We start from the raw sequence: 115,343 nt of genomic DNA on the forward strand, positions 1-115,343 counted from the left end.
TTAACGGCTGGCGGGGTTTTTTTTTTTTTTTATAAAAAAATCTTCTTCCCCCCAACAACCTTTGGGGTGGGGGGGGTACCCCGGTGGGTTCCCCCCCCCCCAACACTCATATTATGATCATGCTTTGCTAGTTGTATGTTCTCAATAATTTCCCGTCCAAACAACCTTTTTGAACGCCATCAATGCGAAGTTTTATCGAATGAAGGCTGCCTTACTCAGCTGGCAAATATTGGCTGGGTAGCATGTGATCAGATATCCACAGTTGCACAACGTATCGGTATACTTCACGCGATTTACGGACCCGATATTATCGTTTCACATGTGGGAGCTTATTGGGTTCACACTGGTAAAACAACTACTGAGCTATCGCGTTCGCTTCACGTTTACCGCACCGGTAAGCAACGTCGCGGGAAACTACCAAAAAAGCGATTTCCTGAGCAAGACCTCGTCACAATCAAATCAGTCATGGTCACCTCGTTAGAGCGAACTGCAGTCGATCTTCTCCAACATGATCTAGCCACTGGCATAGAAGCACTACTAAATCTTCTCCGACAAGGCGCATCCTACGAAACGATAGTTTGCCGTGCCCATCATTTACAAAGAGTTCCGGGAATGAAACGTGTACGAGAGTTGCTCTGTCAACTTCCGCCAGACATCATCAACCGGGCTAGTTCGCATTCCGTCGCGGAATCGGCGTCTGCGCAGCACGCTGAAGACGAGCTTCATCCTTCTTGTTTCCAGTAATACGATAGGCATCATAGACGCCCTCGATTTTCCGTAGCTCACGCAAAACTCGTTCGAGGTGGTGTGGATCAGCCATTTCAAATGTAAAACTAGATTTTGCGACACGATCGGACGAGGTGTTTATTGTTCCAGCTATCATATTGACGTCATGTTCAGCTAAAGCACGCGATATATCAGCGAGCAAACCACGCCGATCTAACGCCTCAATTTGTACCTGGACAAGATACACTGCATCAGCTTCGCTATCCCAAGCAATGTCAATAAAACGATCCGGCTCCCGTTTAAGGGATTCGATATTAGGGCAATCAGCACGGTGAACTGAGATGCCCTTACCGCGCGTCACGAAGCCAACGATTTCATCTGGAGGTACCGGCGTACAACATTTAGCAAGCTTTACTAGAACGTCTGTATCTTCGATGGACGCGACGATAACAGCCGAAGAACTATTGCCTTCAGAGCGATGCTGAATCCGGGTAGGAGTAACCGCTTCGGCCATCGATTCTTCAGCACCGATATTGCCGCCTTGAGAAGCAATCAAGCGCCGGACAACAGATTCAGCAGACACTGCGCCCTCGCCGATCGCTGCATAGAGATCATTGACATCCGTACGATTCAGATCTTGCGCGATCGCTTTCAAAGTTTCATGGCTCATCAACCGTTGGACAGGCTCATTACGACGACGAATTGCCCGAGCAAGCTTATCTTTGCCGATATCCGAATTCTCTTCCTTGCGGGAACGCGAATACCACTGTTTGATCTTAGACCGTGCACGTGCGGTAGCAACAAACTCGCTCCAGCCTTGAGACGGCGCTGCATCTTCCGATTTCGACGTAATGATTTCGACGGTATCACCAGATTGCAGTTCGTGATCGAGGGTTACTAACCGATCATTAACTTTTGCGCCAACAGTTCGGTATCCTACTTCGGTGTGGACAGCGAAGGCAAAATCGACTGGAGTAGAGCCAGCCGGCAGCTCTTTCACCTCACCTGCGGGGGTAAATACGTAAACCTTGTTCCGCGACATTTCGTAGCGAAGCGAATCGAGGAACTCGGACGGATCAGCGGTGTCGCGCTGCCAATCCACGAGCTGGCGTAACCATTCGAGTTGGGTATCTTCCTGACTTGTTGGTTGGTCGCCAGATTTAGCATTCGGATTTTCTTTGTAACGCCAATGAGCAGCAACACCATATTCAGCTCGACGATGCATCTCATGGGTGCGGATCTGGATCTCGACAGTACGACCAGCAGGACCCATCACAGTTGTGTGAATAGATTGATAGAGGTTGAATTTAGGCGAAGCAATATAGTCTTTAATCCGGCCTTGAATAGGTGTATAGGCAGAATTAGCTACCCCTAGAGCTGTATAACAGTCCTGTACTTCATTAACGAGTACTCGCACCCCAACCAGATCATAGATATCTTCAAAATCGCGCCCGCGAAGAATCATCTTTTGATAGATGGAATAGTAATGTTTCGGGCGTCCAGTGATCGTACATTTTACATTTGCTTTAGCAAGCTCTCGCTGCAGAGTTGCTTTAACTTCTTCAATAAAGCGTTCGCGTTCTGGAGCGCGTTCGCGAACCATGCGCTCGATTTCAGAATACACAGCCGGGTACAGAATCCGGAATGACAGGTCTTCTAGCTCCCACTTAATCGAATTCATTCCGAGTCGGTGAGCCAGCGGAGCAAAAATCTCTAGTGTTTCGCGCGCTTTACGCTGTGCTGATGATTGCGACACAAACCGCCAGGTTCGGGCGTTGTGAAGACGATCGCCGAGCTTAATCAAAAGCACGCGAATATCTTTAGCCATCGCAATAATCATTTTACGCACAGTTTCCGCAGCAGCAGCTTCGCCGTAGTTGACCTTTTCGAGTTTCGTAACTCCGTCAACTAAGAGCGCTACGGTAGGACCGAACTCTGCGGAAAGTTCCTCGAGGGTGTAGGGAGTATCTTCAACGGTGTCGTGTAATAACGCAGCCACCAAAGTATCTTCATCAAGACCAAGCTCCGCAAGAATAGTAGCTACAGCAACCGGGTGCGTAATGTAGGGCTCCCCTGACTTACGGTTGACACCGCGGTGCAACTTCTCCGCGACTTCGTACGCATGAATAAGTCGATCAATATCCATTGACCTCGTAGCTTCAATGCTCATCATAGGTTCAAGAATGGTGGGAACGGTGACTTTCTTCCCAAGCCACGACAACCGAGACCGCACGCGCGGAACATGTGAATGAGATGACATCTCAGTACCTCCTGACCCTGATTATTAATCCATTTTACCGTATTTTTAAAGATATATATAAGGAGGAGAGATAGCTTCCAGCTATCTCTCCTCCTTATATATACGTATGAAGCTCAGTATTGAAGTACGGAGTCCACTTCAACGCCTTCACCCAAGTAGTTACGACCACTGAACTCAGTAAGCTCAATGAGAACGCAAAGCCCTACCGGGTTGCCACCAGCTTGCCGAATCAGATCGCATGCTGCACCTGCCGTTCCACCAGTTGCTAGAACATCATCGAGGACGAGAACTCGCTGTCCGTCTTCCACAGTAAATGGTTGAAGTTCCATTCGTGCGGAACCGTATTCGAGATCGTAGTCGATGCCAACAACAGGCCCAGGCAAACGCCCTGCCTTGCGGACAGTTAGCATGCCCACGCCCAGTGCTACCGCCAAGGGTGCAGCTAAAATAAAGCCACGTGATTCGAGTCCAGCAACAGCGTCGACTTTTCCACGGTATTTATCCGCGAGCATATCAATTAAGGCTGCAAACCCTTCCGGATCTGCGATCAGCGGTGTTACATCGCGAAATAGAACACCGCGTGCTGGGAAGTCCTGGACTTCTCGAATATGCGAACGGACGAGGTCAACGACGTCCTGCGGAAAATTATTATCGTTGCTCAACGTTTCTTCCTCTTCTTGTTGCGCTTTGGCTGTGCGCGGTGTCCTTGATGGGATCCCGCCACAGTTTCTACGGGTTCCAGCTTAGCGTGCTCACCGTCAGATTGCTCTTCTTTTTCATTAGCAGCTCGACGTCGTTCTAGCACGTCCTTGGTGTGCTCTTTGATCTTCGGGTTACGCATTGCCAAGGCTACTGCCAACGGCGCAGCAATAATCAAAGATGAAAGTGTAGATAGTAGCATACCAACGAACATGACAAGAGCAAGATCTCGCAAAGTATCCGCGCCCAAAATATAGACACCGATAAACAAGATGGCGGTTACTGGGAGTAAGCCGGTAATGGACGTATTCAGAGACCGAATAAGCGTCTGATTCATTGCTTGGTTAGCGATCTCTTCATACGTGTAGGTGCGTTGCTGAGTGACATTTTCAGTATTTTCACGAACCTTGTCAAAAACGACGACGGTATCGTAGAGCGAGTAGCCCATGATTGTTAGCAAACCAATAACTGTCGCCGGCGTGATCTCAAAGCCAGCCCACCAATACACACCCAGTGTAATGATGAAATCGTGTACCAGAGCACCATTAGCACCAACAGCAATAGTCCACGACCGGAAGTAGATGGTCAAAACTAGCGAAATCAGTACCATGAAGATAATCATTGCGCGGACTGCTTTAGCCAAGATATCAGCGCCCCAGGACGGGCCCACGAATGTTGACGTAACATCTGTTGCTTCAACTTGGTATGCAGAAGCGAGCGCATCGCGCACTGCTTGCGTTTGCTTGTCATCAAGCTTAACCGTCTGGACTCGAATTGAAGTAGAGCCTAATGTCGCAACGCGTGGCGCATCATCCTTGCCAACGGTCTTAATTACTTCGTATGCCGGACCATGAGATGTATCGCTGACATTTGACACCGTAAACTGTGAGCCGCCCCGGAACTCAATTCCAGTATTTGGCGATTTAACGATGAATCCTATGATCGAAGCCACCATTAAAATAATCGCTAAAATAAGCCACGTCTTACGCCGCCCAATAATGTCAACTGAGGATCGTCCAGTGTAGAGATCGTTTCCGACCTTATACATTGAAAACATCAGTTCTCTCCTTTCTGAGCAGCTTTACGTTCGCGACGTTCACGGGCACGACGCTGCGCGAGAGTTTCTTGTTTGTCACCGAAATGCGCGTCCGGATATTCATAATCATGTAACTGGACCTGTGCACCATCGGGGGCCGATGCAGTAGCCTTCCGGCTACGCTTGGCTGGCTTCGTAGCAATATACGACCGGCCACGATACATTGGGGTCTGTTCAAGCTTGGTCGCATCAAGACCGGAACCACGTTTTCCTTCACCGAAATAAGCAGTCTTTCCGAGGTAGTGCATAACCGGATAGGTAAACATCATAACGACAATCAAGTCGAGCACAGTGGTAACGCCAAGTGTGAATGCGAAACCACGAACTGATCCAACGGTCAGAATGAAGAGCACAGATGCAGCGACGAGGTTGACGATATCGGAAATGATAATCGTGCGACGTGCGCGGATCCAGCCGTGTTCAATACCGCTACGAATAGTGCGGCCTTCACGAATCTCGTCTCGGATACGTTCGAAGTAAACGATGAAAGAATCCGCCGTAACACCAATAGAAATGATGATACCTAAGACACCCGCCATTGACAGACGATAATCCATTGTCCATGACAAGAATGAAATCACGAAGAACGATAGACCAGTTGACACAGCGATTGATGCAATTGCTACTAGGCCTAAGGCGTGATATTGCCACAGCATGTACAGGATGATAAGTAGCGCACCGAACAAGCCAGCGATTAAACCGGATTCAAGCTGTTCGGCGCCGAGAGTCGCGGAAATTTGTTCTTCTGACTGCACTTCAAAGAAGAGCGGTAACGATCCGAAGTTCAGTTGGTTAGCTAAAGTTGCAGCTTCTTTGGCCTTGAACGACCCGGTGATCTGAGCTTGTCCACCAGTAATCGGGAAATCAGTTTTTGGTGCTGACACTGTTTGTCCATCGAGCACAATCGCAAATTGGTTCCGTGGTGGTTCAAGCTTGGAAATTCTTCCAGTTACTTCTGCGAACTTATCTGATCCTTCGGAGTTAAAGTTCATGTGTACCGCAAAACCACCGGTAGGTTGGCCCTGGTTATTAACAGCTGGTCCGGAGCTAGCGGTAGCAATTGTAGAGCCTTCTAGCTCGGCAGGACCAAGCAGATACTTAACACTACCTTCAGGTCCACAAGACACCAACGACTTAGTTGGATCATCAGAATTCGACGCAATCGCTAGATCCTTAGAGCCGCATTGCAAAATCAATGAGTTGTATACTGTCTGTTCAGTAATCCATGCAGGGTCTGAAGCATCCGCAGGGGTCGTTAACGGAGCGTCCGAAAGCTGGCCATCACCATCTTTGTCGGCAAGCTTCAACACAGCTTCCTTGTACTGCTCATCACTCATTGTCTTTGGATCTAAGCCTTCAGCTTTATCGCCTAGCTGTTTAACTAGATCTTCCTTGCTAATAGGATTTGGATCCGCATAAGCTAAAACTGGACGCATACGAAGCACGGCAGAGGTGCGAACCAAGTCAAGTGTTGCCTTATCTGGTTGCCCTGGCAGAGCAACAATAATATTTGATCCACCTTGAGCAGTAATTTCGGCTTCTGCCACTCCCGAAGCATCAACTCGTTGACGAATAATTTCAATAGCTTGCTTCACATCTTCATCTGTCACCTCCGAGCCGTCTGTTGTCGCTGGGGTGAGGATGATCTGAGTGCCGCCCTCAAGGTCTAGTGCTAGTTCTGGCAAGAAACGATTTTTAGCGCCTGTTACGGTGCCAAAAGTTAAAGCTGCAAAGAGCGCCAGAATCAACACGACCAGTGTGATCAGGCGCCCGATGGGCTTACTTTGCTTGCTCAGTTCATCACGTGAGTTTTGCACGCGTGTACTCCTTGACAATCTGTAGGCCAACGGAAACTATTTCCATGCTGAGCCTTGCTTATCACTTGGGTCAGAACTTTCTTCGTCGTTAGGAAAAATATCTCCTGTTGAAGGACTATCCAATTCTGATTCAGTGTTATGTGATTCCTCTTCGTCTTCGATGCTCAATGGGATATTCATCTGTGACATAATCGCAGAGCGCATCCACACCGTCTCATCTCCAGACGGAGATTCCAATGTAACCGCGTCCCCATCAATGTCAACGATTCTTCCAAAGAAACCAGAAGATGTGACAACGTTATTTCCTAATGAGATCGCTTCCTCACGTAGTTCTCGCTGTTTTTCCTGGCCTTTACGCGTGATCCGTGTAGAGACAAACAAGAAAATGAACATAATGAGAATGAGGATCAAAAATTCCATGAACGCTGATCGCTTTCCGTTGAAGAGACATCATACGGTAAAAGTCTACCCCCTGAATGCCCATTACCGGTGATTGCCCGACTTTTTAGTACAACACCACATTTATGAACACAGTTGTTTGTCCACAAAGCAGTGTCTTATACAAACAAAGTATTTTCAGGTGGGATAAGGCCTAGGTGCTCCCATGCAAGACGTGTTGCTATCCGGCCCCGTGGAGTCTTTGAGATAAATCCTTGTCGCATCAAATAGGGCTCTGCAACAGTTTCAATCGTCTCGGGCTCCTCACCAACGGAAACGGCAAGAGTTGTTAAGCCAACTGGGCCACCATTAAAACGGTTACACAAAGCGTCTAAAACTGCACGGTCAAGACGATCCAGCCCACACATATCGACTTCAAAAACAGCTAGGGCAGCCTGTGCTGCAACTAGATCTAGTTGGCCGGTTCCCCGCACTTGCGCCCAATCTTGAACTCTTCGCAACAACCGATTGGCGATACGAGGCGTTCCGCGTGATCGCGAAGCAATCTCCAACGCAGCATCAGAGGATAATTCCGCATCAAGTTTCAGCGCATTGCGCTCGACAATCGAAGCTAATTCATCATGCGTATAGTAATCCAAATATGCAGTAAAACCGAACCGATCGCGTAGCGGTGCAGGCAACATCCCAGCTCGCGTCGTCGCACCAACAACAGTAAACGGTGGCAGAGCTAATGGTATCGACGTAGCTCCCGGGCCTTTGCCGACCATCACGTCGACACGAAAATCTTCCATAGCAAGATAAAGCATCTCTTCAGCCGTGCGCGCTAACCGATGGATTTCATCGATGAACAAAACGTCATTTTCTTGTAACGACGACAGAAGCGCCGCCAAATCGCCCGGGTGTTGAATTGCCGGACCAGAGGTAAGCCGCAGCGCCCCGCCGACTTCCGCAGCAATGATCATTGCCAACGTGGTTTTACCAAGTCCGGGTGGCCCCGAAAGTAGAACATGATCCGGAGCTTTATCCCGAGCAATTGCCGCATCGAGGACGAGCGAAAGTTGCTCGCGAACAACATGCTGTCCAACAAACTCGCTCAAACGTTTCGGACGCAACGCCGCTTCTTGAGCTCGTTCGGTGTCACTGGCACCAGCTTCAGTTATTTCATTCCAATCCATAGCCGTTACCTCCGTGAGCCGAGAATTTGCAGAGCTCGACGTAGTAGTTGAGCAACACTTGCCTGCCCTAGATCAGCCATTGCTTCGGTGATCGCAGGTGCGGCCTCTCTCTCGTTCCAGCCAAGGTTAATAAGAGCTTCTAAAACATCCGTATCCGCTATCGCACCGGTGCTCTTCTTGAGTTCTCCAGAACGACTGCGAGCTGGTCCTAGTTTCGAACCAAGTTCAAGTATCATGCGCTGAGCACCTTTTTTGCCGATACCGGAAACACGGGTTAGCGCAGCCTCATTCTTTGTCTCCACTGCTTCGCGTAGTGCGTCAGGGGAAAATACTGCTAATACTGCTAACGCGGTACGCGGCCCAATGCCACTAATCCCGGTGAGAATATCGAACACATCTCGCTCGTCGTCGTCAACAAATCCATAAAGAGTCAATGAATCTTCGCGAACGATAAGAGATGTGATTAAAGTCGAATCGTCACCGATACGGAGCTTAGCCAAGGTGTCGGGCGTTGCTAGAACTCTCATCCCAATACCATTAATATCTAGAACAGCTGAGGAGGTATTAACAGCTGTAACCATCCCTCGTAAATGCGCTATCACTACTCCACCCTTTCGAACATCTGTTTGAATGAGAGTTTATCACGAAGGTTTGACAGCACCGTGACGACGCGACATTCGTTCCGCAGCAGCCCATGCTTTTTGAGCCGGAGTCAAATCAGCACCTTCGGCACGTGGCAACATTCCAGCTCCGCCGTGTTGCGACCGGTCAAGTTCGACGAAAGGTTCCGCTCCCCCGCGCCACGCGTGACAAATAGCAACAGCTATGGCATCAGCCGCATCTTTCGGACGCGGTAATTTTTCTAGGTTCAAAATACGCTGAACCATCATCTGAACTTGGATTTTCTGTGCCCGACCATTACCAGTAACTGCGGCTTTGACCTCAGACGGCGAGTGCATACCTACCGGCAGGCTTGCTTTAGCGGCCGCCAATAAAACAATGCCCACTACCTGAGCTGTCGACATTACCGAACGAACATTATCTTGAGCAAATACCCGTTCAATCGCGACTACATCTGGGCGATGCAGCTTAATAGCTTCTTCAACTTCATTCGAAATAAGCAATAGTCGTTGGTGTGGCGCCATCTGAGGATCAGTACGCGCCACACCAACAGAAACTAGAGAGATCCGCCGCGCCCCGGCTGCATCAAGCACGCAAATTCCGCAACGCGTAAGACCGGGATCAATCCCAAGAACTCGCAATTAGTCTTCCTCGGCTAATGCCGCTTCAACCTCATCAGAGAGATCGAGGTTGGAGTAGACATTCTGAATGTCATCAACATCGTCAAGCGCATCGATGAGTTTCATGAGTTTATTAGCAGTCTCAATATCAGTAATCGGCACCTTCATTGACGGCACAAACTGCACTTCAGCCGAGTTGTAGTCGATGCCTTCTGCCTGAAGGGCCTTACGAACTTCAACTACGTCATTAGGCTCTGAAAGTACCTCAAAGACTTCGCCTTCATTATTGACTTCCTCGGCTCCAGCTTCAAGTACTGCCATCAAGATGTCGTCTTCAGTGATGTCACCACTGTTAGGGACTTCAACAACGCCCTTGCGGGAGAACATGTACGAAACTGAACCTGGATCAGCTAATGTGCCACCATTACGAGTGAGTGCGACACGTACATCTGAGGCTGCACGGTTGCGGTTATCCGTCAAACATTCAATAAGGATGGCAACTCCATTAGCACCATAGCCCTCATACATAATGTTCTCGTAATTAACTGAATCGGCACCTTCACCAGAGCCACGCTTGACAGCTCGATCGATGTTATCAGCCGGCACAGAATTCTTCTTCGCCTTTTGGACAGCATCGTAAAGAGTTGGATTTCCAGCAGGATCTCCACCGCCAGTACGCGCAGCAACTTCAATGTTTTTGATTAGGCGTGCGAAAAGCTTCCCGCGCTTGGCATCGATCGCCGCCTTCTTGTGCTTCGTGGTGGCCCACTTAGAGTGTCCTGACACGTGTGTCTCCTTCTATTACATTGTCTACGATGTGATTCTACAACCATTAGGCCGATTGCCGAAAAGCTACGCACTATTCTTCAGTAATAGTGCGACATACACCATCCCAGCCGTCACGCCACGCGCGAACATACGCAACAAGTTTTCGCGGAAAAACTAATTGGCCTTGCTGTTGAATGCAGTCGAGGTCCTCAAGATTCCACCATCGTTGCGCATCTAATAATTCCTGTTCGAGAGGTGTCCAGTCTTTTCCGTGTCCGCGATGAATTGCTTCCGCTTCGTCGTCGTCAACCCGCAAAAGATAAAATTTCTCGTCTTGCTTCCGAATTTTAGAAATAAAATGAAAGGTTGAGAAACGCGACAAAACCGGACCTTCTAAACGATTGCGATCGACGACGAAGCCCGTTTCCTCACGTAACTCACGTACCGCAGCTGCGAGGGTACTTTCCCCCGGCTCAATACCGCCGCCCGGCGTAAACCACCACGAGTATTTCGGATCGTCAATATCGTGGCCACGTATCAAGAAAATATTTCCAGACGGGTCTAGAAGTACTACTCTAGCGGCTTGCCGGTGCGGAAACCCGTTTTCATCGAGAGGCCACTCAGTATAGCTAGTGTTTTCAGTCATTAACCCTCCGTTCTCAAGCGGTAAAGACCTGACGTATAGTCTGTGATTTTGCCAGTAGCGATGACAAATAGGCGCGGTCTTTTTCATTCACATGCTGGTTACTACGCTGTGCCCGAGTCGTCTCATGTCCAATTTGGAGCATAATCTTTTGGAATCGTCGCATTGCTTGCGCACCTGCCCCTGCCGGAGCACCAAGTTTTAACGCCCGGTTTTCTGCCCAGACAACAGCTTGTTGCCGGTATCTTATCCGGCTAATCATCACTACCTCATGACGCGCAAACCAGCCCAATCGAACATATGGCTCTAGGCCACCGAGCACCGCAATTTTTTCATAACGGCGGGCGTAAAACACCATGATGATTGCCACGACCGCCAACGGGACATTCGTGACTATTTTATATTTTTCATACGTCATCCCGTCCCAATTTAACGCGTCGTTATTAATAAAATGGAACAGACCTGACACCGCTAACGCTGGAAAGGTCCAGGCCAGTAATGCCCACCGGCGGCGCGAATACTCCGCAAACCCGATACAAAAACCGAACAGGGCCGAATACGTATCATGGCTGAGTGGACCATCAAGAAAACGCACTGTAAATACTTCTGCCAGGTAATCGAAATTACGAACAAAATACAAAATATTTTCAGTGAAACCGAATCCAGCTCCAATGAGTGCCCCGTAAACGATACCGTCAACGGGACCATTAAAATATTTCCGGAAAACTACATATATGACAAGGATGCCAAGACCCTTAACGATTTCTTCCGAGATCGGAGCAACCCAAGAAGCCGTATAGCGCGAAACGTCGTAGACAGTCGCACCATCAGCTAACAAACTCGGAATTAGTCGGGATGACGCAAAATCGTTGATAGATGCGCCAAGAATAACTGAAACACCGCTCCCCCACAAAAATGCGAAACTGTAGAGCCACAACGGTTCAGGTTCCCAGTAGTCAACTAACCACACCAAAATGAGTGTAAACATCACCGGGACTAGCGCCCAAACCGCAGCAACCACCGCGGCTGAAATACCAGCCGGTTCAGCTAAGACCGGCAAAAGCTCCAAGAGCGCAAGAATAGCAAGAATTCCTAGGCCAATAAGATGAGCATAAAAATCTAGAGAATGCTCCTTTAGCGCTGTCAGAACACGCGCACTATTCATCGTCTAGGTCCACTGTTTGCGGCCACGATGCGTAACCATGAATACGAAAAACCTGCGCCAGCGCACTACGTCGAATCCGCTGCGCACCGGCAACGTGGATATTATGGAAACGTCGTGTTAGCCGAACTGATTGACGCACCTGCTGTAAATGGCCGAGAATTTCGCTATAGCCATTCTTTTCATCTTCTTCGAGCTCATCAACGGTGTAGCGAAGAACTCGCGATAGTTCAGATTCTATTGCAAGACGATCTATATCAAGCGCCCGATAGCTTTTTGGGGAAACTTCATCGTCAGCATTACGGTTGAGTCCATCTTCAACCAAGTCATATTCAGCCGCGTCTGCGCATTCTTGAGCGGCATTAGTCAGCACGACGCTCCCAGCTAAATCCAAAACCCCCGACTGCGCGACCGTCATCGCCGCATGAGCTCGAACAATCAACGCATTGTCTAATGCAGCGCGAGATTTCAATATTTTTTTGTGGAGCGCATCCAGCCTACGAGCCTGAGATGTAATCAATACTGCGCTGACAATGACAACTGTCATAACGCAAGTGACAGCGAATATCCACCAAGGCATCATTCATCCACCTCCATGTGTGCGGTGGCAATAGCAGTCTCGTATACCGTGAGAATTTGAGACGCTACCGATCCCCAGTCATACCGCCACGCCGCTTTTGCAGCAGCTCTTGCACGCGCGAGCCGAGTTTGCGGATCGTGTATCGCTTCAGATACCACGCGCGCCAACGAATCAGCATCATTATTGGCGAAGTGTGCGCCATAGGAGCCATCATTCAGTACTGCCAGAAAAGCAGGTATGTCTGACGCAACAATACTTGCACCAGCGCTCATCGCCTCGACCAAAATAATCCCGAAAGATTCTCCGCCAGTATTTGGCGCAAGATAAATATCAGTGCTACCTAGCAGCAACGCTTTATCCACGTCAGAAATCGGTCCCAAGAATGTGACAGCCTCAGCATGCTCTCCAAAAAGTGCACGAGCCTGCTCGATGTTTCCTTTGCCAGCAACATATAAGTGGACACCTGGCACAGCCTGGCGGATCTGCGGAAAAGCACGCGCTACAACCGGCAGTCCTTTACGCGGCTCATCAAGACGTCCCAAAAAGCTCAATGTAGGCCGTTGCGGTGAACCTATAAAACGTTGATCCTTGCTCTCGGCGATCATGTTAGAAACAAACACACCGTTAGGAATGACCCATGCATCCGCACCAAGATATTGAACTGCGGTACGCCGAGCCTCCTGTGATACTGCAATCCGCGCTTGGATCTTTTCTAGCATGGGAATAAGAAATGGTGAGGCAATAGCCATCAACCGGGAACGATCCATCGCGGTATGGAATGTCGAAACTACAGGGCACGTTGCATTAATTAAGGCCAGCATTGATACGGACGGAGTAAAGGGCTCATGAACGTGTAGTACATCGAGGTTTTCGTCACGCAACCAGGAACGCACTTGTCGATTAACTTTTGGACCGAAAGATAATCGTGCCACTGATCCGTTGTATTTGATCGGTATCGCAGCGCCAACTGGTCGAACAAATTCTTCTAAGGCGTCTGCCCCTGGAGTGCGTTCCGAAGGCGCAATAACGGTTACGTCGTGACCTCGGCGGATGAGTTCCTGTGCTAGATCCCGGATATGGAATTGAACGCCGCCGGCAACGTCCCATGAATATCCGCAAGCAATACCTATTTTCACTTCTCCTCCATCGCTGATGAGGGTAGTCGCTGAGGATCGAGATCGTCGACGAACACTCGCTGTAGCATATGCCAATGGCTTAGATATCTCGGCAATAACATTGAGGCATACTGCGCCCACTGCGACATCATACGTTGTACGTCCGCAGTTCGCTTCTCCCATGAATCGCTCGGCTTAGCTTGTGGTGTTATCGCATCACCAATAATGATGCGTATTCCCCACGATGTTCCAGCCTGGGCAACTCGTTGCCGATCTCGGTTAAATCGCTCTGCTACGCAGATGACCGGAAACATCGCAGTCTCAGTCCGCTGTGCAAGGATTGCCGGACCAGGAGCTATGCGAGCTTTATGCCCGCACAGAGACACTTCTACGCCAGACGCTGATAGATCACGATCGCATAGGAGCGGTACAAAACAGTTGTTCGATGTCATATCCCGGGTAAGATTATCAACGACGTGTTCATCTTTAACAGCATAATAAATGACCATTCCCAGCGCGCGCCGCAGATCCAAGAACGTTTGGGCAACTTCTTCCGGTTTTAGCTTCTCAGCAACCGTGTGGACTGGCGCCAAGTTCTTAGTGCCCCAAGCTCCAGCCAAATCCCAATTGCCCATGTGCATCAATGCTCCGGTAGCCGAGCCTTCGTTGAGCATGTCTCGGAGTCGATCAACATTTTCTACCCGAACACGAGCTCGGATCTGATCTTCCGTGAGGTACGGGAGCCGAAAAGCTTCATAGTAGTAACGGAGATAATGACGCATTGCGGTAGCTGATCGCCGACGTTGCGCTAGCGCGGACGACGACGGCGAGACCCGCTGATAATTTCTCCGTAATTGCTTGACGCCAGTTATGGAGGACCAGCCCACTATCGAACCGATCCCGGAGAACAGTGCCCGGGCACAAGGCTCTGGCACATATTTAGCTATCAGATCAATAATTCGAAACAGCCGCTGCGGTTTCATGGATGCTTGCGCTCACGCAATTGAGATCGAACATGAAGCATACGTTGGATAACGGTTACAAATGCAAGTACTGCGAGGATCCATAGACCTATCGCCATTACCCAATGAGAAGCCCCGAATCTAACGGCAAGTGTGAGAACACCGGCAAAGACCAGTCGATCTGCTCGTTCCGCAAAGCCAACAGCGGCTGAACATCCAATACTTTCAGCCTTAGCTCGTGTATATGGAACAACGCTTCCTAGCAAGCCAGCAGCCAGCGCTCCACCCATCACCCATGGCGCTACCGGGGTAGCCGCGTGGAAGTAGCCCCATAGCCCTAACGCCGCAAAAACAGCAGCATCTGTCACTCGGTCTAGCGTCGAATCCAGGAAAGAACCCCAGGCCGAGCTCGTCTTCGTCAACCGCGCAATCTGTCCGTCAAGGTTGTCAAAAATCAACACGATCGTGGTAATGACGACGCCGGTTAACAGCATATTGTGAGGTATAAAGAACAGCGCTGATACACAGGACAGAATAGTTCCAGTCCACGTGACAATATTGGCAGAAATACCAAGCCGCACGAACAGCCGCGCAACTGGCCCGAAAACCAGTTGCGCGAGCGGCCGACCACTACGGGAAAGCATAAATCCTCTTATTGGTTCGTGTGGTTTCGAATATGATCGACGATCCTGGCAACAGCTTCATCTACTGGAACACCATTGTCTTGTGAACCGTCACGCATTCGGAACGAAACAGCGTTAGCTTCCATATCTTCGCCACCGGCAATGAGCGTGAATGGAACCTTGTCCTTTGAAGCGTTACGAATCTTCTTCGGGAAGCGATCAACGGACTTATCTACTTCAACGCGGACACCGTGGGCACGTAGCTTCTGCGCCACGTCGTCGAGATAATCATTAAATGCGTCGGCTACTGGTACACAACGTACTTGAACCGGTGCAAGCCATGCCGGGAAAGCACCCGCATAGTGTTCGGTGAGAACACCGAAGAAGCGCTCAATTGAGCCGAACAATGCACGGTGGATCATGACTGGGCGATGACGTTCGCCATCAGGTCCGGTGTACTCTAGGTCAAACCGCTCCGGCAAGTTGAAATCGAGCTGAATGGTGGACATTTGCCAGGTACGACCAAGTGCATCTTTAGCCTGAACAGAAATCTTCGGCCCATAGAAAGCCGCACCTTCTGGGTCTGGCACCAGTTCGAGACCAGATGCTTCAGCAACTTCACGTAAGGTACGTGTGGACTCTTCCCAGACGTCGTCATCGCCAACGAACTTCTTAGGATTCTTCGTCGATAACTCGAGGTAAAAATCGTCTAGTCCGTAGTCTTTCAGCAAGTCAAGAACAAATGTGAGCAACCGAGTTAACTCGTCCTTCATTTGGTCACGAGTACAGTAAATGTGCGCATCGTCTTGAGTAAAGCCTCGGGCACGGGTTAGCCCATGAACCACACCGGAAGCTTCGTTACGGTAAACGGTACCGAATTCAAACAACCGCAACGGCAATTCACGGTATGAGCGTCCCCGTGATTTGTAGATGAGGTTGTGCATCGGGCAATTCATCGGTTTGAGATAGTAATCTGCGCCTTGCTTGGTGATATTACCTTCGGCATCGCGTTCCTCATCCATGTGCATGGGTGGGTACATACCATCGGCATAAAAATCGAGATGTCCAGAAACTTCGAACAGATTGCCTTTAGTGATGTGCGGCGTATTAACGAATGAATAGTTGCCTTCAATATGCTTTTGGCGCGAATAGTTTTCCATTTCCATGCGGATAATTCCGCCCTTTGGATGGAAAACAGCAAGACCGGAACCGATCTCATCAGGGAACGAGAAGAGATCAAGTTCTGTACCAAGTTTGCGGTGATCGCGTCGCTCTGCTTCTGCGATACGTTCTTGGTAAGCGCGCAGTTCATCCTTCGATGGCCATGCAGTACCGTAGATACGTTGTAACGAATCATTCGATTGGTCACCACGCCAATAAGCAGCCGAAGAACGGGTGAGCGCAAAACCGTTTCCGATTAGTTTAGTCGTGGGCAAATGTGGTCCGCGGCACAAATCTGTCCATACGATATCGCCGTTACGACGCACGTTGTCGTACATCGTTAATTCTGCGCCACCAACTTCGATGGACGCACCATCAGCAGCTTGATCACGATCTGCATCAGAACCACCTTTAAGCGAGATGAGCTCGAGCTTGTATGGCTGGTTGGCTAATTCGTGGCGAGCGTCGTCGTCGGCAATGGGGCGGCGAACAAAGCGCTGACCTTCTTTAACTATGCGCATCATGTCTTTTTCCAGCTGCTTGAGGAGCTCTGGAGTAACAGCCTCGATATTGCCGAAATCGTAATAGAAGCCATCGGTAATAAAAGGACCAATTCCAAGATTGACATCCGGGAAACGATTCTGCACTGCTTGTGCTAGAACGTGGGTTGCCGAGTGACGTAGAATGTTGAGACCATCAGGCTCGCTAATATCCACTCCTTCGACGGTGGCACCTTCTTCTAATGTTGTCAGATCAGTATCTAGATCTTTCAACACCCCATCTACTCGAAGCGCAACGATTGTCCGTTGCTTTGCATAATATTCAATACCAGTGATTGAGGAATCAAATTCCTGTTCTTCACCGTCAATATAGAGCTTCACTTAAGCCTCCTGAATCATCCGTTCACCATACGAGGGCGCTCGGCGTTATTAAAACACTGACAGTTTACGCTACTTACGGACAAGGTTCACTGATAAACGTAGTCTCAAGAGGCATCTCACTTAACGAGCACGACGCCGGCATCTCAACTAATCTGGTGCCATGGCGTTAAGTGTATTTGACTTATTTTCTATTGGTATCGGCCCATCGTCTTCACACACCGTAGGACCAATGCGTGCTGCCGCGGAGTTTTTAGCACATTTGGGCGACGATATCTGCAAGGTTGCACGTGTGAAATGTACCCTTAACGGGTCGCTGGGCGCTACTGGGGTCGGGCATGGTACAGACCGCGCGGTCATCTTAGGCCTGTTGGGTGAACAACCGGAAACGGTTAATCCACATGCGGTAGCCCCGGCAGTCGCAGATGTACAAGTCACCGGGATAATGAAATTAGGCGGAATCCACGACATCGCTTTTTCGCCGGGACTGGATATAGTTCTTGATGGTTTAACTGAGCTACCTGGTCACCCAAACGGGATGAGATTGGAAGCTTGGGACGCTGCTGGCGAGCGTATTGCCGACCACGTCTATTATTCGGTTGGAGGCGGTTTTATCGTTTCGGGCGACGACGTCTCCCCTACTGATCCGGTTGTTTGCGAAACAACAAATGTGCCTTTCCCTTATTTGACGGCAGCTGATCTGATGACACATTGCCGACGTGAAGGGATGTCGATTGCCGAGATCGCCTATGCAAATGAACTGACGATGCATACGGCAGAAGAGATCGACAGTGAGTTGCGCAATGTCTGGGAAGTAATGCAAGAATGCGTTGAACATGGTGCTAGCTCCGAAGGTCGCCTTCCTGGTGGATTACAGGTACTACGGCGCGCACCTGCACTATATCGGAAACTCACCAGTGAATCTTCTACAGATCCATTACGCACTTTAGACTGGGTTGCTTTTTATGCGCTTGCAGTTAACGAGGAGAATGCGGCTGGTGGGCGCATTGTTACAGCTCCGACCAACGGAGCAGCCGGTATCATCCCCGCAGTTTTGCACTATTACCGAGATTTTATTGACGGCGCGAACTGGGAAGGCGTCAAAACATTCTTGCTGACCTCCGCCGCGATCGGAATGATTTTCAAAAACACAGCTTCTATTTCTGGTGCAGAAGTCGGTTGTCAAGGTGAAGTTGGTTCAGCGTGCTCGATGGCAGCAGCTGGTTGCGCAGCAATTATGGGTGGGACCCCACAACAGGTCGAGAACGCTGCCGAAATCGCTATGGAGCATAATCTCGGTTTAACCTGCGACCCCATCGGTGGACTTGTACAGGTGCCATGTATTGAACGTAACGCTATCGCAGCTGTCAAAGCAATCACGGCCGCGCGCACTGCAATGAACGGCGATGGATCGCACGTGGTGTCACTCGATGATGTCATCGTTACGATGCGCGAAACTGGTTTAGATATGCAAGCCAAATACAAAGAGACAGCGCTTGGTGGATTAGCAGTTCATGCAGGAGTTCCCGTTAACGTTGTGGAATGTTAGATGCTCTATTATCTGTGATCTAGGCATTATCCTGACTGTCTGAGTGCAGTAATGTGTAGTGTATGACCAGTTCTCGTACCCGACGGAATCTAACGCCACAACGGCTTGCAGTCGTTATCTTAATTGGGCTGATAGCCGGCTTTTTAGCGGGCTTATTCGGCGTGGGCGGCGGAATGATTATCGTTCCGTCCCTCTTGATCGTCCTAGATATGTCGCAACGCCAAGCGGCAGCTACCTCGCTATCCGCAATTATTGTCACTGCAGCTGCCGGTTCGATTACGTATGCATTCAACGGCAATCTCTCGGTTCCAGCGATGCTTTATGTATCTATAGGTGCTCTCGTCGGGGCTCAGATAGGAACCTGGTTGCTACGAATAATCCCGGAGCTCGTTCTCCCTTGGATCTTCGTGTTTTTTGTTGTTGGAATTATTATCATTCAGCAGTTTCAGATTCCCCAGCGCCAATCAGATTTAGATTTCACGCTGGCATCCGCCATCGGAATGATAACAGTCGGATTAGTTTCTGGAGTTTTTGCAGGTTTGATTGGAGTTGGCGGTGGCGGAATCATTGTTCCCGGATTAGAACTCGTAGTAGGCGCTGGAGACTTGATTGCCCGTGGCACATCGTTACTAGCGATGATTCCAACTGCGCTGTCGGGAACTTTCAGCAGTTTCCGCCATGGTCTAGTCGATCTGCCGGTAGGAATCATCATCGGCTGCGCCGCCGTTTCCTCAACGCCAGTCGGGGCTTGGGTGGCCCAATCTGTTTCTCCCCGAACAGGGAACTATCTGTTCAGCTTATTTCTTATAGCGATGGCAGTGAGCACCATCCTAAAGGCACGTGCTCGCCGGAACAAAAAGACATCAAACAACGAATAATCATTACAACAACATAGTAAAAGCCTAGGGAATACCGAAGTATTCCCTAGGCTTTCGTGGGCGATACTGGGTTCGAACCAGTGACCTCTTCCGTGTCGAGGAAGCGCGCTACCACTGCGCCAATCGCCCAGGTCAATCAAAAACGGACCCATGAACTGAGTCCGTGTTTTCGAGCGGATGACGAGACTCGAACTCGCGACCCCCACCTTGGCAAGGTGATGCTCTACCAACTGAGCTACATCCGCAGATGAAAAACCTGACGGTTTCCGTGGGCGATACTGGGTTCGAACCAGTGACCTCTTCCGTGTCGAGGAAGCGCGCTACCACTGCGCCAATCGCCCTAGTAAATCGAGGTGGGTACGGGATTCGAACCCGTGTATACGGCTTTGCAGGCCGCTGCCTCGCCTCTCGGCCAACCCACCACGTGGTAAGCAGTTTCCTGCTCGGCCATCGAGCGGATGACGAGACTCGAACTCGCGACCCTCACCTTGGCAAGGTGATGCTCTACCAACTGAGCTACATCCGCTTGGTAACCACAAACTGTCGTTTGCGGCGCTCAATAAATATAGCTACTTCCAACCCCGCTTGTCCAATCAACAGAACATGACCTGCGCCACGTACTCCACGCTGGCTTTTCAACCTAACAAGTCGTATCCTCTTTAAGTAAGTATTTTCTTACGGGCGGTTAGCTCAGTGGTAGAGCGCTTCGTTCACACCGAAGAGGTCGCTGGTTCGAACCCAGTACCGCCCACCATATGATGTTATGAAGTATCCACATTCTTTTTCTGTGGAGGTGAATATATTGAAAGCATCATTTTTGTTCATAGGTAACCGTGTTGTACGCCTACTTGCCACCTGTTTGTATGTTTTTTTGATTCCCTCTGCACCTATTATCGGAGAGCATCAATCACTCCCTATACCAACGGCAGACGCTGTATCGAGCGATAAAAATCAAGATGCCGTGAGCTATACCGATCCAACTCCGCTATACATCTCTCGTATGCCAGTTGCCTTGCAACGGGCAAACGAGATATATGGCAATACTGGCGATATTCATTCTATTTTGTCCAAGCCTTCTCCAAGTACGAGCAAGCCACTCGCTGACCAGCATGCCTTAATTCCAGCTGCATTTCTGCTCATTAGTAGTGCGTTCGGACTTTTGGCTCTTCTAACGATCGTCACTTTCGCAAAGAATTTGCGAGACCATCATCATGCAACATGCGTGGTAACCTCACCTGAAAGCTCTCTCCTGCGATAACCTAAACCCATACCTATTAGCTCTAAGGAGTCGATCTCGATATGGAATTTTGGCCCGGGCAACCCTACCCACTAGGCGCTACATACGATGGCACTGGAACGAACTTCGCACTTTTTTCGTCAGTAGCAGACTCAGTTGAGTTATGCCTGATAGATGACAACTTGCATGAAGAGCGTATTCCGTTAGAAGAGGTAGACGGATTCGTGTGGCATTGCTATATACCCGGAATACGCCCTGGCCAACGTTATGGCTACCGAGTACATGGCCCTTACGATCCGGAAAATGGTCATCGTTGTGACCCGTCGAAAATTCTGCTTGACCCTTACGCCAAGGCCATCGATGGCCAAGTAGAAAATCATCAAGCTAATTTTTCATATTCGTTTGAGGATCCCACTCGACGTCATGATGAAGACTCCCTCGGGCATACCATGCTCTCGGTGGTTATTAATCCGTTCTTTGACTGGGGACACGATCGTCCACCAAACCACGAATATCATGAATCAATTATTTACGAAGCCCACCTCAGAGGAATGACGAAAACTCATCCAGACATTCCCGAAGAGCTACGTGGCACTTACATGGGCATGGCACATCCTGCGATGGTCTCTTATTTAAAGGAATTGGGCATCACTGCTCTTGAGCTCATGCCGATCCACCAGTTTGTCAACGACACTTCCCTTATTGATAAAGGCCTATCTAACTACTGGGGATACAACACCATCGGTTTCTTTGCCCCGCAAAATACGTACGCTGCCGCGGGTACCCGTGGCGAGCAGGTAGATGAGTTTAAGTCCTTAGTGAAGGCCTATCATGAAGCTGATATCGAAATTATTTTGGATGTCGTTTACAACCACACCGCTGAGGGTAACCATATGGGTCCTACCCTGTCTTTCCGTGGCATAGATAACGCATCTTATTATCGTCTCGTACCAGACAATAAAGAATCCTATTTCGACACAACTGGTACCGGAAACTCGCTAAACATGCGCTCCCCGCATTCGCTGCAGCTCATTATGGATTCACTTCGCTACTGGATCACAGAGATGCATGTTGATGGTTTCCGGTTTGATCTTGCTTCTACATTGGCGCGCGAGCTTCACGAAGTGGATAAACTTTCTTCCTTCTTCGACATCATTCAGCAAGATCCGATTATCTCGCAGGTGAAGCTCATTGCTGAACCTTGGGATATTGGCGAAAATGGCTATAACGTTGGCGAATTTCCACCTCTGTGGACCGAGTGGAATGGCAAGTATCGTGACACCATCCGTGACTTCTGGCGTGGCGAGCCATCAACACTGTCTGAGTTTGCTTCACGCTTGTCTGGTTCTTCTGACCTCTATGAGCATTCGGGTCGCCGTCCGTTTGCTTCAATCAACTTCGTTACCGCCCACGACGGATTCACCATGCGTGATTTAGTCACGTATAACGAAAAACATAACGAAGCTAATGGGGAAAACTCCATGGATGGCGAGTCACATAACCGTTCTTGGAACAGCGGTGTTGAAGGGCCTACAGATGATCCGGAGATTCGCGAACTCCGCATTCGACAGATCAAAAATTTCTTCACCACAATGCTTGTTTCACAAGGCGTTCCTATGATCAGCCATGGAGACGAGATTGGACGCACACAAAGTGGCAACAATAATACGTATGCGCAGGATAACGACATTTCGTGGATAGACTGGGATCTTGACCGGGAAGCATTAGAGATCTTGGATTTCGCTCGTTCTATGATCCATTTCCGCAAAGAACATCCAGCATTACGTCGTCGCCGCTTCTTCCAAGGCGCGGCGACTCACGGTGGAACCTCAGAACGTGGCGATATTCTGTGGCTTCGTAACGACGGCGAACAAATGCAAGACGATGACTGGGATACCTGGTTCGCTCGCTCGGTCATGATGTGGCTCAATGGCCACGGTATCCAAGAGCCAGGGCTACGAGGAAACAAGATTATCGACGACGATATCCTCATCGCCTTCAACGCATCTGAAGAGGATCTTGACTTTACGATTCCGCAAGCCTCTATTGAACATCCGTGGCATGTTTCGCACTCTACTAATGCAGTGCCAACAGGATCGGAGGAACTCCAACCTGGTGACACGTTCACGCTGCCCAGCCGAAGTGTTCGCATCTTTGTACGTTCTCTAATCCAAGACGCAGCAACTGATGTTTCCTCTGTCGCCACCAAGATTTCGACGCTCACTCCGGATTCGCATAACGCTAACGGGCATTCGCTGATTGCGGAAAAGATTTCTGAATCTGAGGAACCGGTAGCTAACGACTAGACTGAGAGAAGCGGTATAAGGAGAATTATGTCAGTAGCTTCATTGCAACGTTCCCATTCCCACGTTCCAACAGATAGCCAGCATCAGCCCGTCACAACTTATCGGTTGCAATTGACCCCTGAGTTTGATTTTGATGCCGTATGTCAGACGGTTCCGTATTTGAAAGAATTAGGAGTTACTGACGTCTTCTTTTCACCGATCTTACAGGCTGCTCCCGGCTCGACTCACGGATACGACGTCGTCGATCATGACAAAATATCGGCAGAACTAGGCGGACTTGTTGGATTCGAACGAGCATCAGCCGCAATCCATGATGCTGGCATGCATGTAGTCGTCGATGTAGTTCCTAATCACATGGCGGTACCTACTCCGCTTTATCATAATCGTGCGATGTGGTCCGTCTTACGGGATGGTAGCGAATCTCCTTATGCGCACTGGTTCGATTTTGATGTGTCGGATGATTCAGACGGGCTCTTGCTGCCGGTGCTAGGTCAGCGCATCGGCCGGGTGCTTGCCGACGGCGAACTCACACTGGACACTATGGTGGTACCAGGTTTTGAATCAGATGGCCCGATGCCTGTTCTTCGCTATTACGATCATGTCTTCCCAGTGCGCACTGGCACAGAATCATTGCCACTCGTTGACTTGCTGGAGCGACAATTCTATCGGCTAGCTTATTGGCGAGTGGCTAACGAAGAGCTTAATTATCGCCGTTTTTTCGACGTCGATACGCTCGCTGCTATTCGGGTGGAACGGCCAGAAGTTTTCCGCGCCTCGCATGCGTTGCTGATAAATCTCATGCATCGTGGCCTGATCGATGCGTTCCGCATTGACCATCCGGATGGTCTCGCCGATCCGCGTGAGTATTTCCGTCATCTCCACGAAGCGACACAGGGAGCATGGCTGGTAGCAGAAAAAATCCTCGAAGGCGACGAACAACTACCTGATGACTGGCCATGCTCTGGTACAACGGGCTACGATGCGCTTTACCGTATCCAAGGTCTTTTCACCGAGCCAGCTGGAGTTGGGCCACTCACCCAGCTCTACAGTGAGATTTCTGGAAAGACTGACAGCGTAGCCACCACTGAGTTAGTCGCCAAACGCCAAATAGTCTCGACATCCTTGTATACCGAAATCCACCGCTTAGGCACCCTAATTGCCGATGTATGCCATTCGGATGTTCGGTTACGTGATCACACTTTCCGCAGGATTCTTGAGGTTATCAGCGAACTAGTAGTGCATATGCCCCGCTACCGTGCCTATGTCGTTCCAGGTGAACGCCCCGATCCGGATAACGAAGCAATAATTCAGCAGGCAGCCGAAGCTTCCCGAGTCAATCTTGATGAAGATTCCCAAGAAACGCTTGATATCGTCGTCGATTTGTTGTTGGGAAATGAAATTGGTTCCGCAGGGCGAACACTCGAAGATCGCCGTCGCGAAGCAATTATCCGGTTCCAGCAGGTCTGTGGTGCAGTCATGGCCAAGGGCGTTGAGGATACTACTTTTTATCGGTATACGGCACTAGTTTCGGCAAACGAAGTTGGTGGCAGCCCAAATCATATGGTCACCAGTCTCGATGAGTTCCACAACTGGCAGGGTTATATGCATCAAGCCTGGCCAGTTAGTGGTGTCGTAACGTCAACCCATGACACTAAACGTGGTGAAGATGTTCGCGCGCATATCTCTGCGCTCACCCAATTCCCAGGTGAGTGGACACAACTGGTCACGCAACTGCGCTCATCACTCATAGATAATCGGCCCGCCCAACTTGACGGTCAATTCGAAAACTTGATTTGGCAAACAATTATTGGCACCTGGAGCGCAACCGGGCCAATTTCCTGCGACCGCCTAGATGCCTATCTGTTGAAGGCTGCCCGGGAGCAAAAGCGATGGACAACATGGACCGAACAGGACTCGGACGCTGAGGAGGAGATGCTCGCCTACGCACACGCCATTATTACAGATCCTTCGTCTCGTGATGCTATCGACGATTTCTGGGAGAAACTCCAACCTGCAGTCCGAGCCAATATTCTCGGCGCACGTGCTTTGCATATGACGATGGTTGGCGTTCCCGATATTTATCAGGGTGAAGAAGTCACTCAGACGTCCTTGGTGGACCCGGACAACCGCCGCCCAATCGATTTTGCCCGGCTTTCTGCGATGTTGGCGGAACTCGATGCTAATGGGCTACCGAGTAATCCAACACTGGATGAAGAGAAATTGTGGCTGACCTCCCGACTAGCACGGTTGCGCGAAGAAAACCCGCTCCTTGCTTCGGCGTATGCCGGATACCAGGCTCTTCCGGTATCTACGGGGCACGCGATTGCTTTTGCGAGAACTAACCATGACGATCCATTCCTCATAACCGTGGCAACTCGATCGGTTGGATTACTCCAAAATTCAGCACACACTATCGTCATTCCGGATGGGAAGTGGATAGATATTCTCACTGGCACGACGATTACCGGTGGTACGCAACCATTGTCAGGCGTTACTGATCGTTTTCCAGTGGCCATATTAGTAAAGAAGGACTGATGGATATTTCGGTGTGGGCACCACATGCCAGCAGAGTCAGAGCTATCGTGGACGACGTCGAACACGACCTTACTGCCGGTCAAAACGGATTATGGACCATTGATTTAGCCCCAGAAACACGATATTTTCTACGGCTGGACGACAGCGATCTACGGTTGCCGGATCCACGCTCAATGTGTCAACCAGATGGCGCTCACGGGTCAAGCTGTGTCATCGACCCGAATAAGTTCCATTTTGCGGCTACAAACTGGGAGTGTCCCAACTTGGCCGGTAAGGTGTTTTACGAATTACATATCGGTACCTTCACGTCCGAAGGTACATTTCGTAGCGCAATTGGAAAGCTCGATTACCTTGTTGATCTTGGTATTGACGCAATCGAGCTTATGCCTATTAATCCGATCCCTGGAACTCGTGGTTGGGGTTACGATTCGGTCTCTATCTTTGCACTGAACCCGAATTATGGTACGCCTGACGATCTTGTGACTTTCATAGATGCTGCTCATTCACGCGGGATCGCAGTATGTCTTGACGTGGTTTATAACCATTTTGGTCCCGACGGAAATTATCTCAGTCAGTTCGGACCGTACTTTACTGATCGGCATCATACTCCGTGGGGCGATGCGGTTAATTTTGATGCTGACCAAGGTGCGTTCGTGCGTCAGTATTTTATCGATAATGCCCTCATGTGGATCCGTGACTATCGTTTCGATGCGTTGCGGCTCGATGCAACTGATTTCCTTATTGATGATTCTCCAACGCATATTGTTGCTGAGATAGCTCAGGCAGTTCATTCCTACGCATCTTCTCATGGGCGTCAAGTTAGTTTAATTGCCGAAAATAATTCCAATTCACCGACGACAACCGCTCCCGTAGCAGAAAATGGCTGGGGAATGGACATGCAGTGGGTAGACGATGTGCATCATGCACTCCATGTGTGGCTTACTGGTGAAACTAACGCGTTCTATATTGACCATAAGAAGCCAGATACACTGCCTAGGGCATTGACTTCCGGAATGACTCGTACCGGTGAGTTTTCTCAGTTTGAAGGGAAGCCGTGGGGGCATCCGGTACCCGAGCACGTCAGTGGACATGCGTTTATTGTGTTTGATGAAAATCATGATCAGGTAGGTAACCGTCTCATCGGTGATCGTCCTTCTCATTCTTTAGCACTTTCTGATGTTGCTATATCTCGTGCTCTTATTCTGATGTCACCGTTTACTCCGATGCTTTTTATGGGAGAAGAATGGGCAGCTTCTACGCCGTTTATGTTCTTTACCGACCATGGTCCGGATATTGGGCCATATATTAAGGCTGGGCGAGAGAAAGAATTCGAATCGTGGGATCTAGCTTCCGTCTATCCGGAAGGCGCAACCATGACCGATCCACAGGATAAGGCGGCCTTCACACAATCAATATTGCGCTGGGAAGAAGTGAACCACGGCGATCATCAACGTATATATAACTTTGTACGCGAACTAATTCAGCTTCGCAGCTCGCTTCCGGATATTGCGTCTGGAGATAGATCTGCAACTCATTGTGAGTTATCTGCAAACAGACGATCTGGTTGGCTACAACGCGGGACGACATATATTGTGTTCTCGCGAGATGGCACTACACAGGTACCTGTGCCCCATGCTTTGCAAGAAGTATTGCTTTCATGGTCTGATTCGGAAATTAACGAAGACGGCATCTACTTTGAGTCGCCAGGCGTAATTGTGGCGAACGCAAAGCAATAATATCGGCGTGCCCTGAGAATCGTCACACTTTAGCCGACTAAAGTCTGCTGTGTGGAACATGAACAGCCAACACCCGAGTTTCTTACTGCCCTTGAGTCTCTTAAAGGGCAGACTTTTCGTGCTGGCTTCCATATTGTGCAAATTCCGCCACCTACTCGGATCGCGCCATGGGCGGTTGCGTTACAGGCTGAAATCAATGAATCTCCGGTGAAAGATCCGGAATTATATCGCGGGAATGCAAAGTTTGTTGTTCTACATGATCCGGCTGGGCAGCCAGCGTGGAACGGCACTTTTCGAATTGTTATGCATGCACAGGCGCCTGTCGAATCGGACTTAGGAGATGATCCTCTGCTTGGCGAAGTAGCGTGGTCGTGGTTACCCGAAGCTCTCGAATCGGCGAATGCCGGCTACCATTCACTCAATGGGACCGTTACCCGTGTTTTTAACGAAACATTCGGTGGACTGTACATTGACTCTTCGCGAATCGACTTGGAAGTACGCGCATCGTGGACGCCTACCACCGAATATCTGACTGAGCACCTCCATGCCTGGGCACGATTCTGTACTACTATGGCTGGTTTACCGCCAGAACAATCCGTGGCGAGCCTGCCGCGGCGAATTGAAAGAGTTTAATGATCCTCGACAATCCTGATCTTCGCCCTCTCAACGAACCACGGGCAGGTTTACCCGATATTACACATGATGATATTGCTGATGCGGTGATCGCACTCAAAAAGGGACATGGACCATTTGCCGTCGACACAGAACGAGCAATGGGACTACGATATTCCAATCGGGCTTATCTGGTTCAGATTAAACGCGCAGGTGCTGGAATCTTTCTCATCGATCCGGTAGGTATTGAAGACCAATTAAGTGAACTAGCCACCATTATGGAAGACGAATGGATTTTGCATGCTGCCGATCAAGATCTTCCATGCCTGCGAGAATTAGGTCTCGAGCCAACTCACGTATTCGATACTGAATTGGCTGGTCTTATCCTCGGATATGATCATGTTTCGCTACAGAGTATGGTTGCTGAAGAATTCGGAATTGCTCTGGACAAGGAGTATTCCAATGCTGATTGGTCACAGCGTCCTCTAGGGCCGGAACTACGAGCTTATGCAGCTTTAGACGTTGAATTACTCATTGAGCTCAGAGAATCACTCACTGGGAAATTGCACGATGCTGGACGCTTCGAATGGTTCGTCCAAGAGTGCGAGGAAGTCCGTTACCGTCCTCTTCCCCAGCCGCATCCGCAACCATGGCGAAAAGCTGTCAAATATGCCAAGTTCCCAGATCAGCGTTCGCTAGCGATGCTCCGTGAGCTGTGGCAGGTACGCGACAATGTAGCACGTGAACGCGACCTCGCACCAGGAAAGGTATTACCGAACAAGATTCTTGCTGCCCTCGCAGCTCGCAAGCCACGATCGCGTGCGGATATTCAAAACTCGTCATTATTCCGCTCCCGCGGACGCAAACGTGACGCTGCTGTGTGGTGGAGCGCCATCCATGCTGCCTGGGATCTTCCGCAAAACGAGCTCCCAGCACGAAAATTCACGTATTCTAAAGACCCGTTCCCACCAACTCAACGATGGGAAAAACTACGTCCCGAAGCAGCTGAACGCTGGGCGACTATTCGTTCTGCGGTTTTGGATCATGCTGATAAGCTCGGCATTCGCCAAGAGGTCCTGTTAAAGCCTCGTATTCAAAAGCAACTTGCATGGGACGGCTGGACAGCGCCACAACAGATTCCAAATTTACTGGAGTCTTATGGCGCGCGCCCATGGCAGATTGAACAGGTTTGTCTAGCTCTAGCGTAGTGTCAATTAATCACGTGAGCCGCGGAGAAGTTTAGCAACAGCTACGACCACATCTTCTGCTTGCATATGTTGGTGAGTGAGAACCGACTGACGCGAAGCGTGAGCTAAGAACTGTTTGCTGATACCCAACGAAGCTAGTGGCTGTCTGACGTTAGCTTCATTCAAAGACTTCTGGATACACGCACCGGCTCCGCCATCGACCAGACCGTCTTCAAGCGTCACAATACAGCGTGCCCGGCTACAGACCTGCACCAGATCAGTATTAGCTGGTATCGCCCATCGTGGGTCAATAACAATAACCGGCTCTTCAAGCTGCTGGGCTGCCTCGACCATTGTGTGCACCAACGGCCCATATCCAATCAAAACAATCGGGTCTTCGTCACCCACTTTTTCATAAACAACGTCAAGCGTGCCAATACGCCGGAGGGTAGCCAGATCCGATGGCACAGCACCTTTTGGATAGCGCACAATCGTTGGGGAAGGTTTCGCAATAGCCTCATGCAGAAGCTCACGCATACGTGTCTCGTCACGCGGGACTGCCACTTCCATTCCCGGAACCATATTCGCGATCGCCATATCCCACATGCCATTGTGCGAGGCACCATCGTCACCAGTGACACCGGAACGATCCAAACAAATTGTTACCGGCGCACCATGGAGCGCAACGTCCATCAGTAACTGATCATATGCCCGATTCATGAACGTTGCATATAAGGCAACCACCGGATGGAATCCCTGATGGGCTAGGCCAGCAGCCATCGTCATGGCATGTTGTTCTGCTATCCCCACATCTATAACACGCTCTGGAAGCTGCTTCTTCAGCGGTCCTAGACCAACTGGAAGCATCATCGCGGCGGTAATTCCAACCACCCTAGGATTTTCTTTAGCGATTTTAACGATTTCTTGTGCGAACACTGATGTCCATCCGAATCGCGACGGTTCGACTGGAAGCCCGGTTTCTGGGTGAATAACTCCCACTGCATGGAACCGATCCGCTTCGTGTTCTTCCGCAGGCTTGTAGCCACGACCTTTTTCGGTGATGCAATGGACGACGACGGGACCGCCATACTTACGTGCCATTGTGAAAGCTTCTTCAAGTTCGGCCATATCGTGACCGTCGACTGGGCCGAGATACTTTAAGCTCAGAGAATCAAAAATACCGGCATCGACAAACACATCTTTCATTCCGCGTTTCAGGCCGTGCAAGGCATCATAGGTTAGTTGTCCAGCCAATCCTGAGTTTTGCAAGGTCCGTTTACCCCAGTCAAGTGCCCGTTCGTAGGAGCGGTTAACGCGCATCGCATCCATTCTACGCACAGCATCGATTCGGCGGACAATACCACCGACAGTTGGCGCATAGGAGCGGCCGTTATCATTGATAACAATAACGAGGGGACGATCTGGGTCTTCAGCTATGTTATTAAGAGCCTCCCACGCCATGCCACCAGTCATCGCACCGTCACCGATGATTGCTACTGCTCGTTGGTCTTTACCGGAAAGCTGCATACCCCGCGCGATTCCGTCTGCCCACGAAAGTGCGGTAGAAGCGTGTGAGTTTTCGACGACGTCGTGTGGTGATTCAGTGCGAGATGGATATCCAGAGAGGCCATTTTCCTGACGCAAATTATGGAAGTCATGCCGACCGGTCAGCAATTTATGAACGTAGGACTGATGCCCGGTATCAAAGACAAGAACGTCATTCGGTGAATCGAAAACACGGTGTAGCGCGATTGTTAGCTCTACTACTCCAAGATTAGGACCGAGATGACCACCAGTACGAGCGACATTTGTGACCAAGAATGAACGAATCTCAGCGGCCAATACAGGTAATTGATCAGGTGTTAATGCCTTCACATCTTGTGGACCATTAATGGAACTTAGCATACCCATTCGCTGATAGCCTCCTTAGCTCATACCTATCTAGGTTACCAGCGTTATTGGTCTTCTCCCTACTTATTCCCGCTTTCATCTGTTCGCTGGACAAGGGAACGTAATACATACTGCAGTATTCCACCGTGGCAGTAGTAGTCAGCTTCACCAGGCGTGTCTATTCGTACGTCTGCTTCAAACTCAGTGACACCGCGACTCTGGTGGACAGCTCTAACAGATACCCGGCACGGTATATTTCCGCTGTTTAAAGCTTCTATACCAGAAATGCTCACCGTTTCCGTTCCATCTAGCCCCAAGGTCTGCGCATTCGTTCCGGTAACAAATTGCAGTGGTAGCACACCCATTCCGATCAGATTAGAGCGGTGGATGCGTTCGAACGATTCCGCAAGAACTGCTTTGACGCCTAGAAGCGCAGTCCCCTTTGCAGCCCAGTCCCGTGACGAACCTGATCCGTATTCTTTTCCTCCCAGTACAATCAATGGGATATTGGCCTTCTGGTACGCCATTGCTGCGTTATAGATGGTGTCTTGCCTATCTGCAAGGAAATTGTATGTATAACCACCTTCTACCCCGTCAAGTAATTGGTTGCGTAGCCGGATATTGGCGAATGTTCCACGAATCATTACTTCGTGGTTGCCACGCCGAGATCCATAAGAATTAAAATCCCGTCGTTCAATACCATGCTGAGCCAGGTACTGGCCAGCAGGTGAGTCCGGCTTGATAGCGCCAGCCGGAGATATGTGATCTGTAGTAACTGAATCTCCAAGTTTGGCCAATACCCGTGCGTTGGAAATATCCCTCACTGGAGTAAGATCCATGGTCATCCCGTCAAAGAACGGAGCTTTGCGCACATACGTAGAGTCAGTGTCCCATGTAAATGTTGACCCTGTGGGGGTTTCTAAACGTTGCCACCGCTCATCACCGGCAAATACGTCCGCATATGAAGATTCAAACATCTCCCGATTAACAGATCTATCTATTGTTTCTTGAACTTCCCGAACTGATGGCCAAATGTCTGCTAAGAAAACGTCGTGCCCAGCTGAGTCTTGACCTAGTGGTTCATGAGCGAAATCGATATCCATGGTTCCAGCCAACGCATATGCAATAACAAGCGGCGGCGACGCAAGGTAGTTCATCTTGATATCTGGATTTATTCGTCCTTCAAAATTACGATTTCCAGAAAGAACGGATACCACTGCTAAATTGGCATCATTGATAGCAGCTGATACTTCTTCTGGTAGTGGGCCAGAGTTGCCGATACATGTTGCGCACCCATACCCAACAAGATGAAAACCGAGCGCTTCCAAGGCAGGCCAAAGTCCTGCTTTCTTGTAATATTCTGTCACCACTTGAGAGCCCGGAGCCAATGAAGTTTTCACCCACGGTTTTACTCTAAGACCCCGTTGAACGGCTTTTTGAGCCAGTAAACCGGCAGCCATCATAACAGATGGATTTGACGTATTCGTGCATGACGTGATCGATGCGATTGCTACAGAGCCATGATCGATTTCAATATCTGCGTTGTTAAGATGGATCTTAGTTACCTTGTGGGGTCGGTCGTATCCTGGATCGTCAGTGTAGTGAGAAAGATTATCTCGGAAACGAGCTTTTGCCGAAGCCAATTCAATACGATCTTGTGGGCGCTTTGGTCCCGCAATGGACGGTACTACTGTTGCCAGGTCTAGTTCTAGGTACTCAGAATATGCTACTTCTCGTTCCGGGGCATGCCATAAACCTTGAGCTTTGCTGTAGGCTTCGACCAAAGAAACCTGTTCTTCGGGTCGGCCGGTCAACCGCAGGTATTCAAGCGTCACATCATCGATCGGGAACACAGCAGCGGTCGAACCAAATTCAGGAGACATATTCCCGATTGTTGCCCGATTCGCCAACGGCACTGCGCTTACTCCGTGTCCGTAGAATTCCACGATTTTACCGACAACGCCATGCTTGCGTAGCATGTCAGTAATTGTTAGGACGACGTCGGTCGCCGTCGCTCCGGCTGGTATTTCACCGGTTAGTTTGAACCCAACGACGGGCGGTATCAACATGGAAACAGGCTGCCCAAGCATAGCAGCCTCAGCTTCTATACCACCCACTCCCCAGCCAAGCACCCCCAGCCCGTTTACCATTGTGGTATGCGAATCAGTACCAACACAGGTATCTGGGTAAGCAACAGCTTCGCCGTCGTCATCACGAACCATAGTAACGCGCGCAAGGCGTTCGATATTTACCTGATGGACGATCCCTGTTCCTGGCGGGACAACTGTAAAGTTGCTGAACGCGCCTTGCCCCCACCGCAAAAACTGATATCGTTCCTCGTTACGGCTATACTCAAGATCCATATTGCGTTGCAGTGCATTAGCTTGACCGAATACGTCAATCTGCACTGAATGGTCAATAACCATTTCAGCGGGATTCAGCGGATTTATAGCATCTGGATTTCCGCCGAGCTGCACTACGGCTTCGCGCATGGTGGCTAGATCGACGATACATGGCACCCCCGTAAAATCCTGCATAACTACTCGTGCTGGGGTGAACTGGATTTCTACCTGTGGCTCAGCAACTGGATTCCAGGTAGCGAGCGCACGGATGTGATCAGCAGTCACATGTACGCCGTCTTCGTGTCGTAACAGATTTTCTGCCAGAATTTTAAGCGAATACGGTAATTTGGTGAGCTCTGGCAGTGTGTCGAGCCGATAGATAGCGTACATTTTTCCGGCGACATCAAGATATGACTTGGCATGGAACGTATCTCGGCTCATGAGCTCCCCTTCGAACTATCTTAATATCAAGATAGCAGAGATTTTGGTGCTTGTCACACGCTCTAGACTTGTCACACGCTCTAGAACAGCCCGGACACCTTCCCGTTATCGTCAACATCTATGCGCTCAGCCGCAGGCTCTGCTGGTAAACCCGGCATCGTTAAAATATCTCCGGTATACACAACAATAAATCCTGCACCCGCATTGACTTTGACGTCTTTAACATGAAGGGTGAATCCTCGCGGACTTCCAAGCTCATGAGGATTATCGCTGAAGCTATATTGCGTCTTTGCCACACATACCGGCAGGCGAGACAAACCAAGTTTTGCAATATTCGCTATGCTTCGCTGTGCTCGTGAGCTAACATCAACTGCACAACCGCCATATACCTTCGTGACAAGTTTATGGAGCTTTTCTAATAACGAATCATTATCGGCATATGGAAAAGCAATGTCCGACGCAGTTTCGCATAACCGAATAACTTCCTGCGCTAGCTCGGTACCACCTATACCACCATCCGTCCACACCGTTGAACGAACACAACGCACGCCGTATTCCGCACACCGCGAAACAACATGCTCTATTTCTGCTTCCGTATCTGTTGGAAACACGTTCAGAGCAACAACCGTTGGCAGTTGGTATACCTGCATCATGTTCTCGATATGCTTGATAAGATTAGGTAAACCAGCTGCAACCGCCCCAACATTCTCAGCAACTAGATCATGTTGCGAAACTTCCCCATGCATTTTCAGCGCACGTACGGTTGCCACTATCACGGTGCAATGAGGCCGGTTGCCAGTAATGCGACACATAATATCAAGGAATTTTTCAGCGCCTAGATCAGCACCAAATCCGGCTTCAGTAACTGTGTATTCAGTCAGACTGCGAGATAGCTTAGTAGCGAGAACCGAATTACAGCCATGCGCGATATTGGCGAATGGACCACCATGAATAAAAGCCGGAGTATGTTCTAGAGATTGAACTACATTTGGTTTTATCGCTTCTTTGAGTAACGCCGTCATCGCGCCAACAGCTCCTAAATCTTGAGCTGTAACTGGCTTTCGATCGTAAGTGTAGGCAACGATGATCTTTCCGAGTTTTTCTTTGAGATCACTAATTGACGTAGCTAAACAGAAGATAGCCATAACTTCGCTAGCAACCGTCATTTCAAAGCTGTCTTCTCTACTCACTCCGTCTACCGGTGATCCTAGCCCATCAACAAGATGACGTAGCTGCCGATCATTCATGTCAACACATCGTTTGATCACAATATTCTTCGGATTTATCCCAAGTTTATTACCCTGATAAATATGGTTATCGAGCATTGCAACCAACAAATTATTGGCCGCCGAAATCGCATGAAAATCGCCAGTGAAATGTAGATTGATATCTTCCATCGGCACTACTTGAGCATATCCTCCACCGCAGGCCCCGCCTTTAAGCCCAAAAACGGGGCCAAGTGACGGTTCCCGCAATGCCATCGACACACTTTTCCCGAGTCTATTCAAGGCATCGGCTAGACCCACCGTCGTCGTCGTTTTTCCTTCACCTGCAGGTGTTGGCGACATCGCTGTAACCAGAACGAGTTTATTCGTCTCGATTCGGGACTCGTCGATTGCGCTGATATCGATCTTGGCTTTATATCTACCGTAATGATCAACGAGATCCGGGGCTATGCCCAACCGTTTAGTTATTTCATCGATCGGAAGCATATGCGCTTGCTGGGCAATGTCTATATCTGATGGATATGCCATAGTTTTTGCTTTCCTAGTTAGCGAAATACGCAACGGCCGATGCAAAGATCTTCATGTCATACTGGCCCGGAACATTGAGATAGCACCCATCGGAGTACCGTTCGGTATGCCCCATCTTACCGAAGACTCGACCATCATCAGAGACCATTCCTTCAATAGCGTTCACCGAATTATTTGGGTTAAATTCGATGGCCGTCGTTGGCTCGCCGGCAAAATCCACATACTGCGTAGCGATATTCTTAACCGGAACATTGCCAACGATGCGACCCTCACCGTGCGAAATCGGAACCTGGAAGATATCCCCCGCTTTAACCTGACGTAACCACGGGCTCGCGGTATTCGCCACTCGAACATTAACAATTGATGACTGATGACGCTTGATCGAATTATAGGTCAAAGTAGGCATGTCAGCTGTCGGATCCATGATTTTTCCATACGGAAGCAAACCCAATTTAATTAAGGCTTGGAAACCGTTACAGATACCGCCAATCAATCCGCCACGGTTGTCCAATAAGTCAGTGATAGCCGTAGCAACCTTAGCATTGCGCATAAACGACGTAATAAATTTTGCTGACCCGTCTGGTTCATCACCGCCGGAGAATCCGCCCGGGATAAACAAAATCTGGGCATCAGCCAACCGATCTGCAAACGTATCGATACTCGTTTCGATATCTGCCACGGACAAATTGTTAATGACAATAACCTCAGGTTCTGCCCCAGCTTTTTGCCATGCCGCTGCGGTGTCGTATTCGCAGTTTGTACCGGGGAAAACTGGGATGAGTACGCGCGGTTTTTCAATACGCGGCCCAGAATATGTTGTTGCTTCGCCGGCAGTTTCAACGGCTGAAACATGTTCGTCTGGTTGCCCCGAACGCACCGGATACACCGGCTCAAGCTTCGCTTCATAAGAACGCTGAACCGCAGCGAGGTCTATGCGAGTCTGTGCATGTACAAATGCAAATTCGTCGCTGATATCTCCCAGATAGATACCATCGTCGAGATCCGTCGTCGTCTCACACAAAAATCCTCCGCGAACCGGCACAAAACTGGTGTGCGGATCGAAATGATCTACGAAACGAACTCCTAAGCGGTTCCCTAACGCCATTTTTACGCTAGCTTCCGCAACCGAAGTCCCGGTCAAACTATAGGCACTAACGATCTCGCCACGGTGAATATGCTGTGCGACCCTAGCGAAATAGTCCCGCGAAATATCTTGCGGGCGAAGCAGATAGAGCTTGTTACCTGCCTTCTTAAATTCGGGCGAAATAATCGACTCAGTAGACCCAAGGCTTACCGCGAACGATACCAAGGTAGGAATCACATCAAGAGATTCAAACGTACCGCTCATAGAATCCTTGCCGCCAATAGCTGCCACACCAAGGTCAAGCTGGGCTTGGAATGCTCCCATCAAACTTGCTAGCGGAAGTCCCCATTTCTCTGGATCCTTGTGCAATGAGGGGAAATATTCTTGGAAGCTGAGATGAACCTGATTCGGATCTGCCCCGACGGCGATTACTTTCGCCACTGAATCAATAACTGCATCGTATGCGCCCTGATACGGGTCCGCTCCGCTCAAAACAGGGTTAAATCCATACCCCATGACAGAACATGTCGTCGTGTTGCCATTGGGAACTGGCAGTTTATGAACCATCGCCTGGATAGGAGTCTTTTGGTATCGGCCACCTAGTGGCATCAGTACTGTATGTGCGCCAATAGTTGAGTCAAAGCGTTGAATCAGTCCTTCTTTGCTACAGTGGTTCAGATCCGCCATGAGCTCGCGCAGCCCGCTTACCCAGTCAGAAACCTGATACTCCGGTAGCTGCTTGCCTGGATGCACGACGACGTTAGCTGTTTTGGGCGCACCATTTGTGTCGAGGAATGAACGCTCCAGTCGAACAACTTCCTGCCCCATATAGGACATCGACAGTACCGGTTCAGCAGTCACTTCGGCAACCACCGCCATCTCCACATTTTCCGCATGGCAGTGTTGAGCCAGACGTGCCAGATCAGCGGGTGCAATAACTACCGCCATTCGCTCTTGTGACTCGCTGACCGCAATTTCGGTCGCATTCAAACCAGCATATTTGGTGTGGACACGGTCAAGGTTAATCCGCAGTCCGTCAGCAAGCTCTCCAATTGCAACAGCTACTCCGCCGGCACCAAAATCATTACATTTCTTAATGCACTTAGTAACCTCTGGGTGGCGGAACAGACGCTGAAGTTTACGTTCTTCTAGCGCATTGCCTTTTTGGACCTGTGCCCCGCAATCCCGGACTGAAGCCACATCGTGTGGTCGGGAAGAACCAGTTGCGCCGCCGACGCCGTCCCTACCCGTTGGGCCACCAATAAGAACAACAAGATCGCCGGGCTGCGGAGTCGCACGCTGGATATTGTCGGCTTTCACTGCTCCCAATACTGCGCCGATTTCCAAGCGTTTGGCACTATAAGAGACATCATAAAACTCATCAATATACGAGGTTGCTAACCCAATCTGGTTGCCGTATGAGGAATAGCCGTCAGCTGAAACAGTGACAATTTGGCGTTGTGGCAGTTTACCAGGCAAGGTTTCTTCCAGCGGTTGGAGCGGATCGCCCGCTCCAGTCACGCGCATAGCAGCATACACATATGCTCGGCCAGATAACGGATCGCGGATTGCACCACCGATGCAGGTTGCGGCGCCGCCAAACGGCTCGATTTCGGTTGGATGATTATGTGTTTCGTTCTTAAACAGCAATAGCCACTCTTCGTTTTCACCTTCGACGTCGACGTCGACCTTAATCGTGCAGGCATTGATTTCATCGCTGATATCGAGCTGATCTAGCTTGCCGTGGGCGCGCAGATATTTCATAGACATCGTCGCAATGTTCATCAACGTCACAGGTTTTCCTGGAGCTATGTCGGATTTGATCCGCAGGTAGGAGTCATATGTGCGGGCAACACGCTCATCGTCAATATCGACTTTAGCCAGCTCCGTGGTAAACGTCGTATGCCGACAATGGTCTGACCAATAGGTATCAATAACTTTTAGTTCGGTTTCCGTCGGGTTACGGCCAATTCGAGTGAAATAGTCTTGGACAAGAGTCAGATCTGCTAGATCCATCGCCGCGGCATTATCGTCAAGGTAGGTACGAAGTTCTTCCTTGCTCATCGCCGTAAAGTTCGCTACCTCAGGGACGGCTTGTGCTGGAGTAGTCCGCAACGCGAGAGACTGTGGCAGTTCTAGTGATACTTCATGAGAGTCAACCGGGTTAATAAGATATGTTTTGATCCTAGCTAGTTCGCCATCAGTTACTCCACCACTGATAATGTAAACCCGAGCGTAACCGATACGCGGTTTATCCACTTGAGCCATCATTTGGATACACACCGCCGCGCTATCTGCACGCTGGTCAAACTGCCCAGGCAAGTAGCTAACGGCAAAGACTCGATCGCTAGGATTCGTCGTCAGCTCCGCAAAATAGTTATCTACTGGGGGCTGGGCAAAAACCTGAGTGACTGCACGGTCAAACACCTGTGCCGATATATTTTCACAATCGTAGCGATTAATAATCCGCACACCGGTAACAGAATCAATATGTAAAAATGAGCGAAGATCGTCAGCAAGATTATCGGCAGCAGGATTCGTTCCTGGCTTAGCTTCAACATAAATTCTAGAGATCATAGTGATCCTCAATTTCTCGAGCTGTGGTTCCAATATCATTACGGTAATGACTATGAGCGAAGGAAATAGCGCTCACGTGATCGTAGGCAGAGTCAATGGCTTCACCGAGCGAAGCACCAAATCCCAGAACATTAAGCACGCGACCAGAAGCGCTTTCTAGTTCACCGTTGCCGTTGCGCTTAACACCAGCGAATATGAGATATGGTTCGACGTCGGCTGGGAACGATATCACATTGCCGGTCACCGGGTGCTCCGGATAGCCTTCAGCAGCCATGACCACGCAAGCCGCGTGACGGTTTTGGCATCCAACGGCAGCATCTGCTAATCGACCTTGGCTTGTGGCCTGGAAAATAGAGAGCAGATTGCCTTTGAGTAAAGGCAAAACCACCTGAGTTTCCGGATCGCCAAAACGAGCGTTATATTCTATCACTTTTAGCCCGTCATCAGTGAGCATCAATCCAAAATACAAACAGCCTCGAAAATCAATTCCATCCTTAATCAAACCAGTTAAGGTTGGCTGCATAATTTTTTGTTCGAACTCAGTTGCAATCTGTGCAGTGAAAACAGGGTTAGGAGCGACACACCCCATTCCGCCAGTGTTTGGCCCGCGATCGCCGTCGAAAATTTTCTTGTGGTCCATACTTGAGACGAGGGGCTTAATAGTTTTGCCATCACACAATGCGAGTACTGAGATTTCCGGTCCAGAAAGAAATTCTTCAATAATGACCGCTGCCGAACTCTCCCCAAACTTCCGCCCGACCATAAAATCAGCCAGCACGCTGTGTGCCTGTGCTACGTCGTCGACAATAACCACACCTTTACCCAAAGCCAGTCCGTCAGCTTTGATAACTAGCGGATAGGATGCACGTTGGGCGTATTCTTTGGCCTGTTGGACGTCGCGGAACTCGGCGTAGCTAGCGGTTGGAATGCCATGCCGAAACATAAATTGCTTCGCGAAACTCTTCGACCCTTCCAGCATGGCACCACGCTGACGTGGACCAAAGCATGCTATTCCAGCATCCTCCAGCGCGTCCACCAAACCCGCCACAAGTGGGTTATCGGGGGCTACTACACATAGCTCAATATCATTGGCAGAGCAAAACTCAACAATAGCTGGAATATCTGTTGCAACAATATCAGGATGAGTAGTTGCAAATGTCATGGCATCGTTACCAGGGATAACGTCCAACACAATATCTGGGTTATCTTCGATAAGCCGGGCGCCAATAGCGTATTCCCGCCCACCGCTTCCGATCAGGCAAACTTTCACATCGTCCCTTTCTCAGTGATGGAAGAACCGAACGCCATTACAGACCATGACGATGTTGTGGTCGTTACATGAGTCAATAACTTCATCGTCGCGGATTGAGCCACCAGGCTGGACTACATAGGAGACACCGCTACGCACGGCTCGCTTAATGTTGTCGGAGAATGGGAAGAACGCATCGGATGCTAGGCTTACCCCGGATTGTGCGGCTAAAAATTCGCGTTTTTCGGTCTCCGTTAACGGCTGTGGACGGGTGACGAAATAGTTTTCCCAGATGCCCACAGCGCACACATCTTCTTCATTGTGATTGATATAGCTGTCAATCACGTTATCTCGCGTAGCTCGCCCAAGGTCTGGTTTAAACTGCAACCCGAGCACTTTTGGATGCTGCCGCAAAAACCATGTATCGGCTTTATCGCCAGCGAGTCGTGTGCAGTGAATCCGAGATTGTTGACCTGCCCCCACGCCAATTGCTTGACCTTGGTATGCGTAACATACCGAGTTCGATTGAGTGTACTTGAGGGTAATTATGCCAATCAACAGGTCAATCCTGTTTGCTGCTGGAAGATCCTTATTCGTTGTGACAACGTTCGCTAATAACGATTCGTCTACTGTGAGGTTGTTGCGATGCTGGGAGAAAGTAATACCAAAAACATCTTTGGTCTCAAGCGGCGCTGGTTCGTAATCTGGATCTATCTCAATCACGGTATAGTTACCGTTGCGCTTACTTGACAAGATTTCCAGAGCCTCAGGCTCGTATCCAGGGGCAATCACGCCGTCCGATACTTCGCGTTTGATGCAGCGTGCCGTAACTACATCACACACGTCACTCAAGGCTACGAAATCACCGAATGAGCACATCCGGTCAGTACCACGTGCCCGAACATAAGCACACGCGAGTGGCGATTCGTCGAGCCCATCGACGTCATCAACGAAGCACACCTTTTTCAGGGTTTCAGATAACGGCTGGCCAACAGCGGCCGACGTCGGAGAAACATGTTTGAACGACGTCGCCGCCGGCAAACCAGTTGCTACTTTCAACTCGCGAACTAGTTGCCAGCCGTTGAGAGCATCAAGCAGATTGATATACCCGGCCTTACCGTTGAGCACCCGCAGCGGTAGCTCTTGTCCGTCCTTCATGGCGATGTGTGCCGGCTTTTGATGAGGATTATTTCCGTATTTTAGTTCTAACCGATTCATGCGTGGACCTCGTGCTTATTGATTATCGACATCGTGGTAATGGTGTGTGTTTCTAAATCAAGAGTGGCTTCTAGCAATGAGACTTTGAATTCCGGATTGATCGCATCCCAGATCTTTCGCCCCAGCCCATCTTCATAGTCAAACTCGACTGGCTCGCCAGAAAAGCTTGGGAGCGGCTGACCGTCGTCGTGGTACGTATGAATACAGTGCCCGATGCCACGCACGTACGGATAGTGAAAATCAAAATGTACCGATTGCTGGCCAGTACGATCCGCTGCCTTAATAACGTGCATCGAATACGCATCTGGTTGTGTAACGAGGGAAATACGCGGAGTGAAATTTGGTGCATCTGGTTCGCATTCGCGTTCGCTAAGAGACTCCGCCGGTAATAAGCCATCAATTAAACCACTGTAAATCGTCGCGGTTTGGTCACCATTAGTGAAAATATGTGTGGTTCCAGAATAGCGATAGATAGGATAAATAATCAGGCTAGGATCTGCCATCTGTGACTCATCGTAAGCCTGGGTACGCACTACATCGCCGTCGTCAACAAAAATCCGGTTCTGGCTATTCATGCTCCTACCCATGATGAAATAAACGATCGTTGCGGTCTTTCCATCCGGCGAAGCAGCAAGGACAAGAGTACGCCCCGGATATGTTTTGTTTCCTAGGTAAGAAACAATAGATCTAGTTGTCATATCAGTTACCTGCAATTTCTTTGGATAGTTGTTCGATGACACGCGGATATATGATGTGCTCAACTTCTGTCAGGACCCGCTTTTGCACGTCCTGTGGAGTATCAGTTTCGTAAACCGGAACTGTTTCTTGCGCCAAAATCTGACCGCCGTCGCAAACCTCGGTGACGTAATGGACGGTTGCACCAGAAACCTTCACCCCGGCTGCTACCACGGCTTCGTGGACTTTCAGCCCGTAGAATCCTGGTCCGGAAAACGCCGGGATAAGAGAGGGATGAATGTTGACAATTCGATTCGGGTATCGGTCTACAACCTGTTTACTCAGAATATTCATGTATCCGGCAAGAACAATCAGATCGATCTGATATTGATCAATTATTCGGCTCAATGCATCGTCAAACTCTGCTTGGGTTGCAAAATCTTGACGCCGTATGACGTCTACCGGCACACCTGCTTCGCGAGCGCGAGTTATTCCGTACGCCTGAGAACTGCTACTGATAACAAGTGCTACTGTGCCGTGGGCTAGAGCGCCAGTTGCTGCTGCATCAAGAATTGCTTGAAGGTTACTGCCGTTACCAGAGATGAGAACCGCTATGCGCGCTTTGTTATGAGTCATAGCCGGCTCCGTCTATCTCTACCAGCGTGTTGGACCGGACTACCTTCCCTAAAACATAGGCGTGTTCGCCGTGTTCGCCGAGGATTTCTATAGTTTCTTGGACGTTGCGTGGATCGACGACGCACGTCATCCCAACGCCCATATTGAACGTATTGAACATATCGTGGTTATTGATCTTCCCAATGCGCTGAATCAGAGAGAAGATCGGAAGTATTTCGACGTCGTTATAGTTGATAGCAACGCCCAAACCGTTCGGTAGACTCCGCGGAATATTCTCGTAAAACCCGCCACCAGTGATATGAGCTAATGACTTTACAAGTTTTTTCTCAAGTAGCTCAGTAACTGGTTTGACATAGATTTTCGTGGGAGTCAATAACACTTCGCCCAGGCTTTGCCCTAATAGTTCATCGTAGGTTTCCTGTAGTGCCTGCGCATTATCGATCTGAAACACTTTGCGGATGAGCGAAAAACCATTGGAGTGCACACCGGAACTCGCGATCGCGATAACAACATCGTTTTCTTGCACGTTGGATTTATCAAGAATCTCTTCCTGGTCAACGATCCCGTTGCAAGAACCCGCAAGATCGTATTCGTCTACTGGATAGAATCCTGGCATCTCCGCAGTTTCACCGCCTACCAGTGGGATATCCGCTTGTATGCACCCTTCGGCGATTCCGGCAACAATCTTTTCGATCTTGGCTGGTTCGTTCTTTCCGCAGGCAATGTAATCGAGGAAGTTGATTGGGCGCCCTCCAACGCACAGCACGTCGTTGACGCACATCGCTACGCAGTCGATGCCAACTGTGTCATGTTTATCCAGTAAGAAAGCAAGCTTAAGTTTGGTTCCAACGCCATCAGTAGCGGAAACGAGAACTGGGTTTTCCATATCCAAGCCGCCCAGTGGCAGTAAGCCGCCAAAGCCCATATGGTCGAAGCTCCCTTGGCCCTTCATCGTTTGTTCTATATGTTTGTGGATTCTTTCTACAACCTCGTATCCGGCTTCAATATCGACTCCGGCATCTTTATATCGTTCTGATTGTGAATCGCGCATGGTTATTCTTTTCCGCTCCAGCAGTAGGTACAAAGTTTGTCTGGGTGTAAGCCAATAGCTTTGATGATTCCGTCTAGGGTTTGAAACTCGATTGTGTCAAAGTTGAAGCGCTCCGCTAACTCAGCACGTAATCGTTTGCCACGTTCGGAAGTTGGATCAGCGTATTCGTCAATATGTTCTAACCCTTCGGGTCCTTCGAGCTGGTTGATGATCCGACGCGTAATGAGGTCATTTTCGCTGGTACTAACGGAGAAGTTCAGATATTTACACGTGTGCATCATGGGCGGGCACGCACTTCGCATATGTACTTCTTTGGCACCGTTTCCTTTGAGAAATTCCACTGTCTCCCGTAGCTGGGTGCCCCGGACGATTGAATCATCGACAAACAAAATATTCTTGCCATTGATGAGTTCCTTGATCGGTACCTGCTTCATTTTTGCTATCTCGTTACGCGAACCTTGCAGGTGCGGCAGAAAACTACGAGACCACGTAGGAGTGTATTTGATATAGCAGCGGGCAAATCTTACGTTTGATTTATACGAATAGCCCATTGCGTGCGGGGTACCTGAATCTGGCACCCCACACACATAATCGAGACGATCAAACAGATGCGGATCAGATTCGTTATCTGCAAGGATTTCTCCATTACGGTTCCGCATCATTTCGACATTGATGTTTTCGTATGTCGATGTTGGGTAACCGTAATAGTTCCACAAGAACGAACAAATCTTCATCTCGTTTTGAGGCGGTATGAGTTGCTCAACGCCGTGTGGAAGAATCTTGACAACCTCATTTGGTCCAAGCTCACTCACATAGTGATAGCCCAGTTTTTCAAATGAGAATGACTCAAAACTAACGGCGTAACCGTCGTCGTCCTTGCCAATAATCATTGGCAAACGCCCTAGTCTGTCACGACCGATGATCAAGGAACCGTCATCTAACAATACGATTAGATTGCATGACCCTTGTACTCGACTCTGGACATAGTTGATGCCGTCGTGGAACGTATCTTTCGTATTGATAAGTGCAGAGACCACCTCGGTAGGGTTGATCCGACCGCCACTCAAGGCGTTAAACATCGGACCTTTTTCAGCCAAAAGTTCAGCACTCAACTCGTCAATATTCGTGATTGCCCCAACAACGCACAAAGCATATGTACCAAGATGGGAAGACATAATGAGCGGCGACGGAGCATCATCAGCAATACAGCCGATTCCTGCCTGTCCTCGCACGTGTTCCAAGAATTGTGCAAATCGCGACCGAAACGAATCTTTTTGAATATTATGAATCTCGCGCTGGAATCCGTCGTGGGTATTCCACAACACCATTCCGGCACGATAATTACCCAAATGACTGTGGTAATCGGTGCCGAAGAAAATATCTTCTTGCACATCTCGTATCGACGTCGAAGCAAACAGACCGCCCATGAGCTTAGCCTTCGATACCTGCGAAGAACAGCTTATTCAACTCAAGCGGTGCGATATATTCGCCATTTTTGTATACGCGCATATTCCCGGAAGCAATCTCATCAATAAGAATGACTTCACCGTTCGCATCGTAACCGAATTCGAACTTGATATCGTACAAGTCCAAGCCACGATCAGCCATTTCATCAGCGACGACGCGGGTAATATCCTGCGTCATTTGCTTGACTGCATCGTATTGTTCGGCACTCATAACTTCTAATGCAACAAGGGCGTCCTTTGTTACCAAAGGATCGCCCTTCTCATCGTTCTTAAAAGTCATTTCAACGTAGGCTGGAAGGTCAGCACCAGGTTCAACGTATTCGGAATAACGACGATAGAAGCTGCCTACGGCCTTGTATCGGCAAATTACTTCTAGGCCTTTGCCGAAAGGAGTGGCAGGAATAACTTCCATTGTTGTCTCGTCAAAATTGCTGGAAACAAAATGCGTCTTGATCCCTTTTTCCTGCAAAATCTTGAAAAACAAAGTTGTCATTTTTAGATTGATCGCGCCGACGCCCGCGATAGATAGACCAACCGCGTTTTCGCCCGGATCAAATACACCGTCTTTGCCAGTAACGTCATCTTTGAATTTCAGTTCATAATGACCGTTTTCTAGCTCATAAACGTTCTTTGTCTTGCCAGAGTAGACCAGTTTATTTGTCATCTGTTTTCCTTAGTTTTAGTTGTGGTGGGTGACTGAATAGGTATGCGATATCGCAGAGTTTTTTTCGAGAACTTTCTGACTATCTTCCGCACGTTGAGTACGCAGATGCTGGGTAAGAGTGTCATTTTCGACAGCTAAAATCTGGCATGCCAGAATCGCTGCATTCTTCGCACCGTTAATCGCAACAGTCGCAACCGGAATGCCGGGAGGCATCTGGACGGTGGAAAGCAATGCGTCCATGCCGTCAAGATTTGCTGATGCACACGGGATACCAATAACTGGTAAGACCGTGTTTGCTGCGATAACACCAGCAAGATGTGCAGCCATACCAGCTGCTGCGATGATTACCCCATAGCCGTTATCTTTGGCTGTTTGAGCAAATTCAATAGCCTCTTGAGGAGTACGATGAGCAGATAAAACGTTGACTGTGAAATCAACTGGGGTTTGTTTGAGATAAAGGATTGCTTTTTCGATGATCGGTAGATCACTGTCACTTCCCATGACCAGAGCAATTTTTCTCACGAGCCCTCCAGATATTAAAAATGGGCACATTCCTACAAAGAATGTACCCAGACGGACGATCACGATCCCTTGGCTCCATGTTGTTAATTCAACTTAAAACCGCCAGTTACCAAGGTGGTTTCACCTTAACAACGGAACCACATGACCGTCCAGAAAAACTCTAAAGTCTCTCATATAATGGAACGAAAAGTCTCATAAATGTTTCATATACTGAAACATTACCCTCGGGTTTGTCTAAGACTCTTATTGAGAAAATAGTCAAAAAGTGTGGTTGGCAATATCGACCGAAGCATTAAAATAGGGCGGGCCCCACTGACCGCATATCGTATTTTCGGGCGTGCACTATCCACGGCAGCAACAATCGCGTTTGCAGTGCGATCTGGCCCATCGGCATGCTCGTAACTTTTCACGAACGCAGATTTAAAACCCTCCACCTGGTCAAGGTAGGCATCGCCATGTTTAACACGATCAACGACTTCCATAGCACGATCTAAAAACTCGGTTTGCACCGGGCCAGGCTCAATAATAGATACGTTGATATCAAAGCGTTTCACTTCGTTCCGCAAAGAATCGCTCAACGCTTCCACGGCATGCTTCGACGCCGAATACCAGCCACCCATCGGCAACGCCACCTTACCGACTACCGAAGCAACATTGACAATGCGGCCTTCACCCGCATCGCGCATGTACGGTAGGACAGCTTTTGTCACTCTCATAAGCCCAAACACATTTACCTGGAATTGCCGTTGAGCTTCATCCAGGCTCACGTTTTCCAGCATACCGAAGCCGCCATACCCAGCATTATTAACTAAGCCATAGATACCGCCATGAGCTTCAATAATCGTGCGAATACCTTGTTCGACGTCGTCATCACTAGTAACGTCTATACGCAACAGATGCGCGCCCTGCTTTTCCAAGCTGGCCATCCGTTCTACGCGACGCGCAGCCGCATACACCACATATCCACGGCTCAACAATTTCTCTACTGCCAGCTTGCCAAATCCGGAGCTAGCCCCAGTTACCAGAACAACCCTTGCCATCACTTAGCCATCTTTTCTATCGGTTTTCAGATAGTCTACCGGCAGGGCTTCAGCTTCGTATCACAGTTATGCCAGCAACGTAACAATTTCCATATGATGGGTATGAGGAAAGATATCAAAACCGTTCATAGATAGTACACGTCGCCCAGTATTCATTAGCGTCGCCACGTCGCGTGCAGCTGAGGCCGGATCACACGAAACCAGCACAATGCGACGAGCACCGCTATGCCCAATCTGATCTGCCAGTCCGATTCCTAAACCATGGCGAGGCGGATCTGCAACAATCACATCAGCGTTGAAATCAGGCAATTCGTTGCCTAATTGCTGTGCACGCGCCTCAGCCCACGGCATGCCTGCAAGATTCTTCTTGGCATCTGACGTTGCCTGCGCCGACCCCTCGATACCTAAGAATTTGCCTTGCTTTGTTGCAGCCCGAGCAAGCGGGACAGAAAACAAGCCGGACCCAGAAAAAAGTTCTAACACACGATGTCCAGGCTGCACTGCTGAACGCGCAACCACTTCACGTTGCAATACCCCGGGAGCTCGGAAATGCACCTGCCAAAATCCGTCTGCAGCTACGTTGTACTCATAAAAGTCACGCTTGCCAGCAACTGTTTCTGAAACATGATAGTCAGTTCGGACCCGTGGCGAGGAGTACACCTTGCCGTCACACACTGCGACGTTCTCACCCGTTGACGGAGCAACAAAGCGCACTCGTTTACCTGGTTTAAAAGTCGAATCCCAATTATGACTAAAAATCAGCTCAGCTAAATCAGGTACCACTAACGGCAATGTATCGATAGGAATAAGATCGTGAGATTGCTCTTTATGCATGCCGAAGCCGTGCGCCATCTTAATCAAATCAACCCGGGTACGGGTCTGCCACCCATCAGTGCTGTCGATACCAGTAATTGCTGGTTCAACCCTTGCTTCCGCAAGATGCTCTTGTAGCTCAATCCCGCCAACACGCCGAATTGCAGTACGTAACACCGACGTCTTTAATTCACGTTGATACTCGAGCTCAACATGTGAAAAATCAGCAGCACCAGTAGCCCCAGCTACACCTTCACTCCAAGTTGGCAGGATCCGGTGGTTACTCGGAACTATAACGTCACGGACGATTCCACGTGCCCACTTAGCCCGCTCTTTTGTTAGTTCTACCTCAACAGTCTCACCTGGCAAAGCGCCACGAACGAAAACGACACGTTCGTCATCGCGGGCCACCCCCAGCCCGCCGTGCGCAATATCGGTAATTTCAAGGTTAAGGTTAGACATCATGTTCCCCGCGTCCGTAGTTCTCTTCATAGCTATCATCCACGTTCCAGCCAGAAACATCAATGAGATAAGGCACTTCAGTGACCATTACCCCTGGTTCTAACTTCAATTCCGTGATGAGCTTAGGCGTCAAATGCCGAACGTAGAATCTATCCCACCACCCAGTAGACACTACACGGGGAATGAAGACTTCGATAACGTCGTGCGGATGAAACTTGCGTAAAGCACGAATATGTTCGATAAACGGTCCCCGAATAGCACCACGTGGAGTTCCCAAAATAGTTAGTGAAACTGGAATACGAGCTGCAGCCCACTGCTCGCGTACATTCCGAGTAACGATCGGATCGATATCTATCAGCACTGCCGACAAAGAGGACAGCCTAGTCGCCCGGGCCCATGAAACAGCTTTCATAGCTGGTTGGTCGCAATGTTCGATAAGGACTAAACCATGGACGCGTGTTGGTAGCCGACGAGCCACGACGTCGTCGTCAACCGCTAACGCATCCGAAACTCTTGATTGGCCGCGACGATGCCCCCATAAAAACACCCCGGGTACCACCAGTAAAACTAACGCAGACACACTCCACTGTGGATGAACCCACGATATTAGTGCTAAAACTCCGGCGATGAAAATTCCATAAACTGTAAACAACCACTGCAAGAAATAAGCGTCATAGCGATCTTCAGCGTGAGTCGAATCACGTAGGATCGAACGCGAGCGATAGATCATAGCTACCGATGTAACAAGCATGATCACGCCGACCATGAAGACAAAAACGCTAGCTAAAGCACTCGCTGAATCTAGAAAAGCTGTGGCAGTAGTAGCCAAAAAAGCAATGACCAGAACAATTGCTTTGCGGGGCCTAATCGAGTCACGCGCAGCTAATCGCCGTGGCAGTAACGTATCAATCGCCAAGTCGCGCAAAAGACGCGGGAGCTGGCGATAAGAAGCATACGCGGCAGCTAAGCCCACGAACGTCAACAACACAGCCATCGACACAGTGCCGACGACGCCGAAAATTGCAGTCGCAATCGGGATCGCAGGCACTGACAACCGCCGCCCGGGCAAATACAGAACAACAGAAAAGTAGAGTGTCAGTGCAATCAAGAAGAATGCAGGAACGAAAATACGTAACTGCTCTTCCGTATTGACCCTACGGTCTTCTGGCGAAACCATTACTCGTTCCGATGTAATCACAAGCAACGCAGCTGGGAAGAGAGCACCTAATGCACTATCGATACGTGGGAAATAGCGGCTAATGAGAGGAGCTGATTCAAAAGCCTCCTGACGGGCCTCATTAATCGTTGCATAATCAATATGCCCAAAGGCTTCTCGGGCCAATCCTGCACCAAGGACTATGATTAACCCCGCGATGCCTAAGAATGTCAACCAGCGTGCCCACACAACTGGCGTTTCCAAACGCGCATACAAGCTAGGAATCGCCAGCAAAATAATAATCACCGGAGGCAGCGCCACTGACCACCAACCAGGTCCAGTGATAGCTACGATTCCAATCGTGACGAGGTCTACCCCCATCATGATCAGTACCGCATAAGCCAGAATCTTTGCGGCAGCCAAAAGCACACCAGCCCAACCGCCGATGTAAACGTGCGCAATCTGGTGGAACGAACGCCGTGGAACCGCACGAGTCAAAGCTCTCAAAGTATACAGGGTCAGCCCAAAGCCAACCAATCCAAGCGAAAAGGCAAGAGAAATCTCTGCGCTAGTGATTGCTAGCGATGCAGAACGTAGAATAAGCATAGGAGTTGCTAGAACTACCAGCCCGATCAAGGTAATGGAGGCAGTCTTAGCGATAGCCTGGGAACTTTCAGTAGAATGTTTCATCACGTCAATAGGTTACGCGGAAAAGTAGAGTAAGGTGGCGTTCTCATCGTGCATTTTGTCATTATGGGGTGTGGTCGAGTTGGATCCACGCTCGCTGTGAATTTAGAAAATCGCGGGCATTCAGTGTCCATTATCGATTCAAATGCCGATGCATTCCGGCGGCTACCCGAAGAATTTACCGGTCAACTAGTTACTGGTTTAGGGTTTGACCGGGATGCCCTACGCCAAGCTGGAATTGAGGATGCTCAAGGGTTTGCTGCGACCTCATCCGGAGATAATTCCAATATTATTGCAGCACGTGTAGTGCGCGATACGTTCGGAGTGCAAAATGTCGTAGCTCGAATCTACGATCCAGAGCGCGCAGAGGTGTTTAACCGGTTAGGGATTGATACCGTAACTCCAGTTACGTGGAGCGCTGATCAGATGCTCCGCGAGCTCATCGCGCACGGTCCTCATGTGGACTACACAGATTCGCAGTACGGCGTAACACTGATCTGGGTTGATATCGATGAATCTTGGTATGGGATGGACGTCGCAAATATTCAGCGTATAACTGAATCGCGCGTTGCATACATCGGTCGATATGGCCAAGCTCTGTTGCCGCAGCCAGATACCGTGCTTCAAGATGGCGATGACTTGTGGCTTCTAGTCCAGCAGCAACGCACACATACTGTGCAACGAATTATGAACCATCATGTCCAGGAGGATTTCTAATGAAAATGCTCATTGGCGGTGCCGGATCGGTAGGCCGCTCGATTGCACGCGAACTAGCTGCGCGCGGTCACGAAATTTTCATTGTAGATCGCTCGGCCCAAGCTATGCGTGTTGCATCAGTGCCGGCAGCAGATTGGATACTTGGAGACGTCTGCGAATTAGACACATTAGAGCATATAGGCATGGAAACAACTGATATCGTTGTCGCGGCAACCGGTGACGATAAAGCTAATCTTGTCTTATCATTGCTAGCGAAAACTGAGTATGGAATCCCGCGTGTTATCGCGCGCGTCAACAATCCTGCTAATGAGTGGCTGTTTGATGAGTCGTGGGGTGTCGATGTAGCAGTATCCACGCCGCGGATAATGACCAACCTCATCGAAGACGCAGTTGGAGATGGCAATTTCGTCCGCAAACTCGATTTTATTGAGACACAAGCCTCGATGTTCCAAGGACAAGTCGCGCCTGATGCACCAATCGTAGGAACGCTTGTTGAAGATCTTGTATTGCCACCAGATTTCATCCTCGCTTCCGTGTTGCGCGACGGAACAGCACTAGTGGCTGATCCAGATTTAACTTTCGACGTCGGAGATCAGCTTGTCCTCATCGGCAACGTTAACGATGAGTTAACGTTGACTGAAATTAATGAGCTTATTGCTACTAAACCTGCGCCGTCTGATCCGGAGCCGGAATCGGGTCAAGCGCTCGAATCATAAGCCACGAGAGCCAGCATACCAAGGCAAATAACGGTATTCCCATAACAAGTTTTGCAATGCCTAGTGCATTAGTTGCACCGGCAAAATACATCGGTAGCTGAACTGCCGCACGCATCGCAAACAGTGCTACCCACATCCATGTGACTGAGTAATATCTTCTGACTGTTGTTTTATGGTGCCGCCAAGTAGTACCTTCGCCTCGCATGGCTCCAATGAGCACCCCCATTAACGGCCATCGCACTAGGATCGAGAGTAAAAAAGCTACTAGATATGCAACATTGACGATTAATCCCCAGACGAAAAAATCTGCTGCTTGACCAGTCTTCCACGCCATGAAAGCGGAAATGAGCACCGCGCCTAAGCCACCGACAGCTGGTGACGGGTCAACACGTGAGATGAGCCGCCCAGCGATCGCGATGGCTGCAGTCCCTAGTGAGACCCACGCGGCCCAACCGATCTGATGACTCGCCGCGAAGATAATAAGAAAGACTACGGTGGGAACAACGGATTCGACTATTCCACGCCAGCCGCCAACAGCTTTCATTGCGTCAAAATCAGTGGCTGTAATTGCCGATAATGATGTTTCTTTTTTAACCATCATGGCCTTTCACTATTGTGTAGATCGGATTGTATATACAAGGTACACCGTGACGCTTTACTACCGCCCCACTAACGCGAAGATATTGGCCGATATCGATAGCATGCAATACTCGCCGTGACTGGAATACAAGCTGAAGTACTACCCCGTTAACGTCCATAGTCACGGTCACTTCCGGTCTAGTTCCTTGCCCAGGATATGTTATTGCTGTGATCACACCGGTTACGGTGAGGAGGCGTCGCTGCACTTAGGCCTCACGAGTTTTGTCAACGTGTGGGATCTGTAGTTCGAGTAGTTCACGTGGCGGGTGAGGTGTGTTGCCACGTACGACGACGATATGCTTTGCAATGCGCAACATTCGCGCTGCCAACTGATCGTCAGACCCAGCCCGCCCATATAACGTGATGCGCAAAAGCCATCGTGGTCCGTCAATTCCGATGAACCTGTGAGGAGCCACATGTTGGGTATCGGCGACGGGAACCTGCGCATGCAACTCGGTACCGTAGGTTCCTTCAACTTCAATTGATGAGCCACCCTGCTGGGCAATTGACGTGATCATGTCTCGTCGCACATCATTCCAAATCCCAGCAGAACGTGGGGCTGCGAACACTTGCAGTTGCATTGCCGCGTCATCGATGACATAGACAATTCCATAAACTGTTTTCTGCGAATGATCCACAGAAAACTGAATCGAGGCATCGCGAACTACCGGAATCCATAACGCGCCAGCGTCTAACAGGTCACCGCGATCCGGATGATCAACGTAATCGTATGGGCCGGTTGTCGCTGCTTGCGAACTCGATTGATCGATTGGTCCAGACGTGCTGGACTCTTTCTCTTTGCGACGAGAAAACCACCCCATAGTTGCACTCCTTCAATAAGCTTTTTTCGATAGAAAAACTCGCCGATTAAAAATCGGCGAGTTTATTCTATCAGGGCTCAGGAAGCACACTCCGTGCAAACAGGTAAACCGTTCTCTTCGTATGCTAATTGCGAGCGATGATGTACTAGGAAGCATTCCGAACATGTGAATTCATCGTCCTGTGGAGGAACCACAGCAACCGAGAGTTCAACATTCGATAAATCAGCCCCAGGCAGTTCAAAACCTTCGGCGGCTTCGGTTTCGTCCTCGTCTACCGAGTTAGACTGGTGGTCTGACCGGCGAGCACCTAGCTGCTCAAGGGAGTCCTCCTTGAGTTCCTCGTCTTGTTTACGAGGAGCGTCGTAATCAGTTGCCATGAATCGTGTCCTAACATGAAATAACGCGTTCTGTCCTCCATGTTGTACCACTTTACCGAGTATTTGACAAGAGGTAGTTCATGGCATTTTTCAAACACACCGCACTTGTCTGCCAAAAACTGTGAAAGAATGGCACTCTAGTGCTGTATGAGGAGGACTAATGATCGAGCTTGAACTATTGGGCGTGCACCCCGATGGGCAACAACTATCTTTGAATGATGCGGATGGCAATAGGTATTTGCTTCCAATCACTGATTCTCTGCGGGCTGCACTGCGCAAAGATACCCCTGTAGCCAAGGACTCAGACGAAGCTCCGAAGCCCATGTCGCCGCGTGAAATCCAGGCGCATATTCGAGCAGGCATGAGCGTGGCTGACGTTAGTGAATTGTCTTCTCTACCTGCGTCGCAAGTTGCTATCTTTGCTCACCCAATTTTCGCTGAACGCGAATATACCGCCTCCCGTGCCCGTAACTTCCGGCAGAGTTCTGATGCTGGCAGTATGACCATCGAAGAGCTCGTCGTTTCCCGTTTGGTCCCGCGCGGGGTTATCGCGAATGATATCAGTTGGGACGCAACTCGTAATTCGGGTGGTCCGTGGATGCTTATCGCACGCTATACAGTAGCCAATACCGATTATGAAGCCTCTTGGATCATCAATACCCGTAGTCAGACAGTAGAGGCTACTAATGATGAGGCTACATGGTTGACTGAAACCCAGATTCCTGCACCGTCATCGCCATGGCGCCCGTTGAATACGCCTACGGTAGATGAAGAGCATGAGCGGCCAATTATTACTGCATTAGACGCGCAACCTGCCTCAGCTGGAACCCCCTCTATCGATGACATGCTAGCTTCATTGGATTCTCAACGCGGGAAGTCTCGACGAATGCCCGGAACCGATTTCTTCGACGGCGCACATCCTGCTGATTCTGATGTTGAGAATGCTACCGATGCCACCGTCGTCGAGTTACCTTCGCGCGCCGAACGCAAGGAAAAGCAAACTCAAGATCGGACTCCTTCAACTGCCCCGACTGCGGATTCAGCAGATGAGAACACTCTGCCGCTAGGCAAGAACGCTGTTGAAAAGAAAGCAAAACGGTCTGCTAAGCGACGTAATCGTCCATCGATGCCGTCATGGGACGAAATAGTTTTTGGCGCACCAAAAGACTAGTCGTTAGCTACGGGAGCTCAAGTTAAGTGTCCCGTGCGATATTTCTGAGGCATGCGCGGTCTTAGCCGTCATGCCTTTCATATGGTGTTCGCGACACAAAACCTCATAACCAACTACCTCGTGGCGTTTGGTATCACCCACCATGACTTGTTCGCCTTCGGTGACCATCACACCATTAATCGTTCGAGCATTATGCGTTGCACGTTTTCCGCACCAGCACAACGTCTCAACCTGCAGTCGTTCGACTCGATCTGCCAGCTCAAGCATTCGAGCTGAGCCGGGGAATAAGTTAGTTAAAAAATCGGTGGTAATGCCAAAGCCCCACACACTGATCTGCATTTCGTCTACGATCCGCGCCAGCTGATTTACTTGTTCTCGGCTGTAGAACTGAACCTCGTCACAAATGATGAAATCAACGCGTTCTCCTCGTTGGCGTGCGGTGACGACGACGTTCCAAAAATCAGTCTGTTCCGTAACTTCGACCGCATCCGTGACAAGGCCCAACCGCGATGACAGTTTTCCTTTGCCAGCGCGATCGTTCATTGCAAAAATTATGCCAGCTAGGCCGCGTTGTTGATAATTGTGGGCGGTTTGTAAAGCTAACGTAGACTTACCGCAATCCATTGTGCCGGAGAAAAACACCAGCTCAGCCATCAGATAACCTCCACAATCAACGGAATAGACATTTCAGTACGAGTTAAGGATCCGTGGACCCCAATAAGCCCAATCGCATTACTCGACTGTACTCGGGAATCAACGAAAACGTGTGTGTCACGCGCAAACACCAATACATCTCCCATAGTCTGGCGGGTCAAATCGCGAACTGGCCCTATAAGTCCAGAGTCGATAACTTCGTCACGTGTTACCACCCATGCATGATCCGCGACAGACTCCCGCCAGCGCTGCGCAACTGCTTGTGGATTCTTAGTGTAAAGATGGACTGCGCGCGGTTCACCAGCAACTACGTCTACCCCGGAATGCAGCGACTTATGATCGGCAATGTCTACTCTATGCTCGACGTCGATCATACCGTGGTCTGCCGTAATAACTAGCAGTGTTCCGCTCGGTAACGATCGACGTAATAATCCGATTCCGGCATCAAACTGTTCTAGTTCTCCGATCCAAGCATCTGATCCCCAGCCGTTCTTATGACCTGCGGCGTCAATATCTCCCCAGTAAAGGTAGGCTAGTCGCGCATCAGTCGTCAACGCATGCACCGCTGCTTGAACCCGATCTGGTAAAGACTCAGCATAACGAGTACGCGCACCGCGCAAGGCCGCCGCGGATAATCCTGAACCATGGAACTTTTTCGGCTGAATCACGACTGTTTCAGATGCCAGCGTGCCAAGCTCTTCGAAACATGTAGGCTGCGTTTGCCATGTAGTCACATCAACTGCGTGGTCCGGCCACGTAATCAACGAAAAAGTCCGGGACGTGTGCGGGACACGCAATGAATAGCCTGTCATCGCTGTCATGCCCGGCTGATGTCCGGTTCCAAATGCAGTAATGCCGGCCGCCGTCGTCGACGGGACAACGGTGGAGATGGATTTTTCAATCCCCATAGCTCTCATGTTGGGAGCATGTCCACGGCGCTCAAGTAGATTATAAAAACCAAGACCGTCAGCCATCACTATGCATGCCCGGGGAGCTATCGGTAACTGGAGGGTATGGCGTGCTGCGTCGTCGTCAGTTAGCCCCACACTCGAACATAACGCTGGTAAAACTTGGTCCAAACGTTCCTGACCGGGCAAAAAAGCCCCTGCAAAAAGATCTTTCATCGCTGTCCTAGCATAAGCACAAGTTCATTAATAAAGTCGACTCCCGATTGGAAATATGCTCCGTCATGAGCTGCTTCAAGATAGATCTGGAAATCCTCATTTGTCAGCACACCGAGATAACCATGGTCGTTAGTGCACATCGGGTCCTCACAGGCACCAGGCTGCAAATCTGCAGAGAAAGCTGCGCCCCAACGAAGCCGAAGCAGAACCGAGTTCAGCTGACCAGCTACGTCCCCGTCTAGTTGCCGACGACGAACGACATGGTGTTCCTTAATTGATTGTAAATCAACCGATTGTACGGTAGTTACGAGCTCACCGCTCGAATTCATTTCATAACTCGTGTCGGTATAAATCAAAAATAGTCGGCGGACTGACGCTGCAAATACGACTACTCGTTCATAGACTGAATCAGCATCAAAAATTGTTTCGGGACGCACGTAAAAAGTACGAATCTCAGTGTCGCCGAGAGCTTGAGCAAGGTCATCAAAGACGGGCGAATCCGGCGGAAGCAACCGCTCAAGCGCGGCCACCAATTCAGACATACGATCATTATTCATCGCTCTCATTGTCCCATATTGGCCTGCACGGTTATAAGTGAGGTTGCCTTTCTCACCCGCTTCCACCCGCGTTGTACCAACAAAAATAAATAGTTTATAGGGATAATAGAGGAATGGCACATACCCAAACTGAACATATTACGAATATTGACGTCTCGGAGGAAATGCGAAACTCGTTCCTCGAATACTCGTATTCGGTGATTTACGCGCGTGCGTTACCGGACGCTCGTGACGGACTCAAACCTGTTCAGCGCCGAATCCTCTTCCAGATGGACCAAATGGGATTGAAACCAGACCGCGGGCATGTTAAATCTTCACGTGTTGTGGGTGACGTCATGGGACGCCTGCACCCACATGGCGATTCCGCCATCTATGACGCTATGGTGCGATTAGCTCAAGATTTTTCGTTGCGCATCCCGTTCGTTGACGGTCACGGAAACTTCGGTTCTCCCGACGACGGACCAGCAGCTCCCCGCTATACCGAAGTCCGGATGGCACCAGCTGCCCTCGCGATGACCGCATCGTTGGGCGAAGACGTCGTTGACATGGTCCCTAACTATGACAACACCTACCAAGAACCAGAAGTCCTACCGGCAGCAATCCCAAGCTTATTAGTGAACGGTTCGTCCGGAATCGCCGTCGGTATGGCAACAAATATGGCTCCGCACAACCTTAATGAGGTTATTGCTGGAGCAAGATTTTTGCTTGATAATCCGCAAGCCACGCTCGAAGAGCTGATGCGTTATATTCCCGGGCCTGACTTGCCAGACGGTGGAAAAATTGTTGGTCTAGAAGGTATTAGGCAAGCTTACGAAACTGGCCGTGGTATTTTCCGTACTCGTGCTACCGCACATATTGAGAATGTAACACCACGCAAAAAAGGCATTATTTTTACCGAATTGCCCTACCTCACTGGCCCAGAGAAAGTCATTGAGAAGATTAAAGACGGCGTATCTTCCAAAAAGCTCCAAGGAATCTCTGGAGTGCAAAATCTTACTGACCGTCATCACGGTACACGGCTCGTGGTTGAAGTCAAGAACGCTTTTAATCCAGAGGCAGTTCTGGCTGCTCTATATCAACACACACCGTTAGAAGATTCGTTTGGAATCAACAACGTTGCCTTGGTCGATGGTCAGCCGCGCTTGATGGGGTTGAAAGAGATCCTCACAGTTTTCCTTGATCACCGCCGGTCTGTAACAAAACGTCGGTGTGAGTACCGTCTGCGAAAAGCACAAGAGCGGCTACATCTAGTTGAAGGTTTGCTCATAGCCATCGTCGATATCGATGAGGTCATAGCCGTCATCCGTTCCTCTGAAGATTCGGCTACAGCTGCTACTCGCTTGATGAGTGTATTTGATTTATCGCAGGCGCAGGCCGACTACATCCTTGAGCTACGTTTACGTCGGCTTACTAAGTTCTCTCAGATTGAGCTTGAGTCTGAACAAAACTCACTACAAGACACAATCGACGAATTGCTGGCTATTCTCGGTTCTGACGAACGGATGCGCACTCTTATCTCCAGTGAGTTAGCTGATGTAGCACGTAAGTATGGGACGCCACGTCGCACAGTGCTGTTAGAGTCTGATGCTTCAACGCAATCGACAAAGTCTAAGGCTCCTAAACTCAAGATCGAAGATGACCCTTGCCGGGTTATCTTATCCGCAACTGGACGAATTGCGCGCATTGTTGATGGCGAGCCACTCCGTCGCGAGGGACCTCGTGCGGCGCATGATGCTCTTGCCTCGATTGTTGAGACGACTAATTTAAGCGAGATAGGAGTTGTTACCAGCACCGGTAATGTACACCGTCTCAATGTGGTTGATGTTCCTTCTATTCCGGATACGGAAAACGCACCAAGTTTGGCTGCTGGCACCGTTCTAACTGAGTTGCTTTTACTCCAGCCAGGTGAACGTCCTCTTGCCTTGATCAGCTTCGCAGAACAAGAAGCCGTTCTTACCTTGGCTACGGCACAAGGAAAGATTAAACGAGTTACTCTTGATCCTCCGAATAAGAGTCAATTCGAAGCTATCACGTTGCTTGAGAACGATGAGGTCATTGGCGCTCAAGTATCGAGCGACACAGATGTGATCGTACTGGTAACATCTGACGCTCAATTGTTACGCTTCGACGCTAGCGCTGTGCGCCCTCAAGGTCGAAGTGGGCAAGGAATCGCGGGAATTAGAGTTAACGATAAGGCCAGCGTTATCGCTTTGGGAATCGTGCCAGAGAACGACTTAGCTGCTCACGGTGTTGTCACCATTGCCAGCGCTTCCGATGCGCTTCCTGGCACTATGCCAGGGACTGCAAAGGTCACACCACTTGACCGCTACCCTGCGAAAGGCCGTGGCACTGGTGGCGTACGAGCGCAGCGTTTCCTTCGTGGTGAAGATGTTTTGTCTATGGCATGGGTGGGGCAACTTCCAGCTCGAGCTGTTGGTATCGAGGGCAAACCCGTTGAGCTACCGGAGATTAATGAACGACGTGATGCCTCTGGTTCACCACTAAGCGATATTGTTGAAGCACTCGGCTGAGGCGAACTCACAACGTTAATGACATAACGTGAGTTCGTCCCACTTCCGAAAATCCAGTTTCATCAAAAACGTCAATAAAGGCGGAACCATCTGGGTCTGTTACTGCAACATCAGCAACAACTGAGTCATATCCAGCCTGTGCAAAACGCTCTAAAACTGTACTGACCAAAGCTGACCCTACACCTGAGTTGCGCCACTGCGCGCTCACAACAACTTCATCAATGTAAGCCTCAGGTTTTTCGTGTCCGTCGACTACGCTCACAAATACTGAAGCCAGTAAATAGCCAACGACACGTGGTCGATCACCGAAGCGGTCGACGGCGACCAAGCACCATTCTCGATCGACGTCGGCTAAAACTAATGTCCATGATTCGGCAGTTTGGATATCGAAGAGTGCTGATTCGCGTACAACCATGTTATGCATCCGCCGCACGTCTTCCAGCATCTCATCTGATAGTTCTTCGATTGAGACGTAATTAGACAGCTTATGCCGTGGCAGTTTCGCTGTTGTCTTCCCTCGAACTTGTACAAATGTTGCTCGTCTTACGAATCCAAAATTTCGTGCAAGTTGCGCAACATTATCGTGATCAGCTTCCACGTATAGCAACGCATGTGCATTATCGGCACCGAGGTGTTCAGATAGCTCCTGTGCCACCGAAATCTGGCGTTGTAACAGCTCCGCCCCGAGACCATGGGAACGCCACTGGGAATGTACTGCTCCAGATAAAGTAATCGTATTAGTAGCTGACCCATCGTTGGCTAACCTGGCCAGCCCGAAGGCCACCAGAGTAGTGCCAACCCACGCTCCTTGCGCACGCCATACATGGCTTGCACCAAAATAGGATTCAATCTCGCCACGAGACGTGCGGATAGGATTATTGTCGAATGTTTCAGTTGAGGAAATAAGGGTAATCAACTGTTCGAGATGCGATGGAAGGAGTTCTGACCAAACCCAAGGCTTAGTGTTTTTCATCAGATATCGATTGAGTAGACAATCTCGCGGTAGGCAAATTCAAAGCCAGCGGAGACCAATGACTGTGGTATTTTTTCGTAACGACTAACAACCGGTGCAGCAACTGTTTCGATGCCAGCCTCGTGAGCTTGTCCTAAAACACTTAGCATAAGGTCTGTGCCAATACCGTTGCGCCGCAAGGTCCTTTCAATGCCGTAATAGTAAATGCGAAGCGCGGATACCTCAGGAACCTGTTCAGCGAGCATATACCCCACTAGTTGGTGATCTTTAATAAGCAGAGTCGAAAAATCGTGGTCTGCTCGTGATAACTTTGCTTGCCAAGCAGGCGCCGAGATTGGTTGATACCGTTCTAACTCGAGAATGAGCCGGTTATGCAATTTACGCAGTTCGATCTCAACGCTAGGATTATAACCTTCTAGCTGAAAACCCTGCGTCTCTAACCGCTCACAGGCTTTTAGCGAAACATCGCGGTGCTTGTCCGAAATTTTGGTAGACACATGAGTAATATAGCTAATTGGAGCGTAACCGCCAGCAGCCAAGAGTCGCCGTCGTCCCACGTTGTTTTCAGCGACTAAGGCACGAATGGAAACCGGAAGATCTGAGGGGTACTGTGACATGAGCTGACGTGCGCGGTCATCTTGCCACTCCAGTAGCGAACGTCCGATACCGCGTCCAACCCAATCGGGACGAACCACAGCAGATACTTCAGCTTGCAGTTCCGAAAGCGGCTTATCATTAACCAAGACCGTAGCAACAGCTTGAAGTTTCCCTTGTCGGTCCCAGCCACTTAGCAGATCATATGTGCCAGGCTGCGCGGTGATTTCGTCGAACCAGTGACTAACCGCTCTAGACGATGGCCGCGCAAATCCAAACGGGGATTCTGAAAGACTAGACATCAAGTCCACAACATCGGATAAATCTGCTCGCACCAATTCTCGCCACGTCAGCCCTAGATGCGGTCCAGGTAGACGAACAACAGCGGGGGCTCCTAGCCGTTCGACAAATGACCGGCTTCGTAACGGTGGTATTTCTGGATGCTGCATAGGCTCTAGCTTACCTTCTTAAATATCTATCTGGTCACGAGAAATCTGTGATGCTCCATCGATAATAAACTCTTTACGTGGTGCAACATCAGATCCCATCAGTAGTTCAAATGTTTCTTCCGCGTATCGTAACGCTGCTTCATCCGCCATCGATATACGCCGTAACGAGCGATGCTTCGGGTCCATTGTAGTTTCTGCTAACTGGTCAGCGTCCATCTCACCCAATCCCTTGTACCGCTGGATTGGTTCTTTATATGTTCTTCTTGCACGTTCGAGTTTCTTAAGCTCCTGTTGGAGTTGGGCATCAGAATAGGTATAGATATACTCCCCTTTGCGACGCCCTTGACCAGATACTTCGATTCGATGAAGTGGCGGAACAGCAGCGTATACTCGTCCGGCTTCGACCAACGGACGCATATACCGGAAAAATAGCGTCAAAAGCAGAGTCCGAATATGGGCACCGTCGACATCCGCATCAGTCATAAAAATAACTTTGCCGTATCGAGCTGCCTCGATGTCAAAGGTGCGTCCCGAACCAGCACCGATAACTTGGATGATCGAAGATACTTCCTGGTTTTTTAAGATATCGGCCGGAGAAGCTTTTTGTACATTGAGAATTTTGCCGCGAATTGGTAGCAATGCTTGGAACTCAGAGTTACGAGCTAGCTTAGCGGTTCCTAATGCGGAGTCACCCTCCACAATAAAAAGTTCTGAGCGTTCTACGTCTTCACTGCGACAGTCAGCGAGTTTCGCTGGCAACGACGACGTCTCCAGAGCGTTCTTTCTACGAGATATTTCCTTCTGGGTACGAGCGGCAACACGCGCCCGCATTTCTGCGACAATTTTTTCCAGCAGCCTAGAATTTTCTGTTTTTTGGTCACGCTTAGTCGACGCCAAAAGTCTCGATAATTCAGTATCGACGACTTTAGCTACAATGCCTCTGATAGGAGCAGTACCCAGGATTTCCTTTGTCTGTCCTTCAAACTGAGGCTCTGGGAATCGCACAGCAACAACGGCGGTCAGCCCGGCGAGAATATCGTCTTTTTCGATACGCGGGTCCCGTGCAGATATTTTGAGCTGGCGAGCCTTTTGCTCAATAGCAGCTCGCACAACTTTAACTAGCCCCTGCTCAAAGCCAACAATATGGCTACCACCTTTCGGAGTAGCAATAATATTGACAAATGACTCTTCGGTAGTGTCGTAGCCACTTCCCCATCTAAGAGCAATATCCACAGTGCACGAGCGCTCCACATCGGTTGCTTTCAGATGACCTGACTTTTTATCCAAAACTTGGACAGTTTCGTTGAAAGTCCCGTTACCAGTGAGATGCATTGTCGATGTGACGGCTGGATCCGTAGCAAGATAGTCAACAAAATCTACAACCCCGCCGTCGTATCGGAATTCCTCTTCTTGAGGTGTGTCACTACGAGCATCTCGTACCGTAATAGTTAAGCCAGGAACCAGGAACGCTTTTTCCCGTACACGTTCAATGAGAGCCTCATAAGAGAATGTCGAGTCTGCCGGAAAAATTTGTGGATCATACCAGTAGCGCACACGCGTGCCGGTAACTTTTTTTGCAACCTTGCCGGTAACTCGCAGATTTGATGCGCTGGTCGCCACGGTAAAGGGTGCATCCGGGCTACGGACAGCTCCGTCGGCAAACGTTCCGGGCTCACCGCGCTGGAACGAAATCTCATACGTTTTGCCATTACGGTTAACCGCTACGTCCAACCGTTGAGACAACGCATTAACAACCGACGCGCCAACACCGTGCAGGCCTCCAGATGACGAATAAGAGCCACCGCCAAATTTTCCACCCGCATGCAATTTGGTGTAGACCACTTCTACTCCTGATGCCCCAGTGCCAGGTACTTCGTCTACTGGGATTCCACGTCCGTCATCACTAACTTCAACCGATGAATCGGGGTGGAGAATAATCGAGATAGTCGAGGCGTAGCCTTCGGTAGCTTCATCCACGGCGTTGTCAATGATTTCCCAGGCACAATGCATCAACCCACGAGAATCGGTAGAACCGATATACATCCCAGGGCGTTTGCGGACAGCTTCGAGACCCTCGAGCACGGATAAATGGCGAGCTGTGTATTCTTCTTTGATCTGCGGCACGTTCATCATTCTATCGTCTATTAGCAAAGTGATACGGCAAGGCACGTGCGAGGTTGCTCGCACGTGCCTTGGCAAAGTTAGGTTGTGTTAGCTAATCTTTTCAGATTCATCAACAATAGATAATGCTACTTCGCTGAGTTTGGCATTGTATTTACGCGCATGATGTGCACAGAACATTAATTGCCCAGATGCCATATCAACACGTACATATGCTTGTGCTCCACAGGCATCGCAACGATCAGCAGCTGTGAAAGTTGAGCGTGTTGTTTCTTCAGTTAGTGTTGTCATGTTCTCTATACTGTCATGACTGCATTGTATATGGAACTCACAGCCATTAACTTTCGCGTCCGGCAAAATCAACGTATCGTTGAGCCTGTTACGGAGGTATCGATGACATACGCAGTATTAGACGTTGAAACGACAGGCCTGGATCCAGAAACTGACAATATCATCGAGATTGGCGTAGTACTTTTAGATAACGAATTGAGACAAGAAAGTACGTTCCATAGCCTCGTCCAGCCCGGTCGCGCTGTCTCAGCGCAACACATTCACCATATTAGCGACGCAATGTTAGAAGAGGTACCGACTTTTTTAGATCTGCATCAGGACATAATCAGCGTTCTCGATGGAAGGATTTTAGTTGCGCATAACGCTCGATTTGATCTCGGATTTTTAAATGCAGAGTTTTCACGTGCCACTAATTTAACGTTGTTTCAACGGGAAAATGCAGTTTGCACCATGGACCAATCTCGGATTTATTGTGCGCCTGGTTCCCATTCACTAGTTGGATTAGCTGCCAGATTAGGTATAGAGGTTCCGATCAGTCATAGAGCATTGGCTGATGCTTTAACCTGCTCATATCTTTTCAAGCATTATTTTTTCCAAGAAAAACGAGGGCACCGCTTCACATCTCACGCCTGCAATCGCCAGGGTGAAACCGTGCTGCCATGCGAGTGGGAGCGAGCAACTCCATGGAATGCTCGCTCCGATCAGAAATTAGTCTAGGTAATCTCGCAAGACTTGCGAGCGTGACGGATGTCGAAGCTTCGACATCGTCTTCGACTCAATTTGTCGGATACGCTCGCGCGTCACCCCATAAACTTTTCCAATTTCGTCCAATGTTTTCGGTTGCCCATCAGTCAAACCAAACCGCATCGAGACTACTCCAGCTTCACGCTCAGACAGAGTGTCTAGTACCTGATGGAGCTGCTCTTGTAACAACGTAAATCCAACCGCATCTGCCGGAACAACAGCTTCTGAGTCCTCGATGAGATCGCCGAATTCAGAATCGCCATCTTCACCCAGCGGAGTATGGAGCGAAATCGGCTCACGTCCATACTTCTGGACTTCGATCACCTTATCTTCAGTCATATCGAGTTCGTGAGCAAGTTCTTCAACTGTTGGTTCGCGCCCCAGGTCCTGTAGCATCTGTCGTTGAACACGAGCCAATTTATTGATGACTTCCACCATATGAACAGGAATACGGATTGTACGAGCTTGGTCTGCCATAGCACGCGTGATAGCCTGACGAATCCACCAGGTAGCATACGTGGAAAACTTATATCCCTTGGCATAATCGAACTTTTCGACAGCGCGTACTAAGCCGAGGTTACCTTCTTGAATAAGATCAAGGAAGAGCATTCCGCGACCGGTGTACCGTTTCGCAAGTGAAACGACCAGACGGAGGTTAGCCTCAAGCAAGTGGTTCTTTGCTTTATGCCCATCACGCGAAATAATTTCCAGCTCACGCCGATGACGAGCATCTTCAATCGATGTTGTATCAAGAATATGTTGAGCAAACAAACCCGCTTCAATACGTTTTGCTAGCTCTACTTCTTCTTCTGCGTTCAGCAACGCGACTTTACCGATTTGCTTGAGATAATCCTTGACTGGGTCTGCCGTGGCCCCTGCAACATGCACTCGTTGCACTGGCTCATCGGTTTCATCAGAATCACGGACTATATAAACACCCGATCGCTTAGCAACAGTTTCCTTGACGTGCTCTTGCTCATCATCAGCGTCATCAGCACTTGCCTCAGTTTCGTCGACGTCCTCGTCAGCATCATCCTCTGAATCATCATCGGCGACATCGAGATCTTCTACTTCGAGGTCTACCTCTTCCTCGTCATCAAGAGAAACTGGCTCATCAGGAGTTTGTACCGAGTCCTCGGCTTCTTCCGGAGAACCCACAACGTCTTCTTTAGTTTTCTTGGAACCAGATCTACTAGTGTCGTCATCTTTCAACGCAACGTCGAGCTTGCCCCCAGCAGGTGATTTCGATAGTGTCGCAGAAACAAACTCAGAGATCTCTTTGATATAAGTCGCTTTAACAGCTTTAGAAGGTATGGACAGGCCTAGATCTGATGCGATAGTTTTCAGTTCTGACACCCGATGCTTAGCAAGCTCCTTAGTATCTAAATACATTTGGAGTTTTTCAGAGGGACGGGAAGAAACAGCCACGTGGTACCTTTCGTATAGAGGCAAAAGCCAATAAGCCTTTACATTATAGCCCGACTATCGTAATAGAACCGCATCGAGCACACACATAGAACACTAAATCGACAGATTTTATTCCTAAAATCTCACAAATACCAGGAAAACGTTACATTTAACAATCATTATTCACTCACGGCATCACGCATAATAAGCAATTCGCAAGGCGCGTCCACCAGTAGCTTTTGGATTTGCGATCCAAGCTGGTACGACCCATGGGAAGGCTTGGGAGCAAGCGAGATAATGATCAGGCTAGCATCGTGAGCTAGTGCAGTTTCACGGATCTGAGTCGCTAAATCGACTCCATCTAGCCGGGTAACGATATCGAATGCAATATCGACTTGCTCTAATTCATCTGTGATTAAATCGACATTTATGTCAATCTCGTCCTGCGAGCATTCATCCAGGACGCAGGAAAAAAGTACCACAAGTGACGTGTCGTGATTCTGGGCTAAGGTGATTCCCCGTCGAAGAATAGGGTTAAACCGGTCTCCCCGGCCAACGGGCACAACGATGCTCATACACGGACTCCTCCACTTTTACGGCATGGTGACAAATATCTACATGTCAGAATCTACCTTTATTTGAAACGAATCACAATTTCCAGGATTATCTGGATCACCTATTCGTCCACGGAGGCATAATGCGCGCACTAATAATTGCTGTTATCAGTTGAGCCATTCTGTATGAAGGATCGGACTTAAGAGATAACTGAGCAGCAGTCAACGCGTGTTCCGTTTCCCCTATCCACCAATAGATATAAGCGATTGTTCCATATGCGCATGGGGAATCATCCGCTGAAAAACTGCCGCACGCATTGAGGATATCAATGGCAACCCGCGCTCGGAACGGCAAGTCGCAACTCATTGGTGCATCACGCATTAGCGAATAGCAATCTGCCCACGCCACCGGATCTGAAACTTTACGTCCGGTTATTACCCACAGCAATATACGATCTCGAGTTTGGGCATCATGAAGCGCCGCATTTAGTTTCCCTATCCGCACCATTCCACCCAAAATTTTAACTGCAGTACTCGGAGACAACGCTTGCGGATTATCAGCTATTTTAGCCAGTGAATTAGTCCATAGCCGTTGCCCATTCAATTCCTGAGAGTTATCACAGTAGTATTTTTCGATGTCGATACATTTTTGTCGTCGTCGCAACGCGACCCGCGCCCACATGCCCCCAATACGGTATGAATCATCTAGAAGAAGCTCACACGCAAATGGCGTTTCGAGTAATTTCCGATACGGCAAAGTATTTTCAATGATTACATGCCCATCCATGTATCGCACTTGTCCCCAGATATTTTTATCCGTGCATAGGAAATGAATATGGGCTTCGCGCGATGGCTTCAATGCGTCCATGGCCTCCTGTAACTTTGTCAGTAGAGCAAGGAATAGGCTTTCTAAATCAGAACTTGAGTTAAGTTCATCTAGGTTCTGAGTAAACCAGCATAAACATAGGGCGTCTGGGTTCGCATCGACTGCAAATTCAACTAGATCGTTGCAAACGCTAGGAGGCCATGAATTTGCGTCCAAGTCTAGTCGTGCAATTGCCGATAACACGTAATCATCCTGATGTCGTATCAAGTGACACACCAGAACAGCGTTAGTGACATCCGTATGAAGCATGTGTGGTGCTAAAAGCAAACATTGAGATGGGTCAGTAATCATATGCGTTTTCATGAATACAAGTCAACCAATTATCCGACCGAACGTAGCCGACAGATTCGAATCTGTGGATAGTTTTGTTGTCAGGCGCATTTGTGGACAACCCGGTAATCTAGTTTTATGGCTTACACTGACTTCCGAGCTAATGTCTCAGCACGATTGCATACACTACTGTCCGCTACTCCTAGTTTTATAACTGACAACCGTGACCAATCACTATTTGACGAGTTCATACATTCAGCACAGTTACTAAGTACCCATGGAAAACGCACTCGTGCTTTGTGCGTTGCAGGCGGCTTTGAAGCCATTAGCAGGACCGACGACGATCTACCACTTGCAGCCGGAGTCGCTGTTGAGTTATACCAACTTTCTGCTTTAATACATGACGATATCATTGATTCAGCGGATCTCCGTCGCGGTCTTCCTGCAACTCACCGTCTGTTCCAGTCGCTCCATGCTCGGCATTCCTTTAAGGGTAATGCGGAGCTATTTGGTAAACACGCAGCTCTCTTGCTAGGCGACTATCTATTATCCCTTGCTGGAGAGGAGTTCGCTCATCAAAACGCTTCTCCACAGGCATATCGTACAGCTTCCACTATTTTTCACGCGATGACCGCTGAGACCGCTTTCGGACAATACATGGATATGCGGGCAGAATACACTGAGCTCTCCGGTGATAATACTGACGCAGTCAACGATGCGTTCTTAGTTCTTTTACACAAGTCCGCACGGTATTCAGTCGAACTACCGGTACTGCTGGGAGCCGCTCTCGCTGGCGCTGACGAGGCAGAGCTTTCCCAGCTCTCTGCTTTTGCACGTCCGTTGGGCGAAGCGTTTCAGCTTCGAGATGATGAGCTAGGAATCTTTGGGAATCCCGAGCGAACAGGAAAACCAGCCGGTAGTGACATTCAAGAAGGTAAACGCACTGTTCTGCTAGCCTTGACTCGAAGCATGTGTGCGGAGCATGAGCGTGCTTATATTGACGCTTGCCTTGGTTCGTGTTTATCTGAACAAGATGTCCGTAAGATAAAAGCAATTATGACCTCTTCTGGGGCATTCTATGCGCACGAACAGCTTATTAAGCAACGAGAAGACCAGGCTATGAGTGCACTACCTACCGAAGCGAAAATCCTTCACACGCTTGCTACAAGTCTCGTTGGAAGACGTTGGTAGCACTAAAAAGCAAGGCTCTGAATAGCACGCCGTACTGCGTGAATTTTACCGTCGTGAAGTGCCTGCAACGGGGCAACTTCCAACTCCTGATTTACGCGGAGTAGCCATTCTAATGATTCTTCATTAGAAAAACCAGCATCATGCAAAGATACAAGTGTTCCGCGCAGAGACGGAAGAACAGCTGCTTGGCCGTGTTCCTGAGTGAGCAGTGCAGAGTTAATTGCCCATGCACGATTCTCTCCGCGACGAATTGCAATAAGTTCGCGGCGCTCAATAGCTGATCTCACTTCCCTTTGAGGAACGCCAAGTAGATCAGCTGTTTCCGGGATAGACAACCATTTATCATATACAGGTTCATTAAACACGCGCCTATGTTAGCTAACAAAATGGAAAAATGAGTGGCGACACGCAGGAAAATCCGATAATCTCAATTATAACAATTTCATCAACTACATCACGATTAACATATTTAACAGATGTAACTCTCCTGGAGGATCTATGTCCACATGGAAGGCGCGCTCGAACGCCGCGCTAGCGACAGCTACTGCTGTTACTCTTCTTGCCCCGACAGTTGCGCATGCAGCTAGCACACCGCTTAACGAAACAACACGTTTAAACCCAGTAAAGACTCATGTTCCAGCGAAACCATTGACTATGACCTACCAAGTGCGACCGGGCGATACGGTCTGGGGTATTTCACGACGCACTGGCATTCCGATGGCCGAAATCATCCAGGCAAACAATCTTGGGCCTACAGCGCTAATCCGTATTGGTCAACGCCTCCAACTTCCGGCACAAACTCCCGTGATTCGTGACGTCACGCCGACAACGACTCACGCTACCTCTACTCCATCGCCATCAGCATCCAACTATGTTGTTCAGGCCGGTGACACTTTGGGCGCCATCGCTCAGAGGTTCGGTACAACTGTTACCGACCTAGTAACTAAGAACAGCATCAGTAACCCAAATTTGATCTTTCCCGGGCAAAAACTAGTTATTTCAGCAGATTCGCTGACCCCAGCGCCTGCACCAGCCCCAGCGCCTGCACCAGCCCCAGCGCCAGCGCCTGCACCTGCGCCAGCCCCAATTGCTCAAAAAACTCCTCAAAAGCGTTTAGTGGAAAATAATTTCCCAGGCTACACATACGCCGATGAAGTTGTTGACGCGGCCAATAGCAACAAAAATACCTTAGTAACTCAGCAGCTTCCGTCTCGTGCCGAAATGCAACAAATAATCCGTGAAACTGCTACTCAGATGGGTGTGGATCCACGGCTGGCACTTGCTCATGCTTACATTGAATCTGGTTTTGATGCCAGCGCTGTATCACCAGCAAACGCAATCGGAGTCATGCAAGTCATTCCGTCGTCTGGAGAATGGGCAGGCACTCTAGTGGGACGAAAACTCAATCTGCTTGATCCACGTGACAATGTTGTTGCTGGCATTGCAATTATCCGCTACCTGCATAACTCCGCGGATAATTTTGACCAAGCCGTAGCTGGCTACTATCAGGGTCTCGGCGGGGTGAAACGGTACGGAATGCGGCCTGACACAGTAGCGTATGTAGCTAAACTCAAAGCAGCAATGGAGCGTTTCTAAGAGCATTGCCACACCGACACGCAAAAGCCGGCCACCCACGTGACCGGCTTTTGCCGATATTCTAAAAGATGTGAACCAAGACCCACTGCTTAACATCCTCATCGAGGACCGCTATCAGATCATTTCTCGTCTCGCCCGTGGTGGCATGGCGAGCGTTTATCGTGCCTACGATAAACGCCTTGACCGCAATGTAGCAGTGAAGATTATTCATTCGCATTTGGCCGAGCAAACAGATTTCGTTGAACGCTTTATTCGAGAGGCTCGCTCAGCAGCTAAGCTTTCCAGCCCGCATGTTGTGAATGTTTATGACCAAGGTGTTGCAGAAACTCCGCTCGGAGATCTGCCCTATCTTGTCATGCAACTTGTTTCTGGTCCAGATTTGCGTTCCCAATTGTCAGCTCATGGTTCACTGCCTATTGGTATGGCGCTAGAAATTGTACGACAAGTTTTACAAGCTCTAGCCACCGCTCATCATGCAGATGTAGTTCACCGTGATGTAAAACCGGAAAATATCTTGCTGAATCAGCCGCTAGATACCACTGCTGTCTTGTCTCAGCCCTCGATTCACGCACAAGTCGCTGACTTCGGATTAGCCCGTGCGGCTTCCAGTTCCACACAGACGTCGACAGTCCTGGGTACAGTTGCTTACCTGGCTCCAGAACTTATTTCAGCCCGCACCGCTTATCCAGCAACCGACATATACGCAACTGGCATTATGCTCTATGAGCTTATTGCTGGACAACTACCGTTTGTTGGAGAGACGCCAATGGCGATCGCACTCCAACATTTGAATGATGATGTTCCGGCACTGAGTGATTTAGCTGACTGGATGCCAGCAAGTATCGATTCCGTTATTCGGCTGTTCACTGCCAAAGATCCTCAGAAACGTCCTCAGAACGGGCAGGCTGCGCTCGACGCGCTTGAAGATGTGGTTGAGTCGATTCCATCGGATACCGCTATTCGGAGAATCCCAGTTTTTCCAGAACGAGAGCACGAACCGTCTCCTCAGTCAACACAACATCTATCTGCGCAAATCTTGCCTGAACCGGTTGCTACGACGCAAAAAATTGTGACTCTTACCCAGCCAGATCCGGAACCTTCGACGACGCCGGAACCCCGCCGTCGTCGGAAATGGCCAATATTAGTTGGCATTCTGCTCGTCCTAGCAATGGTCGGGGCGTCTGTTGGATGGTATTTCCTTTATGGCCCTGGCTTACGAGTAACTATTGCTAATGTATCGAACCTGACCATATCTCAAGCACAGAGCGCTCTTAAAAAACAAGGATTCTCAGTAAAGATTGATCATCAGTTCTCAGATACTGTTGCCAAAGATAGTATTATCGGAACAAAGCCAGCTGCCGGGACGCGCATCCACCCAGATTCTATTGTCACAATCAATGTGTCTGACGGTATAAAGCATCTGGTCGTCCCTAAAGTTGAGGGCCTTACGGCATCTGAAGCTGAAGCAGCTATCAAGACTATTGGGTTTGAGAAAATCGAACATACCTCGGACTATTCTGACACCGTAGAAAAGGGAAACGTTATCTCCCAATCTCCAGAAGCTGACTCGTCTGTACCTCACAACTCTGTGATTACCTATGTGCTATCGGATGGTCGCGCACCAGTCAAGATCCCAGATCTAAGCGCCGTGAATAAGTCAGAGCTAGAGAGCACTCTGGATGAGCTTGGTCTAAAGCTCATCCTGACAGAAGAATACTCCGACACTGTTGAAGAAGGAAAGGTAATCTCTCAATCGCCAGCTGCGGACACCGATGCGTTCCGACTAGATGAAGTACACGTAGTAGTTTCGCGCGGGCCAGAACTTGTCGCTGTTCCGAATGTTATTGGCAAACAGGTAAACCAGGCAAAACAAATTTTAGAAAGTGCACAATTCAAGGTCCGAGTAGAAAAAATCCTAGGCGGCATTTTCGGAACAGTACGCCTCCAAGACCCCGGAGAAGGCACCCAAGCTAAGCGCGGCGCCACAATCACAATCAGTGTTGTCTAGCTAGCGCTTGGCCTGCAGTAAATGCCACGTGCAAAAGTTGACGTGGATTCAGTCGCGGATCTACTAACGGTTCATCCACAATATGATCCCAGCCAGCATTCTCCTGACTGTCTGCAATCTCAGTTACGTTATACCCTGAGAATTCGATATGGAGTCCGCCAGGGATAGCCGCCGATTCTTCACAGATATCAAAGAATTTGTTGATCTCTGCGAGAATATCGGTCATAAAACGAATCTTGTGTCCTCGGATTGTTCGGGTATTGCCGTGCATTGGATCCAGCATCCACGAAACTGGCCTGCCGTCGTCGCGTATTGCTGCAAATAGCGGTGGCAAGGATTCCTCAATGCGTGAAGCACCCATGCGCGGAATAAATGTTAGTCTTCCAGCATGGCCTTCTGGGTTTAACTGGTCAACGATGTTTCGAACATCATCTGCCGTGGTGGCAGGGCCGAGTTTAACGCCGATTGGATTTTTAACAGAAGCCGCATAACGCATCTGCGCACTATCTGTATGCCTGGTTCGTTCTCCAATCCAAAGCATGTGTGTCCCGGTATTCCAACGAGAGGAATCGGTCAGTGCCTGCTCGAAAAACGGAAGCAACGCCTCGTGCGATACATATATCCGGTCAGAGAGCGAAGTAAACTCTGACGTTCTAACAAGAGCACTAAATTCCTTATATTCTGGAGTTTGGTAGGCGGAGCTGTTCCAATTATGTGCTTGGTCAAGACTCAAAAAGTTTTCTGATTCTAATTCGCGCACATAGCGATAAGCCGTCTGTGCTGACTCAACAGCTTGAATAAGACGCTGTGGGTCAGGCGTACGGCCTTGGGTGGTAAAAACATGCGAATTGACGGCGTCCCCACGATATGAAGGAAGTGTGAGACCTTCTCGCTCTTCATAAGCATGCGAACGTGGTTTGGCATACTGCCCTGCGATCCTGCCGATCGGGATAACGACGCGATGGCTCAGCTGACTAATAATGTAGCTTGTCTGTATCAGCGATCCGATTTTTGCACGGACATGGTATCTAGTAGCATCTGAAAAACGTTCGGCACAATCGCCGCCTTGTATCACAAAAGCTTCTCCGCGAGAAGCGCGTGCGAGCTGAATCTTTAGCGACTCAACGTCGTGCGGGTCAACAATACGAGGAAATCGCTGAATATGCTCAATGGCTGCCGTAACTTGGACAGGATCAGGGTACACCGGCAGGAAGTCGTCGTGTTTAGCCTGTTTTCCCATTCGCCTATCTATTCTACGTTCTAGTGTTTCTCAGAATGAATGTTGGCCAGCCTTCACTGCGGAGAAGGCCGGCCAACATAAAATGTGCAGCTATTACTTAGCTGGCTTTGATTCCCATTCCTGACCAATAGCATCCATGACTTCATGGAACCATGGCTGGGAAACATCGAATGCCTTGTGTCCAGCAATCCGCTTGAAATCAATTGCCTTCAGGGTGTCATTGTCTTCCTCATCGTGGCCGATCACACCGGAGACGCCTTCTTGAGCAGACTTGACAGCAAGATCAACCATGGACTCGATAAGTTCGAGATCCTTCGGGTTCGATGCAGCTGAACGTGAGAAGTATCCAGACTTCTGAACCATAACCTTTTCTGCGCCAATAATCTTAGCAAACTGGTTGGCGAACCACTGACCAGGATTAATGGTGTCAAGCTTAACGTGACCGAATGGGTCGCGTTCTACCTCAATACCGTCTTCTAGTAGCTCTTCAATAATTTCATCTACGCCCGCGCCTTCGGACAAGAAGATATTAACATTGCCTTGCTCATCCATGATCTTACGCAAACGGGATCCTTCAACATCAAGGTCGAAAGTAATTTCCGGAATGTAGAGAGCGTGGACATCCCAACGTTCTTTGGACAGTCCTGCTGATGGAACCCATTCTTGCTCATTGAGCCACTGGCGGTAATACTGTGCAGTTTGTGCAGTAAGGTAACCACATGCGCGTCCCATAACTTCGTGGATGATCAGCATGCGTGGGTTGGAGCGGTGCTCACCAATAACATTCTGGGCAAACTTCGATGCTTGTTCAGCCGCTGTGTAGGCACCAAGAGACTGACGAATTGGGACAATATCGTTATCGATGGTCTTTGGTAGACCAACAACAGTCAGCTCGTAATCGTTTTCATGCAGGTAAGCTGCCAGATCAGCAGCAGTGGTGTTTGTATCATCGCCACCAATTGTGTGCAGAACGTCCACACCATCTTTGCGGAGCTGTTCAGCAGCAACTTCGAGCGCATTTTCGCCTGGCTTAATCAAACCGCGTTCCACAAGATTCTGGGAATTGGTGAGCTTAACGCGTGAATTACCAATCGGCGATCCACCAAACTTCTTCAGTGTGGCTGCATTAGCACGTGCTTCGTCGTCGAAAACAATGAAGTTTCCGGTGAGCAGACCGTGGTATCCATACTGGTAGCCAATAATTTCAACTTCCGGCATTTCCTTGGTGTAGTGCTCAATTAGACCGCCTACTGCGGTGGACAGGCATGGTGCGAAACCGCCTGCGGTAAGAATCGCGACGCGACGGATAGACATCCGTATCCTTCCTCTCATGTGTGGGGCGGGCTACTCCCGCTTCTCCTCCTATAGTCTACCGGTTGTAAGGTAGGACCATGGAACGTGAAGATAATGATTTGGGCAACCTTTCTGGTTGGGATGCCGACGGAGAGTGGCAAAACTTTATTTCACTCGATAATGGAACCAGTCGACGCAACCCACGTGATTGGTCCCCGTCAGAAGACGATAGCGAGTTTGACGTTACCGATTTGCCACCTGCATTACCGCAAGCACCCGCGAGCTTTCCTCGACTAGCCATGGCTTTATGGGTTTTATGTACGCTGGCAATACTGATCTGTTGTGCCGGTTTCTTCGATATTATTTTCCTTCCGCGTACTGTATTTATTAGCGCGGCAGTCCTGGCGTGCGTTTGTGCAGCTGGTGGGGTAATCGCGCATGCTCCGAACGAACGAGATTTTGACGACGACGGAGCACGGCTATAGTGCACCTGAAAATATGGTGGAGGCTCGACCTAAAGTACATACTATGAAGATCATGCCGGTTACTGGACAACGTATTGACACTGACCGCGGCGTTATCCATCGTCGCGGGGAAAAATTATCTACCTGCGAACAGCTGAGTTTCGATGATTTGGGTCTGCCTCTTTCTAAGGTCACATTCTTGGTTGTCGACGTCGAAACTACTGGCGAAAAACCAGGATTACACGCACTAACTGAAATAGGCGCGGTAAAAGTACGCGGCGGTGAGGTCGTCGGCGAGTTTAGTTCACTTATCAACCCGCAAGTTCCCATTCCGGCATTTATTTCGCGACTCACTGGTATCACGAATGCTACCGTAGCCACCGCACCAAATCTCGATGTTGTTTTGCCACTATTTATCAACTTTATCGGTTCTGACCCAGACCTAGTATTTGTTGCGCACAACGCCGCTTTTGATATGGGACAGTTACGAGGTGCTGCTGAAGCTTTAGAGCTTTCTTTTCCAAAACGCAAAGTTGTTGATACGGTGAAATTAAGCCGGCGGGTTTTCACCCGTGATGAGGTACCAAATCATAAACTCTCATCACTTGCTCGTTTCGTCCAAGCTACCACTTCCCCGTCTCATCGTGCTCTTGACGACGCCCGCGCTACGGTTGATGTCTTTCATGCTATTTTGGCCCGGTTGGGCTCGCTTGGTGTCACACATCTCGATGACTTGTTGGTGGCTCACTCACGGGTACCGGGAAAACGCCGGTTAAAAGCTCATCTAGCTGACCAGATTCCAGCGCTCCCAGGAGTATATAAATTTATTGGACCCAACAACGAGATTTTATATATTGGGACATCCAAGAACTTATATAAGCGTGTTCGGTCCTATTTCACTGCGGCCGAAAAGCGACGCCGAATTGGCGAAATGGTGGATCTTGCTGTCCGGGTTGACACTATTGTCACGAAGACTGTTATTGAAGCGCAAATCCTTGAAATCAGATTAATACGGGACTTAGAACCACCCTACAACAGGAGGTCGAAACCACGAGCTCGATATTGGCTGAAACTTACTGACGAAAAGCATCCTCGACTAACGGCGTCTAGAGTTGCTACCTTCGATAATCTTGATGTTTCATTAGGTCCTTTCACCAAAATGGGAAATGCAAAAGCCGCTCTGGAGCTGGTTAATTCGTACACCAACCTACGCACATGTGCACAGGTTTTGCCTAGCCAACCAGATGGCAGACCTGCATGTCATCAAGCGGAGTTAAAGTTGTGCGATGCGCCGTGCCAGACCGGTATAGAACAAAAGATGAGCTACGAAAAAGTAGAACGAATTTTGCGCGGGGATGTCGATGATATCTATCTCCATAGTCTCAAGCGAATGAAGGAACTATCAGCAAACGAACGGTTTGAGTATGCTCAGCGGGAGCGCGATCGAATATACGCTCTCGTTGGCGGTGCACGTGCGCAAGCGCTCATGAAACCACTCATTCAGTCGGGCCGTATTATTGCTGCAACGCCCCATTATCAACAACCAGATGCATGGGAGATAGTTATAGCTGATTATGGTCAACTAGTTGATTCAAATATCGTGTGCGGAGCTAATGAAGTTCACACCTACGCTGATTCATACAACAGCCAGCATCCGTTATCTGAGCCGCCTGAACGACCGTTCACTGAGGTAACCACTGATGAATTACATTGTCTTTCTTCATGGCTGTGGCGCGATTTGGTTCGGATTGTGTACGTATCTCAGCCCGAGAAATTAGCTACGCGAGTCTCGAGTTCACAAAAAATTATGCTCCCCGATATCGCTGGCGTAGACCAGGCGATATGGGAAGCATAAAAGAAGTTAAACTCAATGCACGCTATGAAACTAATTCTTTCACTGCCGCGGATAGCTCAGTCGCGTTGATTGGATAAGGTAAAATAGCTTCTGGACGCGCAACTCGTGCTAGCCACTCATCTTGTGGCCGGGCTATGAGGACAATATACGGAATGTTTTCGTTGATTTCATCCCGTACCATTTTTCCTAAACCGATCCCACCAAGCTTTGGCGTCTCCGCATCTAGTATGAGCAAATCAAAGGGCTGACCAGCGTCTTCTGCATCTTTAATTTTCAGAATAGTTCCGTCCGGAGTTGCGCCCTCTGTCCATTCAATCAGCGTCTCTTGGCCACGCACCTTGCGACCTACTGCGCGTTTAACAGATTCACGCACATCACGATTATCTGAATAGACCAATACTCTAACGTGCGAGCCCATGTCCACCTCCGGGGAGATTACTATCTTTAATTCTCTCTTAAGTCTACGTCGTTTCTGGGCTCCGAACTAATCGAGTGAGGCACCGAGTATTTCACTCATAGGAATAAAGCCCACCAATATAGGCTGAAAATATGCATAATAGAATGTGTACATCGGACTTAAGTCCCTCACGAAATTACCGGAGGTCGAAATGACAATTTATACTCTTCCTGAGCTTCCTTACGATTATGCAGCCCTTGAGCCACATATTTCAGGAAAGATCATGGAGCTTCATCACGATAAGCATCATGCAACGTACGTGGCCGGCGCTAACACGGCAGTAGAGAACATCAAAGCAGCGCGCGAAGCTGGTGACTTATCGAAAATCAATCAGCTATCAAAGGATCTCGCATTCAATCTAGGTGGTCACACCAACCACACTATGTTCTGGCAAAACCTCTCCCCCAATGGTGGTGGCGAACCAGAAGGCGAACTCCTCGAAGCTATCAAAGATTCCTTTGGCTCGTTCGCTAACTTCCAGAAGCACTTCACAGCTGTAGCTCTCGGAATCCAAGGATCCGGCTGGGCTGTTCTAGCCTACGATACGTTGGCAGTCAAGCTTAATGTTTTCCAAATGTTCGATCACCAGGCCAACATCCCATCATTCATCGTGCCATTATTTATGGTCGATATGTGGGAGCACGCTTTCTACCTCGACTATCTAAATGTCAAGGCAGACTACCTCAAGGCGATTTGGAACATCGCTAACTGGGAAGATGTTGCCGCTCGATTGACCCGTGCTCAAGAGCACGCAGCAAAGCTCATTCTTGGCTAAGGGAAAGCTTTTAAAAAGGTTGGCTCGACTAACAATGTCGAGCCAACCTTTTTGTATCGGATTACTTATCGATACCTAGAATATCTACGACGACAGCCAAACCTTGCTTGTTATCGTCACCTTGTGGACCCTGTGGCGGTGCCATAACTAAAACACGCGATCCCACCGGGATACCCGTTAGTCCATCAAAGATAGAGCCACCACCAATAGTGGATAGGAACGGGCCTGCTTTACCGTAACTGGTTTCCGACTTTGAATTATCAATTAGTGACATCGAATATTGCATATAAAGTCTTGAGCCTTCTCCGCCAACTTCTGGACCGCTACCGCGTGCGATAACGGTTGTGGAAATTTCAGTCGGATTCGCAGTCCCCTCTTTAACTTTGACAGTTACAGGTTGGCCTAGCTCTCCTTCAATTTCCACGGGAAGAGAAGCCGGATCTGCTTCTGGAGTTGCATTTGGATCGCCAGCTTGATCCCCGCCGAAAGCATCGAGAATCTCTACATAGAAAGCAATCGTATCGTCTTTACCGATACCCGCCTGAGCATTTCCTCCAGCTGGTCCATACCCCAGTTCGGACGGAATCGAGAGAATAACCTTGGCTCCAGATTTCAGTCCAGACAGTCCCTGAGTCCACCCCGGGATAACTCCCTGGAGCGAAAACCCTGCTCCGCTACCACGTGAAAAAGAAGAATCGAACGGCTTTTCATTGCCCCAGACCTGTCCCACATAATGCGCAACAACAAAGTCAGTTTCTTCGATAACTCGTCCTTTCCCCTCATCTAAGACAGTTTTTTGTAGTCCTTTGGGCGGGTTAGAATCTGGAAACTCCAAGTGGGTATCCTTGCCATCTATTTTAACTGTTGGCATTTCAGTTCCAGCTGCCTGCTGTTCAGTTTTCGACGCTGAATTAGCTGCCGAGTCAGAGCATCCAGTCAGTCCCAGTAGTACCGCTGCACAAAGAGCGATAATGGATCGTTTCACGTATTTTTCTCCTTTATATAAATATAGTGTGTGGACGCCTCAAAGGACGTCCACACACGAGCACTTGTCAGTGGAAAGACTCACCGCATGCACAAGAACCTTGCGCATTAGGGTTATCGATTGTAAATCCCTGGCGTTCAATTGAATCAGCAAAATCGATTGTTGCTCCTTCAAGATAAGGAACCGACATCCGGTCAACAACTACTTCAACACCATCAAAATTAGCAATGGCATCGCCGTCTAGTAGCCGCTCATCAAAATAGAGCTGATACATTAGCCCCGAGCAACCACCAGGCTGCACTGCCACTCGTAACCGGAGATCATCACGACCCTCTTGTTCCAGTAAAGACTTGACTTTCGCTGCGGCCACATCAGTAAGGCTTACAGCATGTGTTGCAATTTCGCTCATCGTTTCCTCCATCTAACACATAGACAAGCTCAAGACTAACGGCTCTAGCTATCTCGTTCCACTGGATACGCTGAGAGCTATGCGTCCCATCCCCATGTTGTTGCCAATCGAACAGTTAATTCGGTAATCCCAGTTAAATCAATGTCAGAAAGTCGATATAAACCATGTATGCCTAAGCCAGGAAGCTCACCCCGCACAATTTGTGTACGTGCAGTTACTACAATGAACGGCGCCCCTACCCGTTGCGCATATTCAGATACTTGGACTAAACCGCGCGGCACATGAAGCTCTAAACTGTTTGTTATATATACATAAAGATCAGCCGGTTGGGTGGGGATGGGAAGATCTTGTCCCAATAAATCGAGCTTGGCATTCAACGTATGGAACATCTTACCTAAGCCACCACCAACGCCATCAAAAACTTGTTGGTGTCTCATCTGGCTACTCGACATAGTGAGATTATGTTGACTCATTGCCCGGTCTAGCCGGTGCGCTAGGTCCGTGGCTGTCGAATTAAAATCTTGAGCCGTACACGCATCAAAACCGCGCTGTTGCCATATCCTTCCAATCCCATCTGGCCCATGCAAAAACTGATCATGGGGATATGTAATATAGAGACTCATGTTCTCTAGACGGGATCGGGCTAAAATAAGGACCTGCTTTAGAGTACTTTCGTTCATATTATTATCCAGGCTGACGCCAGACAATGCACTCAGCATTCCTAAGCCTAGGTCGCTGTGCGTCATTAATGCAGGAAGATGAATATGCACATTCGATACATGGCGCTCCGCTAACCACAATAGGTCCTCTGCCAAGAAAGCTGAAGATCCCCGAGGATCCCCGTCTCCATTCCATGTCGCAGCTTCAGCAAGGTCAATGAGCGCGCGATTACTGGTCTTAGAAATCCAAATTATCCGGCCGGGACCAGATCCATGACGGCGTTCAACAGCTTCTGCCTCGCCAATACGGTGGCAAAAAACATTGGCTAGCCCAGTACCAACATGCGCAACATTTTCACCATCAGAGTTCAAGCATATGTCTATCTCATCTGTTGGCCTAGACTGATTCCAACCCGATGCGAATGCCTGTGCCACGGCGTCCGGTTCATTTCCCGGAAGCGCCGTGGCAACACACAAAATTCGCACTTACTTCCCTAGGCGTGAAAGTGTCAAGGCCTCCGCCACAATTGCATGGCGGAAATCTTGAATATGCAATGACTCATTAGCTGAATGAGCACGAGTATCCGGATCTTCGATTCCGGTTACTAGGATCTGTGCCTGTGGGAATGCCTTTGCTAAGTCAGCGATAAACGGAATAGACCCTCCTTGACCAATGCTGACAGGTTCAACACCCCATGCTTCTGCCAGAGCTTTACGCGCGATCTCGGTTGCTTCGGTTTCTGCACCAGCGAGGAAAGCTGATCCTGCTTCGGACAACGTGACGTCAACATGGGCGCCAAATGGAGCGTGCTTGCGCAAGTGATCGGCAAGCATCTGCGCAGCTTCGTGTGAATCCTGGCCAGGAGTTACTCGCATGGACAACACAAATTTGACTGACGGGAGAATCGTATTTGAAACTGCCGCGACTGAAGGAACATCCATTCCAATCACCGAGATAGCTGGCTTGGTCCACAACCGAGAAGTAAACGATCCGGAACCCGCTAATTTCACGCCTTCCAGAACTCCGGCATCTCGCCGGAAATCTGCTTCTGGATAGTCAACATCAGTGTTATCTTCCTGAACAAGACCTGCTACTGCAACATTCCCGTCCGCGTCGTGCAGTGTAGAAATCAGCCGCGATGCAACGGTAACCGCATCAAGAACTGGGCCGCCGAAGAAACCAGAATGTACGGCGTGGTCAAGCACCTTAACTTCAACCTGCATCTGGACAACACCACGCAACGACGTCGTTAACGCTGGAGCTCCTGCCTTCCAGTTAGAAGAATCCGCGACGACGATCACGTCTGCGGCAAGTTGTTCCCGATAGGTATTGAGAAAATCAACGAAAGTTGGGGAACCAACTTCTTCTTCGCCTTCAATAAATAGCCGAATACCGACGCCCGGATCCGCAGCTTCGATAGCAGCTAAATGGACCAAAACTCCAGCCTTGTCGTCGGCTGTGCCACGACCATACAATCTGCCATCGCGCTCTACTGCGACAAATGGCTCCGACTTCCATTCAGCCAAATCGCCAACCGGCTGCACATCGTGATGTGCGTAAAGCAAAACGGTAGGCTTGCCTTCCTGAGCTGGACGTGAAGCCAGAATCGCTGGTCTTCCTACCAGTCCGGATTCAGTATGTAGCTGAATCACCTCGGTATCCAGCCCTATTTTTTTCGCTCGTTGTGCTATCCATTGAGCCGATTCAAGCATCGGAGCTTGGTCAAAAGAGGATGAAGAAATCGACGGAATAGCAACAAATTCTGTCAATTCGTTAAGGATTTCAGGCATAGCGTCATCGACGCGAGAACTAATTAATTGAGTATTCATACCCACTAGCCTAGCGCGTATTTGCCTGTTACCCGGTAAACTAGCAATGGAATTTCATTAATTGTGAAGGAAGTTTTGTGTTCGGTCAGAAAAAAGACTCTGTTCAAGAGCCGACTAACGTCGCATCGGAGACCCTAGCAAAAGGCCATGTACCAAGCAAAGGTACTCCGACTCCACGCCGGAAAGACGTTGAGCGTGCTCATCGTCGGCCACTTGTCGCTGCAAGCGCTGCCTTAACAAAGGAAGAAAAGCGCAAGCTCAAGGCTGAGAATCGCGCAAAGAGCAATGAGCTGTACTACAAGCAACAAACGGCTATGCGTACCGGTGACGAAAGAAATATGCCTCCTGCCCACCGCGGAAAAGTCCGTCGTTGGGGCCGCGATTATATCGACGCCGCGAACCCACTGGGCCAATGGTTTATGCCAATGGTTATCCCGTTGCTACTGCTCGCAGCTTTTATGTCTTACTGGCCGGTAGCTGCCTTCTGGGCAACCATCGGAGTTTACGCCATTTTCCTCATTATGGTGATTCAGCTCGTATGGATCGTCCGCAACGCAAAGATTCTGGCCGCGTACAAGTTCGGCAAAGATGAGATTCCATCGGGTTTCTCAATGCAGATGTTTTCTCGAGGTATGTACATGCCACGGTGGCGTCTGCCTTCACCGCAGGTTAAGCGCGGCGAGTATCCCTCAGGTTCAACTGCTGCTGATCTGAAAGCTGCCAAAGCTGCTAAGAAGGGACGCTAGTTTCTCACATCTAAGTAAAACGGGGCTAAGTCAGAGGTTTTTCTGGCCTAGCCCCGTTAACATATAGACATGACTAATTTTGAAATTTCAGCACATCTTGATATTCACGCTAATTTAGCGCTCGCCGTGGCAAAGAAAGACGATTCGCTCGTAATCGTGTCTCCGGTACCGGACGATTTCGCGGCCAACGTTGTTCAGTCTTTGACCACACTTGGTTTTGACGCAAAGGCGTTGTCGACGACGACGATCGTTAACCCAGCCAACCCTTCGAAGGTTGTTTTGGCTGTTGGTCTGTGCGAGGAGCATGCAACTGAATCGTTGCGACACATGGCAGGTGCAGCAACACGTGCCGCTGCAGGCTACGGTTCCCTGACAATCAGTTTCCCGCATGGAACCGCTCAGCAAGCTGGTGCAATTGTTGAAGGCGCTGCTCTAGGAGCATACGTTTTCGACGCTTACAAGAAGCCTGCTAAAGAGCCCGTAGAATCCATCGTCGTCGTTTCTGATCATACTGACGAAACTATTCGGGATCATGCTCTAGTACTTGCAGAGGCTGTGAACGCGGTACGAGATCTCGAAAACACCACACCTAATTTCTTGAATCCAGTGACCTTTGCCGATCATGCTGTGAAAGTTGCCCAAGCAGCTGGCTTAAATGTTAGGGTTTACGCGGACGAAGAGCTCGAAACCGAAAAGCTTGCTGGTCTGCTCCAAGTGGGTCGCGGCTCAGCATCAGCTCCACGTCTTGTGCGCGTCGAATATAAGCCGGAAAATGCTGAAGGTTTCACCGCTCTTGTCGGAAAAGGTATTACTTTTGATACCGGTGGCTACAGCTTAAAGCCATCGTCAGTTATCACCGATATGAAGACTGACATGACCGGTGCAGCTACCGTGCTTCATGCAGCAATTGCAGCCGCAAACCTTGGCATTAAGCGACATGTTGTTGCGTGGTTGTGCTTGGCTGAAAACATGGTCTCTGGGACAGCTGGACGGCCAGATGACGTCATTGTCTATCGTAACGGCTTGTCTGTAGAGATTAATAATACGGACGCTGAGGGACGCCTTGTCATGGCGGATGGACTTATCATGGGCTGCGAAGAAAACCCAGATGAAATCATCGACATTGCCACCCTTACTGGCGCACAAATCGTAGCACTTGGCAATCGTACTACTGGCATTATGGGAACAGAAACCGTCCGGGATGCAATCGTTGCTGCGGCTAATGAAGCTGGCGAACCTGCTTGGCCTATGCCGTTACCGGCTGAATTGCGCTCGTCACTTGACTCCGATTGCGCAGATATGAAGAACTCTGGTTCACGCCCTGGTGGAATGCTTGTTGCTGGCCTATTCCTGAAGGAATTCGTTGGTGATACGCCATGGGCACATATCGATATTGCTGGCCCGTCGTTCAACCACGAGGCAGCTTGGGGTTACCAGCCAAAGGGTGCCACCGGTGTCATGCTTCGTACTTTGGTTGAGCATCTTGCTCGCTGAGTGCCCAACTTATTGAGGTAAAAGATGGTGGCTATCAGAAATTTGATAGCCACCATCTTTTAGAAAAACTCAATATTCATCAGCAATATCAACTGCTTAGCGCCTCGAGGCTCCCGGATTGTTTAAGTTCCATTCTCTCATTGACCGGGGATAGCCAGTACGAGCAACGTCATATAGCGGGATATCAAGTTCTTGAGCTAACGCTATTGCGTCTTTCCAGCTAGGAACTTTTCGACGAGTCCATTCGCCATCATGCGCGACGAGAACAATCGATGATGGATCCCGCGGGGTTTCAGCCTCATAATATGCCTCAACCTCTTCCCGCGTAACACAAAAATCCTTTAGATAAGCAGTTGTTTCCCGACGTGCGTGACGTGAGTTGTTCTTTTTTGAGCTCTTAAAAAACCATGCCATGGAGCTCATTGTACGCACATCATATCTGCAATACATCTAAAGCAAGGTCGGCGCACGTCGTCTATAACGTAATGTTGATAACGCAGATTTTCTTCACAAGAATGAGCAATCTCTCGTTCAAAGTGGGACAATGTACCTAAGGGGTCTGGGAAACCAGCACCTAAATGCCAACTCGAGGGAGAGGTAAGTGTCAGACACTCAAGAATACGACGTTGTTATTCTCGGCGCCGGATCCGGCGGATACGCTACGGCTATGCGCGCCGCACAACTAGGACTTTCGGTTGCTTTAGTAGAAGGCGATAAAGTCGGCGGAACATGTTTGCACCGTGGCTGTATCCCAACCAAAGCTTTACTCCACGTTGCCGAAGTCGCCAATGAAATGCGCGAAAGCGCAAATATCGGCGTTAGAGGAAACTTTGAGGGCATTGATATGAATGCTCTTAACGCTTATAAAGACGGCGTCATTGAAAAAATGTTTAAAGGTCTTACCGGTCTCATCGATTCACGAGGCATCGAAACTGTCCACGGATGGGGGCGGTTGATCTCTCAAGATACTGTCGAAGTTAACGGACGCCATCTCAAGGGCAAGAATATTGTCCTCGCCTCTGGCTCTTATTCCAAGACAATTGGTCAGACTATTACAGATCGAGTTATCACCTCAGAGCAAGCACTCAAGCTTGAGCACGTTCCAAACTCCGTCGTCGTCCTTGGCGGCGGCGTTATCGGTGTGGAATTTGCTTCTGTTTGGGCATCTTTCGGTGCAAACGTAACCATCATTGAGGGTCTCGATCGGCTTGTCCCGAATGAGGACCCAGCAATTTCTAAGATGCTTGAGCGTCAATTCCGCAAGCGGAAGATCGCATTCAAGACAAAGACTATGTTTGATCATGTCGAAGAGGATGAAAACGGCGTTCATGTCTTTACCCAAGATGGCAAACAGTACGACGCAGATATGATGCTGATCGCTATTGGTCGCGGTCCAGCTACTCAGAACCTCGGGTATGAAGAACAAGGCATTAAGATGGAGCGCGACTTCGTTATTACTAACGATCGGTTGCATACCGGCGTCGGCAACATCTATGCCGTCGGTGATATCGTTCCTGGCGTACAGCTTGCACATCGTGGATTCCTACAAGGCATTTTCGTCGCTGAGGAAATCGCCGGAATGAACCCGAAGGCCATTGACGAAAACCTTATTCCTAAGGTGACCTACTCAGATCCAGAGATCTCCTCTGTTGGGCTCACCCAGCCCAAGGCAGAAGAGAAATATGGCAAAGAAAACGTCGAAGTCGTTGAGTTCAACCTTGCTGGCAATGGCAAGTCCCAAATGCTTGGCACAACTGGTTTCGTGAAACTCGTCCGTGAGAAGAACGGTCCGATCGTTGGCTTCCATGCTATCGGTGCTCGTATGGGCGAACAAGCTGGCGAAGGCCAACTCATGGTGTCATGGGAAGCATTCCCTGAGGACTTCGAGGGTCTTATCCACGCCCATCCAACCCAAAATGAAGCAGTAGGCGAAGCAATTCTTGCTCTCGCCGGCAAGCCGCTCCACACCCACAACTGAGACAAGGGAGTTTCTGCATATGTCTGAAGAAATTAAGATGCCCGCATTGGGCGAATCTGTTAATGAAGGAACAGTCACCACCTGGCTTAAGCAGGTAGGCGATTCTGTCGAAGTTGACGAACCGATTGTTGAAGTGTCTACCGATAAGGTTGACACCGAAGTTCCGGCTCCAGCAGCTGGAATCTTGGAACGAATCGTCGTTAATGAGGATGAAACAGTAGACGTTGGCACAGTACTTGGTTACATTGGCGATGGTTCCGGCACACAGGCTCAGTCTGATCAGCAACCGGCCACCAATGATGGATCAGGTGAAGGCTCTCAGCCTCTGCCACAAGCCGAAGCAGAAGCATCTGCACCAGCACGTGAAACCCCTGCCCCAGCAGGTAATGGAGGTGGCGTTGATGTCATAATGCCTGCCCTTGGTGAATCCGTCAACGAGGGTACCGTAACCACGTGGCTTAAGCAGGTGGGCGATACTGTTGAAGAGGACGAACCAATTGTCGAAGTATCGACCGATAAGGTAGATACCGAAGTTCCAGCTCCAGCAGCCGGCGTCTTGACAAAGATTATTGTTAACGAAGACGAAACAGTTGAGGTTGGTACTGCACTTGCAGTTATTGGCAAATCTGCTGAAGAAGCACCTGCTACAGAGGCATCTGTTTCAGCTGAACCAGAATCAACTGAGTCGAAGCCGGCTGAAGTTCCAGCAACAGAGCCGACTCCTGTTTCGACTACTGGCGACAGCGGCAAGTCATCTTACGTGACGCCAATCGTGCGCAAGCTTGCCAAGGAACTCGGCGTTGAACTCGCAAGCGTCGAAGGCACTGGCGTTGGCGGCCGGATCCGCCGGCAAGACATCGAAGCCGCCGCCGAAGCTGCTAAGAAAGCAGCACAAGCTACTGCAGACGCACCAGCTGCAGCCTCTACCCCAGTCATCACGCCAGCTACTGAATCAGTTAAGTCTGCTCTTGCTTCGAAGGCGCAGGAAGCTGCGTCGATGCGTGGCACGCGCCAGAAGATGACTGGCTTGCGCAAGACTGTTGCCAAGCGCATGGTCGAATCTCTGCAGACATCGGCACAACTAACCACCGTTATGGAAGTCGATGTTACCCGGATCGTTAAGCTCCGTGCTGCCGCAAAGGATGCGTTCTTGACTCGCGAAGGCGTCAAGCTAACATTCTTGCCGTTCTTTATCCAAGCAGCCACCGAGGCTCTCAAGGCTCACCCGATTATCAACGCTTCAGTTGAAGGTAATGAGATCGTTTACCACAACGTCGAGCATGTTGGCATTGCAGTTGATACCCCGAAGGGCCTCTTTGTCCCGGTCATTAAGAATGCAGGCGATCTGAACATCGCTGGTATTTCCAAGGCTGTTGGCGATCTAGCTGCTCGCACACGTGACGGCAAGATCGGTGCTGATGAGCTAACTGGATCAACGTTTACAATCACTAACACCGGTTCTATTGGGGCTCTGTTCGATACCCCAATTATTAACCAGCCAAACGTTGCCATCATGGGTACCGGAGCGATCTTCAAGGCACCAGCCGTAGTGAAGGATCAGGACGGAAACGAAGTCATCTCTATCCGCTCGAAGTGCTACCTCTCGATTTCCTACGATCACCGAATCGTTGATGGTGCAGATGCATCACGCTACCTACGCGATGTGAAGATGCGCCTAGAAGAAGCGGATTTCGCTGGCGAACTTGGATTGTAATCCATATATAACTGGAATATAACCGCAAGCTGGTGGGGGCTACATCGAGATGTAGCCCCCACCAGTCTTTTACGCCAGTGTGCAGCACGAGATACGGGGACGTATGATGTAGATGGCTCTGCGACGGCCTTTTAATCCGTCACCTTAGCCTTCATATCTCTGATTGGAGTACTGTGAGTAGTTTTTCCGGCTACCGTGAGCTTCCCCGCTTAACCGGAATCGGCTATATTATTATTTCTTTTATCGGACGTTTTCCCATATCTATGACGGTAATAGGCGTGCTAACTCTTGTTACATCTGTTACGCAATCAGTTGCTCATGCCTCGCTAGCGTCCGCTGGTTTAGCAATTGCAACTGGTATTTCCAGTCCGTTAATTGGTCGGTTAACCGATAATTATGGCCAACGATTACCGTTACTTGTCATAGCACCTGCAAACATTATCGCTCTATGTTCGCTTGCGTTCCTCATTAGCTCAAACACACCACTTTGGATCATCATTACATGTGCAGTTTTTGTTGGGCTAACAACTATTCCGTTAGGCGCGCTGGCTCGTGTGCGATGGTATCCCATTACGCGTGAGCAGCGTGAGCTAGCTGCTGCACTATCGTGGGAATCAGTTGCAGATGAAATGGGATTTGTTTTTGGTCCGGCAATCGTAGGAGTTTTAGCTACCGCTCTTAATCCAAGGGCTCCGCTCATTGTTGCTGCTCTGATCGTTGCAACGTGTGTCATACCATTCGCGCTATCACAATTTTCAGTAGGCCCTGCACTACACGGCACCGGTGAAAAGGCTCCGTCAATCACCAAAGTTATACTCAACGTCCGAACACCACTGTTAGCTATGCTCGCCCTAGGGATGTTTTTCGGAGCAGCCCAGACTTCGGTAACAGCATTTGCGCAATATCACGGGACACCAAGTTCAGCCGGATTGATATATGCAACTATGGGCCTCGGTGCTGCAATAACAGCATTGGGCTCGGTCGGGCTACCAGATAAATTGACCCACACCAGCCGCATCGTTTTGGGCGGAGTTGGTTTAACTATCGGTTCTATAATTTGCGTGTTCGCACCGACCCCAGTATTTCTATCTCTTGCAGTATTTTTGTCAGGACTCGCAATAGGGCCAGTCTCGGTCGCCATCTTCACCTTGGCAGGTGCTCGCGCGCCACAAGGCGGAGATGCGGTGGCAGTAACAGCTTTGGGTTCGGTTAACGTCTTAGGTGTTGCAACCTCTGCTTCTGTCACTGGCCAAATCGTTGGGCATTCTGCCAGCTACGGTTTTTTGATTTGTTCGCTATGTGCAGCTCTCATCGCTATAGCGGCGATTGCTACTGATAAACAGAATCTGAAGAATTAACTTTGGAGCTTTACGCGCTGGTGACGTAAAATCAGCACTAGTGCCCTACGAATTAGAAAAAGGACGATCATGGTAAAAAAGCGCAACGACGTCAAAGCCAAGAAGCCAAAGAAGAAGCGCTGGTATTCGTATCTCGCTGAAGCGTACAAGATCTCTCGGGAAACGTACTCGTGGACTCCTTTTGCTATTTTTGGACCACTTTTCGGTGGCATTGCCATCGGCGTTATTCTAGGCTTGGTAACTGGTAGTTGGATTATCTGGCCACTACTATTCACCTTGGTTTCCGTCACGGTCACGATGCTCATTCTGGTTGAGCTGGTCAAGCGAGCTTCATACGCCAAGATCGACGGAATCCCCGGCGCTGCAGCTGCTGTCATGGGGCAGATCAAGAGGGGCTGGATTATCAAAGAAGAGCCGGTCCGCTTTAATGCGCACACGCAAGATATGCTATTCCGCGCGATTGGCCGTCCTGGCGTAGTTCTGGTAACCGACGGCGATCGTAGTCGAACCGCAAAACTTGCTGAAGAAGAGAAGCGTTGGCTTAACCGTGTGGCTCCAGGCGTACCTGTACATGTTATTTCAGTAGGAAATGACGAAGGCCAAACTCCGTTGCTCAAACTACAGCGAGCAATGCGCAAGTTGCCGAAGGCGCTGAGCAATCAGGAAGTACAGAAGGTTTTCCAGCGGATTGACATGGTTAAGGTTAACAACATGGGTATTCCTAAGGGAATCGATCCATATAAGGCGCGTCCAGATCGCCGTGGAATGCGTGGTCGGTAAACATCTTTTTTATCTCACTATGTGGGGGTAGTTGCCTATGGCAGCTACCCCCACATTAGACTTAAGACGTAAAGTCATTGGTTTTGGAAGGACTTTTTGATGTTTTCATCAACAGATCAAGCACGCGAATATATTAAGAACGAACATATTGAATTCGTAGATATTCGATTTTGTGATTTACCGGGAATGATGCAACATTTCACGATCCCAGTAGATACTTTCAATCCGGATTCTTTGGACGAAGGTATCATGTTTGATGGCTCGTCAATTCGTGGTTTTACCGAAATACATGAATCTGATATGAAGCTTCTACCTGATCTATCATCAGCTTTTATTGATCCTTTCCGCCAAGCTAAAACTCTCGTTATCAATCACTTTGTTGTTGATCCTTTCACCAACGAACCATACGATCGTGATCCGCGAGTAATTGCTCAGCGTGCCGAGGACTATGTGCGCAGTACTGGTATTGCTGACACTGTCTACATCGGTGCGGAAGCAGAGTTCTTCGTCTTTGACGATATCCGCTTCGAGAACCTCCCACAGCGTTCCTTCTACTCTATTGATTCTAGCGAAGCGTTCTGGAATACCGGACGCGATGAAGACGGTCACAACCTTGGCTATAAGACAGAACAAAAAGCCGGCTACTTCCCAGTTGGACCGCACGATCAAATGGCAGATCTACGAGATACAATGACAAAGCTATGCCAGCAGGTTGGCCTGAAAATCGAACGCGCCCATCACGAAGTAGGGTCTGGCGGACAGCAAGAAATCAATTACCGCTTTGACACTTTGTTGACCGCAGGTGACGATTTAATGAAATTCAAGTACGTCATTAAGAATGCTGCCGTGAACGCTGGAAAAACGGCAACCTTCATGCCGAAACCGCTATTTGGAGACAACGGATCTGGTATGCACTGTCACCAGTCGTTGTGGAAGAACGGTGAACCACTTTTTGCCGACGAACGCGGATACGGCGGCCTGTCTGACCTTGCTCGGTGGTACATTGGTGGCTTGTTAGAGCACGCCCCATCGCTGCTAGCGTTTACTAACCCTTCGGTTAATTCATTCCACCGGCTAGTCCCTGGCTTCGAAGCACCGGTGAACTTAGTCTACTCAGCTCGTAATCGATCAGCCTGCATCCGTATCCCGGTTTCTGGTGGGACCTCAGCTAAAGCAAAGCGAATCGAATACCGCACCCCGGATCCATCCGCCAACCCGTATCTGGCCTTCGCGGCCCAAGTCAAGGCTGGTATCGACGGAATCAAACGACGTATTGAACCTGCAGCGCCAATTGACAAAGATTTGTACGAACTTCCACCAGAAGAACACGCACAGATCCCGCAACTTCCGGCTACGCTTGACGACGCCTTGCGCGCTCTCGAAGCAGATCACGACTACCTCACTGAAGGTGGTGTCTTCAGTGAGGATATTATTCGTACCTGGATCGACTACAAGATGAAGATGGAAATTGAGCCGCTTCGCCAGCGTCCTCACCCATTTGAATACCAGTTGTATTACGGCCTGTAAATATCCATCCAACGCTCGATTTCAAAACCCTGCGCCAGGCTCCCCTCTACCACGGCAATTCCCGTGTTCTGGAGGCGGGTCTGGCGCATTTGTTGAGTGATGCCTTTAGCCCGCATGCCAACCCAATAAGTGATCATCGCAGCGTGCGCCACAATGACTGGCCGCTTTGCACCCGATTCTTCGATCTCTCGCACAACTGCATCGAAACGTTCAAGCGTTTGCCGACCGGTGTCGCCACCACCTAGAGGAACATCAAGTTGTCCTTTCCCCCACGCCATCATTGTTCCGATATATTCCTGCATGGCTGCTGGATCAGTTTTCCCTTCTAAGGACCCTGCGGCAACTTCGCGTAAGCCGGCGCGCGCTATGGGAGTAAGATTCAGCTGCGTAGCTAACGGTGTAGCCGTCTGTTCAGTCCGTAACGTATCTGAACGCCAGATCGCGTCAGGCTGATATTTCACTAGCTCAGCAACGACGTCGTTCGCTTGTGCCCAACCAAGTTCAGTTAGTGCCTGTCCCGGCACTACTGTGTCAATAGCGCCCCGTTCGTTAGCATGAGTCTGTCCGTGCCTAACAAGTATAAGCTTCATTATTTCTCCCATTATCGTCTGCTATTTTTCGTCATAAAATATCTTATTCGTCACAGTTCGTGCGCGTCTAGAGGCGCGCAGGTATTGCTCAGAAAAATCGTGACTTTGTTGCTGAGGTAGCCGAATAATTGCTGCTATAAGCTGCAACACAGCAGGATCGTCTGGGACGACATCGACATTTAGTCCAGTCTTCCCGGTTGCTAATACGTTGAGATCACGAATCAATGACGCGCGATCCCAAGCTTCGATCAGTACACGAGCATCATCAGGATGCAGTAACCCGCATCTAGAAGCTTCTCGGATTGTTTTGATAGTTGATGGGCATCGTAGCTCGGGATAGCGTCCGGCATTCATCAGCTGAATAAGTTGCGCCGTCCATTCGACATCAGCTAGTCCGCCACGCCCGAGTTTTACATGTCGGCTCGGGTCAATTCCACGTGGAATTCGTTCCTTCTCCATCCGTATTTTCAACATCTGAATCTCACGTATATCATGTGGGCTTACACCATTTGCCGGGTAACGGAAACTGTTTATAGATGCAAACCAAGCGCTGGCTACTTCTTTGTCGCCACAACAGTATCGTGCGCGTAGTAGGGCTTGACGTTCCCAAGCGCTACCCCAGCGCTCGTAATAAGCGCGATACGATTCAACAGACCGGGCGATAGCGCCCTGTTTTCCTTCTGGTCTCAACTGGATATCGGTGACAATCGCCGGCTCGCTGCCAGCGTTCTTTAACAAAGCTAACGTCTCAGCGGCAACCCTTGTAGCTTCCGCGAGCGCATCGTCGTCGGTAGCCCCTGACGCAGGCTCATAGACAAAAATCACGTCTGCGTCCGAAACGTATCCAATTTCTTGGCCGCCTAAGCGTCCCAACGCAATGATCGCATAACGGGCGTCATGGGCAGTGTCGTGTTGTGCAGCAATTAAGGCTGCAGAAATCGCTAGATCAGTGATGTCACTTAATGCGACACGAACCTGCTGCGGAGTTATTATGCCAAGTGTCTGTCCGATAGCCATACGTAGTATTTCCCGACGGCGGAGGTATCGTCCGGCCATCGCTTTACTGAGCGGAGTGTTTCGGCGTTTGAGAAGCGCATGTAGCTCGTCGGTTAAATCGGCGGGACTGCGAGGGCTTAGCAGCCCATCGTCGTCAAGCCAAACAATAGCTTCTGGCAATGTGGGCAACATCTGAGCTATATAACGCGAGGTAGCGAGTAGGTACGCTAGGCGGGGAGCAACGAGTGCGCTATCTCTCAACAAACGCATATACCATGATGTCGAACCGAGTTTCTCAGATACATCACGGAAGGCATTCAGCCCGTGATCTGGTTCGGTTGCTTCCGCCATCCAACCGATCATAGCTGGCAAGACATGCCGTTGGATACTAGCAGTACGTGATAGTCCTTGGGTCAGCGCACGTAGATTCCGGAGGGCAGAATGCGGATCTTTAAATCCAATTGCAGATAACCGTTCTCGCGCTGCGTGTTCTTCGAGCACAACATTATCTGGGTCAAGCGACGCAAGCGATGGCAGCAACGGATGATAGAACATTGCGGTGTGCAGTTGCCGCACTTCATGGCGGATACGTTGCCATTGGTTTTCAAGCTCTTCCGAATCATAGCCCATAGCAGCCGCAACACGGCCTAACCGCGATAACGGTGGAATATCGTGGCTTCGTCGCAAACGCTGGAGCTGGATTCGATGCTCTAGCACCCGCAAGAAACGATAGTGATGGTCGAGTTTACCACCTGTTTCTCGGCCTATATATCCGCCCTCAACTAAGGCACTGATAGCGTCGAGTGTTTTCGCTACTCGTAGCGATGGATCGGTACGGCCATGTACTAGTTGCAGTAGTTGTACCGTAAATTCAATATCGCGTAAGCCTCCCGGTCCTAACTTTAACTGTCGATCTGCAATTTCCCGACGCAAATGTGCTTCGACACGTTGCCGCATATGTCGCACACTATCTACGAAGCCCCCTCTATTAGCTACCTCCCAGACCAACGGGTTTACGACAGCCATATATCGCCGCGATGCTTCATCATCAGGATCAAGTGGTCGCGCTTTAAGAAGAGCTTGGAATTCCCAAGGCTGAGCCCATCGTTCATAGTAGGCTTTATGAGACTCCACAGTTCGCACTAGCGGTCCATTTTTCCCTTCTGGCCGTAAGTTTGTGTCGAGTTCCCAAAGAGCCGGGATTGGTCCAGGACTACTAATGGCGTGGGTAAGCCAGGATGCGATTGCCGTTCCGATCCGGATTACTTCAGCGTCAGACACTTCTGGCTGAGCCGGTTCGGCAATGTAGATAACATCAACATCAGAAACATAGTTAAGCTCACGGGCACCTGTTTTGCCCATTGTGATGATGGAAAAATCAATAAGATTGGCACTAGGAACGAACCGATTAGCGAGGTTAAGGGCAGCTTGGAGCGTCTGGTCTACTAGTTGTGTTATCAGTTCACTGGCGGTAGAAACAAAAGCCACTGGATCGTCAGCGGTCAGATCATACGCGGCAATCGTTATGAGCCGACGGTAATAGGCTAATCTCAGTTCCTCAATCTGATTTTTCTCTGTCGGACTATATGATACCGACAACGGAGCGTCAGGTTGCTCGTGAAGTGCGTCAAGCAGATGCGGATGTACGATGAGTAAATCCGCGAGCGCGCTGGAAAATCCCATAATCGCACCGAGACGGTGGCACGAGACTGGATCAGCTAAGATTTGTGACCACAGTGCTTGGTTAGCCGGTGTTAGTGATTCAATCAGCCGCAAGAGGCTAGCCTCGGCTAACCCCGAATCTGCTGCGTACTGAAAGAATTCTGGACTCAAGTCGGGCATTAGTAATAGAGCCTGCGTTCAAAATCGGTAATTTGTTGCCGATATTCATGCCATTCGCGTTCTTTATTTCGTAAAAAGAAGTCGAAAGCGTCCTCGCCAAGCGTGGTCGCAACAAGTTCTGATTCTCGAGCGAGTGTTATCGCTGAGTGTAACGACGACGGCAATTCACCTATGCCCATGATATGACGTTCTTGATCGGACAAGGCGTTGATATTTGTATCGACAGACTCAGGCACCTCGTAATCGTTTTCGATGCCCGATAGTCCAGCATTGAGGATGACAGCGAACGCCAAATACGGGTTTGCTGCGGAGTCTAACGCCCGATATTCGATACGTGCACTATGGCCTTCTTTGGCGGAAAATGTTGGAACGCGCACGAGTGCACTGCGATTAGTTTTTCCCCAGGCAATATATGCCGGTGCCTCGTCCCCTGCCCATAACCGCTTATAGGAATTGACATGTTGGTTAGTGATTGCTGAGATTTCCCGGGAGTGACGGAGGATTCCAGCAACAAATTTTGTCCCTGTTTCTGATAAGTGATAGTCACGCAGTGGATCGTAGAAAGCATTCGTATTGCCTTCAAAAAGTGACATATGAATATGTAAGCCATTGCCAGGATGATGAATAAGTGGTTTCGGCATAAAAGATGCTTCGACACCTTGTGTTATTGCGACGTGTTCGACGACGGCGCGCAGACTCATCAGATTATCCGCCATTGTTAGGGAGTCAGCTACCCGCAAATCAATTTCGTTTTGTCCCGGGCCGGCTTCATGGTGCGAAAACTCTACCGGGATTCCAAGCTGTTCAAGTTCATGAATGGCCTGGGCACGGAAACTTTGTGCCAATGGGCGCGAGACATGGTCAAAATACGATCCGTGGTCGATAGGTACTGGTTCCCCATTCTGGTCTTGTTCGTGTTGGAACAAATAGAATTCTACTTCTGGGTGAACATGAAAGGTGAAACCTAGTTTTGCTGCCCGGTCGATTGCTCGCCGTAGAACTCCACGCGGGTCAGAGCGAGCTGGCTGATCATCTGGAGTATGGATATCGCAAAACATGCGGGCACATTTCTCACCTGATTCGTCCCACGGCAAAATGTGGAATGTTGAGGCATCTGGTTTTATCACCATATCTGCCTCATGGATACGTGACAGCCCTTCGACTGCTGACCCATCGAATCCAATCCCTTGAGTGAAAGCACCCTCAACTTCGGCAGGCGGAATCGCAACCGATTTCAATGTTCCTGAGACGTCAGTAAACCACAAGCGGATAAACTTAATATGATTATCTTCAATTATGGAAATGACATGCTCTTGTTGCTGATCCATCGGTGCCTCCCGCGTTACATACATCTTTCTATATTGTGCCATTGCATAGACCCAACAAGCTATAGAACTTAACCGTAATGGACTAGAATAGTACCTATTAAAAGGAAAGGTTCTACTTATGGCGATTAAGCGTGTGCGTGCTCATCATCTCGCTCAGATGAAGGCTGAAGGTACGCCAATAACAATGCTCACATCCTATGATGCGATAACTACTCGGATCTTTGACGAAGCTGGCACTGACATGTTGCTCGTTGGCGATTCCTACGCGAACGTGATGCTCGGATACGATTCAACAACCCAGGTGACCATCGATGACATGGTCTTAGCTACCGGAGCGGTTGCTCGGAATGCAAAACGTGCGTTCGTAGTTGCCGATCTTCCGTTTGGTGCATACGAAACTTCTCCGGCAGATGCCATCGCCAATTCGGTCAAGTTAATTCGTGCAGGCGCGTCTGCGGTCAAACTTGAAGGTGGCGTACGGATGGCCTCCACTATCCGTGCAATTGTTAATGCTGGCATCAACGTGGTAGCTCATGTTGGATACACGCCGCAATCTGAAAACGCTCTCGGCGGACCGCGAGTACAAGGCCGTGGTGATGCAGCAGAACAGATACGGCGTGATGCGCGAGCTGTTGAAGAAGCCGGCGCGATCGCCGTCGTTCTCGAATTGGTCCCGGCGCCCATTGCCACTGAAATCACTCGCGAACTAACGATCCCTACAATTGGAATTGGTGCTGGGGAAAACACTGATGGACAGGTTTTAGTCTGGACTGACATGGCTGGCATGACTGACTGGCAACCATCGTTTGTGAAAGTGTTTGGCAAAGTTGGTGCTGCTCTCAAAAATGCGGCTGAAGCCTACAATGTGGCTGTTCGCTCGCGCTCTTTCCCAGATGATGACCACCGGTTCAATCACTAGGCCGAATAGCTCATTGTTAAACCTCATCAACAGCAAATAAAGATTAGAATACGAGATATGCACGATCAACATTTCCTCACCCCAGGTACTCTCTCCCCACAACGGCACGTTCCTGAATCAATCGAACGCCCGGAATACATGTTCCATGATGGCCCCGAAGTCGTCACCGCATCTGATGTCAAGGATGCCGAAACTATTGAAAAAATTCGTATTTCTTCGCAAATTGCAGCTGACGCCCTCTACTTGGCTGGCGCAGCAGTTCGCCCTGGAGTGACAACTGATGAGCTTGATCGTATTGCGCACGAATACATGTGTGACATGGGAGCATATCCATCTTGTCTAGGCTATATGGGTTTTTCTAAATCAATTTGTACCTCCATTAATGAAGTCATTTGCCACGGTATCCCCGACTCAACCGAGCTACGCGAAGGCGATATCATCAATCTAGATGTCACTGCCTACAAGAACGGCGTTCACGGTGATACAAATGCGATGTTTTACGCCGGCGAAGTAGACCAAGAATCACGTGACTTGTGCGAGCGCACCTACAACGCCATGATGCGAGGTATTAAAGCCGTTAAACCCGGCCGCCGCGTTAATGTGATTGGACGTGTCATCGAATCTTATGCGAAACGCTTTGGATACGGTGACGTTGAAGATTTCACTGGCCACGGCGTCGGCGAAGCTTTCCACTCGGGTCTGATTATTCCGCATTACGATTCCGCACCAAATTTTGACGACGAAATAAAAGTTGGCATGGTTTTTACAGTAGAGCCTATGCTTACTCTCGGAACTCAAAAGTGGGATCAGTGGGATGACGGCTGGACAGTAGTAACTGCGGATCGTAAGCGGACCGCACAATGGGAGCATACAATCGTTGTCACGGAAACTGGTGCTGAGATTTTGACGCTCCCCACCCAAGGGCAGACCTCACCAGCAATGCCAACCGTATAATTCATTAATGTTTTCAAAGGAGAAACCATGGATCAAAAGCTAGCAAACGTTGCTATCGGGGTCGATATCGGCGGCTCTGGAATTAAAGGTTCAGTTGTCAATCTCGAAACCGGGGAACTTATCGGAGACGAGTTCCGGATACCAACTCCAGAAAACGCTGCACCCGAGGTAATCGCAGATATCGTACGCCAGGTAGTGGAGCATTTTGATACCTCGGTAGACACTCCGGTTGGGGTCACATTTCCCGCTCCAGTTATCAATGGCGTCTGCCCGATGATTGCCAATCTTAACCAAGATTTCGTTGGCATGAACGTTTCAGACCTGATGACTACACATGTTGGCCGCCCAGTTGTTGTTCTGAACGACGCCGATGCTGCCGGTCTTGCGGAAGCCGAATTCGGCGCAGCGCACAGCCAAGACGGCACAACTATTGTGTTGACGTTAGGAACTGGTATTGGTTCAGCGCTGGTGCGCGATGGTGTACTTGTGCCGAATACTGAGATGGGGCATTTGCTGTTACCTAATGGCCTCGAAGCCGAAAAGTGGGCAGCCTCGTCCATTCGTACAAAGGAAAATCTGTCGCTTGAGCAATGGGCCACTAGGTTGCAAGATGTACTTGATATGGTCGAGATGCTCTTCTCCCCCGATACACTCATCTTAGGTGGTGGAATTTCAACGCGTTTTGCAGAGTTCTCCGGATTCCTGTCTACTCGTGCTGATCTTGAACCAGCTCGGTTGTTTAATACTGCGGGGATTGCGGGAGCTGCGCTCGTAGCATCGCAAGAAGCGCAAGACTAAAGAAAAACTAGTTAGACGCGTGGGATAGCGAGCATCAGCTCGCTATCCCACGTTTCTTCATAAAAGGCGAATGAGTTGGCCGATACGCCGGGTTTTGTCCGCTTGAAAAACAAGCGTGGCGACCATCCATCTAGGCTTATCGTTACCAATAAGCTCAAGCAACCTACCCGCGTGCTCAACGGGACGCCTTAACGCACGCTGCTCGGTCTTGCTCTCGGTGGGGTTTACCATGCCGCAACGATCACTCGCTGCGCGGTGAGCTCTTACCTCGCCCTTTCACCCTTACCGCGTTACCGCGGCGGTTTACTTTCTGTGGCACTAGCCTGCGGGTCACCCCGAGTGGATGTTATCCACCACCGTTCCCTGTAGAGCCCGGACGTTCCTCGGGAGCTTGACGCTCACGCGGCCGCCTAGCCAACTTATTCGCATCTGCATCTTACCTCAGCTTTGCATAAACTGGGTACGTGCTTATTCTTTTACCGCCTTCTGAAGGCAAATCATCACCAGCAGCCGGACCCTCACTTGAGCTAGATTCACTGAGCTTTCCGAAGTTTAACGCTACCCGGTCGGTACTTGTTGATGAACTGATAGCCGTGTCACAACGCGAAGACGCTCTCGATATTTTGAAAGTTGGCGTACGAGTAGCCGACGACGTAGCCCGCCAAGCTGACTTGCGGAACGTACCTTGTGCACCAGCATACGAGGTCTATTCTGGGGTGCTCTTTAACGCGATGGATATGTCTCATGCCCATACGGCAGACTTGAACCGAGCTAATCAGCATGTCCTTATTTTTTCGGGGCTATTCGGCGTTAATCGACCTGCTGACATGATTCCAGCTTATCGGCTAGCCATGGGCATCTCGTTGCCGCAGTCAGGAAATACGAAAACGCTATGGAAAAAGGCGTTAGCGGATGCAGATTTTGGCGAGCAAGATTTAGTTATTGATGCACGGTCTGGCGCGTACCGAGTGTGGGATCCACCCACGCAGGCCGACCACGTCGTCGTCAATGCAGTTCGAATCAAAAACGGAAAACGTGTCGTAGTCTCACATAATGCTAAGCACTACCGTGGTCTGCTCGCTGGCGAGCTCATTCGTAATGAAGAAATGCCGAAAGACGCCGAAGAATTGGCCGATTTCGCTCATATTCTGATCGACCGTGGGCTCATCACCGGTGTTGAGCTAGACCCGCCGGGCAAGACTCGGGCCCTTACTCTAGTGGAAAATCTCGATCTCTGATTATGATGCAATCGTAATCTTCGGAGATATGGAACTGGTCTGGTTCTGCCTGGCGAATCTGAGCTATTTCGATAGGTGACAGTGCTACTCCCCCGCTCGTTGTTCCGTCTGGGCGCAACGCGATAACAGTTAGACCACCACTGTGCTGTGCACGCTCATAGGCTTGCTTAAGTTCTTTTGCCAGTGGCCGGTAGATCGAGTCACGGCGTAGTTCAAGATCGGTTATGTCGCGTTGAATAAGAGCGACTTCTTCTTCGAGCTGAGATCGTTTTTCCACCAGCGTTTTATTTAGAAATTCTCGACGGCCGAGTGCATCAGCACGCGTATTTTCGGCGTCTTCTAGCTGTTCGAGATAGCCGAATTCAGTCTCTTCGCGTTGTGCTAGTTGCTGTTTATTAGTATCGATTTCGCTTTGTAACGTCAGAAGCTGACGTGAATCCATACCAATGCCGGCGTTGAGACGGGATTCCTTATCGACGACGACGATACGCAGTTCCTCACTACGCGCACTGGCTTCTTCGAGTGCTTGCTGGATTTGAGTTGTATTGCGCTCAACATCGAGGATCTCTCGCCCCACTGCTGCGATCATGTTCATCAATTCGCTGATCTCAGATCGCAACGGGTGCTGGCTATCCTCACGGCGAAGCCGCGTGAGCTGAGAATCGAGGGTCACTACGTCAAGGAGTGATAATTGGTCTGCTCGAGGCGCGTAGTACATGATGAGATCCTATCGGTAACTAGTTATAGACGAAGTGACCATGGATCGGTCACGAGAGTAGAAATATATGTCTCAATGCCATCAATACCAGATATTGCCTGGACCATTGCCGGCAGTACCGGCCATTCGGAAGCAAAATGTGTCAATCCAATAAGTGAACATCCGCCAGCCCATAAATGATCAGATGCCGGATGATGGCGAAGATCCGCACAAATATAAACATCAGCTTTGGCTTGGTTTGCCGTCGTCAAAAATGAATCTCCCGATCCTGGGGAGACCGCAACCGTACGGACAATTTTTTCCGGGTCTCCGCCAACGAGGATGCCTGGCGCAGTCTCTGGAATTAGGGCTTTAATTCGTTCGGCAAGCTCGCGAACTGACATCGTCATCGGCAATTCGCCTACTCGGCCAATACCCAATTCTGGCTGGTTATCGTAGGGCTGGAGCGGGCGCATATTTTCCAAATTTAGCAGTGAGCCAAAAGCTACGGCCGAACCGGTAGCAGCTGCATCTGCATTAGTGTGGGCAGCAAATAACGCACAGTTGCTTTTAATAAGCTTATGTACCCACGATCCCTTCGCCGTCGACGTCGCTACGGTCGATGTGCCACGCAGATAAAGTGGATGGTGAGTGATAAGCATATCTGCGCCACGCTCAATAGCTTCGTCTACTGTTGCTTGGCATGGATCTACTGCAAATCCAATGCGAGACACGGGTTCCTGAGGGTCTCCAACAACTAATCCAACACGATCCCAATCTTCAGCTAGCCGAGCGGGGAAAGCACACTCCATCGTGGCCATAACATCTGCAACAGTGATCGACATAACTCCACATTATCGTAAAAACTGGTTAAGAAAAAATGGGGGAACTACCAGGTAGGCAGTTCCCCCTATAGGTTCTTTTAATGTTGCGGATTGTGGCCCTTAATCACCATTCCCATAATTCTTGCGTTGAATGCGATGAAGCGTGGGATCTGGCGCAACACGCTCTGTCGAAAACTGAGAACCTTCCGATCTGGCATGGGCGCTTTGGAAACGTCAAGGATTGGTTGAGCTGAGACGCTTTTTTCTGGTGTGTTATTCATAGTGGTTACTCCGGGATAAATGACCAGCCAAACTTGGCCTTTGCTTTATAAATGAACAGATAGTGGAGCATGAGTTTTACCCAATGCCCGTGCAAACCAATTTCGCCCTTGGTATGTTTCAAATCGCGCCCGGTTGGGTAACGATCGAAGTCTGGCACAATTGGACGCTGGGTCATCGCGGCGGCAGAACCCTTGAAGAGACCGGTTCCAGCTGACGCAACACAGGCTGCACCCATATCTGCCATAGAGGCGCGTTGTGCTGGGGCCTTCGGGTCTTTCAACCGGTTGGCGATTGTCACTGCAACTGCCTTACCCATCGCCCCAGATGGCATTCCGGTACGCGGTGGGGCTGGAGCGATTAGTGTGCCGTTCTTCGTCGTACGAGGCTTCGAGAGCTGATGCGGGGGCGCAAACGCAATGCCAACAGCGAAGATGTTGTCATAACCAGGAACTTGATACGTTGATGGCCAATCAGATGCTTTCCACTCTTCGTATGGTTTCTTGGTGTAGTCTGCATCGACTTTCATAAAGCCATTTGGCAAGAACATCTCTGATGTCTTGTCTTCGCCGTTACGCCCATAAGCTTTCAGACCTGCACCGCCGAACGGTGGCAACAGCATCGCAAAATCATAATGAAGTTCATGACGCTCGCCATCAAGCGTTTCATAATAAATGGTATCTTCATCAATCTTGTGCGGATGTGCACCGGTAATCGGTAGCACCCCGCGCTCACGATACAGAGATTCAGTAAGGATTCGTGCGTCAGTCTTATAACCGTTCTCCAAGAAAGTCATGCCACCAATACCGAAATCACCTAGTTCAGCTTCATTAGTGAAGTAAATGATGTCTGCCTTATCTCGAACACCAGCTTGGCGGACAGTGTGTTCAACGTTGAACGTGTATTCGAAAGCTGCTCCTTCACAGGTACATGTACCGTGTCCAGTTCCGATGACGAGTGTTTGCCGCTGCCCCGCCTTCATTTTTGCAATGGCTTTCTCGAGCTCTTTAGAAGCATGATCTGCGTGGTCTGCAGTGCATACTGAAACAGTATTGCCAGCATCTGGCCCTAAACCTTCAGTAGCGCCGAAATTCAGCTTCGGACCCGTTGCGTTAATAACGAAGTCGTAGTAAATGTTTTCAGTTTGCCCACGACGCTGGTCAGATGTGTGCTCTACGGTAACAAATGGACGCGGATCTTCGCCTTTCCCATCAGGGTGCAATTCGGTTGCCCGTGCCTGCGTAAACTCAATCTTCTGCTTCTTGTACACCTTGGCGAGCGGGAAAAGAACTTTACTCTTTGGCATTTCCCCTGTTCCGACCCAAATATTTGATGGGATCCAATTCCACAGCGAATTGGGTGAAACTACGTGGATAGAATGCTTCTTTCCGACTAGTCGTTTTAGATGGAGCGCAGCAGTGTGCCCCGAAACGCCAGCGCCAAGTACAACGATCTTTGCCATCTTTACCTCCAAATCAGTGTTGCCTCGGTCACCTCTAACCATACAACCATAAGTCTTTTACGTAAACTTGACTCTGCTATTATACGGAATCGAGTTTTCCGAGTTTACCTGACCTCACTACGTCCCTAAGCCACATTTCACTCAGTTCAATTACACTTCGCCCCAAAAGTAAGACGAAATCGCGCCACGGAGCGATGGAACTTTGGCGAAATAGCACGATTTCCGCTCATCTCAATTATATTAGTTGACTTTTCAATAGTCATGTATTAAATTATATCTTGTTGGTACGAAACAAAACTTTCGAATAGTAAACTCGATTCTCATTAAGGACAACATATGACCGCTCTTAAAGACCTCAACGGCAAGTTCATCATCGATTCCGTTCACTCCCGCCTTGGCTTCGTGGCACGCCACGCAATGGTAACCAAAGTCCGTGGCAACTTCGACGAGTTCGAAGGATTTGCGGAGGGTGACGCTGCCGCACCCGAAAACGGTGTCATTGAAGTCACCATTAAGTCAGACTCAATCAACACCTCCAACTCGATGCGCGACAATCACCTTCGCTCCGATGACTTCTTCGGTTCTGACACCTACCCAACTATTACTTTCCGTTCAACCGACATCAAAGTAGTTGACGAAGAAACCGTTGAAATTACTGGTGATTTCACCATCCGCGGCACAACAAAGTCAATCACCATTCCATTCGAATTCGGCGGCGCAATTATTGACCACGAGGGCAAGCTCCGTGTTGGTTTCGAAGGCGCCACAGACATCTCCCGCAAAGAGTTCGGCATCACCTGGAACGGCGCACTCGAAGCTGGCGGCGTCATGGTTTCCGACAAGATCAAGCTTGAGCTTGAGCTCGCTTTGGTTAAAGAAGCCTGAGCTACTGTTTTAAAAATACGAAAATGACGACGTTGGGGCGCCATCACGGCGCCCCACTCGTTTAGTACGTCCTTCGAAAGGTCTCATCGTCATGTCTATGCAATTCGGCGTATTCTCCGTTTCTGATATCACAACTGATCCTACAACCGGCAACACTCCATCCGAAGACGAGCGAATTAAAGCAGCAGTAGAAATTGCCCAGCACGTCGAAGACGCTGGCCTGGACGTTTATGCCATCGGCGAACACCATAATCCGCCGTTCTTCTCTTCTTCTCCAACAACTATTCTCGGCTATATTGCTGCTTCAACGAAGAAAATTACGTTATCGACGTCGACAACCTTGATCACCACTAACGATCCGGTCAAAATCGCTGAAGATTACGCAATGTTGCAGCACCTTGCCGATGGCCGTGTTGATCTGATGATGGGCCGTGGTAACACAGGTCCGGTCTATCCCTGGTTCGGCCAAGATATCCGGCAAGGTATTCCACTCGCCGTGGAGAACTACGGTCTTCTGCGCCAGCTATGGGACAACTACGAAGTGAACTGGGAAGGAAAATTCCGCACTCCGCTACGCGGATTCACCTCTACCCCGCGCCCTCTAGACAATGTTGCTCCGTTCGTCTGGCATGGCTCCATTCGTTCCCCCGAAATCGCCGAACTCGCAGCATATTATGGCGATGGCTTCTTCCATAACAATATCTTCTGGCCAATGAGCCACACCAAGCGCATGATCGCGCTATATCGTCAGCGCTATGCACACTACGGGCACGGTACCGCAGAGCAAGCAATCGTCGGCTTGGGCGGACAGTTCTATATGGCGAAAGATTCCCAAACTGCTAAGCGGGAATTCCGTCCATACTTTGACAATGCTCCGGTGTACGGCCACGGCCCGACGATGGAAGAATTCACATCGCAGACCCCGCTCACCGTTGGCTCGCCACAAGAAGTCATCGATCGCACGCTGGGCTTCCGAGAACATGTTGGCGATTATCAACGTCAACTCTTCCTCATTGATCACGCTGGTTTACCATTAGCAAAGGTCCATGAGCAGATCGACTATCTCGGTGAAATTGTCCCAGTGCTGCGCAAAGAATTCGACGCAATGCGCAAGCCAGGCGTACCAGATGCACCAACACATGCCGCTCGAGTAGCAGCACGCGGTCCGATCAAGCTTGACGGTACCGGTCAGGCAATAGTTGACGACGTTACCGGTGGCTCATTTTATGAGCAACAAGCTAACGACGACGCTGCGGTTCGCCATGCGGACAACCTCATTAACCCCCAAAAGTAAGAAGGAATACTCGTGAAAGTTGTTGTCGTTTCAGCTTCGCTCTCAGAGTCTTCAACTACAAGCACACTTGGGCGAAAACTCGCGCAAGCCACTGTCAACGCCGCGACGAATGCAACATTTTCGATTATCGAGCTACGCCATGTGGCAGTCGCGGTAACGAACGCCGTGCTCACTGGATTCCCATCGCCTGAGCTGGAAGCAGTGTTCGACGACGTCGCCCAGGCAGATGCAATCATCGCAGTAACTCCAGCTTATAACGCATCGTATTCTGGACTATTTAAACTGTTTTTCGATGTGTTACCGGAGGATACGCTACAAGGTAAGCCCGTGGCGATTGGAGTCACCGGTGGTACACCACGCCATTCATTGGTGACAGAACATGCAGTTCGGCCGCTATTTAGCTATCTACACGCCGTTGTTGTGCCAACAGCAGTATATGCCGCCACTGAAGACTTTGGCGTGGCGGCGTACGATTCAGATGGTCATGATGGCTCTGCGCTCGAACGCCGTATCAATCGGACTGGACAAGAACTGGCCAGGTTGGCGGATATCAGTGCTAAGCCGAAAGCGACAACATCAGATGACACTGATGACGCCACTTCGTTGTTCGCTGATTTTGTCCCATTCGATCAAATGTAATCGTATAAATAAAGAGGAGGCTCACCCGTTTGGGTGAGCCTCCTCTTGTTGGTGGACCCTACCGGACTCGAACCGATGACACACGCGGTGTAAACGCGTTGCTCTACCAACTGAGCTAAGAGTCCGAGAGATAGCTTAGCCCGGATATGGACCTATGTCAAAATCAAAATCAACGAGAACGCGAAACTGTGATGCGGTACGCAGTCCAGTGAGAGCCAATTCCCATTGAACTAGTAACGGACATGCCCGCAGTCGTGGCCGCATCATTAACAATATCTGTTGGCACATGTAGCTTTTCCCGGGGAGCTGGAACCACGAGCCACACAACAGAAAGGTCGGAATCTAGCGACGCAGCTGCATCAACGAGATAATCAGTCAGATCATCTACATCACCATCATCGGAACGCCACCATGCCAGGACACCGTCGGCTACACCTCGATAATCTTCATCTTCAAGCTCAATACCTGTGGCGGTTTCGATAGCTTCACGTAGTTCGAATGCGACGTCGTCGTCATAACCGAACTCTTGAACAATCGCTCCTTGACCAAAACCGTATGCCTTGCCGGCAGTAGACCCGGACACCGGACCTTCCTTTCATGTGGTGGCTGTAAAGCCTGGGAAAAACATACAGATGTATGTCCAGTCACCATTCTAGGCAAGTCTTTACCCTCAGCGCATCTCCACACACACAGGAATTAAGGGCGTAAGTTCCGACTAATCGGGCTACCATCTGACCTAAGTGTGGTATTCGAACCACAATTATCGTTCATACATAGGACTGAATGCCTATTTCGCGGTAGATTAAAAGTAGCGCATCGAAGCACTAGGACTCGCAAATGTCTACTGCGAAGATGCAAGTTAACAACTAGCGAGGGAGATGGCATGAGCTCACAGCCCACCAAGCCGCTTTTGAACGGCATTTACAACCGCATTCCTGATATAGACCCGGAAGAAACCCGCGAATGGCTCGATTCACTCGATGGTTTAATTGACGAAAAGGGCGGTCCGCGAACCCGCTACTTGCTCATGGAATTAAAACGCCGCGCTCACGAACGCGGTATCCAGGTTCCACACAACATCGTTACCCCGTACATCAATACCATCGCGTCTGAAGATGAGCCTTTCTACCCAGGCGATGAAAAACTCGAACGCGAATTCCGGCGTTGGACCCGCTGGAACGCAGCCGTCCAAGTAACTCGGCAACAACGTGCTGGTATCGGCGTTGGTGGCCATATTTCCTCTTATGCAGCCCAAGCCACCTTGTACGAAGTCGGCCATAACTGGTTTTTCCGTGGCAAGAATGCCGAAGGTGGCGGAGACCAGATTTATTTCCAAGGCCACTCCTCCCCCGGAAACTACGCACGCGCATATCTTGAGGGCCGTTTGTCCGAAGCTGATCTCGATTCATTCCGTCAGCAAGCCTCACGCCAGTCAGGTGGACGCGGGATCCCTTCCTATCCGCACCCCCGTCAAATGGATGATTTCTGGGAGTTCCCAACCGTTTCACTCGGCTTGGGACCCATCTCAGCCATTTACCAAGCATGGTATAACCGCTATCTTGAAGGCCGTGGAATAAAAGACACGTCCAAGCAACACGTCTGGGCATTCATGGGCGACGGCGAAATGGACGAAGTCGAATCCCGTGGCGTTCTTCACCTGGCCGCATCACAGCAACTCGATAACCTAACCTTCGTTGTGAACTGTAACCTGCAACGTCTCGATGGTCCAGTTCGCGGAAATGGCAAGATCATCCAGGAGCTAGAGGCCTCGTTCAAGGGAGCGGGCTGGAATGTGATTAAGGTTATCTGGGGCCGTGAATGGGACGAACTCCTCGCCGCCGATAAAGATAACGCACTGGTCAACATCATGAATGACACCGTTGACGGCGACTACCAGACATTCAAGGCTAACGATGGTTCATACATCAGAGAGCACTTCTTTGGTCGAGATCCACGGACTAAAGCAATGGTTGCGGACTGGAGTGACGAAAAGATTTGGCGACTCAAGCGTGGCGGACACGATTACCACAAGGTTTACGCCGCATATAAGGCAGCAACCGAACATAAGGGTGCGCCAACAGTTATCCTCGCCCACACGGTCAAGGGATATGTCCTCGGCTCCAACTTCGCCGGTCGTAACTCCACTCACCAGATGAAGAAGCTTAATTCTGATGACCTTAAGTTACTACGCGACACCTTGCACCTTGAAATCCCAGATTCGCAGCTCGACGATCCTTACAACGCGCCATATTACAAGCCGGATCCGCACCATCCAGCACTAGAGTATGTGCTCGATCGTCGTCGTCAACTCGGTGGATTCGTGCCGCAACGTCGCGTCGTCGAACAAGGCATTGCCCTACCGCCGGAAAAGCCGTTCGATGGTATCCGCGCCGGCTCAGGCAAGCAAAAGGTTGCAACCACCATGGCATTCGTCCGAATGCTCAAGGATCTCCTGCGCGACAAGGAATTCGGCAAGCATATTGTTCCGATTATTCCAGACGAAGCACGCACATTCGGTCTTGATGCAATCTTCCCGTCAGCAAAGATTTTCAACATCCAAGGACAGAACTACACTGCCGTTGATTCCGAACTCTTGCTCTCGTATAAGGAATCTGAATCCGGACAGATTCTGCACACCGGCATTACCGAAGCGGGTTCCACTGCAGCATTCACTGCCGTAGGAACATCTTACGCCACTCACGGCATTCCGATGATTCCGGTCTATATCTTCTATTCGATGTTTGGTTTCCAGCGCACTGCTGATCAGTTCTGGGCTGCTGCTGATCAGCTCACCCGCGGTTTCATCATGGGTGCTACGGCTGGCCGAACCACACTTACTGGCGAAGGCCTACAGCACTTGGATGGCCACTCGCACGTTATCGCATCCACCAACCCCGCTATCGTCCAATATGATCCAGCTTACGCATACGAAATAAGCCACATCGTTAAAGACGGCATCAAGCGCATGTACGGCGACGGTTCAGACGGCCGTGATCAAAACGTCATGTACTACATCACGGTCTACAACGAGCCAATCCACCAGCCGGCAGAGCCAGAAGGCTTGGACATTGATGGGCTGCTGAAAGGTCTGTACAAGCTCGACGCTGGCGAAGGCGATGGACCAGAAGTTCAACTCTTTGCTTCAGGCGTTGGCGTTCCTTGGATTCGTGAAGCTCGCGAAATGCTCCGCGATGACTGGGGTGTCAAGGCGACCACATGGTCAGTGACTTCCTTCTACGAACTCCGCAAGGACGGTCTAGCAGTAGACGAACATAACTTCCTCCATCCAGAAGAAGCTCCTCGTGAAGCCTATCTGACCTCGGTTCTCAAGAATACGAATGGTCCAGTTATCGCAACCTCTGATTTTGAAAAGCAGGTTCAAGACTCTATTCGCCCATGGGTTCCGAACGACTATTACGTCCTTGGCGCAAATGGCTTCGGCTTCTCCGATATGCGAGCAGCGGCACGACGTGACTTCAAGATCGATTCCGCATCAGTCGTTGTTCGCGCCCTGCAAGCTCTTGCTGATCGTGGCGAGATCGACCGCTCTGTTATCAAGCAGGCAATCGATAAGTATGATCTGTTCAACCCGAATGCGGGAACCTCTGGTATTTCAGATCCACACGAAGTTGCTTGATCTCTTCTTCTGAGGGGTGGGGCTATCAGCTACCAGCTGATAGCCCCACCCTCATTTCAGGATGCTCTCGCAGATACTGCAGAGTAGCCTTAGGAGAGATAGTTGAAAATAGGGGGATTTGTGACACTGATTCGGCTCGTTTGGAAATATTTACGTAGCAAAAAGTCCGTGCTGGCACTCATTGTCACGTTGCAATTTGCCCAAGTCTTACTGAGCTTATGGCTACCAAACCTCAACGCTCATATTATTGATGATGGAATCATCGCCGGTGACACCACATATATCTGGACTACTGGGCTTCTGATGCTTGGGGTTTCCCTTGCCCAGATTCTTTGTATCTCAGCGGCAATGTACGTCAGTGCACGAACAGCCATAGGCGTTGGAAAAGAATTGCGAGCCGATGCATTCCGCCACGTCCAGACCTTTTCTGCAACTGAACAACACCGCTTCGGAGCCTCAACGCTCATCACCCGAGCCACCAACGATATCACCCAAATCCAAAGCATCCTTCTTAACAGTTTTGCAATCCTGATCATGGCGCCGCTACTAGGCATTGGCGGCGTAGTCATGGCAGTCCTAGAAGATCCTCCACTCTCTTTGCTGTTGCTCGTCGTCGTTCCGTTACTATCAGTTTTGATTATTGGAACGATGCGCATGCTCGTTCCACGATCCGTATTGCAACAACAGCGAATAGACAAAATTAATACCCTACTTCGTGAGCAACTCATCGGTGTCCGTGTCATCCGAGCTTTTACGCAAGAAAAAACAGTTGCTCACAAATTCGAGCAGGCCAACCTCAATCTACGCAAAGTTTGGCTAGAGATCGGTTTACTGTGGGCATTCCTGATGCCAACCGCGCAACTCGTCGTCGGAATTTCCTCGGTTGGTGTGGTCTGGTTTGGTGGACATCGCATCGCCGCCGGTTTGATGAATGTTGGCGCGTTGACTGCCTACATCTCATATCTCATGATGATTATGGGCGCAGTTATGATGTCCGGGTTCATGGTCATGCTCTTTCCTCGCGGGCAAGTCTCTGCCGGACGCCTAGCCGAGATATTTAGTACCACATCATCTATTGCGAACAGCTCACAGCCGGCAGCAATTCCGGCCCGCCCGCGTACGTTCCAGCTGAACAACGTATCACTGAAGTACCCCGGAGCTGAGCGAGGCGTACTATCGCACATCACTATCGATCTGTCTCCAGGGAAAACAGTTGCGTTGATCGGCTCTACTGGCTCAGGGAAATCTTCAATTCTCAAGCTCATCCCGCGTCTTATGGACCCGACCAGTGGTTCGGTAACACTCAACGGAACAGACATCAGAGATCTAGACCTTACTCAGTTACGTTCCATCATTGCGTTTGTACCCCAAAAGTCATTCCTATTTGCCGGGACGATTGCGTCTAATGTTGCTGGACAGGCACGTCCAACCGAGGATATCGATGCCGAACGGGTACGTACCGCGCTACAAGCAGCACAAGCATGGGAGTTCGTCGCCGATCTTGATAAGACAATTGATGCCGCCGTCGAATCTGGCGGAGTCAATTTCTCCGGAGGGCAACGCCAGCGCCTTGCAATCGCGCGGGCGCTCTATCGTTGCCTGCCAGATCAGAATGGGCAGCGTCAAGCCGATCTATTAGTGTTCGATGATTCTTTCTCTGCACTAGACAACGCCACTGACTCCCGTCTGAGATCTGCGTTGCGCTCATATGTTGGGGATATTGCTATCCTCATTGTCGGACAGCGGGTATCATCTATTCGCCATGCTGATGTCATCCATGTTCTGGATGAAGGTCAGATCGTTGGATCTGGAACTCATGATCACCTGCGCGAATCGAACGAAACGTATCAAGAAATTCTCGCATCCCAAATGAGTGAAGAGGAGGCATACTAATGGCGCGCTTTGGCTCTTTTGAGGAACCGACGAAGGACATGAAAGGTGCTCTCAGGCGTCTAGCTCGTATGTTCCGATCCGAATTGTTACGGATTATAGGTGTGCTAGTTTTGACACTAGTGGGAACTTTAGCGATGCTACTGACTCCTAAACTGCTCGGCGACGCAACAAATATGGTTGTTGATGGTATCGCCAGCGGCTCGGGAGTTGATTTTAGCAGTCTCGGACGACTCGCCTTAATTATTATCGGTTTGTACGCTCTGCACGCCGTTGCAAATTTTTCGGGCGGCGCACTAGCGCGTATTTCCGTGCAGAATCTCGGATCACGTTTACGCCGTGACGCGCAAGAAAAAATCGATCGTCTTCCGCTGGCCTATATAGATAAACAAGCCCGCGGAGATCTGCTCTCCCGGGTAACAAACGATATCGACAACATCGTTCAAACACTCATGCAGACTCTGGGACAGTCATTCTATGCGTTGTACATGGTAATCGGTGTGCTATCAATGATGTTCTATCTATCGTGGTCGTTAGCTCTGTGGTCACTATTCGTGGTTCCTTTTGGTTTGCTCGCAATTACACGTATTCTCAAGCGTTCTAAACCAGCCTTCCGGGAACAGTGGAAGCGCACCGGCGATGTATCAACCATTATTGAACAGACTTTTACCGGGCATGATGTGGTAGCCATCTATGGTATGGAAGATGACATCAATGTGGCGTTTGATGATGCCAACGAGAAGTTGTTTGCTGCTGGATTCCGCGGCTATTTCCTCTCGATGCTTGCTCAACCACTTATGGGCTTAGTATCAAATTTATCCTTTGTAGTTATTGCTGTAGTTGGCGGTATCCAGGTTCTGCATGGCACGCTCACTATTGGCGGTATTCAGGCCTTCATTCAATACTCACGGCAACTAAATAATCCGGTGGCAATGATTGCATCGATGGCTAATATGTTGCAGTCGGCGGCAGCATCGAGCGAGCGACTCTTTGATTTTCTGGATACAGCGGATATTTCCGCTGATGTTTCTGAACAGTTGCCACCTTTTGGCGAGCGCGGCACTATTGAATTCCGAGGCGTTGATTTCAGCTATGAACCTGGAAAACCTGTGATTCAGAATCTGAATCTCAAGGTAGAACGTGGCAGTCAGGTGGCTATTGTTGGCCCGACGGGAGCTGGGAAAACAACACTTGTTAATCTGCTTATGCGCTTCTATAACATTGATTCTGGCGCCATCTGCATAGACGACGTCGACATTCGTTCCTACTCACGCCAATCACTACGCGCCCGAACTGGAATGGTTTTGCAAGATACATGGCTTTTTGATGGAACGATTGCTGAGAATATCGGTTTCGGTGCCAAAAACGCGACGTTTGACGACGTCGTCGCTGCTGCACAAGCAACCGGAGTCGATCATCTGATCCGCCAGCTACCGGATGGATACAACACTCACATTGACGATAATGACGGAACGTTGTCCACCGGAGAAAAACAGCTAGTCACGATCGCCCGCGCGTATCTTGCTGATCCAGATATCCTGATCTTGGACGAAGCAACGTCATCAGTTGATACCCGCACGGAAATGCTTGTTCAACACGCAATGGGTGAGCTTCGTCAGGGACGGACCTCATTTGTGATCGCCCATCGTTTATCAACAATTCGTGACGCAGATATCATCCTTGTTATGGTTAATGGAAATGTCGTTGAGCAGGGAGACCACCACCAACTTATGGCAAGCCGCGGCGCTTACTACGATCTATATCAAGCGCAATTTACAGGCTCGTCAGAAGCTGAGTAAGCTCTTCGACGGTTGACACATGCCGCCAAGCATGTTTCTTCTCGGCGTCGTCGCCCTCTCCCCAATCCACGAGGATTGTTCGGATGCCGTGCACCGCAGCCCCATAAGTGTCGAAGTTCCGATCGCCAACCATCACCACGTCTGTGCGCACCGGACGGTCAAACCATTCGGTTCCTAGTGGCATTTCCGGAAGCCGGTCCTGTCCATCAAGAATTCCGAGTTGTTCCAGCTCAGTTATCGCGGTA

At 49.7% G+C, this 115,343-nt stretch carries 99 protein-coding genes, 7 tRNA genes, 1 other RNA gene and 1 riboswitch (1 of these 108 running past the window's edge); of the genes, 38 read left to right on the forward strand and 69 right to left on the reverse strand.

Going from position 1 to position 115,343, the window contains the following annotated elements; translation table 11 throughout:
* Positions 1–135 precede the first annotated feature (135 nt).
* Positions 136–744, forward strand: coding sequence for a hypothetical protein (locus KSO86_RS02555; protein ID WP_216379283.1), 609 nt, complete (start codon positions 136–138; stop codon positions 742–744).
* Here the strand turns inward: KSO86_RS02555 and KSO86_RS02560 are convergent.
* From KSO86_RS02560 to thrS, 16 genes are all read right to left on the reverse strand, one after another.
* The gene (locus KSO86_RS02560) at positions 668–2,986 is read right to left on the reverse strand and encodes a RelA/SpoT family protein (RefSeq protein ID WP_216379282.1); all 2,319 of its coding nucleotides are present in this window, start codon (positions 2,984–2,986) and stop codon (positions 668–670) included. The genes KSO86_RS02555 and KSO86_RS02560 overlap by 77 nt on opposite strands.
* A 113-nt stretch (positions 2,987–3,099) precedes the next feature.
* Positions 3,100–3,648: an adenine phosphoribosyltransferase gene (locus KSO86_RS02565; RefSeq protein WP_216379281.1), complete on the reverse strand. Its 549-nt coding sequence runs from the start codon at positions 3,646–3,648 to the stop codon at positions 3,100–3,102.
* Positions 3,645–4,742, reverse strand: a complete 1,098-nt coding sequence (gene secF, locus KSO86_RS02570) for a protein translocase subunit SecF (protein WP_216379280.1) — start codon at positions 4,740–4,742, stop codon at positions 3,645–3,647. The genes KSO86_RS02565 and secF overlap by 4 nt, the downstream gene beginning before the upstream one ends.
* Entirely contained in the window at positions 4,742–6,598 is a 1,857-nt protein-coding gene (gene secD, locus KSO86_RS02575; RefSeq protein ID WP_216379279.1) for a protein translocase subunit SecD, read from the reverse strand. The genes secF and secD overlap by 1 nt, the downstream gene beginning before the upstream one ends.
* Before the next feature lie 36 nt (positions 6,599–6,634).
* Entirely contained in the window at positions 6,635–7,018 is a 384-nt protein-coding gene (yajC, locus tag KSO86_RS02580; protein WP_216379278.1) for a preprotein translocase subunit YajC, read from the reverse strand.
* Positions 7,019–7,155: 137 nt separating this feature from the next.
* Entirely contained in the window at positions 7,156–8,172 is a 1,017-nt protein-coding gene (ruvB, locus tag KSO86_RS02585) for a Holliday junction branch migration DNA helicase RuvB (protein ID WP_216379277.1), read from the reverse strand.
* 5 nt (positions 8,173–8,177) lie between these two features.
* Entirely contained in the window at positions 8,178–8,774 is a 597-nt protein-coding gene (gene ruvA, locus KSO86_RS02590; protein WP_216379276.1) for a Holliday junction branch migration protein RuvA, read from the reverse strand.
* A gap of 39 nt (positions 8,775–8,813) precedes the next feature.
* On the reverse strand, positions 8,814–9,434 hold the full coding sequence (gene ruvC, locus KSO86_RS02595) for a crossover junction endodeoxyribonuclease RuvC (protein WP_216379275.1): 621 nt from the start codon (positions 9,432–9,434) through the stop codon (positions 8,814–8,816).
* Positions 9,435–10,199, reverse strand: a complete 765-nt coding sequence (locus tag KSO86_RS02600) for a YebC/PmpR family DNA-binding transcriptional regulator (RefSeq protein ID WP_216379274.1) — start codon at positions 10,197–10,199, stop codon at positions 9,435–9,437.
* Positions 10,200–10,272: 73 nt separating this feature from the next.
* Positions 10,273–10,827, reverse strand: a complete 555-nt coding sequence (locus KSO86_RS02605) for an NUDIX hydrolase (protein ID WP_216379273.1) — start codon at positions 10,825–10,827, stop codon at positions 10,273–10,275.
* Positions 10,828–10,840: 13 nt separating this feature from the next.
* Positions 10,841–11,989 carry a PrsW family intramembrane metalloprotease gene (locus tag KSO86_RS02610; protein ID WP_216431778.1) on the reverse strand — a complete coding sequence of 383 codons (1,149 nt, stop codon included), beginning with the start codon at positions 11,987–11,989 and terminating at the stop codon, positions 10,841–10,843.
* On the reverse strand, positions 11,982–12,533 hold the full coding sequence (locus KSO86_RS02615; RefSeq protein ID WP_216379271.1) for a hypothetical protein: 552 nt from the start codon (positions 12,531–12,533) through the stop codon (positions 11,982–11,984). Before KSO86_RS02615 ends, KSO86_RS02610 begins: the two co-directional genes overlap by 8 nt.
* A gap of 32 nt (positions 12,534–12,565) precedes the next feature.
* Positions 12,566–13,702: a glycosyltransferase family 4 protein gene (locus KSO86_RS02620; protein ID WP_216379270.1), complete on the reverse strand. Its 1,137-nt coding sequence runs from the start codon at positions 13,700–13,702 to the stop codon at positions 12,566–12,568.
* On the reverse strand, positions 13,699–14,664 hold the full coding sequence (locus tag KSO86_RS02625; protein WP_216379269.1) for a phosphatidylinositol mannoside acyltransferase: 966 nt from the start codon (positions 14,662–14,664) through the stop codon (positions 13,699–13,701). The genes KSO86_RS02620 and KSO86_RS02625 overlap by 4 nt, the downstream gene beginning before the upstream one ends.
* Complete coding sequence (pgsA, locus tag KSO86_RS02630) at positions 14,661–15,287, reverse strand: phosphatidylinositol phosphate synthase (RefSeq protein WP_216379268.1); 627 nt, start codon at positions 15,285–15,287, stop codon at positions 14,661–14,663. The genes KSO86_RS02625 and pgsA overlap by 4 nt, the downstream gene beginning before the upstream one ends.
* 8 nt (positions 15,288–15,295) lie before the next feature.
* Positions 15,296–17,308, reverse strand: a complete 2,013-nt coding sequence (gene thrS, locus KSO86_RS02635; RefSeq protein ID WP_216379267.1) for a threonine--tRNA ligase — start codon at positions 17,306–17,308, stop codon at positions 15,296–15,298.
* Positions 17,309–17,468: 160 nt separating this feature from the next.
* Here thrS and KSO86_RS02640 point away from each other — a divergent pair, with 160 nt between their 5' ends.
* Both KSO86_RS02640 and KSO86_RS02645 read left to right on the forward strand, forming a co-directional pair.
* Positions 17,469–18,854, forward strand: a complete 1,386-nt coding sequence (locus tag KSO86_RS02640; protein ID WP_216379266.1) for an L-serine ammonia-lyase — start codon at positions 17,469–17,471, stop codon at positions 18,852–18,854.
* Positions 18,855–18,916: 62 nt separating this feature from the next.
* Positions 18,917–19,732, forward strand: coding sequence for a sulfite exporter TauE/SafE family protein (locus KSO86_RS02645; RefSeq protein ID WP_216379265.1), 816 nt, complete (start codon positions 18,917–18,919; stop codon positions 19,730–19,732).
* A gap of 57 nt (positions 19,733–19,789) precedes the next feature.
* On the opposite strand, the gene KSO86_RS02650 is transcribed toward KSO86_RS02645, so the two are convergent.
* The 5 genes from KSO86_RS02650 to KSO86_RS02670 form a co-directional block, all read right to left on the reverse strand.
* Positions 19,790–19,861 (reverse strand) — tRNA-Val (locus KSO86_RS02650).
* Between the two features lie 43 nt (positions 19,862–19,904).
* Positions 19,905–19,977 (reverse strand) — tRNA-Gly (locus KSO86_RS02655).
* Positions 19,978–20,001: 24 nt separating this feature from the next.
* Positions 20,002–20,073: transfer RNA gene (locus tag KSO86_RS02660), tRNA-Val, on the reverse strand.
* 10 nt (positions 20,074–20,083) lie between these two features.
* A tRNA-Cys gene (locus KSO86_RS02665) sits at positions 20,084–20,154 on the reverse strand.
* Positions 20,155–20,185: 31 nt separating this feature from the next.
* A tRNA-Gly gene (locus KSO86_RS02670) sits at positions 20,186–20,258 on the reverse strand.
* Positions 20,259–20,411: 153 nt separating this feature from the next.
* Here KSO86_RS02670 and KSO86_RS02675 point away from each other — a divergent pair.
* From KSO86_RS02675 to KSO86_RS02705, 7 genes are all read left to right on the forward strand, one after another.
* Positions 20,412–20,486: transfer RNA gene (locus tag KSO86_RS02675), tRNA-Val, on the forward strand.
* Between the two features lie 48 nt (positions 20,487–20,534).
* Positions 20,535–20,990: a hypothetical protein gene (locus KSO86_RS02680; protein ID WP_216431780.1), complete on the forward strand. Its 456-nt coding sequence runs from the start codon at positions 20,535–20,537 to the stop codon at positions 20,988–20,990.
* 41 nt (positions 20,991–21,031) lie between these two features.
* Complete coding sequence (gene glgX / locus KSO86_RS02685) at positions 21,032–23,275, forward strand: glycogen debranching protein GlgX (RefSeq protein ID WP_216379057.1); 2,244 nt, start codon at positions 21,032–21,034, stop codon at positions 23,273–23,275.
* Positions 23,276–23,302: 27 nt separating this feature from the next.
* Positions 23,303–25,810 carry a malto-oligosyltrehalose synthase gene (gene treY / locus KSO86_RS02690; RefSeq protein WP_216379056.1) on the forward strand — a complete coding sequence of 836 codons (2,508 nt, stop codon included), beginning with the start codon at positions 23,303–23,305 and terminating at the stop codon, positions 25,808–25,810.
* Positions 25,810–27,546, forward strand: coding sequence for a malto-oligosyltrehalose trehalohydrolase (treZ, locus tag KSO86_RS02695; protein ID WP_216379055.1), 1,737 nt, complete (start codon positions 25,810–25,812; stop codon positions 27,544–27,546). Before treY ends, treZ begins: the two co-directional genes overlap by 1 nt.
* 51 nt (positions 27,547–27,597) lie before the next feature.
* Positions 27,598–28,179 carry a DUF3000 domain-containing protein gene (locus KSO86_RS02700; protein WP_216379054.1) on the forward strand — a complete coding sequence of 194 codons (582 nt, stop codon included), beginning with the start codon at positions 27,598–27,600 and terminating at the stop codon, positions 28,177–28,179.
* Positions 28,179–29,366: an HRDC domain-containing protein gene (locus KSO86_RS02705; protein WP_216379053.1), complete on the forward strand. Its 1,188-nt coding sequence runs from the start codon at positions 28,179–28,181 to the stop codon at positions 29,364–29,366. Before KSO86_RS02700 ends, KSO86_RS02705 begins: the two co-directional genes overlap by 1 nt.
* A 6-nt stretch (positions 29,367–29,372) precedes the next feature.
* Here the strand turns inward: KSO86_RS02705 and dxs are convergent, their stop codons facing one another.
* The 15 genes from dxs to KSO86_RS02780 form a co-directional block, all read right to left on the reverse strand.
* Positions 29,373–31,256 (reverse strand): 1-deoxy-D-xylulose-5-phosphate synthase, encoded by a 1,884-nt coding sequence (gene dxs / locus KSO86_RS02710; RefSeq protein WP_216379052.1) that lies wholly within the window; start codon positions 31,254–31,256, stop codon positions 29,373–29,375.
* Positions 31,257–31,315: 59 nt separating this feature from the next.
* Entirely contained in the window at positions 31,316–34,018 is a 2,703-nt protein-coding gene (gene acnA, locus KSO86_RS02715; protein WP_216379051.1) for an aconitate hydratase AcnA, read from the reverse strand.
* Positions 34,019–34,098: 80 nt separating this feature from the next.
* A complete protein-coding gene (locus KSO86_RS02720; protein ID WP_216379050.1) occupies positions 34,099–35,772 on the reverse strand; it encodes a formate--tetrahydrofolate ligase in 1,674 nt (557 codons plus the stop codon).
* A gap of 13 nt (positions 35,773–35,785) precedes the next feature.
* Positions 35,786–39,433, reverse strand: a complete 3,648-nt coding sequence (locus KSO86_RS02725; RefSeq protein WP_216431782.1) for a phosphoribosylformylglycinamidine synthase — start codon at positions 39,431–39,433, stop codon at positions 35,786–35,788.
* Positions 39,423–40,703 carry a phosphoribosylamine--glycine ligase gene (gene purD, locus KSO86_RS02730; protein WP_216431784.1) on the reverse strand — a complete coding sequence of 427 codons (1,281 nt, stop codon included), beginning with the start codon at positions 40,701–40,703 and terminating at the stop codon, positions 39,423–39,425. The genes KSO86_RS02725 and purD overlap by 11 nt, the downstream gene beginning before the upstream one ends.
* A 12-nt stretch (positions 40,704–40,715) precedes the next feature.
* Positions 40,716–41,900 (reverse strand): phosphoribosylaminoimidazolecarboxamide formyltransferase, encoded by a 1,185-nt coding sequence (locus KSO86_RS02735; RefSeq protein ID WP_216431786.1) that lies wholly within the window; start codon positions 41,898–41,900, stop codon positions 40,716–40,718.
* Positions 41,897–42,598, reverse strand: coding sequence for an IMP cyclohydrolase (locus tag KSO86_RS02740; protein ID WP_216431787.1), 702 nt, complete (start codon positions 42,596–42,598; stop codon positions 41,897–41,899). Before KSO86_RS02740 ends, KSO86_RS02735 begins: the two co-directional genes overlap by 4 nt.
* Before the next feature lies 1 nt (position 42,599).
* Positions 42,600–43,211: a phosphoribosylglycinamide formyltransferase gene (purN, locus tag KSO86_RS02745; protein WP_216431789.1), complete on the reverse strand. Its 612-nt coding sequence runs from the start codon at positions 43,209–43,211 to the stop codon at positions 42,600–42,602.
* Entirely contained in the window at positions 43,201–44,262 is a 1,062-nt protein-coding gene (purM, locus tag KSO86_RS02750) for a phosphoribosylformylglycinamidine cyclo-ligase (protein WP_216379044.1), read from the reverse strand. Before purM ends, purN begins: the two co-directional genes overlap by 11 nt.
* Before the next feature lie 2 nt (positions 44,263–44,264).
* Positions 44,265–45,689: an amidophosphoribosyltransferase gene (locus tag KSO86_RS02755; RefSeq protein ID WP_216379043.1), complete on the reverse strand. Its 1,425-nt coding sequence runs from the start codon at positions 45,687–45,689 to the stop codon at positions 44,265–44,267.
* A 4-nt stretch (positions 45,690–45,693) separates the two neighbouring features.
* Positions 45,694–46,392, reverse strand: a complete 699-nt coding sequence (locus tag KSO86_RS02760) for a phosphoribosylaminoimidazolesuccinocarboxamide synthase (protein ID WP_216379042.1) — start codon at positions 46,390–46,392, stop codon at positions 45,694–45,696.
* A gap of 15 nt (positions 46,393–46,407) precedes the next feature.
* The gene (purE, locus tag KSO86_RS02765; RefSeq protein ID WP_216379041.1) at positions 46,408–46,914 is read right to left on the reverse strand and encodes a 5-(carboxyamino)imidazole ribonucleotide mutase; all 507 of its coding nucleotides are present in this window, start codon (positions 46,912–46,914) and stop codon (positions 46,408–46,410) included.
* A gap of 38 nt (positions 46,915–46,952) precedes the next feature.
* Positions 46,953–47,034: riboswitch (ZMP/ZTP riboswitch) on the reverse strand.
* Between the two features lie 98 nt (positions 47,035–47,132).
* Positions 47,133–47,954 carry an oxidoreductase gene (locus KSO86_RS02770; protein WP_253280592.1) on the reverse strand — a complete coding sequence of 274 codons (822 nt, stop codon included), beginning with the start codon at positions 47,952–47,954 and terminating at the stop codon, positions 47,133–47,135.
* Positions 47,955–48,020: 66 nt separating this feature from the next.
* Positions 48,021–49,259, reverse strand: a complete 1,239-nt coding sequence (locus KSO86_RS02775) for a class I SAM-dependent RNA methyltransferase (protein ID WP_216379039.1) — start codon at positions 49,257–49,259, stop codon at positions 48,021–48,023.
* Positions 49,222–51,075 (reverse strand): APC family permease, encoded by a 1,854-nt coding sequence (locus tag KSO86_RS02780; RefSeq protein WP_494545861.1) that lies wholly within the window; start codon positions 51,073–51,075, stop codon positions 49,222–49,224. The genes KSO86_RS02775 and KSO86_RS02780 overlap by 38 nt, the downstream gene beginning before the upstream one ends.
* Positions 51,076–51,123: 48 nt before the next feature.
* Here KSO86_RS02780 and KSO86_RS02785 point away from each other — a divergent pair, with 48 nt between their 5' ends.
* Together KSO86_RS02785 and KSO86_RS02790 are read left to right on the forward strand one after the other, a co-directional pair.
* Complete coding sequence (locus tag KSO86_RS02785; protein WP_366493496.1) at positions 51,124–51,789, forward strand: potassium channel family protein; 666 nt, start codon at positions 51,124–51,126, stop codon at positions 51,787–51,789.
* The gene (locus KSO86_RS02790) at positions 51,789–52,505 is read left to right on the forward strand and encodes a potassium channel family protein (protein ID WP_216379037.1); all 717 of its coding nucleotides are present in this window, start codon (positions 51,789–51,791) and stop codon (positions 52,503–52,505) included. Before KSO86_RS02785 ends, KSO86_RS02790 begins: the two co-directional genes overlap by 1 nt.
* On the opposite strand, the gene KSO86_RS02795 is transcribed toward KSO86_RS02790, so the two are convergent.
* From KSO86_RS02795 to KSO86_RS02805, 3 genes are all read right to left on the reverse strand, one after another.
* On the reverse strand, positions 52,450–53,106 hold the full coding sequence (locus KSO86_RS02795; RefSeq protein WP_253280566.1) for a DUF3159 domain-containing protein: 657 nt from the start codon (positions 53,104–53,106) through the stop codon (positions 52,450–52,452). The genes KSO86_RS02790 and KSO86_RS02795 overlap by 56 nt on opposite strands.
* Positions 53,107–53,350: 244 nt before the next feature.
* Entirely contained in the window at positions 53,351–53,965 is a 615-nt protein-coding gene (locus tag KSO86_RS02800) for a DUF3710 domain-containing protein (RefSeq protein WP_216379036.1), read from the reverse strand.
* Positions 53,966–54,042: 77 nt separating this feature from the next.
* A complete protein-coding gene (locus KSO86_RS02805) occupies positions 54,043–54,342 on the reverse strand; it encodes a DUF4193 domain-containing protein (RefSeq protein ID WP_091281697.1) in 300 nt (99 codons plus the stop codon).
* Between the two features lie 160 nt (positions 54,343–54,502).
* Between KSO86_RS02805 and sepH the strand changes: the two genes are divergently transcribed.
* Entirely contained in the window at positions 54,503–55,513 is a 1,011-nt protein-coding gene (gene sepH / locus KSO86_RS02810; RefSeq protein WP_216379035.1) for a septation protein SepH, read from the forward strand.
* A gap of 3 nt (positions 55,514–55,516) precedes the next feature.
* On the opposite strand, the gene KSO86_RS02815 is transcribed toward sepH, so the two are convergent.
* The 3 genes from KSO86_RS02815 to KSO86_RS02825 are packed head-to-tail and all read right to left on the reverse strand — an operon-like array spanning position 55,517 to position 57,848.
* The gene (locus tag KSO86_RS02815; protein ID WP_216379034.1) at positions 55,517–56,167 is read right to left on the reverse strand and encodes a thymidine kinase; all 651 of its coding nucleotides are present in this window, start codon (positions 56,165–56,167) and stop codon (positions 55,517–55,519) included.
* The gene (locus tag KSO86_RS02820; RefSeq protein ID WP_216379033.1) at positions 56,167–57,291 is read right to left on the reverse strand and encodes an alkaline phosphatase family protein; all 1,125 of its coding nucleotides are present in this window, start codon (positions 57,289–57,291) and stop codon (positions 56,167–56,169) included. The genes KSO86_RS02815 and KSO86_RS02820 overlap by 1 nt, the downstream gene beginning before the upstream one ends.
* Complete coding sequence (locus KSO86_RS02825; RefSeq protein WP_216379032.1) at positions 57,288–57,848, reverse strand: DUF5998 family protein; 561 nt, start codon at positions 57,846–57,848, stop codon at positions 57,288–57,290. The genes KSO86_RS02820 and KSO86_RS02825 overlap by 4 nt, the downstream gene beginning before the upstream one ends.
* Before the next feature lie 113 nt (positions 57,849–57,961).
* Here KSO86_RS02825 and KSO86_RS02830 point away from each other — a divergent pair, with 113 nt between their 5' ends.
* A complete protein-coding gene (locus KSO86_RS02830; protein WP_216379031.1) occupies positions 57,962–60,379 on the forward strand; it encodes a DNA gyrase/topoisomerase IV subunit A in 2,418 nt (805 codons plus the stop codon).
* 7 nt (positions 60,380–60,386) lie between these two features.
* Here KSO86_RS02830 and KSO86_RS02835 read toward each other — a convergent pair whose 3' ends face one another.
* The 4 genes from KSO86_RS02835 to KSO86_RS02850 all read right to left on the reverse strand — a co-directional run bounded on the left by KSO86_RS02835 (position 60,387) and on the right by KSO86_RS02850 (position 64,807).
* Complete coding sequence (locus KSO86_RS02835) at positions 60,387–61,352, reverse strand: GNAT family N-acetyltransferase (protein WP_216379030.1); 966 nt, start codon at positions 61,350–61,352, stop codon at positions 60,387–60,389.
* Entirely contained in the window at positions 61,352–62,395 is a 1,044-nt protein-coding gene (locus tag KSO86_RS02840; protein ID WP_216379029.1) for a GNAT family N-acetyltransferase, read from the reverse strand. Before KSO86_RS02840 ends, KSO86_RS02835 begins: the two co-directional genes overlap by 1 nt.
* A gap of 18 nt (positions 62,396–62,413) precedes the next feature.
* Positions 62,414–64,528, reverse strand: coding sequence for a DNA gyrase/topoisomerase IV subunit B (locus KSO86_RS02845; RefSeq protein WP_436231420.1), 2,115 nt, complete (start codon positions 64,526–64,528; stop codon positions 62,414–62,416).
* A 78-nt stretch (positions 64,529–64,606) separates the two neighbouring features.
* On the reverse strand, positions 64,607–64,807 hold the full coding sequence (locus KSO86_RS02850) for a DUF7455 domain-containing protein (protein ID WP_091281721.1): 201 nt from the start codon (positions 64,805–64,807) through the stop codon (positions 64,607–64,609).
* Between the two features lie 15 nt (positions 64,808–64,822).
* On the opposite strand from KSO86_RS02850, the gene KSO86_RS02855 reads away from it, so the two are divergent.
* A complete protein-coding gene (locus KSO86_RS02855; RefSeq protein ID WP_216379028.1) occupies positions 64,823–65,524 on the forward strand; it encodes a 3'-5' exonuclease in 702 nt (233 codons plus the stop codon).
* Here KSO86_RS02855 and KSO86_RS02860 read toward each other — a convergent pair.
* From KSO86_RS02860 to KSO86_RS02870, 3 genes are all read right to left on the reverse strand, one after another.
* Positions 65,516–66,943, reverse strand: coding sequence for an RNA polymerase sigma factor (locus tag KSO86_RS02860; protein ID WP_231699930.1), 1,428 nt, complete (start codon positions 66,941–66,943; stop codon positions 65,516–65,518). The genes KSO86_RS02855 and KSO86_RS02860 overlap by 9 nt on opposite strands.
* Positions 66,944–67,137: 194 nt before the next feature.
* A complete protein-coding gene (locus KSO86_RS02865) occupies positions 67,138–67,533 on the reverse strand; it encodes a universal stress protein (RefSeq protein ID WP_216379027.1) in 396 nt (131 codons plus the stop codon).
* Positions 67,534–67,630: 97 nt separating this feature from the next.
* Positions 67,631–68,380, reverse strand: a complete 750-nt coding sequence (locus KSO86_RS02870; RefSeq protein WP_216379026.1) for a DUF4192 family protein — start codon at positions 68,378–68,380, stop codon at positions 67,631–67,633.
* A 426-nt stretch (positions 68,381–68,806) separates the two neighbouring features.
* On the opposite strand from KSO86_RS02870, the gene KSO86_RS02875 reads away from it, so the two are divergent.
* Complete coding sequence (locus KSO86_RS02875; RefSeq protein ID WP_216379025.1) at positions 68,807–69,859, forward strand: polyprenyl synthetase family protein; 1,053 nt, start codon at positions 68,807–68,809, stop codon at positions 69,857–69,859.
* 2 nt (positions 69,860–69,861) lie between these two features.
* Here the strand turns inward: KSO86_RS02875 and KSO86_RS02880 are convergent, their stop codons facing one another.
* Positions 69,862–70,224 carry an Rv2175c family DNA-binding protein gene (locus KSO86_RS02880; protein ID WP_216431791.1) on the reverse strand — a complete coding sequence of 121 codons (363 nt, stop codon included), beginning with the start codon at positions 70,222–70,224 and terminating at the stop codon, positions 69,862–69,864.
* Between the two features lie 133 nt (positions 70,225–70,357).
* On the opposite strand from KSO86_RS02880, the gene KSO86_RS02885 reads away from it, so the two are divergent.
* Together KSO86_RS02885 and pknB are read left to right on the forward strand one after the other, a co-directional pair.
* On the forward strand, positions 70,358–71,455 hold the full coding sequence (locus KSO86_RS02885; RefSeq protein ID WP_216379023.1) for a LysM peptidoglycan-binding domain-containing protein: 1,098 nt from the start codon (positions 70,358–70,360) through the stop codon (positions 71,453–71,455).
* 70 nt (positions 71,456–71,525) lie between these two features.
* On the forward strand, positions 71,526–73,463 hold the full coding sequence (gene pknB, locus KSO86_RS02890; RefSeq protein WP_216379022.1) for a Stk1 family PASTA domain-containing Ser/Thr kinase: 1,938 nt from the start codon (positions 71,526–71,528) through the stop codon (positions 73,461–73,463).
* On the opposite strand, the gene KSO86_RS02895 is transcribed toward pknB, so the two are convergent.
* Positions 73,450–74,703 carry a 3-deoxy-7-phosphoheptulonate synthase gene (locus KSO86_RS02895; RefSeq protein WP_216379021.1) on the reverse strand — a complete coding sequence of 418 codons (1,254 nt, stop codon included), beginning with the start codon at positions 74,701–74,703 and terminating at the stop codon, positions 73,450–73,452. The two genes, pknB and KSO86_RS02895, sit on opposite strands and share 14 nt — an antisense overlap.
* Before the next feature lie 93 nt (positions 74,704–74,796).
* A complete protein-coding gene (locus KSO86_RS02900) occupies positions 74,797–76,017 on the reverse strand; it encodes a pyrophosphate--fructose-6-phosphate 1-phosphotransferase (RefSeq protein WP_216379020.1) in 1,221 nt (406 codons plus the stop codon).
* A 77-nt stretch (positions 76,018–76,094) separates the two neighbouring features.
* On the opposite strand from KSO86_RS02900, the gene KSO86_RS02905 reads away from it, so the two are divergent.
* Positions 76,095–76,481 (forward strand): hypothetical protein, encoded by a 387-nt coding sequence (locus KSO86_RS02905; RefSeq protein WP_216379019.1) that lies wholly within the window; start codon positions 76,095–76,097, stop codon positions 76,479–76,481.
* The gene (locus KSO86_RS02910) at positions 76,435–78,315 is read left to right on the forward strand and encodes a DEDD exonuclease domain-containing protein (protein WP_216379018.1); all 1,881 of its coding nucleotides are present in this window, start codon (positions 76,435–76,437) and stop codon (positions 78,313–78,315) included. Before KSO86_RS02905 ends, KSO86_RS02910 begins: the two co-directional genes overlap by 47 nt.
* 22 nt (positions 78,316–78,337) lie before the next feature.
* Here KSO86_RS02910 and KSO86_RS02915 read toward each other — a convergent pair whose 3' ends face one another.
* Positions 78,338–78,733 (reverse strand): response regulator transcription factor, encoded by a 396-nt coding sequence (locus tag KSO86_RS02915; protein ID WP_216379017.1) that lies wholly within the window; start codon positions 78,731–78,733, stop codon positions 78,338–78,340.
* 190 nt (positions 78,734–78,923) lie between these two features.
* Between KSO86_RS02915 and KSO86_RS02920 the strand changes: the two genes are divergently transcribed.
* On the forward strand, positions 78,924–79,547 hold the full coding sequence (locus KSO86_RS02920; protein WP_216431792.1) for a superoxide dismutase: 624 nt from the start codon (positions 78,924–78,926) through the stop codon (positions 79,545–79,547).
* A gap of 61 nt (positions 79,548–79,608) precedes the next feature.
* Here KSO86_RS02920 and KSO86_RS02925 read toward each other — a convergent pair whose 3' ends face one another.
* The 4 genes from KSO86_RS02925 to KSO86_RS02940 form a co-directional block, all read right to left on the reverse strand.
* Entirely contained in the window at positions 79,609–80,532 is a 924-nt protein-coding gene (locus tag KSO86_RS02925; RefSeq protein ID WP_216379015.1) for an FKBP-type peptidyl-prolyl cis-trans isomerase, read from the reverse strand.
* 67 nt (positions 80,533–80,599) lie between these two features.
* Positions 80,600–80,941, reverse strand: a complete 342-nt coding sequence (erpA, locus tag KSO86_RS02930) for an iron-sulfur cluster insertion protein ErpA (protein WP_372443427.1) — start codon at positions 80,939–80,941, stop codon at positions 80,600–80,602.
* 77 nt (positions 80,942–81,018) lie between these two features.
* Positions 81,019–82,086, reverse strand: coding sequence for a glycerate kinase (locus KSO86_RS02935; protein WP_216379014.1), 1,068 nt, complete (start codon positions 82,084–82,086; stop codon positions 81,019–81,021).
* Positions 82,087–83,430: a dipeptidase gene (locus tag KSO86_RS02940; RefSeq protein ID WP_216379013.1), complete on the reverse strand. Its 1,344-nt coding sequence runs from the start codon at positions 83,428–83,430 to the stop codon at positions 82,087–82,089.
* Positions 83,431–83,507: 77 nt separating this feature from the next.
* On the opposite strand from KSO86_RS02940, the gene KSO86_RS02945 reads away from it, so the two are divergent.
* Both KSO86_RS02945 and KSO86_RS02950 read left to right on the forward strand, forming a co-directional pair.
* Complete coding sequence (locus tag KSO86_RS02945) at positions 83,508–84,176, forward strand: DUF3043 domain-containing protein (protein ID WP_216379012.1); 669 nt, start codon at positions 83,508–83,510, stop codon at positions 84,174–84,176.
* A gap of 69 nt (positions 84,177–84,245) precedes the next feature.
* The gene (locus KSO86_RS02950; RefSeq protein ID WP_216431794.1) at positions 84,246–85,670 is read left to right on the forward strand and encodes a leucyl aminopeptidase; all 1,425 of its coding nucleotides are present in this window, start codon (positions 84,246–84,248) and stop codon (positions 85,668–85,670) included.
* 96 nt (positions 85,671–85,766) lie between these two features.
* Here KSO86_RS02950 and KSO86_RS02955 read toward each other — a convergent pair whose 3' ends face one another.
* Positions 85,767–86,084, reverse strand: a complete 318-nt coding sequence (locus tag KSO86_RS02955; RefSeq protein WP_216379010.1) for an oxidoreductase — start codon at positions 86,082–86,084, stop codon at positions 85,767–85,769.
* Between the two features lie 187 nt (positions 86,085–86,271).
* On the opposite strand from KSO86_RS02955, the gene lpdA reads away from it, so the two are divergent.
* From lpdA to glnA (KSO86_RS02980), 5 genes are all read left to right on the forward strand, one after another.
* A complete protein-coding gene (gene lpdA, locus KSO86_RS02960; RefSeq protein ID WP_216431797.1) occupies positions 86,272–87,648 on the forward strand; it encodes a dihydrolipoyl dehydrogenase in 1,377 nt (458 codons plus the stop codon).
* A 19-nt stretch (positions 87,649–87,667) separates the two neighbouring features.
* Positions 87,668–89,362: a 2-oxoglutarate dehydrogenase, E2 component, dihydrolipoamide succinyltransferase gene (gene sucB, locus KSO86_RS02965; RefSeq protein WP_216431799.1), complete on the forward strand. Its 1,695-nt coding sequence runs from the start codon at positions 87,668–87,670 to the stop codon at positions 89,360–89,362.
* A gap of 173 nt (positions 89,363–89,535) precedes the next feature.
* Entirely contained in the window at positions 89,536–90,720 is a 1,185-nt protein-coding gene (locus KSO86_RS02970) for an MFS transporter (RefSeq protein WP_216431801.1), read from the forward strand.
* Positions 90,721–90,789: 69 nt separating this feature from the next.
* Entirely contained in the window at positions 90,790–91,500 is a 711-nt protein-coding gene (locus KSO86_RS02975) for a DUF4191 domain-containing protein (RefSeq protein ID WP_216431803.1), read from the forward strand.
* A 99-nt stretch (positions 91,501–91,599) separates the two neighbouring features.
* A complete protein-coding gene (gene glnA / locus KSO86_RS02980; RefSeq protein ID WP_216431805.1) occupies positions 91,600–93,027 on the forward strand; it encodes a type I glutamate--ammonia ligase in 1,428 nt (475 codons plus the stop codon).
* Here glnA (KSO86_RS02980) and KSO86_RS02985 read toward each other — a convergent pair.
* From KSO86_RS02985 to glnA (KSO86_RS02995), 3 genes are read right to left on the reverse strand one after another with little or no spacing between them, the layout of a single operon-like run.
* Entirely contained in the window at positions 93,015–93,617 is a 603-nt protein-coding gene (locus tag KSO86_RS02985) for a histidine phosphatase family protein (RefSeq protein ID WP_216431807.1), read from the reverse strand. The two genes, glnA (KSO86_RS02980) and KSO86_RS02985, sit on opposite strands and share 13 nt — an antisense overlap.
* A 21-nt stretch (positions 93,618–93,638) precedes the next feature.
* Entirely contained in the window at positions 93,639–96,455 is a 2,817-nt protein-coding gene (locus KSO86_RS02990; protein ID WP_216431809.1) for a bifunctional [glutamine synthetase] adenylyltransferase/[glutamine synthetase]-adenylyl-L-tyrosine phosphorylase, read from the reverse strand.
* Positions 96,455–97,783: a type I glutamate--ammonia ligase gene (glnA, locus tag KSO86_RS02995; RefSeq protein ID WP_216431811.1), complete on the reverse strand. Its 1,329-nt coding sequence runs from the start codon at positions 97,781–97,783 to the stop codon at positions 96,455–96,457. Before glnA (KSO86_RS02995) ends, KSO86_RS02990 begins: the two co-directional genes overlap by 1 nt.
* 118 nt (positions 97,784–97,901) lie before the next feature.
* On the opposite strand from glnA (KSO86_RS02995), the gene panB reads away from it, so the two are divergent.
* From panB to ppgK, 3 genes are read left to right on the forward strand one after another with little or no spacing between them, the layout of a single operon-like run.
* Complete coding sequence (panB, locus tag KSO86_RS03000) at positions 97,902–98,702, forward strand: 3-methyl-2-oxobutanoate hydroxymethyltransferase (protein WP_216431813.1); 801 nt, start codon at positions 97,902–97,904, stop codon at positions 98,700–98,702.
* Between the two features lie 57 nt (positions 98,703–98,759).
* A complete protein-coding gene (gene map / locus KSO86_RS03005; RefSeq protein ID WP_216381762.1) occupies positions 98,760–99,656 on the forward strand; it encodes a type I methionyl aminopeptidase in 897 nt (298 codons plus the stop codon).
* A 27-nt stretch (positions 99,657–99,683) separates the two neighbouring features.
* On the forward strand, positions 99,684–100,454 hold the full coding sequence (ppgK, locus tag KSO86_RS03010; RefSeq protein ID WP_216381764.1) for a polyphosphate--glucose phosphotransferase: 771 nt from the start codon (positions 99,684–99,686) through the stop codon (positions 100,452–100,454).
* A gap of 67 nt (positions 100,455–100,521) precedes the next feature.
* On the opposite strand, the gene rnpB is transcribed toward ppgK, so the two are convergent.
* Positions 100,522–100,876, reverse strand: an RNA gene (gene rnpB / locus KSO86_RS03015) — RNase P RNA component class A.
* A 42-nt stretch (positions 100,877–100,918) separates the two neighbouring features.
* Between rnpB and KSO86_RS03020 the strand changes: the two genes are divergently transcribed.
* Complete coding sequence (locus KSO86_RS03020; RefSeq protein ID WP_216378998.1) at positions 100,919–101,692, forward strand: YaaA family protein; 774 nt, start codon at positions 100,919–100,921, stop codon at positions 101,690–101,692.
* On the opposite strand, the gene KSO86_RS03025 is transcribed toward KSO86_RS03020, so the two are convergent.
* The 4 genes from KSO86_RS03025 to KSO86_RS03040 form a co-directional block, all read right to left on the reverse strand.
* Entirely contained in the window at positions 101,664–102,410 is a 747-nt protein-coding gene (locus KSO86_RS03025) for a zinc ribbon domain-containing protein (RefSeq protein ID WP_216378997.1), read from the reverse strand. The genes KSO86_RS03020 and KSO86_RS03025 overlap by 29 nt on opposite strands.
* Before the next feature lie 23 nt (positions 102,411–102,433).
* A complete protein-coding gene (locus KSO86_RS03030) occupies positions 102,434–103,234 on the reverse strand; it encodes a Nif3-like dinuclear metal center hexameric protein (protein ID WP_216378996.1) in 801 nt (266 codons plus the stop codon).
* Between the two features lie 77 nt (positions 103,235–103,311).
* Positions 103,312–103,494, reverse strand: a complete 183-nt coding sequence (locus tag KSO86_RS03035) for a hypothetical protein (RefSeq protein ID WP_091281801.1) — start codon at positions 103,492–103,494, stop codon at positions 103,312–103,314.
* A 5-nt stretch (positions 103,495–103,499) separates the two neighbouring features.
* Positions 103,500–104,954 carry an NAD(P)/FAD-dependent oxidoreductase gene (locus KSO86_RS03040; RefSeq protein ID WP_216378995.1) on the reverse strand — a complete coding sequence of 485 codons (1,455 nt, stop codon included), beginning with the start codon at positions 104,952–104,954 and terminating at the stop codon, positions 103,500–103,502.
* Between the two features lie 336 nt (positions 104,955–105,290).
* Between KSO86_RS03040 and KSO86_RS03045 the strand changes: the two genes are divergently transcribed.
* The 3 genes from KSO86_RS03045 to KSO86_RS03055 all read left to right on the forward strand — a co-directional run bounded on the left by KSO86_RS03045 (position 105,291) and on the right by KSO86_RS03055 (position 107,772).
* Positions 105,291–105,839, forward strand: a complete 549-nt coding sequence (locus KSO86_RS03045; RefSeq protein ID WP_216378994.1) for a YceI family protein — start codon at positions 105,291–105,293, stop codon at positions 105,837–105,839.
* Between the two features lie 91 nt (positions 105,840–105,930).
* Positions 105,931–107,133 carry an LLM class flavin-dependent oxidoreductase gene (locus KSO86_RS03050; RefSeq protein ID WP_253280565.1) on the forward strand — a complete coding sequence of 401 codons (1,203 nt, stop codon included), beginning with the start codon at positions 105,931–105,933 and terminating at the stop codon, positions 107,131–107,133.
* Between the two features lie 12 nt (positions 107,134–107,145).
* Positions 107,146–107,772, forward strand: a complete 627-nt coding sequence (locus KSO86_RS03055) for a CE1759 family FMN reductase (RefSeq protein ID WP_216378993.1) — start codon at positions 107,146–107,148, stop codon at positions 107,770–107,772.
* A 49-nt stretch (positions 107,773–107,821) separates the two neighbouring features.
* On the opposite strand, the gene KSO86_RS03060 is transcribed toward KSO86_RS03055, so the two are convergent.
* Positions 107,822–107,897, reverse strand: a tRNA-Val gene (locus KSO86_RS03060).
* Between the two features lie 44 nt (positions 107,898–107,941).
* The gene (locus KSO86_RS03065; protein WP_216378992.1) at positions 107,942–108,355 is read right to left on the reverse strand and encodes a DUF3052 family protein; all 414 of its coding nucleotides are present in this window, start codon (positions 108,353–108,355) and stop codon (positions 107,942–107,944) included.
* Between the two features lie 300 nt (positions 108,356–108,655).
* Between KSO86_RS03065 and aceE the strand changes: the two genes are divergently transcribed.
* The 3 genes from aceE (at position 108,656) to KSO86_RS03080 (ending at position 115,098) form a co-directional block, all read left to right on the forward strand.
* A complete protein-coding gene (gene aceE, locus KSO86_RS03070; protein ID WP_216378991.1) occupies positions 108,656–111,409 on the forward strand; it encodes a pyruvate dehydrogenase (acetyl-transferring), homodimeric type in 2,754 nt (917 codons plus the stop codon).
* 120 nt (positions 111,410–111,529) lie between these two features.
* On the forward strand, positions 111,530–113,302 hold the full coding sequence (locus tag KSO86_RS03075; RefSeq protein WP_216378990.1) for an ABC transporter ATP-binding protein: 1,773 nt from the start codon (positions 111,530–111,532) through the stop codon (positions 113,300–113,302).
* Positions 113,302–115,098 carry an ABC transporter ATP-binding protein gene (locus KSO86_RS03080; RefSeq protein WP_216378989.1) on the forward strand — a complete coding sequence of 599 codons (1,797 nt, stop codon included), beginning with the start codon at positions 113,302–113,304 and terminating at the stop codon, positions 115,096–115,098. The genes KSO86_RS03075 and KSO86_RS03080 overlap by 1 nt, the downstream gene beginning before the upstream one ends.
* Here the strand turns inward: KSO86_RS03080 and KSO86_RS03085 are convergent.
* Positions 115,073–115,343 carry the end of an HAD hydrolase-like protein gene (locus tag KSO86_RS03085; RefSeq protein ID WP_216378988.1) on the reverse strand. The gene runs 443 nt beyond the window's last position, so 271 of the gene's 714 nt are visible here — the last part of the coding sequence; its start codon lies beyond the right edge, outside the window; the stop codon is at positions 115,073–115,075. The two genes, KSO86_RS03080 and KSO86_RS03085, sit on opposite strands and share 26 nt — an antisense overlap.

Origin of the sequence: Arcanobacterium phocae, from assembly GCF_018913465.1 — a bacterium.
GTDB lineage: Bacteria > Actinomycetota > Actinomycetes > Actinomycetales > Actinomycetaceae > Arcanobacterium > Arcanobacterium phocae_A.

What these genes read in the sequence shown, in the direction of transcription:
- KSO86_RS02885 (WP_216379023.1), top strand. Translation starts at nt 70,358, where the DNA reads ATGTCCACATGGAAGGCGCGCTCGAACGCCGCGCTAGCGACAGCTACT.
- KSO86_RS02760 (WP_216379042.1), bottom strand. Translation starts at nt 46,392, where the DNA reads ATGACAAATAAACTGGTCTACTCTGGCAAGACAAAGAACGTTTATGAG.
- KSO86_RS02845 (WP_436231420.1), bottom strand. Translation starts at nt 64,528, where the DNA reads ATGATGAACGTGCCGCAGATCAAAGAAGAATACACAGCTCGCCATTTA.
- KSO86_RS02950 (WP_216431794.1), top strand. Translation starts at nt 84,246, where the DNA reads ATGACTAATTTTGAAATTTCAGCACATCTTGATATTCACGCTAATTTA.
- KSO86_RS02955 (WP_216379010.1), bottom strand. Translation starts at nt 86,084, where the DNA reads ATGGCATGGTTTTTTAAGAGCTCAAAAAAGAACAACTCACGTCACGCA.
- sucB (WP_216431799.1), top strand. Translation starts at nt 87,668, where the DNA reads ATGTCTGAAGAAATTAAGATGCCCGCATTGGGCGAATCTGTTAATGAA.
- KSO86_RS02850 (WP_091281721.1), bottom strand. Translation starts at nt 64,807, where the DNA reads ATGACAACACTAACTGAAGAAACAACACGCTCAACTTTCACAGCTGCT.
- KSO86_RS03045 (WP_216378994.1), top strand. Translation starts at nt 105,291, where the DNA reads ATGACCGCTCTTAAAGACCTCAACGGCAAGTTCATCATCGATTCCGTT.
- KSO86_RS03025 (WP_216378997.1), bottom strand. Translation starts at nt 102,410, where the DNA reads ATGTACTACGCGCCTCGAGCAGACCAATTATCACTCCTTGACGTAGTG.
- KSO86_RS02555 (WP_216379283.1), top strand. Translation starts at nt 136, where the DNA reads ATGTTCTCAATAATTTCCCGTCCAAACAACCTTTTTGAACGCCATCAA.
- KSO86_RS02920 (WP_216431792.1), top strand. Translation starts at nt 78,924, where the DNA reads ATGACAATTTATACTCTTCCTGAGCTTCCTTACGATTATGCAGCCCTT.
- KSO86_RS02805 (WP_091281697.1), bottom strand. Translation starts at nt 54,342, where the DNA reads ATGGCAACTGATTACGACGCTCCTCGTAAACAAGACGAGGAACTCAAG.
- KSO86_RS02895 (WP_216379021.1), bottom strand. Translation starts at nt 74,703, where the DNA reads ATGGGAAAACAGGCTAAACACGACGACTTCCTGCCGGTGTACCCTGAT.
- KSO86_RS02725 (WP_216431782.1), bottom strand. Translation starts at nt 39,433, where the DNA reads ATGATCTCTAGAATTTATGTTGAAGCTAAGCCAGGAACGAATCCTGCT.
- glgX (WP_216379057.1), top strand. Translation starts at nt 21,032, where the DNA reads ATGGAATTTTGGCCCGGGCAACCCTACCCACTAGGCGCTACATACGAT.
- KSO86_RS02645 (WP_216379265.1), top strand. Translation starts at nt 18,917, where the DNA reads ATGACCAGTTCTCGTACCCGACGGAATCTAACGCCACAACGGCTTGCA.
- ruvB (WP_216379277.1), bottom strand. Translation starts at nt 8,172, where the DNA reads ATGGATTGGAATGAAATAACTGAAGCTGGTGCCAGTGACACCGAACGA.
- KSO86_RS02855 (WP_216379028.1), top strand. Translation starts at nt 64,823, where the DNA reads ATGACTGCATTGTATATGGAACTCACAGCCATTAACTTTCGCGTCCGG.
- KSO86_RS02840 (WP_216379029.1), bottom strand. Translation starts at nt 62,395, where the DNA reads ATGCAGCATCCAGAAATACCACCGTTACGAAGCCGGTCATTTGTCGAA.
- KSO86_RS02560 (WP_216379282.1), bottom strand. Translation starts at nt 2,986, where the DNA reads ATGTCATCTCATTCACATGTTCCGCGCGTGCGGTCTCGGTTGTCGTGG.
- KSO86_RS02860 (WP_231699930.1), bottom strand. Translation starts at nt 66,943, where the DNA reads ATGTATTTAGATACTAAGGAGCTTGCTAAGCATCGGGTGTCAGAACTG.
- KSO86_RS02985 (WP_216431807.1), bottom strand. Translation starts at nt 93,617, where the DNA reads ATGAAGCTTATACTTGTTAGGCACGGACAGACTCATGCTAACGAACGG.
- purM (WP_216379044.1), bottom strand. Translation starts at nt 44,262, where the DNA reads ATGCGCGATTCACAATCAGAACGATATAAAGATGCCGGAGTCGATATT.
- glnA (WP_216431805.1), top strand. Translation starts at nt 91,600, where the DNA reads ATGTTTTCATCAACAGATCAAGCACGCGAATATATTAAGAACGAACAT.
- panB (WP_216431813.1), top strand. Translation starts at nt 97,902, where the DNA reads ATGGCGATTAAGCGTGTGCGTGCTCATCATCTCGCTCAGATGAAGGCT.
- dxs (WP_216379052.1), bottom strand. Translation starts at nt 31,256, where the DNA reads ATGGGTATGCTAAGTTCCATTAATGGTCCACAAGATGTGAAGGCATTA.
- KSO86_RS02825 (WP_216379032.1), bottom strand. Translation starts at nt 57,848, where the DNA reads ATGAATAATGATCGTATGTCTGAATTGGTGGCCGCGCTTGAGCGGTTG.
- KSO86_RS02975 (WP_216431803.1), top strand. Translation starts at nt 90,790, where the DNA reads ATGGTAAAAAAGCGCAACGACGTCAAAGCCAAGAAGCCAAAGAAGAAG.
- KSO86_RS02830 (WP_216379031.1), top strand. Translation starts at nt 57,962, where the DNA reads ATGGCACATACCCAAACTGAACATATTACGAATATTGACGTCTCGGAG.
- yajC (WP_216379278.1), bottom strand. Translation starts at nt 7,018, where the DNA reads ATGGAATTTTTGATCCTCATTCTCATTATGTTCATTTTCTTGTTTGTC.
- glnA (WP_216431811.1), bottom strand. Translation starts at nt 97,783, where the DNA reads ATGGATCAGCAACAAGAGCATGTCATTTCCATAATTGAAGATAATCAT.
- aceE (WP_216378991.1), top strand. Translation starts at nt 108,656, where the DNA reads ATGAGCTCACAGCCCACCAAGCCGCTTTTGAACGGCATTTACAACCGC.
- KSO86_RS02915 (WP_216379017.1), bottom strand. Translation starts at nt 78,733, where the DNA reads ATGGGCTCGCACGTTAGAGTATTGGTCTATTCAGATAATCGTGATGTG.
- purN (WP_216431789.1), bottom strand. Translation starts at nt 43,211, where the DNA reads ATGACTCATAACAAAGCGCGCATAGCGGTTCTCATCTCTGGTAACGGC.
- pgsA (WP_216379268.1), bottom strand. Translation starts at nt 15,287, where the DNA reads ATGCTTTCCCGTAGTGGTCGGCCGCTCGCGCAACTGGTTTTCGGGCCA.
- KSO86_RS02820 (WP_216379033.1), bottom strand. Translation starts at nt 57,291, where the DNA reads ATGAAAGATCTTTTTGCAGGGGCTTTTTTGCCCGGTCAGGAACGTTTG.
- KSO86_RS02615 (WP_216379271.1), bottom strand. Translation starts at nt 12,533, where the DNA reads ATGACAGTTGTCATTGTCAGCGCAGTATTGATTACATCTCAGGCTCGT.
- KSO86_RS03035 (WP_091281801.1), bottom strand. Translation starts at nt 103,494, where the DNA reads ATGAATAACACACCAGAAAAAAGCGTCTCAGCTCAACCAATCCTTGAC.
- sepH (WP_216379035.1), top strand. Translation starts at nt 54,503, where the DNA reads ATGATCGAGCTTGAACTATTGGGCGTGCACCCCGATGGGCAACAACTA.
- KSO86_RS02990 (WP_216431809.1), bottom strand. Translation starts at nt 96,455, where the DNA reads ATGCCCGACTTGAGTCCAGAATTCTTTCAGTACGCAGCAGATTCGGGG.
- KSO86_RS02625 (WP_216379269.1), bottom strand. Translation starts at nt 14,664, where the DNA reads ATGAAACCGCAGCGGCTGTTTCGAATTATTGATCTGATAGCTAAATAT.
- acnA (WP_216379051.1), bottom strand. Translation starts at nt 34,018, where the DNA reads ATGAGCCGAGATACGTTCCATGCCAAGTCATATCTTGATGTCGCCGGA.
- KSO86_RS02775 (WP_216379039.1), bottom strand. Translation starts at nt 49,259, where the DNA reads ATGAAGAGAACTACGGACGCGGGGAACATGATGTCTAACCTTAACCTT.
- treY (WP_216379056.1), top strand. Translation starts at nt 23,303, where the DNA reads ATGTCAGTAGCTTCATTGCAACGTTCCCATTCCCACGTTCCAACAGAT.
- map (WP_216381762.1), top strand. Translation starts at nt 98,760, where the DNA reads ATGCACGATCAACATTTCCTCACCCCAGGTACTCTCTCCCCACAACGG.
- KSO86_RS02740 (WP_216431787.1), bottom strand. Translation starts at nt 42,598, where the DNA reads ATGACAACTAGATCTATTGTTTCTTACCTAGGAAACAAAACATATCCG.
- KSO86_RS02735 (WP_216431786.1), bottom strand. Translation starts at nt 41,900, where the DNA reads ATGAATCGGTTAGAACTAAAATACGGAAATAATCCTCATCAAAAGCCG.
- KSO86_RS02610 (WP_216431778.1), bottom strand. Translation starts at nt 11,989, where the DNA reads ATGAATAGTGCGCGTGTTCTGACAGCGCTAAAGGAGCATTCTCTAGAT.
- KSO86_RS03080 (WP_216378989.1), top strand. Translation starts at nt 113,302, where the DNA reads ATGGCGCGCTTTGGCTCTTTTGAGGAACCGACGAAGGACATGAAAGGT.
- KSO86_RS02705 (WP_216379053.1), top strand. Translation starts at nt 28,179, where the DNA reads ATGATCCTCGACAATCCTGATCTTCGCCCTCTCAACGAACCACGGGCA.
- KSO86_RS02910 (WP_216379018.1), top strand. Translation starts at nt 76,435, where the DNA reads ATGCTCCGAACGAACGAGATTTTGACGACGACGGAGCACGGCTATAGT.
- KSO86_RS02800 (WP_216379036.1), bottom strand. Translation starts at nt 53,965, where the DNA reads ATGGGGTGGTTTTCTCGTCGCAAAGAGAAAGAGTCCAGCACGTCTGGA.
- KSO86_RS02905 (WP_216379019.1), top strand. Translation starts at nt 76,095, where the DNA reads ATGGAACGTGAAGATAATGATTTGGGCAACCTTTCTGGTTGGGATGCC.
- KSO86_RS02900 (WP_216379020.1), bottom strand. Translation starts at nt 76,017, where the DNA reads ATGTCTATCCGTCGCGTCGCGATTCTTACCGCAGGCGGTTTCGCACCA.
- KSO86_RS02815 (WP_216379034.1), bottom strand. Translation starts at nt 56,167, where the DNA reads ATGGCTGAGCTGGTGTTTTTCTCCGGCACAATGGATTGCGGTAAGTCT.
- ppgK (WP_216381764.1), top strand. Translation starts at nt 99,684, where the DNA reads ATGGATCAAAAGCTAGCAAACGTTGCTATCGGGGTCGATATCGGCGGC.
- KSO86_RS03030 (WP_216378996.1), bottom strand. Translation starts at nt 103,234, where the DNA reads ATGTCGATCACTGTTGCAGATGTTATGGCCACGATGGAGTGTGCTTTC.
- KSO86_RS02870 (WP_216379026.1), bottom strand. Translation starts at nt 68,380, where the DNA reads ATGGACGCATTGAAGCCATCGCGCGAAGCCCATATTCATTTCCTATGC.
- KSO86_RS03040 (WP_216378995.1), bottom strand. Translation starts at nt 104,954, where the DNA reads ATGGCAAAGATCGTTGTACTTGGCGCTGGCGTTTCGGGGCACACTGCT.
- KSO86_RS03050 (WP_253280565.1), top strand. Translation starts at nt 105,931, where the DNA reads ATGTCTATGCAATTCGGCGTATTCTCCGTTTCTGATATCACAACTGAT.
- erpA (WP_372443427.1), bottom strand. Translation starts at nt 80,941, where the DNA reads ATGAGCGAAATTGCAACACATGCTGTAAGCCTTACTGATGTGGCCGCA.
- KSO86_RS02875 (WP_216379025.1), top strand. Translation starts at nt 68,807, where the DNA reads ATGGCTTACACTGACTTCCGAGCTAATGTCTCAGCACGATTGCATACA.
- KSO86_RS02835 (WP_216379030.1), bottom strand. Translation starts at nt 61,352, where the DNA reads ATGAAAAACACTAAGCCTTGGGTTTGGTCAGAACTCCTTCCATCGCAT.
- treZ (WP_216379055.1), top strand. Translation starts at nt 25,810, where the DNA reads ATGGATATTTCGGTGTGGGCACCACATGCCAGCAGAGTCAGAGCTATC.
- KSO86_RS02770 (WP_253280592.1), bottom strand. Translation starts at nt 47,954, where the DNA reads ATGGCAAGGGTTGTTCTGGTAACTGGGGCTAGCTCCGGATTTGGCAAG.
- KSO86_RS02940 (WP_216379013.1), bottom strand. Translation starts at nt 83,430, where the DNA reads ATGAATACTCAATTAATTAGTTCTCGCGTCGATGACGCTATGCCTGAA.
- KSO86_RS02720 (WP_216379050.1), bottom strand. Translation starts at nt 35,772, where the DNA reads ATGGCATATCCATCAGATATAGACATTGCCCAGCAAGCGCATATGCTT.
- KSO86_RS02865 (WP_216379027.1), bottom strand. Translation starts at nt 67,533, where the DNA reads ATGAGCATCGTTGTGCCCGTTGGCCGGGGAGACCGGTTTAACCCTATT.
- KSO86_RS02790 (WP_216379037.1), top strand. Translation starts at nt 51,789, where the DNA reads ATGAAAATGCTCATTGGCGGTGCCGGATCGGTAGGCCGCTCGATTGCA.
- KSO86_RS02755 (WP_216379043.1), bottom strand. Translation starts at nt 45,689, where the DNA reads ATGGGCGGTCTGTTTGCTTCGACGTCGATACGAGATGTGCAAGAAGAT.
- secF (WP_216379280.1), bottom strand. Translation starts at nt 4,742, where the DNA reads ATGTTTTCAATGTATAAGGTCGGAAACGATCTCTACACTGGACGATCC.
- KSO86_RS02640 (WP_216379266.1), top strand. Translation starts at nt 17,469, where the DNA reads ATGGCGTTAAGTGTATTTGACTTATTTTCTATTGGTATCGGCCCATCG.
- KSO86_RS02780 (WP_494545861.1), bottom strand. Translation starts at nt 51,075, where the DNA reads ATGAAACATTCTACTGAAAGTTCCCAGGCTATCGCTAAGACTGCCTCC.
- KSO86_RS02605 (WP_216379273.1), bottom strand. Translation starts at nt 10,827, where the DNA reads ATGACTGAAAACACTAGCTATACTGAGTGGCCTCTCGATGAAAACGGG.
- KSO86_RS02795 (WP_253280566.1), bottom strand. Translation starts at nt 53,106, where the DNA reads ATGATGGTTAAAAAAGAAACATCATTATCGGCAATTACAGCCACTGAT.